This window comes from Shewanella frigidimarina NCIMB 400 (genome assembly GCF_000014705.1).
In the GTDB taxonomy this organism is placed as follows: domain Bacteria; phylum Pseudomonadota; class Gammaproteobacteria; order Enterobacterales; family Shewanellaceae; genus Shewanella; species Shewanella frigidimarina.
Window position 1 is genome coordinate 1 of sequence record NC_008345.1, and the last position, 115,343, is coordinate 115,343.

Here is a 115,343-nt window from a genome sequence, read left to right on the forward strand (position 1 = left end):
AAAGATATTTGGGGATAAATAAGTGGCGGTTTCACTTTGGCAACAATGTATCGGCAGACTGCAAGACGAGTTATCAGCACAGCAGTTCAGTATGTGGATCCGTCCGTTACAGGCTGAAATGGATGGTGATACTTTGGTTTTGTATGCGCCAAATCGTTTTGTGCTGGATTGGGTACGCGATAAATACATCAATATCATTAATCAATTTTTTACTGAACAAATGGGCAGTAATGCACCTAAGTTACGTTTTGATATTGGTAGCCGTCCTTCAGCTCGTCCGGTTGCGCCAGCTCCTGTAGCGGCTAAACCTGTTAATCGCCAAACTAAAGCCCAGGTAGGAACCACGTCCTTTAATACCCAGGCTGAACCGATTATTAACCCTAATCACCGCAGCAATATTAATCCTACTTACCAATTTGATAACTTCGTTGAAGGTAAATCGAACCAGTTAGGCAAAGCAGCGGCATTGCAAGTTTCTGAAAATCCTGGTGGTGCTTATAATCCGTTATTTTTATATGGCGGCACTGGTTTAGGTAAAACTCACCTTTTACACGCGGTTGGTAATGGCATTATTAAAAATAATCCCAATGCCAAAGTGGTGTATATGCATTCTGAGCGTTTTGTTCAGGACATGGTAAAAGCGCTGCAAAATAACGCGATCGAAGAATTTAAACGTTATTACCGTAGTGTCGATGCGCTATTTATTGATGACATTCAATTTTTTGCCAATAAAGATCGTTCACAAGAAGAGTTTTTCCATACCTTTAATGCATTGTTAGAAGGTAATCATCAAATTATTTTAACCTCAGATCGTTATCCAAAAGAGATCGACGGGGTAGAGGATCGCTTAAAATCACGCTTTGGTTGGGGCTTAACGGTTGCTATTGAGCCACCTGAATTAGAAACCCGCGTAGCTATTTTAATGCGCAAAGCACAAGAGAGCGGAATAAACCTACCTGATGAAGTGGCATTCTTTATTGCCAAGCGTTTACGTTCAAACGTACGTGAATTAGAAGGTGCACTAAACCGCGTGATTGCTAATGCTAACTTTACTGGCCGTCCAATCACTATCGACTTTGTGCGTGAAGCATTAAGAGATCTCTTGGCACTACAAGAAAAATTAGTCACTATAGATAATATTCAGAAGACTGTTGCTGAATACTACAAAATAAAAATGGCAGATATGCTGTCTAAACGCCGTTCTCGCAGTGTGGCAAGGCCTAGGCAAGTGGCAATGGCGCTATCTAAAGAACTTACTAACCAAAGTTTACCGGAAATTGGTGATGCTTTTGGTGGTCGTGACCATACGACAGTATTACATGCTTGTCGTAAAATCGCCCAACTGCGCGAAGAAAGTCATGATATTAAAGAAGATTATGCTAACTTGATTAGAACTTTGTCTTCTTAATTCAGGGAATGTAGACACGATGAAATTTTCAATTGATAGGGACGCCCTATTAAAGCCGTTGCAGCTAGTGTGCGGCGCGGTAGAACGCAGACACAACTTACCTATTTTAGCCAACTTATTAGTTGAAGTTAGTGAGTCATCACTTAAGCTAACGGGCACTGATTTAGAGGTTGAGTTGGTGGGCCAAGCGGCTATTCATGGTGACATTGATATCGGTCGTACGACGGTTCCTGCTAAAAAGCTACTGGATATTGTTAAGTCATTACCAGAGCAGAGCGAATTAAAGGTCGAACAACAAGATAATAAATGGTTATTGCGTTCAGGTCGCAGCCGTTTTTCATTGGCAACATTACCCGCCGAAGATTATCCCAACGTTGAAGAGTTTCAAGCGGATATCGAATTTAGCTTAAAGCAAGGCGTGTTGAAGTCGATTATTGATTCAACTCAGTTTTCAATGGCTAATCAAGATGTCCGTTATTATCTCAACGGTTTGTTATTTGAAACGGAAGGCAATGTATTACGTGCTATTGCTACCGACGGACATCGTTTAGCCTTAAGCCATCGTACGCTTGATGTTTCATTACCTGAAAAACAAGTTATTGTGCCTCGTAAAGGGGTGGTTGAAATGGCGCGCTTGCTCGACAGTGACGACCAGGACATTACCATTGCCATTGGTGATAATGCCATTAGAGCGATTACCAGTTCTGCAGTATTTACCAGTAAGCTTGTAGATGGCCGTTTCCCTGATTACCGCCGCGTGTTACCTAAGGGTGGCAACAAAGTGGTTATCGCCAGTCGCAATCAACTAAAACAAGCGTTAACTCGTGCTTCTATCCTATCGAATGAAAAATTCCGTGGAGTACGTATTCAGCTTGAAACTGGTTTATTGAAAATTACTGCCAATAATCCTGAGCAAGAAGAAGCAGAAGAGATTATTGATGTTGAATATGACTCCGACAATCTAGAAATTGGTTTTAATGTTAGTTACCTGCTTGATGTATTAAACAACTTAGCCAGTGATGAAGTGCGAATTACTTTAATTGATGGTAATTCCAGTGCCTTGATTGAGAACCACAAAGAAGAAGATTCTATGTATGTGGTGATGCCAATGCGCCTGTAATGCGTTATTGTGTTATTGCTATATCAAAGGTGCTGCAAAGCACCTTCTTTGTCTCTAGCGTTTTATTGGGTTATCACAATAGGTCTTCATGAGTTTATCACGCATTAACATTGGTTCATTTCGTAATATTACCTCTGCTTCATTACAGCCTTGTGATGGCTTAAATTTGATTTACGGTCAAAATGGCAGTGGCAAAACCAGTATTCTTGAAGCGATTTACTTCTTGGGAATGGGGCGTTCGTTTCGCAGCCATTTATCCCAACGAGTGATCAATAATGATGATGATAAACTGACCTTATTTGCGCATTTAATTGATGCAGATAGAGATTGTAAAATTGGCTTACGTCGTCATCGAAGTGGTGAGATCGAAGTAAAAATTGATGGCGAGAAAGTGAAGCGTTTATCAACCCTGGCCGAAACATTACCCATTCAAGTTATTACTCCCGAAAGTTTTTCTTTATTGTTCGAGGGACCTAAAGCCCGCCGTCAATTTATCGATTGGGGTGCATTTCATTCTGATCCACATTTTTATCAAGCTTGGGTGAATACTCGAAAGGTATTAAAGCAACGAAACCAATTACTTAGAAATCAATCTTCCTATAACCAAATACAGTTTTGGGATAAGGAGTTGGTGCGGTATGCTGAACAGGTTACCGATATACGAAATCAATATGTAGACTCGTTAAATGTGCTACTAAAGGGTATAATCGGAGTGTTTTTACCTCGGATTGATATTAAGGTTTCTTTTACTCGAGGATGGGATAGTAAAACGGATTTTGCCCAATTACTTGAAAACCAATACTCAAGAGATTTAGCCGCTGGAAATACGGGCAGCGGCCCCCATAAAGCAGACTTACGTTTGCGTGTGGGTAATTTGCCAGCGCAGGATGCGTTGTCCCGTGGACAATTAAAATTATTAGTCTGTGCACTGCGTATTGCACAGGGAAAGTTGCTCAAACAACAACTAGATAAAAATAGTATTTATCTAGTCGACGATTTACCGTCGGAGTTGGATGCACAGCATAGGCAGCTATTGCTACAGCTGTTAACCGAAACCGGTGCACAAATTTTTGTCACTGCGATCGATCCGCAAGCAATAGTCGATTCGTTATCTAGCCCTCCAAACAGGATGTTTCATGTGGAACAAGGGCTGGTAACGGTTATTGAATAACAACGAGAGATAAATATGTCAGAGAATAGTTACGATTCTTCGAGTATCAAGGTATTAAAAGGCCTTGATGCAGTCCGTAAGAGACCTGGTATGTACATTGGTGATACTGATGATGGCACAGGTCTTCATCACATGGTATTCGAAGTGGTCGATAACTCTATCGATGAAGCTTTAGCAGGCCATTGTAGTGATATCACCATTAGCATTCATTCAGATGGTTCAGTCTCAGTAAAAGACGATGGTCGTGGTATTCCTGTTTCGATACATGAAGAAGAGGGTATCTCTGCCGCTGAAGTTATTATGACCGTACTTCATGCTGGCGGTAAGTTTGATGATAACTCTTATAAAGTCTCTGGTGGTCTGCACGGTGTGGGTGTATCTGTAGTTAACGCGTTATCGCAAAAACTGCAGTTAACCATTCGTAGAGCAGGTAAAGTCTATGAGCAGTTTTATACTCATGGTGTACCCGATGCGCCTATCAAAGAAATTGGTGATGCGGTTAAAACCGGTACCGAACTCCGCTTCTGGCCAAGTAGTGACACGTTTACTGATGTTGAATTTCATTTTGAAATTTTAGCCAAACGCGTACGCGAACTATCATTTTTGAACTCTGGTGTAGGCATTCGTTTAGTTGACGAGCGCGACGGTAAAGATGAGTTCTTTAAGTATGAAGGCGGTATTAGTGCTTTTGTTGATTACTTAAACCGTAACAAAACGCCGATTAACAAAGATGTTTTCCATTTTTCTCATGAACGCGAAGACGGTATCACCGTTGAAGTTGCTATGCAGTGGAACGATGGTTATCAAGAGAATATTTTTTGTTTTACCAATAACATCCCACAACGCGACGGTGGTACTCACTTAGCCGGTTTCCGTGGTGCATTAACACGTAACTTGAATAACTACATGGAACGTGAAGGGTTTAACAAAAAAGGTAAGACTAGTGCCACAGGTGATGATGCGCGTGAAGGCTTGACCGCGGTTATTTCAGTAAAAGTACCTGATCCAAAGTTTAGCTCGCAAACTAAAGACAAACTTGTGTCTAGTGAAGTGAAAAGCGCGGTTGAACAAACAATGGGTGAGCAGTTAAATGATTACCTATTAGAAAACCCAGCCGATGCTAAATTAATTGTTGGTAAAATTGTTGATGCTGCACGTGCTCGTGAAGCGGCGCGTAAAGCGCGTGAAATGACACGTCGTAAAGGCGCGTTAGATTTAGGTGGTTTGCCAGGTAAATTAGCTGACTGCCAAGAGAAAGATCCTGGTCTTTCTGAAATATATATAGTGGAAGGAGACTCTGCTGGTGGATCAGCCAAGCAGGGACGTAACCGTAAAAACCAAGCGATTCTTCCGCTAAAAGGTAAGATCTTAAACGTAGAAAAAGCGCGTTTTGACAAGATGTTATCTTCACAAGAAGTGGCAACGCTGATTACTGCATTAGGTTGTGGCATTGGCCGCGATGAATATAATCCAGATAAGACTCGTTATCACAACATCATCATCATGACCGATGCTGACGTCGACGGCTCACACATTCGTACTTTGCTGTTGACCTTCTTCTTCCGTCAAATGCCTGAATTGATCCAGCGTGGCTATATTTATATTGCTCAACCACCACTTTTCAAAGTGAAAAAAGGTAAGCAAGAACAGTATTTGAAAGATGAGCCAGCATTGACTGAGTATTTAACCACTCAAGCTCTTGATGGTACCAATATTTATCCAAGCCCAGGTGCTTTTGGTATGTCTGGTGAGCCATTAGAGCGTTTAGTGGCACAGTATCGTGAAGTTGAGCGCATTATTAAGCGCCTAGAAAAACGTTACCCGACCAACCTACTTGACCGTATGTTGTATCACCCTGAAGTGACTGCCGCAGTGTTAAGTGATGAAGCGCAAATGACCGAATGGTGTAATGGCTTCATTGCAGATTTAGTTGAACGTGAAAGTAGCGGTATTATTTTTACTGCCAATGTAATGCTTGACCCTGAGCGCAAGGTTTACACCCCTAGCGTGACAATCCGTAAGCACGGTATCGATACTAACTATCTATTTGGTTATGACTTCTTCACTTCATCTGATTACCAGCGTATCGCTAAGTTAGGCGCGGCATTAGAGGGTATGATTGAAGAAGGTGGTTATGTACAACGTGGTGAACGTGTTAAAGAAGTTGAAAGCTTCTTAGAAGCATTAGATTGGACTATTAGTGAAGCGAAACGCGGCCTGTACATACAACGTTATAAAGGATTGGGCGAAATGAACCCTGAACAATTGTGGGAAACTACAATGGATCCGGAATCACGTCGTATGTTACGCGTTACTATTGAAGATGCGGTAGCTGCTGATCAGCTATTCACATGTTTGATGGGTGACCAAGTTGAGCCGCGTCGTGAGTTTATTGAAACTAACGCGCTTAATGTGGCCAACTTAGACGTATAACATAAGTTTTGTGTAAAAATGGGTGCCTTTGGCACCCATTTTTGTTTTTAGTGCTATGGTTATAATCGTATTTACTTAACACTTCATAAGGCTATTTATAGTGGTTATTGGTTTCTTTAAAAAATTGTTTAATGTTCGTGACCGCAATGAACAGGCTAAATTCACTGGCATTACCACCGCAGAAAAACGTCAACAAACCAAACCACAGACACCTGTACCTGCAATTGAGGTTACGGAGCATCAAGCTGTTGAATCACAATTAGATCTATCGGCTTTATTTTATAGTTTATTGTTTGCAACTCCATCCACTACGACCACAGGTATTGCCAATAATCTTGAACGTAGTGTAATGCAAAATATTGAACAGGCATTAAGCTCACCGCAGTCGATTGCAGAAAACGTATTAAAGCTTCCCAGTAAAATACTCGAGCTTGATAAAAAACTTGGCGACGACAATATTGAAACCCAAGAGTTAATACTACTTATTGAGCAAGACCCTTTGTTGTGTGTTGAAGTGCTCAAGTTATGTAACTCGCCCGCTTTTAAACGAGCGGATACCGATGTTAGCAGTATTCAACAAGCGTTAGTACAAGTGGGCAGGCAACAATTAAGGCAATTTATTACCGCGTGTTTAGCCCGTGAGTTAATCGATATAAAGCCAATTTACTTTAGACGCTTTGGGGCTGAAATCTGGCGTCATTCTATGCAAGTGGCTTTTTTGGCTAGCGAGTTAGCGAGCAACGAGCAACGAGACAGTGCTTTTCTATTAGGCTTACTGCATGATGTGGGTAAAATTGCGATTTTTAAAATGCTGGTGGACGCTTTTTATCAAGCTGAACCAGGAGAACAACCCAATTCAATACTTTTTAAGCAGGTGATGACCACAAAATCGTTAACCTTAAGTGCATTGTTAGCGCGCAGTTGGCAACTCTCACAACACTTTGAAACACCGTTAACGTTATTGGCCAATACTAATATTAAACCAACTGATGGCATGACACTGCTTATTTGGAAAGCCAATATTATTAGTGAATGTTCAATGCTGTTACAAGTCGACAAATTGCCTCAACCAGCACTAGCGGTATTGTTAGCTCAGGTAGAGTGTAGTGAAGAAGATTTTATAGAATTACATCAAAAGCTTATCCAGTTTTAAATTGTTTTCAATGCGGGTAAGGTCTGTCTCAATCCTTTATAGCCCCAAGTTGTGGCTGATACTCTTAAGCTATAAAAAAGTAAGTCATAAAAAAAGCGCCTTACGGCGCTTTTATCTCAACTGCAGCTAATTTACATTATTGCAGCAACGAAATGTCTGCAACGTGCAAGAACTGCTCACGAAGATTGGTTAATAACGCTAAGCGGTTATTTTTCAATGCTTCATCATCTGCCATTACCATCACATCTTCAAAGAACTGATCGACATTTTCGCGTAAGTCAGCCAATAGCGTTAATGCTTGTTGGTAATTGCCATCAGCAAACAGTGGAGCTAACTGTGGTTGTAACTGTACAAGCTTATCAGCTAACGCTTTCTCTGCTGGTTCTGTTAATAGAGCTGAATTGATGGTTGCGGGTAATTCGCCTTCAACTTTAGCCAATATATTAGAAACACGCTTATTTGCCGCTGCTAGCGCTGTAGAAGCTTCTAAGCCACGGAAATGTGATACAGCTTTAACACGACTGTCAAAATCAGCAGGTTTTGTTGGACGACGAGCCAGTACAGCTAAAATAACATCAACTTGAATGCCTTTATCTTGGTACCAAGCTCGGAAACGTGCGAGAAGGAATTCAAGCACATCATCACTGGTATTGGTGTTAGTAATATTAGTCGCATGCAAAGCTTGTGCTTTAGCAATTAACTCAACCAAGTCCAGTGGCAGTTTGTTTTCTACAATAACGCGCAAAATACCAATGGCTGCGCGGCGAAGTGCAAATGGGTCTGCCGCACCTTTTGGTGCTTGACCAATACCAAAAATACCCACTAGCGTATCTAATTTTTCAGCTAAAGCAACCGCACACGACACTGTAGCCGTTGGTACTGTATCACCAGAAAATTTAGGTTTGTACTGTTCTTCAAGTGCGATAGCAACAGCTTCTGTTTCGCCATCTAGGCGGGCGTAATGCATGCCCATAGTGCCTTGAGTATCAGTAAATTCCATGACCATGTTGGTCATTAGGTCTGTTTTAGACAATAAACCAGCACGGCTAGCATCTACACTGTTGGTCTCAACACCGTTGTTGTTCATTTGCGTCGCAATGAAACCTGCTAACTCAGAAATACGTTCAACACGCGCTTTCAACGTACCAAGTTGTTTTTGGAATACAACCGTTTCTAAACTGGCAATACGAGATTCAAGTGTGTTCTTTTTATCGGTATTAAAGAAGAACTCAGCATCCGCTAAACGTGGGCGAACTACTTTTTCGTTACCTGAAATAATCTGTTGTGGATCTTTAGATTCAATGTTGGTGACAAAGATAAAGTTAGGCAGTAATTTGCCGGCTTTATCAAATACTGGGAAGTATTTTTGGTCACCTTTCATGGTGTAAACCAACGCTTCAGAAGGTACGTTTAAAAACTTTTCTTCAAAGCTTGCTGTTAACACTATTGGCCATTCAACTAGAGAAGCGACTTCTTCAAGTAGTCCATCTTGAATATCGGCAATACCACCTAATTTTGCTGCAGCTGCTTCAGCATCAGCTTTGATTAGCGATTTACGTAATTCATAATCTGCTAGAACTTTACCTTGCTCTTTTAGCGCGGCTAAATAATTGTCAGCATGATCCAACTCAAAGCTGGCTTTACCCATAAAGCGGTGGCCACGAATAATGCGGTTAGATGTAATACCAAGTAATTCACCAGCAACTAATTCGCTACCTAATAACATTGTCACTGTGTGGACTGGGCGAATAAACTGAGTTTTGTTGTTACCCCAACGCATTGGCTTAGGGATTGGTAACTTATCGAGTGCGCGCTGTGCCATGTCAGCTATTAAGCTTTTGGTTTCAACGCCAACCACTTTAGCTTGATGGACTAACCATTCACCTTTATCGGTGACTAATCGCTCTGCTTGCTCAACCGTAATACCGTTACCACGAGCCCAGCCTTGTGCTGCTTTCGTTGGGTTACCGTCAGCATCAAATGCTGAGCTAACCGCGGGGCCGCGTTTTTCAACGACTTTATCGGCTTGTGCTAATGCTAGACCCAATACATTAATCGCTAAGCGGCGAGGGGCTGCATACCAAACTGCAGACTCAAAAGGTAAATCAGCTTTAGTTAATTCATCAGTAAAGCTCGTTAAAAATGATTCAGCTAACGTGCGCAGCGCTTTTGGTGGTAATTCTTCGGTACCAACTTCAATGAGTAAGTTTTCAAAATTCATTCGTTACCTCTACTTACACATTGGGAAGCCAAGAGCTTCACGTGCTTGATAATAAGATTCTGCAACACCTTTTGCCATAGTACGAACGCGAAGGATATAACGCTGACGTTCAGTGACTGATATAGCATGGCGAGCATCAAGTAAGTTAAAAGCGTGTGATGCTTTCATTACTTGCTCGTAAGCAGGTAGTGGTAATGGCTTTTCTAGTGATAGTAAGTGCATGCACATTTTTTCACATTGATCGAATAGGGTGAACATAAAATCGACATCGGCATGTTCGAAGTTATAGGTAGACTGTTCTACTTCGTTCTGATGGAAAATGTCACCATAAGTGACACGACCAAGTGGTCCGTCAGTCCAAACAAGATCATATACGCTATCAACTTCTTGAATGTACATGGCTAAACGCTCAAGCCCGTAAGTGATTTCACCTGTAACAGGACTACATTCAATTCCGCCAACTTGTTGGAAGTAGGTGAACTGAGTCACTTCCATACCATTAAGCCAAATTTCCCAGCCTAAACCCCAAGCACCTAATGTTGGCGACTCCCAGTTGTCTTCAACAAAGCGAATGTCATGTACTTTGGTGTCGATGCCAAGCGCTTCAAGTGAGCCTAAATAAAGCTCTTGAATGTTATCTGGAGATGGCTTTAGCACTACTTGAAATTGGTAGTAATGTTGCAGGCGGTTTGGGTTTTCACCATAACGTCCATCAGTAGGACGGCGAGACGGTTGCACGTATGCACTGCTCATTGGCTCAGGGCCTAATGAACGTAAGAACGTCTGCGGGTGGAAAGTACCAGCGCCAACTTCCATATCTAGAGGTTGAACAATTGCGCAACCTTGCTGCGCCCAATATTCCTGAAGGGTTAGGATGAAACCCTGAAATGTCTTTACGTCGTGTTTCGTCGTCATGTCTACTACTGTCAGGCTATTAATAGAAAATGTTAATGATTATACCTTGTAGAGCAAGGCAGATGTAGGTTATTTTTTAACGTACTAATAAAAACGTTAATGGAACCATACCATGCAAGTTAACCGATGTGGCTGGGTAAGTGAAGACCCTTTATATCAGCATTACCACGATACAGTATGGGGACGTCCAGAGTTCGATGCCAAACAGCTTTTTGCTAAGTTGTGTCTTGATGGTCAACAAGCTGGATTATCTTGGATTACGATTCTTAAAAAGCAACAAAACTACCAGCAACTGTTTGCTAATTTTGAGCCGAGTATTATTGCACAGTACGATCAAGCTAAAGTGGAAGCGTTAATGCTAGAACCGGGTATTGTACGCAATCGTCTTAAAATAAACTCGATCATCAGAAATGCTAAAGCTTATTTAGCCTTTGTTGAGCAGGGTGATGATTTCTCTAAGTTTTTATGGGGATTTGTTGGTGGTGAACCGAGAGCAAACAACTTCAGTTCATCAAGCCAAGTTCCTGCACAAACGGCAGAATCTGAAGCTATGTCTAAGGCATTAAAAAAGCTTGGTTTTAATTTTGTTGGCCCAACAATTTGTTATGCTTTTATGCAAGCGGTTGGAATGGTAAACGATCATACGACAGATTGTCATTGTCACGGTCAGTATTGATTTTATTAAAAGTATAAAAAGGGTGTTCCACGTGGAACACCCTTTTTATTGTCTTACTTAATTGTTAGATTTTTTCAAAGAAAAATGGCTTACGTTTATGTTTATCACCATTTAGCTGATTCATGGTTTCTGAATTAAATAACTTACCATTGACCATGGTGTAAGTGACTTTATCAGTCGTTCTTATATCAGCTAATGGATCGCCATCAATCACTATTAAGTCCGCTAATTTACCAACTTTAATAGAACCCAGTTGATGATCCATACCGAAGGTGACGGCAGGGTTAATAGTCGCTGTTTTTAATACTTCCATATTACTCATACCGCCTTGAGCAAACATCCACATCTCCCAATGTGCAGCCAATCCTTCTCGTTGACCGTGAGCACCAATATTGGGTTTAACGCCAATGTTGTTTAACTCATTTGCTACGCGGGCAACATTAAAATGGTTGTAATGTTCGTCTGGCGCGGTCGTGCGGCGCATTGAACGGGCATCAAGAATATCATGCGGAACATACATGCTTAGGCGAGGGTGAGCCCAAACATCAGTTTTGTCATACCAGTAATGCTCGCCAGAAATACCGCCATATGCGACAACTAAGGTCGGTGTGTAGTGAACTTCTGTTTGGCTCCAAAATTGTTTGATGTCATTATAAATAGAAGCCGCTGGCAACGAATGTTCTACCGTGGTGTGACCATCCGCTATCATAGATAAATTGTGCTGCAGCAAACTGCCACCTTCAGGGACTACCATCATTTCGAGTTCTCGTGCAGCAGCAATTATCTGTTGTCGTTGATCTCGACGTGGCTGGTTGTAACTCTTAACACTAAACGCACCGACTTTTTTAAGACGTTCTAAGTGAAACTTTGCATCATCAAGTGAATCTACATGCGAGGTATAACCTGGTAAGTTGGCGCCGTATAAAATAGTCCCTGTTGAGAAAATACGTGGTCCAACAATATTGCCTGCTTTTTGTTGTTCGGAAGCAGCAAAAATTTCGGTTGTGTCATTCGATGGATCATGAATAGATGTTACCCCAAGTGATAAGCCAGAATATAAGGCCCAGTTTTGCTGTGGAATAATTTCATCATCTGCTTGGCCGCCATGTGCATGGGCATCAAATATGCCAGGCATAATGGTTTTACCGCTAATATCGATGACTTGAGCATTTTTAGGAATAATCGTATTGGCATCACCAACGCTGACAATTTTATTGTCTTTAACGATAACAACGCCATTATCAATAACCTGATCATTCTCCATAGTGATAACTTTACCGCCAGTAAACACAACTGTTCCACGTGGAACATCGGCCTTATCTTTAAAGCCAATAGAGGTTATTTTGGGATCGACCTTGGTTTCAGATTTTGTATATTGAGTGTCGACATCGGCTTGGTATAAATCAGGGCCCAATGTCCAATACAGTTGGTTATTTTTACCGTTCCAGCTAATGCTTTCGCCGGCACGAGCACTTAATTGGGTAATGGGTAAGTTGCTTGCTTTAGGTCCAATAGCAATGGTTTCGCCGTGTTTCGCAAAAGGAGTGACGTACACTCTAAAGCGCTCTGCAAAAGCTAGGTGCTCGCCGTTTGGTGATAAACGAAACTCGGTAGCGTGGTCGCTGGTGTAATGGGTTCGTTTTTCAAAACCGTTCATACCGATTGATGCAAACTCTGGGGTCTCACCTGAATCCATAAAGTAAACACGATCTGAGTCGTTACCAAATTGTGGTTGATGGCCACTGGCAGTTAGTTTAGTGCTTTGCTTTCCTTTTATATCGACTTTATATAAACCCGGTTCTTGTGACCAAGTTCGTGGTGTCATGTATCCACCGCGAGCTTTTCGATAAACAATATATTCGCCATCAGGCGAAAAAGTTGGCTCTACATATTTGCCCGGCTCGTTGGTTAACACCTTGGCTTTACCACCTCTGGCGCTAACAACACTGACGGTGCCTTGCTGTTGATCATTCCATGTAGTGAACACGATGTCTTTACCATCACGTGACCACTGTGGGAATAGCTCATTGATGTCATCATCTAAACGGGTTAATCGTTTATGTTTTCCGTCTTTAATATCACGAACCCAAATTTTACCTAAGGCTTCAAATACCACTTTTTCGCCATCTGGTGATACTTGTGCCATACGCAGCATTTTTACATCAAATTCATCTTTATCTAAGTTTTGAGTAAAGCGGACCGATGGCTGAATATCTCTTTGAGTGCTAACACTGAATGGAATGTCTGTTACTTGTTTACTGTCGACATCAAGTTTATTGATTTTACCTTTAGCCCAAAATACGATGTGCTTATTGTCTTTAGTCCACGACATTGTTGGATAAACACCGTGAATAGCCCATGTTTCTTGCATGTCACGATCGAGTTTGTCATACAGCTTGGTTTCTTCACCAGACTTTAAGTCTAGGGTATATAAGGTCGACTGGAATCCATCGCGTTTGATGTAGGCAAGGGTTTTGCCATCAGGACTTGGTGTCGGTCTAATTGCACCACCGGTGCCCTCAATCAATACTTCAATATCGCCTGTTTGGGTGTCATAACGCTTAATCTTATAGATGCCTTTCACAGAATCTTTTGAGTAATGAAAGGTCTTGCCTGGGGTCGAATCTTGGCTAAAGTAGATATAGCGTCCATCTGGCGAGTAGGCTGGTTCACCCAAATCTTTTTGTTCATTAGGGCGTTCAGTTAGTTTAACTCCTTCGCCACCAGCAACGTGAAACATCCACACTTCACCGGCTCCTAAGCTGCGAGTACCAGTGAAGTGTTTTCTTGCCACTAAATACTGTGAGTCAGGACTCCAAGCCGGGCTGTTGAGTAAACGAAACGTTTCAGTCGTTATTGCATGTGGATTGGTACCATCGGCATTCATTATCCAAATATTATCGCCACCATCTTCATCAGAGGTGAAAGCTATATACTTACCGTCTGGGCTATATACTGGCTGCATTTGCCAAGCGATACCTTGTGCCAGTGGTTTAGCTTCTCCTCCTGCTATCGGTATTTGATAAATATCACCTAATAAATCAAATACAATGTGTTCACCATCAGGTGATACATTGACGTTCATCCATGTTCCTTCGGTAACATTGATATCTATTTTACTTAATGGCGCATTTTCAGGAGCATTTACATGCCATTTTACTTTGTCATTTTCGGCATAAGCAAAACCAGAAATACCAAGGGTCAGTGCTATTGCGGTGTAAAGTGGGGTGAGTTTTTGAGTCAACATAGAGTAGATTATCCGTTATCGTTTTTATTTTCAGTGGAATTAATCAAGCCTATACTCATTTAGTTCATATCATTTGGCATGATTAGATGACCTGAAGAGTATTTGGCTTTACTGCGTTTGTCGGTTTGAATGGATCCTTTATCGCATAAATTACCGATAAGGTGTACAACAAATCTGTATCAATTAATGACAGACATTAACACGTTTGTTTGTTATTTATTAACAAACAACGAGTGCTATAGTGATAGATTTTAATATGGAAGGCTTAAACGAAAATGATTTATCGGTTTTACTAATCTATATTTACCGAGTCATCTGGTTGTATTAACCCAGCTTGAATTACGCGGCAGGTAACACCACCACGCCAGTCTGGTGTTAATGCTTGTTCCAGTCCTGTGTGAGCCATTTCCATTTTTTTACACGGATCAGTTTCGCCGGTAATTTGTAATTTAAGTTCAGCGCCGATGGAGATTATTTTGCCAACATCTGCAGCGCTAAATTCATAGCCGCTGATCAATAAATTCGCTCTTCGAGTTAACCAGTCTAAATCGACATCAATTTGTTGGCAGGCTGTTTGCCACTGCTGTTTTGACATTACAGTAACTTGACGTTTTCCTGGTCTGCCAAAAATATCATTTTCGACACCTCGTTCTAAGGTCACATTGGCACAAAAGGCTGGCTTCATTATGCCGCGCTTCGCTGTTTTATATGCGATTGCTTCCAATGTGATGGTCATTAGTTAAAGTCCTTTTTTGAGTAAATAGTGGTATGGCGTTTTGCTGATATCACTGGCAATTAACGTGTGATCCATAAATTCACAAAAACTTGGAATATCACGAGTGGTGGCAGGATCATCTGCAATGACTAATAAGGTTTCACCTTCTGCCATTTTTCGTACTGTTTTTCGAATCATCATCACTGGCTCGGGGCATCGAAGACCGAGAGCATCGAGTTGGTGTTGTGCTTGGGTATAAATATCGTTCATGAAATGCTGTCTATGTTTATCTATCAAATTAGCGCTAATGTTACTCTTGTCATTAAAGCTTGCCAAGTTTGCTTGGTTTTAAAGTTATATTGAGTTTTATTATTATTTTTTAATTTTCATAAAACATGTTTCACGTGGAACATTAGCCAAAGTAGAAGAATTTTAAAATAAAAAAAACGAGCCAATTTGGCTCGTTTTTACAACTCACTTTATACAACTGAAAAGTATCAGCTTGGTATGAGAACGATTAAACGCGTTCGAATACAGTTGCGATACCTTGACCTAAACCGATACACATGGTGGCAAGACCAAGCGTTGCATCTTTTTCTTCCATCAAGTTGATCAGTGTTGTCGATATACGTGCGCCAGAACAACCTAGTGGGTGGCCCAATGCAATTGCGCCACCGTTCAGGTTAATCTTTTCATCGACAACATCTTGCAAGCCAAGATCTTTAACACAAGGTAATGACTGTGCAGCAAACGCTTCGTTTAATTCGATAAGGTCTAAATCGGCAACCGACAAGCCCGCGCGTGCTAATGCTTTTTTGGTGGCAGGTACTGGACCATAACCCATAATTGCAGCATCACAACCGGCAACAGCCATTGAACGAATACGTGCTCGGATAGTTAAGCCTAAAGCACGTGCTTTAGATTCTTCCATCACTAACATTGCAGAAGCACCGTCAGATAATGCAGATGATGTACCTGCAGTCACCGTGCCGTTAACTGGGTCGAATGCTGGGCGTAAACCCGCAAGTGACTCTAGTGTCGTTTCTGGACGAATGACTTCGTCGGTCATCACTTTAATTAGTGCGCCGTTGGCATCGTGGCCTTCAATGCCCCAAATTTCTTTAGCAAAGCGACCTTCGATAGTTGCAGCATGGGCACGTTGGTGAGAACGTACAGCAAACGCATCTTGTTGCTCACGAGTGATACCGTGCATTTTACCTAACATTTCAGCAGTTAAGCCCATCATGCCAGATGCTTTAGCTACACGGTTGGCAAGGCCTGGGTGAAAATCAACACCGTGGTTCATTGGTACATGACCCATGTGCTCAACACCACCAATAATGAAGGTATCACCTTGGCCAGTCATAATGGCGCGAGCCGCTTGATGAAGGGCGTCCATTGACGAACCACATAAACGGTTTACCGTTACTGCGCCAGCCGTTTTAGGAATACCAGCTAACAATGATGCATTACGGGCAATGTTAAAGCCTTGCTCTAGAGTTTGTTGCACACAACCCCAAATAACATCTTCAATGTCGTTTGGGTCTAATTGTGGGTTGCGCACCATTAGTGCTTTCATTAGTTCTGCAGACAATGTTTCTGCACGTACATTTCTAAATACCCCAGCCTTAGAACGGCCCATTGGGGTGCGAATGCAGTCTACGATAACAGCTTGTTTCATGATTTAATTCCTTTCCCACTAATTAGGCTTGGTAGTAACTACCATTGTTGGCTGCAAGTGCACGCATTGCATCGGTAACCTGATATAAGCCACCAAGATGTGCGTATTTGTCTGCTAGGGCAACAAAGTTTGCTACGCCCATGGTGTCTAAGTAACGGAATACACCGCCACGGAATGGAGGGAAACCAATACCGTAAACTAGACCCATATCGCCTTCAGCAGGTGATGCAATAATGCCTTCTTCTAAACAACGAACCGTTTCGATGATCATCGGGATCATACAGCGAGCGATGATGTCATCAGACTCGAATGCCTTTAATTCACCGAACTCAGCGCTTAATAATTCATAGCTTGTTGGATCAATGTCTTTCTTCGGCTTACCACGACGGTCAACAGAATAGGCATAGAAACCTTTAGTGTTTTTCTGACCTAGACGTTTGTTTTCAAACATAATGTCGATAGCGTCTTTGCCATTTTTACCCATGCGATCTGGGAAGCCTTCAGCCATAACTGCTTGGGCGTGGTGACCAGTATCTAAACCGACTACGTCAAGTAAGTAAGCTGGGCCCATTGGCCAACCGAACTGTTTTTCCATGACTTTATCAACGGCAGCAAAGTCAGCACCTTCAGCAAGTAGACCACTGAAGCCTGCAAAGTATGGGAACAATACGCGGTTAACAAAGAAGCCGGGGCAATCATTGACTACGATTGGAGTTTTACCCATTTTGCTGGCGTAAGCCACTACCGTTGCGATGGTTTCTTCAGAGCTGTGCTCACCACGGATAATTTCAACTAATGGCATTTTGTGCACAGGGTTAAAGAAGTGCATACCGCAGAAACGTTCAGGTTTCTTAAGGCTTTTAGCCAGTAAGTTGATTGAGATAGTCGAGGTATTTGATGCAATAATGGCATCTTCTGATACGTAACCTTCAACTTCTGCTAGTACAGTAGCCTTAACTTTTGGATGTTCAACAACCGCTTCTACAACGATATCGCTATTTTTGATAGCGGCATAATCTAGTGAAGGCGTGATGTTGTTTAATACTTTAGCCATTTTCTCTGGCGTAGAGCGACCGCGCGCAACTTGTGTTGTCAGAATTTTAGCCGCTTCGTTCAAGCCTAACTCTAATGCTGGCTGAGCAATGTCTTTCATTACAATTGGTGTGCCTTTGCTGGCGCTTTGGTAAGCAATGCCGCCGCCCATAATACCTGCACCCAATACTGCTGCTTGGTTAACATCTTTAGCGAGTTTACCGGCTTTCTTTGCTTTACCTTTAACGAACTGGTCATTTAAGAAAATACCAATTAGCGCTTGTGCGACATCTGTTTTAGCTAATTTAATGAACGCCAGCGCTTCTACTTTTAATGCTCCATCACGGTCCAAACCTGCAGCTTGTTCAACAACATTCACAGCGGCCATTGGCGCTGGATAATGCTTGCCTGCAACAGAAAACACCATTCCTTTTGCGGTAGCAAAAGACATCATGGCTTCAAGTTTTGGTAACTGTAATGGTGATTGCTTTTTGGTGCGACGAGCTTGCCAATCAAGGCTACCATTAAGGGCATCATGCAACATTTGAATCGCAGCAGCTTCTAGGTTTTCTGGTGCAACAACGGCATCAATAGCGCCTACTTTTAACGCATCTTCTGGGCGTTGGTCTTTAGCTGTGGTAATCCACTCAAGTGCATTATCTGCACCGATTACTCGAGGTAAACGCACAGTGCCACCAAAACCAGGAATAAGACCTAATTTGGTTTCTGGTAAACCGATGCGAGCATTGGTATCAGCAACGCGTAAGTCAGTCGCTAAAATGGTTTCGCAACCACCGCCTAACGCAAAACCGTTAATCGCTGATGCTGTCGGAAACGGTAAGTCTTCTAGCTTATTGAATACTGCGTTGGCTTGTTCAACCCAAGCTAGCAACGTGGCATCGTCTTGCTGAAATAGCGTTAAGAATTCGGTAATGTCTGCGCCAACAATAAAGGTGCTTTTTGCTGATGTCAGCAGCAAGGCTTTAATATTGGTATTTTGTTTGATGCTGTCTAGGGCGGCATCAAGAGAGGCTATTGTTTCTCTGTCGAATTTATTTACCGAACCTTGTGCGTTAAAACACAGTTTGGCAATATTATCTTCAAGTAACTCAACCTGAATGGTAGGGCTTTGGTAGATCATTGCTTGCTTCCTTATTGCTTAAAAGCGACTTCCACATCTTATTTACTGTGCAGTTATCAAGCTTGAATCACAGCAGTTTCGGCCATCTATTGACCAGCTAATTCTCAGTGTGCGACTAAATGAGATAAATTACAACACCCAATTTAAACGGCCGTTTAATTTTTTATCATCTAGCGAGGTCTTTTTCTGTTTGTGATAGACTTATTGGGTTAAAACTCATGCAAAGGGATAGTCAATGGATCAGTTAGCACATCTGTATCATGCGCACATGGCGGAATTAAATCGCCGAGTAGGCGAAATTTGTCAGCGTGAAAATCTTTCGGGTTTAGTGATTCACTCGGGACAACCTCATCGACAGTTTTTAGATGACCTTAACTATCCCTTTAAAGTGAACCCGCAATTTAAAGCGTGGTTACCTATTTTAGATACGCCAAATTGTTGGGTTATCGCTAATGGTCAAGATAAGCCTACTTTAGTGTTTTATCGCCCAGTTGATTTTTGGCATAAGGTGAATGATGTACCGCAAGCCTTCTGGACTGAGCATTTCGATATTCAATTACTGACCAAGCCAGATCGAATTGCTGATTTTTTACCTAAAGACTTAGCCTCGTGGGCGTATATTGGTGAACACTTAGATGTGGCTGATGTATTGGGCTTTGCGGCTCGTAACCCTGATGCAGTAATGAACTATCTACATTATCATCGTGCAGACAAAACTCAGTATGAACTTGAGTGCATGCGCCGAGCGAACCAAATTGCGGTAAAAGGACATTTGGCTGCCAAAAATGCGTTTTATGATGGTGCCAGTGAGTTTGAAATTCAGCAACGTTATTTGCTCGAAATTGGCCAAGGCGAAAATGAAGTGCCTTACGGCAATATCGTGGCATTAAATCAAAATGCCGCTATTTTACATTACACCGCTTTAGAACATGTTAAGCCTGCGCAGCGTTTATCTTTTTTGATTGATGCTGGGGCCAGTTATCATGGCTATGCCGCAGATATTACCCGTACTTACTCATTCGAGAAAAATCGTTTTTACGAATTAATCGTCGCCTTGGATAAAGTGCAATTAGCCATTATTGAGCAGATGAAGCCAGGGGTTAAATACGTCGATCTGCACATCGCGACACACCATTATATAGGTCAGTTACTGATTGATTTTGGCTTGGCTAATGGCACTGCTGAACAGTTAGTTGCCCAAGGCGTAACGAGTGCCTTTTTCCCGCATGGGTTAGGGCATATGTTGGGGTTACAAGTTCATGATATGGGCGGTTATTCCCACGATGAGCGCGGAACCCATATTGCTGCACCTGAGGCGCATCCTTTTTTACGCTGTACAAGAGTATTAGCCGCTAATCAGGTACTGACTATTGAGCCAGGCCTTTATATTATCGATACCTTACTTAATCAGTTATCTGCTACCGCTAAGCAAGCTATTAATTGGACTACGGTTGATGAGATGCGTCCATTTGGAGGCATTCGCATTGAAGATAACGTCATTGTGCATCAAGACCGAGTAGAAAATATGACGAGAGAGTTTGGTCTAGTTGATTGAGTCATATTTAATACCACAAGCTAACGTACTGATAGAAGAAGAGATAAAGCATAGCCGCTTTATCTCTTTGTTATTTCATTGCCCACATCCTAATAATATGAAGTTAGCGCTTACTGACGTAAAGCAACAATATCCAGGAGCCAACCATTATTGCTATGCATTTGTAGCCGGCAGCCCAGAAAATACCATTGATATGGGCGCTAGCGATGATGGCGAACCGTCAGGTAGTGCTGGCAAACCCATGCTCGCATGCTTACAAGGCGCAAAAATTGGTGAGCTAGGGGTTATTGTTGTGCGTTATTTTGGTGGTACTAAGTTGGGTGTGGGCGGTTTAGTACGTGCTTATACCTCAGGTATAAAGCAAGGATTAACGCAAATACAGACTCAGGTTAAGCATCTAAGGTATCCTGCACGCTTGGTATGCCATTATGCTCAACTCACCGATGTTGAGTATTTTGTTGCTCAATATGATGGCGTGGTAATGGATAAAGAGTTTACCGACAAAGTAGAAATACATTTTGAACTGGCTAAATCGCACCATCAGGCTTTTAATCAAGCATTAGCTACCCAGACGCAGGGCCAGCTTCAAGTAAAGTTTACAGTTTGAGCTATGACGAACTTATGCCAAAATGTCACTCAATTGTTAAATTCGATGCAGCACAACTTAAACAGAACCCTTAATGCAATATAAAACAATTATTAGAATCACCGGTTTGCTGATGGGATTATTTTCAATCACCATGCTGCCGTCAGCATTAGTGGCTATCTTATATAAAGATGGTGGTGGTACTGCATTTATTCAGGCCTTTTTTGTCAGTATTTTTCTGGGCTTTTTATTATGGTATCCCAACCGCCATCAAAAAGGCGATTTACGCACCCGAGAAGGATTCTTGATTGTAGTGTTGTTCTGGACTGTGCTTGGATCGATAGGGGCACTGCCATTTATTTTTTCTAATAACCCCGATTTAAGCTGGACCGACAGTTTTTTTGAATCGTTTTCGGCCTTAACGACCACGGGAGCGACCGTGATTGTTGGGCTAGATGACTTGCCTAAGTCAATATTGTTCTATCGCCATTTACTGCAGTGGATGGGCGGCATGGGTATCATCGTACTTGCTGTGGCCATTTTACCTCTGTTGGGTATTGGTGGTATGCAGCTGTATAAAGCTGAAGTGCCTGGTCCGGTTAAAGACACTAAGGTTACTCCCCGTATAGCCGAAACAGCCAAAGCCTTATGGTATATTTACTTCTTGCTTACTACCGCTTGTGCATTGGCATTTTACTTTGCCGGTATGGATGCATTTGATGCTATTTGCCATTCATTTTCGACTATTGCTATTGGTGGTTTTTCGACTCACGATGCCAGTATTGGTTACTTTCAAAGCCCGTTGATTAACGTGATTTGTGCGTTTTTCTTGTTGATTGCGGCAGTCAATTTTAGCTTACACTTTGCTGCATTTACTCGCCGTGGCATTAACGTCAAAGTATATTTAAAAGATGCAGAATTTAAGGTGCTTATTGCGGTGCAGCTGGTATTGACCGCAATTTGTTTTGCTACCTTGTATCAATCTGGAATTTACGACTCCCCAGAGAAAACACTCGATTACGCCTTCTTTCAAGTAGTCTCGATTTCAACAACGGCGGGTTTTGGCACTGAAAGCTTCCATTCCTGGCCGTTGTTTTTACCTATTCTATTAATATTCTCAAGCTTTATTGGTGGTTGTGCTGGCTCGACTGGCGGCGGCATGAAGGTGATTCGTTTAATTCTATTGGTGCTACAAGGGTCGCGTGAGCTGAAACGACTTGTTCATCCTAAAGCTATGTATTCCATTAGAATTGGCTCGACGGCCTTACCCGACAGAATTATTGATGCGGTATGGGGATTCTTCTCTGCTTATGCTTTAGTGTTTGTGGTGTGTATGGTGATTTTAATGGCAATGGATATGGACGCCATTACTGCATTTAGTGCAACGGCAGCCAGTTTAAATAACTTAGGCCCTGGTTTGGGTGATGTAGCATCAAATTATTCCAGTATTTCAGACGGTGCTAAGTGGGTACTGGTGATGGCAATGCTATTTGGCCGATTAGAAGTGTTCACCTTATTGGTGCTATTTACCCCCACATTTTGGAAGAATTAATGTTAAATACTGTAATTTTATATTCAACGGTCGATGGGCAAACACTGGCAATTTGTCAGAAAATTAAGCAAATATTAGTTGAGCAGGGTGAGCAAGTTAGCGTGGTTAACCTAGCTGAGGTTGAGGCTGATGATTTAGCTAGTGTTGATAAAGTGGTGATTGGTGCCAGTATTCGATATGGCAAACATCGACCTGAATTATTCAAGTTTGTTGAGCAACACAAAGTCCTACTAGACACTAAGCACAATAGTTTTTTTAGCGTAAACGTTGTGGCAAGAAAGCCTGAAAAAAACACCCCTGAAACTAATCCATATATGCAGAAGTTTTCAAATTTATCAGCCTGGAAACCTCAGTTATTAGGTGTTTTTGCCGGTAAAATTGACTACCCTCGTTACCGATTTTTCGATAAGTTTATGATCCGATTTATCATGTGGATGACCAAGGGGCCGACAGATACTCAGGGTACGTTTGAGTTTACTGACTGGGGCAAAGTAGATGACTACGCTAAACAAATAGCAGCGCAAAAATAATTCATACACAATAGCGTGCCCAATATGCCTTATTGAAAACGCCGTTTACTCTATGTGACTTAAGTATCTAAGTTGTTTAAATCTTAATGTTGTTTAGTCACAGTAGTTGTTCAGTCAAACAGTTGTTAGGCACAATAGCGTCGATGTAGTATCGAGATCACTTCGGTGACTTGCTCATTTTTAAGCGTGTAGTAAACCACTTGTGAGCTCTTACGAGTGTTGACCAAATCTTGGGTACGCAGTACCGCTAAATGCTGTGACAAAGCTGATTGGCTCAGTGGCACGGTCTCATTTAATTCAGTGACACTTAATTCTTGTTCTAACAATAAACATAAAATCATTAAGCGGTAAGGATTCGCAATGGCTTTTAGCCATTGTGCTGCCGTTTCTGCATTATTAAGCATGGTTGCAACATCGATATCTTGCTTCATGAGTGTCCTTATATAACCTTAAATTACGATCTGGTTTGGGTTTTCTGTATTTTGTTCATTATCATACTTCTGCATCATGGAGATCTCAATTTTAACTATTAAATATATGAGCTATTTCTAATTTGTGATCATTGCAGAGGTTTAAAAAGGCTTTTTTTGCCAAACTGAGGCAAATAATCCAATAATGAGAATCGAAAAATGGCCAATATTTTAGTGTTATATTATTCCCGAGGTGGCCATACGGCACATATTAGCCGTGCAATATCAGAACAAATTCAATCTAAAGGCGATCATTGTGATGTCGTTAATCTTCAAGATAAAGCGCCAATTGAATGGGCCAAATACCAAGCAGTTGCGTTAGGGGCTTGTGTATTATATGGCTCGTATCATAAATCGGTGTTTGAGTTCGTGCGTGAAAATCAACAGCATTTATCGCAACTGCCAAATAGTTTTTTTTGCGTCAATGTTGTGGCTCGTAATCCTGAAAAGCGCATTCCTGAAAACAATAAATATTTACAGAAGTTTTTAACCTTGTCAGCGTGGCAACCGCAAGATGTGAAAATTATTGCCGGTAAAGTCGATTATCCTTCTTGGCCTTGGTATGACAGCTTGATGATCCGCCTTATCATGAAAATGACCGATGGCCCCACCGACCCAACAGCAATTATTGATTATACCGATTGGAATGATGTGAAGGTTTATGCTGATCATATTGCCAAGTTAGCGACAGTCGTACCTGCGTAGTGATTATACCCAACAGATGGTTAACTAAGGCTCATCAGTGACAGGTTAACCATCCACCCAGCCGCATCTTAAGACGATAATTCAGCCTATATTAAAAACGCCAAAATTTAGGATGAAACAACACTGCGACAGTCAGTATTTCTAAACGCCCTAATAACATTCCTATTGCTAAAGCCCACTTAGCGACGTCGGGAAGTGGGGCAAAGTTTCCTGCAGGACCAATAATCGGACCAAGGCCTGGTCCTACGTTTGCCACTGCGGTTATTGCTCCGGTAAAGCTAGTCATCGGATCTAATCCGGTCAGTACGAGTGTGATTGACAGTAATAATATCACTACGATCATCAGCATAAAAAACGCCATTATTGAACGGACAATATCATCTTGAATCCGGTGGCCATTGTATTTGTCTTTAAAGACTCCATTTGGGTGGAATTGCTGTTTAATCTGCTGACGCATAATTGAGAATGCTATTTGAAAACGAAATATTTTTATGCCACCAGATGTTGAGCCTGAACAACTGCCTATAAACATTAAAAACAGAAATGCGACACTGGCAACAGATCCCCACGATTGATAATCGGTTAGTCCGTAACCGGTTGTCGTGATGACCGAAATAACATTGAAGCTTGCGAGTCTTAAAGCATCCATAAAGTCTATTTGCTGGTGTTGCCACAGCCAAAAGGCTAATGAGAATGACACCAGTAACACAAAGCGTAAAAAGCCTTTTACTTGTTGATCATTCCATAAGCGTAAGCTGCGTTGTTGTATGGTTTGAACAAACATTAGTAACGGTAATCCACCCGCTAACATAAACACAATACCAACCCAATGTGCCTCGTGTGAAAAGGCCGCCATTGAGCTGTCTGAAGTGGAATATCCACCTGTTGATAATGTGGTCATGGCATGGTTGATAGCTTCAAACCAATGCATGCCAGCAAGGTGATAGGACAATGTGCACAGTAGTGTTAAGGCGACATAGATCAGAAATAAATGTTTGGCCATGTGCTGGGTGCGAGGAATCGTTTTGTCGCTCCAGTCTGATGATTCAGTTCTAAATAAGCGCATTCCCCCCACGTTCAAAAACGGCAGGATTGCCACGGCCATTACAATGAAACCAATGCCGCCAAGCCATTGCAATAATGAACGCCAGACTAAGATACTATGGTCCATACTGTCTAAACCGGATAATACTGTTGAACCGGTAGTGGTTATGCCTGACATCGTTTCAAAAAAAGCGTCAGTATAATTAATACCGTGATAAAGCGTGAAGGGCAGTGCGGCGAATAAGCTCACGACAAACCAAGTGATACTGGTCAACATAAACATATCGCGAATGTTAAGACTAAAATGATGGTTGCGACCATTTTGAATGCACAAAATAGCAATAAAGCCGGTAAATAAACCGGACAGCATAAAGTCACCGATGGTTTCTTCGCCATAAAATAGTGCGAAAGCCATTGGAACTAACATAAATCCTGTCAGTATTGAGAGAAAAATACCGAGGATGAAAATGATTTGTTTGACGTTAAACATAAGAACTTAAAAGAAAAAAGCACTTGGTTGAAACAGTTTCTCTACGTCACCGATGAACTTCTTATTCACTAAGAATAAAATAACATGGTCACCCTGTTCGATTACCGTTTTGTCATGGCCCATTAACACTTCATCATTACGTACAATGGCACCAATAGTTGTGCCTGGCGGTAGTTTGATGTTGCCAATCTGTTTGCCGACAACTTTTGACGTGCTTGAGTCTCCATGGGCAATCGCTTCAATGGCTTCTGCTGCACCACGGCGTAATGAGTAAACATTACATATATCACCTTGGCGAATATGAGTCAGTAACGCTGAAATGGTGGCTTGCTGAGGAGATATGGCTATATCAATGTTAGCTTCTTGCACAATATCAACATAGGCTTCACGTTGAATAAGTACCATGACCTTTTTCGCCCCCATGCGTTTAGCAAGTAGGGCAGACATAATATTGGCTTCGTCATCATTGGTGACAGCGATAAACACATCGGTTTGATCGATATTTTCTTCCAACAGCAATTCTTGGTCTGAAGCATCGCCACAAAACACGGTGGTTTTTTCCAGTTTTTCTGAAAGTAACTCCGCGCGTTCTTGACGGTGTTCAATTAACTTAACCGAATGAGTACGTTGCAACTTTTGCGCAAGACCAAAACCAATATTACCGCCACCCGCAATCATGATATTGCGGTACGAATTATCCAGTTTTTGCATCTCACTCATTACTGCACGAATATGACGACTATCGGCGACGAAAAATACCTCATCATCGGCTTCAATAATGGTCGTGCCGCGCGGCATGATAGGCCGGCCTTGCCTAAAAATAGCGGCTACGCGGGTATCAATATTGGGCATGTGCTCACGTAATGTGGCTAATGCGTTACCCACTAATGGGCCGCCATAATAAGCTTTAACCGCAACAAGACTTAGCTTACCTTTAGCAAATTCAAGTACTTGAAGTGCACCTGGGTATTCTACTAATCTTTGTATGTAAGCGGTCACTAACTGCTCAGGTGCAATCAGCTCATCAATAATAAAACCGCCACGTGGCTTAGCGTCACCGCTTTTAATTTCACTATTGATAAACAGTTTATCTTGAAGTTCTAAATAAGCTTCTGAGCGAATACGAGCAATTTTAGTTGGTGTACCAAATAAGCTGTAAGCAATTTGACAAGCTGCCATGTTACATTCATCGCTATTGGTTACCGCAATGAGCATGTCAGCATCTTCTGCACCAGCTTCTTTTAATACACTCGGATGAGCGCCATGACCGACAACAACACGTAGGTCAAACTTGTCTTGTAATAGCCTTAGCCGAGCGCGATCACTGTCGACGAGTGTGATGTCGTTATTTTCACCGACTAAGTTTTCAGCTAACGTGCCGCCTACTTGCCCAGCCCCTAAAATAATAATTTTCATGGCTTGAGGTACATCCTTAAATTGCTTTAACTAGGCGCGCGTAATAAAAGCCGTCCATATTGTCTTGTCCTGGCAAAATTTGCCAACCGATATCACTGATATGAGCTTGTTGCTCTATCGGTACTAAACTCGCATCGGCTGTCCGTGCTAGAAACTGTTCAACTTGTTGGCTGTTTTCCTGCGGTAAAATAGAGCAGGTTGCATATAATAAAGTGCCACCCGGTTTAAGCCATTGCCAACAATGATCCAATATCTGTTTTTGTAGGTTGGCTAACTCTTCAATATCGCTATTTTTACGTAACCATTTTATGTCTGGATGACGGCGAATTACCCCAGTTGCAGAACAAGGTGCATCAAGCAAGATTCGATCAAATTGTTGTCCTTGCCACCATGATGGAATATCTGCCGCATCGCCGTGAATAAGTTGCGCTTTTAAATGCAACCTGTCCAGATTTTGTTGTACCCGAGCAAGGCGTTTTTGATCAAAGTCGACAGCGACTAAATTGATAGTGGGAGCAAGCTCTAGTAAATGGCAACTTTTGCCACCAGGCGCGGCGCAGGCGTCTAAAACAAGTTCATCTGCTGTTGGTGCGAGTAAGGTTGCAGCCCATTGTGCCGCACCATCTTGGACCGATGCTGCGCCTTCCATAAAGTCGGGTAATGCAGCGACATCTTTTGCGCTTTCGAGCAATATAGCATTTGGGCTTGAACCGGCTTGGGCTGAAATATCATGTTGGGCTAGTGCCGCTAAATAAGCATCACATGTCTGTGATTGCTGATTATTACGTAGCCACATTGGCGGACGCTGGTGGCTCTGCTCAATAATGTCTTGCCAGTTATCTGGATACGCTTGTTGTAAATGCTTAATAAACCAAGCTGGAGTATTAAAGCGTAGCGTGTCTGAGTCAGTATTTAATTCGCTATCTTGACGCTGAATATTACGCAATACGCCATTGACCACTTTCACCAAGCCATCAAAACGTAATTGTCTGCAAGCTTCTGCCGTTTCTGAAATCGCCGCATGCGCTGGGATACGGGTAAAGTAAAGTTGGTAACAACCTACTATCAGCAGTTGATGCAATATACGCTGTTTACCTTTAAACGGTTTCGCTAAGCAGTCACTTACACACTTGTCTAGTTGCGGTAATTGACGCATAACGCCGTAACATAATTCAGCTAATAAGGCTTTGTCTTTGCCATTTTGTAAGTGTTGCTGTTGATCGGGTAGAGCCACCGATAACGAAATTCCTTTTTCAAGGACTTCATAAATCGCTTTAGCTGCTAGTGCGCGAACATTCATGCTAGTTAGCCTCTTGGTTTAAACACACACCTGCGGTAAACCAATCACCACGAGCATTAAGAATGTCGGCCACATCAAGCGGCTTTTTGTTGGGCAGTTGCATGGTTTTAATCATTAACTTGCCTTCTGCGGTAGCAATTTCAATACCTTGCTTGGTCGCTGCAATAATGGTTCCTGGCGCTTGCGAGCAGAGTTCTGCGCTGTAATCTGCTTGCCACACTTTAATCACGCTTTGTTGGTGTTCAAAATAACTTACTGGCCATGGATTGAAGGCGCGAATGTCTTGCCACAACTGTTTTGCGCTTTTATTCCAATCAAGACGAGCTTCTTCTTTGGACAATTTTTCAGCGTAGTTAGCCAGAGTTTCATCTTGCTTTTGTGCTTTGAGGCTACCATCACTTAAACCAATCAGTGCTTGTACTAAGGCTTTTGGCCCTTGTTCTGCTAGCTTTTCATAAAGGCTAGCCGAGGTATCCGTAGCCTCTATCGGTAAGTGCGTTTTGAGCAGCATGTCGCCAGTATCTAGGCCAATATCCATCTGCATAATGGTGACACCTGTTTCTGTATCACCTGCCCATAAAGCCCGCTGTATTGGAGCGGCTCCACGCCAGCGAGGTAAAATTGAGCCGTGCACATTGATACAACCTAAACGCGGGGTATCAAGCACTACCTTTGGCAGAATCAACCCGTAAGCCACAACAATCATAATATCTGCATTAAGAGCAGCTAATTCCGCTTGTGCCTCTTCATTACGTAATGATGCAGGCTGAAATACCGGAATAGCATGCTCTAAAGCCAAAGCTTTTACTGGGCTTGCGGTGAGTTTCTTACCTCGACCAGCAGGCCTATCTGGTTGAGTATAAGTCGCAATCACATCGTGTTCAGAGTCGATGAGTGCTTGTAAGTGTCGAGCTGCGAAATCCGGAGTACCGGCAAAGATAATTTTTAACGGTTTCAAATTTTTTCCTATGCTTCTCTAGCATCTAAACGAGCTTCTTTTTCAAGCTTAGTTTTAATGCGTTGACGTTTTAGAGGCGATAAATAATCGACAAATAGTTTACCTTTAAGGTGATCCATCTCGTGTTGAATACAAATAGCAAACAACTCATCTGCTTCAACGATAAATTCTTTACCGTGACGATCTAGCGCTTTTAAGGTGACAAATTCTGCACGGTCAACTTTGGCATAAATACCGGGTACCGATAGGCAACCTTCTTCATTAGCCAAGTCACCACTGCTAGCCACTATTTGAGGATTAATAAAAATAGTTGGCCGTTCAACCTCATCTTGTAGATCCATCACAATCAATTGTTGATGAAAATCCACTTGAGTAGCAGCTAAACCGATACCTTTCTCTAGGTACATGGTTTCGAGCATGTTATCTATTTGTGTCTGTAATTGTGGACCGAAATCCGTTACAGGTTGAGCGATAGTGCGTAAACGTTCGTCTGGAAAGCGTAAAACATTAAGTAATGGCATATATAAACTCTTAGCAAGTCTGTCAAATTTCAGCCAGTTAGCTATACTGGCCATTGCGATTAGGGTAATTTTAATCCTTACAGCCTATCAATAACAGCAAAAAGCTCTAATAAAGAGCTAAACAACATGGACTGCACCATGAAACGCCTACTTTTACTTGCTTTTTTATGTCTAAATTCTTATTGGGTCAATGCTGATACATTAACCTTGAAAGCTGGACACCCAGATACGTATATCGTCAAAAAGGGCGATACTCTGTGGGATATTTCTGGTTATTTTTTAAATGACCCATGGCGTTGGCCTAAATTGTGGGGGAGCAATCCACAAATTGCTAACCCACATTTAATTTATCCTGGTGATCGACTGACATTAGTCTTTATTGATGGTCAGCCCCGTTTGGTTGTTAAGCAGCACATTAAAAAGAGTCCAGAAGGACGTGTGATATCCAAAGATGGTCCAATTCCTCCTGTTGACCTTGCGTTAATTAAGCCCTATTTAGTGCAGAATAGAGTGGTCGATCCTACTTGGTTAGCAGGATTGCCGATTGTCATGAGTGGTGAAAGTCCATCAATTCATCATGTGGTCAATGACGTTGTATATGTGAATGCGAAGCTTGAGCAAGGTCTTAAAGTGGCAATTTATCAAACTGGACGTGAGTTTTTTGCTCCAGATAGCGGTGAATTATTAGGCCAAGAACTTATTTTAACTTCGAGTGGACGTGTTATTGAGTCTGGCGATATATCAAAAGTTGAATTACTGAGCAGTTTACGTGAAACCAAAGGTGGCTTTCATGTTGCACCTGTAGAAGATGAAGCGTTAATGTCTGCTTATTTTATTCCTAAAGCGGCAGAGTTAAGTGTTGCTACTTCTATTATCGGTACTATTGGTCATATTCGCGAAGCGGGTAAGTTAGACGTTGTCTATATTGATCGTGGTGCCAATGACGGCGTTGAGACTGGACATGTTTTTTCAATGTTCCGTGATGGCGAAAGCATTATTATTGATAATGATGGTAATCCTGTTCGCCCTCTTGACCGTTCATCTTACGATAAAGTACTGGCTAATTTTTCAGAAGATACCGCATATAAAATGCCCGATGTTTTTCATGGTAATTTAATGGTTTTTAAAGTGTTTGATAAAACCAGTTTAGGGCTGATTATGTTTAATGACCATCCAGTTAGAGTGGGTGATAAATTAACAAAACCAAATCCATTGACAATTAAAGGTGAATAATTTCAGATAAACTGGTCGACTGGCTAGTTGTTTGTGCAGTATCTGGGCTAGGACCTGCTCGGATTCAACAATTGTTAACTCAAATGGACGTTGAAGAGATTCGTCAACGTCTAGAGTTTGAACCACAGGCCTTGCCTTTATCGGCAAGCCTGTTGGCTAAATGCCATATCGACTTTAATAAAGTAGAGCAAGCCCTAACTTGGCTCGATTCGCAACCTAATCACTACATTGTGACCCTCTCTGATCCTCTTTACCCTCCATTACTTGCGCAAATATCAGATCCACCTCAGGTATTATTTATTAAAGGCTCGATAGAATCCCTTTTATTACCGAGTATTGCGATTGTTGGTAGCCGTAATGCCTCTCGAGGCGGCTTAGATATGGCAGCAGATCTCGCTGGTCATTTAGCTAATCAAGGTTTTTCGATCACTAGTGGCATGGCGACGGGTATTGATGGTGCAGCCCATAAAGCGACTTTGGCGGTTGATGGAACGACCATGGCGGTGTTGGGTTGTGGGGTAGAGTGTATTTATCCTAAGCGTCATCAACACTTGTATCATGACATTATTAATACCGGTTGCGTAATCAGTGAATACTGGCCAAGTATAGGGCCTTTTGCTGGTAACTTTCCTCGGCGTAACCGGATTGTCAGTGGCTTAAGTCTGGGTACCGTGGTAGTAGAAGCAAGCCGTAAAAGTGGTTCATTAATCAGTGCTAGGCTGGCAATGGAGCAAAATCGTGAAGTGTTTGCTGTACCAGGCTCCGTGTTAGGAGGATATAGCCAAGGTTGTCATGATTTAATTAAAAATGGTGCAAAACTTGTCGAGTCTGCTGCCGATATAATAGAAGAATTAGGCTGTTTATCAGATTATCACCTTGAACAATTGCATCTACGGCACCATATACAGGATAATGATGTTAGTGATTTGCCATTTCCTCCGCTGTTAGCTAGTGTAGGATATGAAACTACCGCGATAGATTCGGTAGTTGAGGATAGTGGGAAACCGATAGATCTGGTGTTAATACAAATGCTTGAACTTGAATTACAAGGGTGGGTTGCAGCTGTGCCCGGTGGTTACGTCAGACTAAAGAGGAGTTAGCCATGTTCGATATCCTCATGTATTTATTTGAAAATTATGTTCATAGTGAGATTGAATTATTAGTTGATGAAGATGAACTCACTAAAGAGTTAACCCGTGCGGGTTTTCATCAAGTTGATATTATCAAAGCACTTTCTTGGTTAGAGCACTTAGCTGATCTACAAGAGAGTGATAAACCGTACTTGTGTAATCATGCACAACATTCATTCCGTATTTATACTAAAGCGGAAATGGCCAAATTAGATGTTGAGTGTCGTGGTTTTTTACTTTTTTTAGAACAGATTCAAGTACTCAGTGTCGAAACTCGTGAAATGGTTATTGACCGTGTTATGGAGTTAGATGAGCCAACATTAGAGTTAGAAGATCTCAAATGGGTGGTATTAATGGTACTATTTAATGTGCCAGGAAATGAGTCAGCCTATGAGCAAATGGAAGATTTAATCTTCGAGCAGCCAGAGGGGCGCTTACACTCATAACAGAAAGGAGGCTTAGCCTCCTTTTTTAGGTCTATAGAATATTACTCACAGAGAAACCCATGTCGAAAATTGATCAGCAACTTTTTACTGTCCACGAACATGCATTGGAGAAAGAGTTTGAACTTTGTCCTGTTTGTGGTGCTGAGTTGTCGGTTAAACACAGTAAACATGGCAGTTTTGTGGGCTGTAATAACTATCCAACCTGCGATTATGCCCGTCCGCTAGTGCAGCATGAGTCGATTGAAACCCAAATTATTAGCGGTTCTGAATGCCCTAAATGTGGTAATGAGTTGGCTGTTAAGTCTGGTCGATTTGGTATTTTTATCGGCTGTACGCATTATCCTGAATGTACCCACATTGAAAAACATGACCACGCCAACGAAGCTGAGCAGATAACTTGCCCACTGTGTAAAAAAGGCCATCTAGAGTCTCGTACTAGCCGGTATGGCAAAACTTTTTTTGCATGTAGTGCCTACCCAAAATGCAAGTTTATCGTAAACTACCCTCCACATAATGAAGCATGCCCAGAGTGTGGCTTCGGCATTTTAGTCGAGCGTAAAGGTGCGGCTGGTAGCCGAGTCGAGTGTCCGCAAAAATCCTGTAAATATAAGCGTGCTTTATAACTTTTTATATCACTAATTTGATGGAAGGAAATTCAATGTTGCAACTGCAGCCATCGGCTGTCGCCACCACAATACAACAAGGTGGCGTGATAGCTTACCCAACAGAAGCTGTATTTGGTTTAGGATGTGATCCTGATAATGATAGTGCTATCGAGAAACTGTTGGTAGTAAAACAACGTCCTTGGCAAAAAGGCTTAATTTTGGTGGCCAGTTCATTTGAGCAACTATTACCTTATCTTGATATCACTCAATTAACTGAGCAACAACTACAGTTTGCTCAATCAAAGTGGCCTGGGCCATTTACGTTTGTTATGCCTATTCAGTCACACGTATCAAAATTATTGTGCGGCGAGTTTGATTCAATTGCCGTAAGGGTATCTGCTCACCCAGTAGTTCGAGAGCTATGCGACACCCTCAATAAACCCCTAGTATCGACAAGTGCCAATTTGGCCGGTGAGCAACCGGTGGTCGATGCACAACATATCATCACTGATTTTAGCGATAAAATTGATGCATTGATTTTAGGTAAGCTGGGCGAACAACGTCAGCCTTCAACCATTATCGATGCTCGCAGTGGTCAAATTCTTCGTAATGGAAGCTAATACTATGTCAAACACCTCTTCCCATGTGCCAGACGCACAACAAGTAAAATCGTTTTTGTTGGGATTACAGCAAAATATTTGTCAGCGTTTAGAGCTGCTCGACGGTAAAGCGACGTTTAAAGCGGATTCGTGGGAACGTGAAGAAGGTGGCGGTGGTACTAGTCGAGTATTAACTCAGGGCCAAGTGTTTGAGCAAGCCGGTGTTAACTTCTCACATGTAATGGGCGCTGCTATGCCCGCATCGGCCACGGCACATCGTCCTGAATTAGCTGGCCGTAGTTTTGAAGCTATGGGGGTGTCATTGGTTATTCACCCTAATAATCCGTTTATTCCGACCACGCATGCTAACGTGCGTTTTTTTATTGCCCGTAAAGAAGGTGCTGATCCGGTATGGTGGTTTGGTGGTGGATTTGATTTAACGCCTTATTATCCTTTCAAAGAAGATGTCGTTAGCTGGCACCAAACGGCTAAAGATATTTGCGATCCATTTGGTGAAGACGTTTATCCCAAGTATAAAAAATGGTGTGATGAGTACTTCTTCTTACCGCACCGCAATGAAACCCGTGGTGTTGGTGGATTGTTTTTTGATGATCTTAACGAGCCTGGCTTTGAGCGAAGCTTTGAGTTTATGCAAGCGGTAGGTAACGGCTTTATTGAAGCTTATGCGCCGATAGTTGAACGCAACAAAGAGTTAGAATATGGCGATGATGAACGTCAGTTCCAACTTTATCGCCGTGGTCGCTATGTTGAGTTTAATTTGGTTTATGATCGTGGCACTTTATTTGGCCTGCAAACAGGTGGCCGAACTGAATCTATTTTAATGTCGATGCCACCATTGGTTCGCTGGGAATATGCATTCACCCCAGAAGAAGGGACAGCAGAAGCTGAACTGTATGACATCTACTTAAAACCACAAGATTGGTTGGCTGCGGTCTAACAATTACGCATAGTGTCAGCTAGTGTAGAAATAGCCTGAATAATCACTTGTTGATGTTCAGGCTTTTTTATGTTGTTTTGAATGGCTGCACGCATACAGATTAACCATTGATCTCGCATCGATTCATCAATAGCAAAAGGCATGTGCCTGGCGCGTAAAGCCGGATGACCATGTTTTTGTTGGTACAATTGTGGTCCTCCTAACCAGCCACTTAAGTACTCATACAGTTTTTGTTCAGACTCTTGCATTGGCGAGCGATGTATCGCTAATAACGCTTGGGTTTCGGGGCGCGTTTGCATCTGTTGATAAAAGTCATGGGCAATAGCGCGGATCACCTTATCGCCACCAATGAGGTCGTAGGCATTTGATTGCGCTGTGTCTCTGTCATCAACAGCTTGCGGCTTAGTGAATAATTTACGTAACCAGTTCATATTGTCAGTGTTTAAGTCAGTGTTTAAGAGTGTCGGCGTTATTATAACGAAATCGATGTCATGGCAGGATCATTTTATTGTTAACGTTTTGATACCAATTATTTAACGATTAGGCTGTATTTCGGCAGTTAACTTGGTTAGATTGGTCGCAAAATAAGACAGGAGATCCCAATGGCAAAGTTAATGCCTTCTTTGGTAGCTGTGGCGCTATCAACTGCAATAGCAGGTTGTAGCCCAGCAGAACAACAAGAGCCAAAAATCACAATCAATGCCAATCCGTATCCAAGTACTTATCAAATACTGCCTAATTCAACCACGCTGCTTAAAAATGCCATTGTATTAACCGGTACTGGTGAGCGTATTGATGATGCTGATGTATTGATAAAAGACGGCAAAATTAGTGCTGTAGGTCAACAGCTTTCCGCTGAAGGTGCTGTAGTTGTTGACGCTAAAGGCAAATGGATTACCCCAGGTATCATTGATGTGCATTCACACTTAGGGGTTTATCCAAGCCCTAATGCCGAGTCACACAATGACGGCAATGAAATGACTAGCCCGGTAACCGCTGAAGTATGGGCTGAGCATAGTGTATGGCCGCAAGATCCTGGATTTAACCGTGCCCGAGAAGGTGGTATCACCACGCTACAGATTTTACCAGGCTCAGCTAACCTTATTGGTGGTCGTGGGGTCACGCTCAAAAATGTCCCCGCGACAACCATGCAAGCGATGAAATTTCCTGCCGCGCCGTATGGATTAAAAATGGCCTGTGGTGAAAACCCTAAATCTTTATATGGTAGCCGTAACGAATTACCCATGACACGTATGGGTAATATGGCGGGCTACCGCACGGCATTTATTCAAGCCACAGAATACAAACGTGCTTGGGATAAATATGATGCTGAATACGCCGCTGGTAAGAACCCTGTAGCACCTAAGCGCGACTTAATGAAAGACACGCTTAAAGGTGTGCTTGAAGGTGATATTTTAATTCATAACCATTGTTACAAAGCTGAAGAAATGGCGATGATGATCGATCTAGGTAAAGAGTTCGGTTATCACGCTGGCACATTCCATCATGCTGTTGAAGCATACAAAATTGCCGATTTATTGGCTGAAAATGGTAACTGTGCAGCTATGTGGCCAGATTGGTGGGGCTTTAAATTAGAAGCTTATGACATGGTGCTTGAAAATGTTGCCATGGTCGATGCGGTTAAAAACTCTTGTGCTGTCGTACATTCAGACTCTGGCGTAACCATTCAGCGCCTTAATCAAGAAACGGCAAAAATCATGAATAACGCGAATGATAACGGCTTTGACTTAAAAGCTGAGCACGTAATTGGTTGGATTACTGCTAATGCGGCAAAATCATTGGGTATTAGCGATAAGACCGGTTCACTCGAAAAGGGTAAAAATGCAGATGTGGTTGTATGGAATACCAACCCGTTTAGCGTATACGCCCAAGCTGAACAGGTATTTATTGATGGTGCAAAAGTGTATGACCGCCAAGATCCTGCCTACCAGGCACAAAGTGACTTTATGTTAGGTCAACAATAAGGAGCAAGACAATGACACTATTTAAAAAATCTGCACTTGCTTTAAGTTTATCGGTCGGCCTAGCATTGAGTTGTGTGGTTCAAGCTGAAAGCATAGCAATTATCCATGCCACAGTGTATACCGCCACAGAACAAGGCGTACTAACAGATGCCACAGTTGTGATTGAAGACGGCACTATTGTAGCCATTAATCCGGCATCACCGACAGCCGATACCGTGATAGATGCTAAAGGGGCAATATTAACTCCAGGCTTTATCGCGAGTATGAATGATTTAGGGTTAGTAGAAATCGGTGCGGTAGCCTCTTCACGTGATGCTTACGAAAAAGAAGCTGATGTCATTTTTGATCCTAGTTTAGCTTACAACCCCAAGGCATCCACGGTGCCATTTACTCGCAAAGGCGGAATAACTCGTAATGTAGTGTCATCTGGCGGTGGCGAAGGCATTTTTGCCGGACAAACATTTACTGTAGATTTAAGTGGTGATTGGGACAGTATACTGGCCGCTAACACCGGATTAGTGGTTGCATTAGGTGCGATAGAAGAAGGCTCGCGTGCTGCAGGAATGCAGCAATTGATCCATAAACTTGAGGATGCTAAAAAAGCGCAAGCCAAAAAGAGTAAAGCGAAAAAAACAGCTGACGATGATAGTGATGTACCAAGTCGTGAAGATGATATTATTAACGCGGTACTCGCGGGTGAAAAACCATTAATTATCGCAGTAGACCGTGCCAGTGATATTTTGCATTTAATTAAGCTTAAACAAGACTTGAGCATAGACCTTGTTTTGGTCAATGCAGCTGATGCCGTATTAGTGGCGGATAAGCTCGCGCAAGCAAATATCCCTGTGGTTATTGATAGCATGCGTAACTTACCAGAAAGTTTTGATTCGTTGCATAATTCACTCGAAAATGCAGGTAAACTAGCAAAAGCGGGTGTCAAAGTAGCCATTGCTTTACCGGGTGATAGCCATGGTATTTACGCACTCCGTTTTAGTGCCGGTAATGCGGTTGCTAACGGGATGAACTATGAAGATGCTCTGGCTTCTGTGACGGCAAATGTGGCTGATATTTTCCATTTAGACTCCGGGCGTATTGCGGTCGGTAAGCCAGCAGATTTAGTGTTATGGAGCGGTGATCCTTTCGAGTTCAGTAGTAAAGTACAAAAGATGTGGATTGCAGGAGAGGAGCAAAGCACTGACAGTCGTCAAGACAAGCTCCGTGATCGCTATTTACAAAAAACAGCAATGCCTGAAGCATATAGCCGATAACATCTCACTCTTTACGTGGGATGTTTTCCTAAATCGTTAATGAAGAGACAAAGCGAATGACAGATAAATATGCTGTATTTGGGAATCCGATAGCGCAAAGTAAGTCACCATTTATACATACTGAGTTTGCCAAGCAAACTCAGCAAGACTTAAGCTATGAAGCTATTCTCGCGCCTGTCGATCAATTTGACTCTTCGTTAGTGGCATTTTTTGCCGATGGTGGTAAAGGCGCCAATGTTACAGCACCTTTTAAAGAACAAGCATTTTCCATGTGTGACGAACTCAGTGAAATGGCTAAACTCGCTGGTTCAGTAAATACCCTGTTTAATTTACCCTACGGTAAAATTGGCGGTGACAATACCGATGGTGTTGGCTTGGTGAATGACCTTGAAATGCTGTTTGGTTCGCTAAAAGGTAAGCGAGTGTTATTGGTGGGTGCTGGTGGCGCGGCAAGAGGCTGTATTTTACCTATATTACAGCACAATGTGGCTCAGTTGATTATCTGTAATCGGACTCACGAAAAAGCAGAGCAACTTCAAACCTTATTCAATGAGTACGGTAACTTTTTTGCTAAACCCATTGAAGAGCTAATATCGCCATTTGATTTAGTTATTAACTCAACTTCAGCAGGTCTATCTGGACAATTAATTGCCCTGCCTAGCGTTATAGTCGATGAAACAACAGATTGTTACGACATGACTTATAGCCAACAAACCACTGTTTTTAATCAATGGGCTCAAGCGCAAAATGCGCGTAAAACTGCTGATGGCTTAGGTATGTTGGTTGGTCAAGCGGCTAAAAGCTTTAGTTTATGGCGTGGGATTACTCCTGATACGGGTTCGGTTATGCGAAAACTGCGTGAATCATTAGCGCAAGAGGCAATAGATTAATGAATCAAAGCGTAATATTTACCGATCAAGTCTATCCCGAAACCAATCAAGTGAAGTTTATTGCTCAGCAACAAGGCGTAAATATCAACTGTTATGCCAGTTTCTCGGTCATCAGTGAGCTTTGCGACAAGCAAGTTGTCAGTGGAAGTAATGTCGTGTGTTTATTTGAGCAATGTCGTTTTGATCTTGAAGACCAAGCAGAAGCATTGATCGAACAAGAAGCTTTTAATTGCAGTGGTGACATTATACTAGCTTAAGGCTGATCCAGTTGTTTCTTCAGTCGCTTTTGGCTATACATATTATTATCTGCCTGTTTAAACGCGTTAGCCCAATCTTGATCATACTGAGCAAATCCGTAGCTAAAATGAATTGCGGGGCTTAACAGCGCTAGATCATGCTGCAATTGTATTACTTGCTGCTCTAAGACATCGATGGGGCCACGGCATAATGCAATAAATTCATCACCGCCATATCTAGCGACTAAAAAATGAGGATGCCACATTGATTTTAGTGATTGCGCAAAAGCCTTTAATGCATCGTCCCCGGCCTGATGTCCGTGCTGATCATTTAGCGGCTTTAAGTTATCCATATCCAAAATAATGATATAGCTTGCTAACTCTGGGTGATGTTGCCATTGCAGAATCGTTGCATCAAATTTTTTGCGATTATACAGCTCGGTTAAGCCGTCATAATCAGCCAAAATCTCAATTTTTTTAGACTTTTGGTACAGTGAAATCGCGTTTGCGGCTTCTGATGTAAGAATATTAACCAGATTTATATCATAGTCACCAAAGGCTTCCATCTTGCTACTGTCTAAATTCATCATTCCGTAAAGCTCTCCGTCAATACGGATAGGGCTAGACAAGGTGGAACAAATGGGTTTTATTGACGCATGTAAAAGTGCATGTTGGTCATCGTTAGTGAGGGTACTTTTAGCATTGATGTTTTTCATATTGTTAATAACAACAGCTTTATCACAACGGCCATGAGTCTTTCTGAATTGAAAAGTCTCCTCAAGAGTAAAATTTATTTTTCGAAGTGCCTTTATATCCAAGCCCACTACCGACTCAAATTGTAGTCTTTTAGTTTTTTTATCAACCAGAATAATACTGCCCATTTCAGCATCATCTATAGCACTTACCGCTTTTTGTAATAGGGCGTCTAAAAAAGCATTTTCAGAATCATATTGACTAGATAAATTCACCAACTCAAAAGTGGTATCGTTAATGTGGATCACATGCTCTAAATGTTGCCAAAGCCGCAAAATATTTTGTTTGTGTATGTAATACGTAATGCCATAACTCAAAGCATAAACACTGCAAATAAGTATTAGATATAAATAGGGAATTGAATTCTCGGGTATGGCGAATGTGAAAATGAGGACGAACAATAATAAAGGCACAGCAAGTAGCAGTAGGTGACTCTTAACGTTGACATAGGCAATGTGTTTATTGTTAATGCTACCTTTAGTTTGCACGGTTATCATCCTTGGTAAAAAATCGGTAGTACTGTTTAGCATTAAACATTGTAATAGTCGTGCCTCAGGTCAAACAATAAAAAATGCAGCCTAACTCAGATTGTCTGCACATATTTCAATAATGACAAAATAATACAACATACCTAAATCACTATACATTATATAAAACCTTATGAGTTTATCAGTGAATACTCTAGATGAATGTGTAAGATTATTTATTATGGAGTGGCGTTAAATGAAATAGGCCAACATTATATTGGCCTATTTCATTTATGTTAAGCAATTCTACTGTTGCAAGTCGACCAAGTATTCATTTTTTAAACAGACATAATTATCCGCTGACTGTGGTAAAAATGCACGTTCGGCTTCAGTTAATGGCCTTACTTGTTTACATGGACTGCCAACATATAAATAACCACTCTGCAAAACTTTATTGGGAGGAACTAATGAACCGGCTCCCACAATCACATCATCTTCTACTATTGCACCATCAAGTAAGATAGCACCCATACCGATAAGTACGCGATGACCAATCTTGCAGCCATGGAGCATTGCTTTGTGACCAATAGTGACATCATCACCAATAATCAATGGATGCCCATCAGGATTTGCCGAAGACTTACGGCTTACATGTAATATGCTGCCGTCCTGCACGTTACTGCGTTTACCTATACGTATCTTATTTACGTCACCGCGCGCAGCAACTAATGGCCAAACACTCGCGTCATGATCTAATTTAATGTCACCAACCAGCACTGCAGACTCGTCAACATAGACGTTATCAGCTAAATTAGGGTGTATTCCTTGGTAAGTTCTTATATTAGTCGACATAACAATCCTTATAGATTCATGGTTTGTGACAGTATAATGCTTAAAAACTAGCTGGTCAGGCTAAATTATCCGCAAACAAGCCAGAAATAACAAATAACCTTAAAAAAGGCCTTGCGCAAAAACGTGTGGTGCCTATAATGCGCATCCACTGACACGGCAGACAGCGCAAGCGGTTACTGAGTCAGGTTGAATTAAGTGCTTCAAAACACTGAGTTCAAGGCGAAAAGAAAGTTTGAAAAAACACTTGACGCCAACACGGGAAAGCGTAAAATACGCACCCCAAGCCAACGACCTAGCGTCTTATGGTGATGTCTGAAAAATTGATATCAACGTTCTTTAACAATCTAAACAAGAAATCTGTGTGGACATTCACAGGTATTGAGTTATTCGAAATTGTCTTCTGTTCTTCGGAATGTTGGCAATCAAAAAATTTAAACTCAATGCAACGATGAGTGTTCATAGTAATATGTACAAACATTATTTAGATTCTTCCGAGTCTAATTAATGAAATCAGAATTCATTGAGCCGAAACCTTTGGGTTTCAAAAAAACTTTAATTGAAGAGTTTGATCATGGCTCAGATTGAACGCTGGCGGCAGGCCTAACACATGCAAGTCGAGCGGTAACACAAGGGAGCTTGCTCCTGAGGTGACGAGCGGCGGACGGGTGAGTAATGCCTAGGGATCTGCCCAGTCGAGGGGGATAACAGTTGGAAACGACTGCTAATACCGCATACGCCCTACGGGGGAAAGGAGGGGACCTTCGGGCCTTCCGCGATTGGATGAACCTAGGTGGGATTAGCTAGTTGGTGAGGTAATGGCTCACCAAGGCGACGATCCCTAGCTGTTCTGAGAGGATGATCAGCCACACTGGGACTGAGACACGGCCCAGACTCCTACGGGAGGCAGCAGTGGGGAATATTGCACAATGGGGGAAACCCTGATGCAGCCATGCCGCGTGTGTGAAGAAGGCCTTCGGGTTGTAAAGCACTTTCAGTAGGGAGGAAAGGTAATAGTTTAATAAACTATTACTGTGACGTTACCTACAGAAGAAGGACCGGCTAACTCCGTGCCAGCAGCCGCGGTAATACGGAGGGTCCGAGCGTTAATCGGAATTACTGGGCGTAAAGCGTGCGCAGGCGGTTTGTTAAGCCAGATGTGAAATCCCCGGGCTCAACCTGGGAATTGCATTTGGAACTGGCGAACTAGAGTCTTGTAGAGGGGGGTAGAATTCCAGGTGTAGCGGTGAAATGCGTAGATATCTGGAGGAATACCGGTGGCGAAGGCGGCCCCCTGGACAAAGACTGACGCTCATGCACGAAAGCGTGGGGAGCAAACAGGATTAGATACCCTGGTAGTCCACGCCGTAAACGATGTCTACTCGGAGTTTGGTGACTTAGTCACTGGGCTCCCAAGCTAACGCATTAAGTAGACCGCCTGGGGAGTACGGCCGCAAGGTTAAAACTCAAATGAATTGACGGGGGCCCGCACAAGCGGTGGAGCATGTGGTTTAATTCGATGCAACGCGAAGAACCTTACCTACTCTTGACATCCACAGAAGAGACCAGAGATGGACTTGTGCCTTCGGGAACTGTGAGACAGGTGCTGCATGGCTGTCGTCAGCTCGTGTTGTGAAATGTTGGGTTAAGTCCCGCAACGAGCGCAACCCCTATCCTTATTTGCCAGCACGTAATGGTGGGAACTCTAGGGAGACTGCCGGTGATAAACCGGAGGAAGGTGGGGACGACGTCAAGTCATCATGGCCCTTACGAGTAGGGCTACACACGTGCTACAATGGCGTATACAGAGGGTTGCAAAGCCGCGAGGTGGAGCTAATCTCACAAAGTACGTCGTAGTCCGGATCGGAGTCTGCAACTCGACTCCGTGAAGTCGGAATCGCTAGTAATCGTGGATCAGAATGCCACGGTGAATACGTTCCCGGGCCTTGTACACACCGCCCGTCACACCATGGGAGTGGGCTGCAAAAGAAGTGGGTAGTTTAACCTTCGGGAGAACGCTCACCACTTTGTGGTTCATGACTGGGGTGAAGTCGTAACAAGGTAGCCCTAGGGGAACCTGGGGCTGGATCACCTCCTTACCTATACGACTAACTCAATACCTAAAGTGCAGAAATGCATGTGAGTGTTCACACAGATTACTTGTTAACTTCTTCGGAAGTAGAGTGAAACACACCGCTTGCCGGTTAAGTGTTGTTCTTTAACAATTTGGAAAGCTGATAGTACTAACTAAAGGCGCATAAATGATGATTCGTTGTCGTTTGTGTGATCACGTTAGTGCGAAAAACGTTAATGCGAAAGCATTAACACTTGAGTTCTCAAAACACTGTTTAAGTGTCTTGAATATTCTAAAAAACTAAGGCGAGTCCACTTCCTACCCTGGAGGTGAGACAAGTAAAAACCAGCTGGTCATGATATGACCCAGAGCTCTTCTCTTGTTAATTCAAGGGTGTGAAACTCATTTGGGTTGTATGGTTAAGTGACCAAGCGTATACGGTGGATGCCTTGGCAGTCAGAGGCGATGAAGGACGTAATAACTTGCGAAAAGCGTTGGCGAGCTAGTAATAAGCATTTGAGCTAACGATATCCGAATGGGGAAACCCACATGCATAAGCATGTATCACAACATGAATACATAGTGTTGTGAGGCAAACCCGGGGAACTGAAACATCTAAGTACCCGGAGGAAAAGAAATCAACCGAGATTCCCCTAGTAGCGGCGAGCGAACGGGGATTAGCCCTTAAGTCTATGGGGTGTTAGTGGAATGTGTTGGAAAGCACAGCGGCACAGGGTGATAGCCCCGTACATGAAAACTAACCATAGATGAAAACGAGTAAGGCGGGACACGTGACATCCTGTTTGAATATGGGGGGACCATCCTCCAAGGCTAAATACTCCTGACTGACCGATAGTGAACCAGTACCGTGAGGGAAAGGCGAAAAGAACCCCTGTGAGGGGAGTGAAATAGAACCTGAAACCGTATACGTACAAGCAGTGGGAGCGGTTCTTGAGACCGTGACTGCGTACCTTTTGTATAATGGGTCAGCGACTTACATTTTGTAGCGAGGTTAAGCGAATAGCGGAGCCGTAGGGAAACCGAGTGTTAACTGCGCGTTTAGTTGCAAGGTGTAGACCCGAAACCGAGTGATCTAGCCATGGGCAGGTTGAAGGTTGAGTAACATCAACTGGAGGACCGAACCGACTTATGTTGAAAAATGAGCGGATGACTTGTGGCTGGGGGTGAAAGGCCAATCAAACTCGGAGATATCTGGTTCTCCTCGAAAGCTATTTAGGTAGCGCCTCGAGCGAATACCATTGGGGGTAGAGCACTGTTAAGGCTAGGGGGTCATCCCGACTTACCAACCCTTTGCAAACTCCGAATACCAATGAGTACTACTCGGGAGACAGACAGCGGGTGCTAACGTCCGTTGTCAAAAGGGAAACAACCCAGACCGTCAGCTAAGGTCCCAAAGTGTATGTTAAGTGGGAAACGATGTGGGAAGGCTTAGACAGCTAGGATGTTGGCTTAGAAGCAGCCATCATTTAAAGAAAGCGTAATAGCTCACTAGTCGAGTCGGCCTGCGCGGAAGATTTAACGGGGCTAAACATACCACCGAAGCTACGGGTGCATTTCATTAGAAGTGCGCGGTAGAGGAGCGTTCTGTAAGCGGTTGAAGGTGAAGGGGTAACCCACACTGGACGTATCAGAAGTGCGAATGCTGACATGAGTAACGATAAAGGGAGTGAAAAACTCCCTCGCCGGAAGACCAAGGGTTCCTGTCCAACGTTAATCGGGGCAGGGTGAGTCGACCCCTAAGGTGAGGCCGAAAGGCGTAATCGATGGGAAACAGATTAATATTTCTGTACTTCCGCTAACTGCGATGGAGAGACGGAGAAGGCTAGGCTAGCGCGGCGTTGGTAGTCCGCGTTTAAGGTGGTAGGTTGATTTCTTAGGCAAATCCGGGAAATCGTACTTTAATGTACAGGCTGAGAGCTGATGACGAGTCACTACGGTGATGAAGTAGTTGATGCCATGCTTCCAGGAAAATCTTCTAAGCTTCAGGTTAGTGGGAATCGTACCCCAAACCGACACAGGTGGTCGGGTAGAGAATACCAAGGCGCTTGAGAGAACTCGGCTGAAGGAACTAGGCAAAATGGTACCGTAACTTCGGGAGAAGGTACGCTGCTGTTGGTGATGGGACTTGCTCCCTAAGCTGACGGCAGTCGCAGATACCAGGTGGCTGCAACTGTTTATCAAAAACACAGCACTGTGCAAAATCGCAAGATGACGTATACGGTGTGACGCCTGCCCGGTGCCGGAAGGTTAATTGATTGGGTTATCTTCGGAGAAGCTCATGATCGAAGCCCCGGTAAACGGCGGCCGTAACTATAACGGTCCTAAGGTAGCGAAATTCCTTGTCGGGTAAGTTCCGACCTGCACGAATGGCGTAATGATGGCCACGCTGTCTCCAGCCGAGACTCAGTGAAGTTGAAATTGCGGTGAAGATGCCGTATACCCGCGGCTAGACGGAAAGACCCCGTGAACCTTTACTATAGCTTGGCACTGAACATTGAACCTACATGTGTAGGATAGGTGGGAGACTTTGAAGCTTGGACGCTAGTCTGAGTGGAGTCAATCTTGAAATACCACCCTTGTAGTTTTGATGTTCTAACTCTGGCCCCTTATCGGGGTTGAGGACAGTGCCTGGTGGGTAGTTTGACTGGGGCGGTCTCCTCCCAAAGAGTAACGGAGGAGCACGAAGGTTGGCTAAGTACGGTCGGACATCGTACGGTTAGTGCAATGGCATAAGCCAGCTTAACTGCGAGACATACACGTCGAGCAGGTACGAAAGTAGGTCATAGTGATCCGGTGGTTCTGAATGGAAGGGCCATCGCTCAACGGATAAAAGGTACTCCGGGGATAACAGGCTGATACCGCCCAAGAGTTCATATCGACGGCGGTGTTTGGCACCTCGATGTCGGCTCATCACATCCTGGGGCTGAAGTCGGTCCCAAGGGTATGGCTGTTCGCCATTTAAAGTGGTACGCGAGCTGGGTTCAGAACGTCGTGAGACAGTTCGGTCCCTATCTGCCGTGGGCGTTGGATGATTGAAGGGAGCTGCTCCTAGTACGAGAGGACCGGAGTGGACGAACCGCTGGTGTTCGGGTTGTCATGCCAATGGCATTGCCCGGTAGCTACGTTCGGAATCGATAACCGCTGAAAGCATCTAAGCGGGAAGCGAGCCCTAAGATGAGTCATCCCTAGAGCTTTAAGCTCTCTAAAGGGCCGTAGGAGACTACTACGTTGATAGGCAAGGTGTGTAAGCGTTGTGAGGCGTTGAGCTAACTTGTACTAATGACCCGTGAGGCTTAACCATACAACCCAGATGGGTTTTACTGACCTTAGTGTTAGAATGAGGCGCTTAAACAGTGCGAACTCAAGACTCTTGATAAGAGTAAAAGCAATCAGCTTTCCGAATTATTATTTAATGCCTAATGAAGAATTAGTGCGTTAGATAAACAAATTTGTCTGGAAACCATAGAGCTGTGGCACCACCTGATCCCATTCCGAACTCAGAAGTGAAACACAGTATCGCCGATGGTAGTGTGGGGTCTCCCCATGCGAGAGTAGGTCATTTCCAGGCGCCTAATTGACTTGAAAGAGTCGTGAAACAGCCCGCTATCATGTAGCGGGCTTTTTTACGTCTGTCATTTGTTGAAATTACGGTTTGGTTAATATGAGCATAATGCTTGTGTGGACGATATGCCCATGCGTACACTCCTCTCGGGGAGATTATAAAGAATAGGTCATTTCCAGAAGCTTAATGAAATTGAAAGGGGCGCAACACGGCCTTGATGATTAGTGTTTTTTTACTTCTGATGATATACAGGCCTTAAGTAACATTTATAAAAGTGAACAAGATGCTAACCTTTTTCATCAGAGCATTACTGCTATTACATGGAGATAATGTAATACCTGGTGCAAGATGTCATCCATTTTACATTCTGAGTTATCAATATATGATTCTACATTATGCTTTTGATAACAAATAGGCATTCTGGATACCCAATTCCTGTTTATGAAATTGATGTAGTCCAATGTTAACGTAAGATACTTTCTGTGCTGTATATTCCGACGATTTTAATCTTATCGGTAATATGCAAATGATTTTGTTTCGTGTGCCATACTGCATCTGTGTAAATAAAATAACACTTGCCCGTTAAACAAGTTAGAGTGTGTAGATCTATTTAAAGTGTTTAATAAATAAAAGTTTTTATGTCGGATATGCTATTAGGATTCATAACTAGTACTTTACTTATTGATAAGATTACCGCTAGCATATCTTCATATATTTAATTGGATGGGTTTATTTTGCCTCGGTTGCCGAAACTTTCTCTGTCTTTGCTTGTTCCTGCATGTATTTTTATCCTTTACCTTGGCTTGGTATGTGGGGAGTATTTCTATGAGCATGCAGAGCTAAATGAACAACTTGCATTAAGACAGTCAGAACAAATACAGAAAGATTTATTTAGAATGCGTCATGTTGTGGAATCATCTCTGTTGACGCAAGATTTAGAACGAATAGAGCAAGAGGTTGCTTTAGTCTCAACAGACCAAAACATGATGGTGTATGTAATACTTGATTCGGGTAGTGAAATTCAATTTGCCAATCATATTATTTGGCGAGAAAGTAATGCTACTAATGTGTTAGAGGGCTATTCGGCTGATTTACATAGAACGGTTATCACCAATAATAAACCTTTTTTAAAGGTGAATTTCGATCGTTTATCAATTCAGGCTTACTATCCCCTTAATGCAAATTCTCGTTACAGCTACTCGAATTCTGTAGAGCTAATTTATTTAGAATATGACATTGCCAATGTCTTATCAGAAGCGGTTGATAGTCTGTTAAAGCGCTTTATCGAGATATGGGGAATTGGCGCTTTATTGTTGTCGTTATTCTGTGTCATGTTGCATTATTTACTGATAAGACCGTTAACTCAATTAAGCCAAGCCGCTAAAAATCTCGATTCTCCAGATTTCAATACTGATATTGTGTGCACATCGACCGAACTGGTTAACTTACGCGACTATTTGAATCAGGTTAATGGTCGGTTATCCCGCAGTAAAAAACGTCTAAATGATGCAGAGCAACGTTGGCTTTTTGCAGTTGAGGGCGCTCGTAATGGTATTTGGGATTGGTGTATTGCTACTGGCGATGTGTTTGTTTCTGATCGATGGAAAGATATCTTAGGCTACCAACCTTATGAGCTAGATAATGACTATTCTGTCTGGGAGTCTCGTTTACATCGAGATGATAAGGCGCAGGTATTAAATACCTTACAGAATTACATTAATAACCAGCATGAATATTATGAAAGCGTGCATCGTTTACGTCATAAAGACGGTCGTTATATTTGGATTTTGGATCGTGGAAAAATAGTTGAGTGGGATGAACTTGGGCGTCCATTACGAATTATTGGCACCATAACAGATGTTTCTGGTGATGTTAAAAGCCAACAAATTACTCCTGATAAGCAGGGACATAGTGGCCTCACGGATTTAATAAATCGTGATGTATTAGCCGATCAGCTTTATGATTTACAGGTTCTTAGTCGCAAGACTGGTCAGTTTTCTGCGCTTCTTATGATCAATTTAGATAATTTTAAATTAATTAATGATGCTTTGGGTCACCAACTTGGCGATAGATTATTAATGCAGATAGCAGCCCGCTTATCTGGTACATTCTCTAGTGCTGGTTTGGTTGCTCGCCTTGGAGCAGATGAGTTCGTTATTCTAGCCAAAAATTTTGGCAATGAAATTGATCAACCAAGTAAACGTGCATTAGCACTGGCTAGTGAAGTGAGGCAGTTAATTGGCCGCGGTTACACCATTTCAGAGCAAAATTTATCAATTTCAGCTCGGATTGGGTTAGTTGTTTTTGATGGTATTGAGTCATTAGAACCTCAAGTACTGTTGGCTCGTGCAGATAGCGCTATGGAGCAAGCAAAAGATAGTCGCTCTAATGGTTGTGCCATTTACCAACCTGAATTAGATCAAAATCAAGTTCAACCATTCAAATTACAAAACGAGCTGAAACTGGCTATCCAGAACAAGCAGATGTCATTGGTTTATCAACCCGTTGTTGATCAGGCTGGGCAGCTCAATAGCATTGAAGTACTAATGCGTTGGTATCACCCGCAGTACGGATATATTAATCCACGTAAGTTTATTGCGTCAGCTGAACTGTCTGACTGTATTTTTGAATTAGAGCTGTGGGCATTAGATCAAGTCTGTGAACTTATTCAAACACTTCAACAGGCAAACGCGACAGTGCCTTTAATGTCATTAAATGTATCTTCTCGTCACTTTCATCAAGATCACTTCGTAAACGTAGTAATGAATCGAATCAATGCAGCACATGTCTCAGCTACATTGTTTCAGTTCGAGTTATCTGAAGATGTATTCGTGGTCAATGCTAATGTTGCCAGAAACAAAATTGCTGAGTTCCAACGATTCGGTGTGAACATTGCGATGGATAATTTTGGTGGGGGATCTTGCGCAGTCCATTTATTACAAGGTATTCGTTTTTCACAAGTGAAGCTAGCTGCTGTCTATATTGAAGATATAGAATATAACCCTGAAACCTTTAACATTGTGAATGCCATTGTTGAGTTTGCTACTAAGTTAAACTTTCCTGTAGTGGCTAAACAAGTTGAGAATAAGCAGCAACTTAATTTACTGACCCATGCAAAATGTACTTGGTTTCAAGGCTATATTATCAGTCGACCACTAGCTCATGACGACATTATTCAATTAATTAAGACACAGCTATCTTTGAGTGTTGTGCCATAAAGTCAATGGTATGAGACAGGGCGATATTACGCATAGTATCTTTCTCGATGAATACTTCGTGATATGCGCCTTCAATGATCACTTTATGACAATGAGTGCTTAGTGCTTGGTTTTGCGCCTCATTACAGACAATCGTGTCTTTTTCAGCTTGCAAAATTAGTATCGGAGTTTGGCTGTGTTTAGCGTAGTCGATGCATTTCTCCGCTGCATCCATTGCCTCTAGTAACCAATGGTTAGTCGGTGAGCCTAACTGTGCTTTAGTGGTTTCTTCGAAGATGTTGCGATAGTGCTTATAACGTTTTTGGCTATGAGTCAGTCGGTTGCGTTTAAAGCTGTCGGGTTTGTAATGGGTTCCCCCTATTACAAATGTGCTGTGTACTTTATTTGCTTCCAGACGATTATTATCGAGCTTTTGTGCTAGCCAACGAATGATAGGTTTTGTAAACGGTAATCGAATACCAAACATGGGCGCTGAGAATACGGCTGCAGTAAATGTATTTGGGTGTTGATTAATATAATCGCTGGCAATGGTGCATCCCATTGAGTGAGCGATGATAAATAGCTCATCATGCTGTTGTTGGCTAACTATCTGATTAATAAATTGAGTTAAGTCTTCGGTATAATCAGTAAAGCTAGCAACATAACCTTGATGCGGATTATGTGTGAGCCGGTCTGATAATCCTTGTCCTCGATGATCTAAAGCGTAAACGCTAAATCCTTGTTGATATAAATCAAACATCAATTCTTGATATTTTATATAAGATTCTACTCTGCCATTGCTGATCACTATTGCTCGTTGACTATTAGGATGTTGGATCATCGCATAGGCAATATTTATACCGTCATCAGTACAAAAACTCGATTGGTGTACTTGTTGCCAAAAGTGTCTTTGCTCACTAGTATCGAGCTTTAATTCAGATGAAAATTTCATGTAATGCATAGTTATTAAGCCAGCTTGTTTATATCTAAAGTATGGTGAATTTGACGTATTTATCTATCTGATTATCCGGTACTTGCTTGTTTTATTGTCGCCTTTTGGCGAGCTATAAACTCATCGACCATTTGTTCTAGCACCGACATTGGAATAGAACCATTTTCTAAAATGGCATCATGAAACTTCCGAATATCAAAGTCTTTCCCTAATGATTTTTCAGCCTTAGCGCGTAACCGTTTTATGGTTAATTCACCAATTTTGTACGATAACGCTTGGCCTGGCCAAGAAATATAGCGATCTATTTCAGTAGTAACGTTGTGCATTGAAAGTGCTGTGTTACTTGCCATAAAATCTATCGCTTGTTGGCGGCTCCAACCTTTTGCATGCATGCCCGTATCGACGACTAAACGAGCCGCACGCCACATTTCGTAGGTTAAGCGGCCAAAGTTACTGTATGGATCTTGATAAAAGCCGGCTTCTAAGCCTAAATATTCTGAGTATAAGCCCCAGCCTTCACCAAATGCAGAGATATAACTGTAGCGTCTAAAATTGGGTAAGTCAGTGAGTTCTTTATTGAGTGATATCTGTAAATGGTGCCCTGGCACTGCTTCATGTAGGGTTAAGGCTTCAAGCTCGTATAGCGGTCGCTTATCTAAGGCGTAGGTGTTAACCCAATAATAGCCAGGCTCGTCGTCACGGTTTGAACCCGAGTAGCGCCCTGTAGTGTATTTAGGCGCAATTTCAGCAGGTACCGGTGCAATACCATAAGGTGTGCGCGGTAATTTGCCGAAATACTTAGGCAACATGGCATCTGCTTTTTTGGCAATAAATGCTGCTTCTTTAAGTAACTCATCAGCGGTTTTAGGGTAAAACTTTGGATCCGTGCGTAAAAACATTAAAAAATCAGCAAAACTGCCTTTAAAGCCAACATCTTTAATCACCTGTTCCATTTCTGATCTTATACGAGCAACTTCTTGCAATCCAAGTTGATGGACTTGTTCAGCTGTCATTGGCAGCGTGGTGTAATACTCAACTCTGTTTTGATAAAACGCCGCGCCATCTGGTAAAGCCGAAGCCGCGATGTCTATTCTTGCGTTGGGAATATATTCCTCAGTCATGAAATTATAAAACTGTTGGTACAGAGGAAGCACGATTTGTTCTACGGTTGTTCTGCCTTGTTGGGTCAGCGTATTTTTTTCTGTTGCGCTAAAATGATCAGGATAATGGGTAAACGGAGTAAAGTAGCCGCTGCTCTCAACTGGAACAATAAATGCGCTAATACTGTCTTCGAATCCATTAAGGGTGATTTTTGCCGGAGTAATACCGCTGGCTAAACCTTGTTTGAGCCAATATGTTTGTTGCGCGAAATAACGTGGTAATTGCTTAAGTTTAGCTAAATAGTGCTGATAATCTTCAATACTATTGAAGCGAGCTTTAGCAATAGACGCAATATAAGCATGAAAACCACTTTCAGCTGTTATGGGTAAATAGTGGTCATGAAATCGATACATGTCGACTTCGTTTTGTAGCTGGTCTTGTAAAATCTTAGCATTGATGACATCTGATTTGGATAAGTTTTTCCGGTCAAGCTGCTTAAGTGTATGGAGAATTTGGAGCGTCTGTTGGTTCTTTTCTGCTAATGTTTCTGCAGATAAATCATCAAGCTTTGCGGCTACTGATGCATCTCCTAAACTGGCGGCTAACTCCGGTGAGAAAGCTAAATTAACCGCCCAACTCTGGTCTATAATCGCTTGTAGATCGTTATCTATCTGCGTTTGTTGGTGAGTGACTTGAGGCGCAATCTGTGTCGTGGTTGAATGACTATTACAACCCAATAAACTTAACATTATCAGTGCCGGTAGGATCCGCAAGCGCATCAATAGTCCTTTATGGTTTAATCTGTTTGTTAGCTTTAGAGTATGCCCGATTTAAGTATAAAAAACACATTCCAAATTAGTGTTTGCTTTTTAGTGTGGTAGATTCCAGAAAAAAACATTGGCCATCAGAATTTGTATGAATACATGTTAAACTGAACATCATTCTCTGACCGACAAAACCAAACTAATGGCAGGGTAAGTTTATAGGGGTTAATTATGATAGATAAAACCATTCCGCTGGTTGATTTGCATCGACATTTAGACGGTAATGTTAATGTAAAAACCATTTGGGAATTAGGCCACCAACACGGTATTCAGTTACCCGCTAATTCGCTAGAAGAACTTGCGCCATTTGTGCAAATCCAAGGGAAAGAGAACAACCTAGTCGATTTTTTGAAGAAACTAGATTGGATGGTCGCTGTATTAGCTGATCTAGATGCTGTAAAGCGTGTTGCTTATGAAAATGTTATCGATGCAGCATCGCAAGGGTTAGATTACGCTGAATTGCGTTTCAGCCCTTATTACATGGCGATGAATCATAATTTGCCCATTGAAGGTGTCGTTGAAGCTGTTATTGATGGTGTTCGTGCTGGTGTAAAAGAGCATGATATTAGCGTTAACCTTATTGGTATTATGTCGCGTTCTTTTGGACAAGAGAAATGCCGCTTAGAACTTGAAGGCATACTTGCTCATCGTGATAGCATTGTGGCGATGGATTTAGCCGGAGACGAACTCGGTTTTCCTGGCGACTTATTTACAGAGCACTTTAAGCGTGTTCGAGATGCAGGGTTACAAGTTACCGCTCATGCTGGTGAAGCTGCGGGTGCTGAAAGTATGTGGCAAGCAATCAACATACTAGGTGCTACCCGTATTGGGCATGGTGTGAATGCGATTCATGATCCGAAGTTGATGGAGTATTTGGCCAAGCACCGTATTGGAATTGAATCATGTCCAACCAGCAACTTACATACGTCAACCGTTAAAGATTATGATGTTCATCCACTGCGTAAATTTATGGATGCCGGTGTATTGATTGGCCTTAATACCGATGACCCAGGTGTGAGTGCAATTGATATCGCTCATGAATATCGTGTGGTTAAATCTGAAATGGGTTTCAGTGATAGTCAACTGGCGACATTGCAACGTAATGGCGTGGAAATGGCCTTTATGTCTGACAGTGACCGCAAAGCGTTATACGCTAAAAAAGCGAAGTAAATAGCGAATGTAAGTAAAAAAATAGCCAGCAAATGCTGGCTATTTTTGTATTCTACTTTACATAAATAGTGAGTTAAATAACTCTTGAAAACTGCTGCTGACGGGCTTTCTGACGATAATATACATCAAAACACATGCAGATATTACGAATAAGTAGACGACCGGTCTGGCTTACTGTTAACTTTCGATCAGTGATATCAACCAATTTATCATTTATGAATGTTTGCAATAGTTTAAGATCTTCAGCAAAATATTCATCAAAGTTAATGGCAAACTTTTGTTCAATTTTGTCCATGTCTAAATCAAAATGACAGATAATCTGTTTAATGACCGCGCGACGAATTTCATCATCGTGATTTAAGCTACAGCCTTTCCATAATGCATGACCATTAGCATCAATAGATTCGTAGTATGGACGAATATCTTTTTGATTTTGGGCATAGCAGTCGCCAATTTGGCTGATAGATGATACCCCTAACCCAAGCAAGTCACATTCTTCTTGGGTGGTGTACCCTTGGAAGTTACGATGTAATTTGCCGGCATTTTGTAACTTTGCCAACTCATCATTGGGTTTGGCAAAATGGTCCATACCAATAAATTGATAACCCGCATCTGTTAACGATTCTATCGTTTGGCGAAGCATATCTAATTTCTGTTGTGGAGCAGGCATATCATGTTCTTTAATTTTACGTTGTGCAGCAAAACGCGATGGTAAATGTGCATAGTTAAAGACAGATAGACGATCAGGCGATAGCTCAATAATGCGCGCAATAGTTTTCGCAAACGTTTCTGGCGTTTGCAGCGGTAAACCGTAAATTAAATCAACGTTCGTTGATACAAAACCGAGTTCTTTAGCTCTGGCAATTAAGTCGAAAATAAATTGTTCGTCTTGCTCACGGTTAACGGCAATTTGTACTTCTTTATTAAAGTCTTGAACACCAATAGATACCCGGTTAAACCCAGCTTCTTTTAAGGTGTCTAACATGCTGAGCTCTATCTCACGCGGGTCAACTTCAATTGAGTATTCACCCACATCAGCAAAATTAAAGTGTTGTTTAATTAATGCGGTCAGTTTAAGAATTTGTTCAGGGCTTAAAAATGTCGGTGTACCGCCACCCCAATGCATTTGGGTTACGGTATAATTTTTGAATAATGGGGCGCGTTTAATAATCTCAGTGGCCAGATATTCAATGTATTGATCTGCTTTGTGAGAGTGGCGAGTAATAATTTTATTACAACCACAGTAGTAGCAAAGCTTGGCGCAAAAAGGAATATGCACATATAGCGACAGTTTATCTGACTTACTGTTTTTAATAGATGTCAGTAAGTTTTGCTCAGTAAAGGCATCGTCAAACTCTAGTGCGGTCGGGTAAGAAGTATAACGGGGACCGCTGTAATTGTACTTTTCGATCATCGACTGATCCCAACTAATCTGAGTGGGCTGCTTCAAGGCGTGTCCTCCGGGAGTAAATTAGCAACAGGCGAAGTATGCAATGTTCGTGATCAAATAACCTTGATCTAGGTTGTAAAAATGAATGTTGCCTATGGTGATTAGTGAGGTTTAGCGATAGCTGATATGAAATAATGACTAGACTGTGCAGCAGGTCACAGTTTGTGTTTGGCGATTATTTAGATAAGGCTGGCTTCTAGCCAAGGTTAAAACGTTGAGAGCCTAAATTGCGTGCCTTACCATCGTATCTCACTTCAGTAAGTTGTACTTTACCGCTGCGGTGTTTCAACACAACACTCGTTGAACGAGTGCCGTATTCTTCATGTTCGATAAAAATAGATGATAGACGTCGCTCCCACTCAAGACTGATGCCTGTTTGGGGTAAATCTTGATCTTTGGGTTGAGAAGTATCGCGCATGATATTGAGTAATTGGTCTATGCAAGGTGATTGCATTTGTTTGATATAGCTTTGTAGCTGTTGCTGACCTTTAGCCATTTTAGGCCATATATCATCCAGCGCACCGTTACTCACAGCATGAAAACCAGGCTTAAGCAAAGTAGTCGTTAAGGTTTTACTGTTAAAGCAATGGAGTTGATTGTGCTGTTCGAAGACTAAATTAAACGGATTGTAGTTAATCGAGTGTTCAGTTAGCCATTGGCTATTGATGTGTTGTTTGGTTAGCGCGTCAACGACTAACTCTCCACGACTGCGTACGCCATCTTGCTGTTCGATTGCTCGAATATTAGTTAGCCCAGCAAATTGACCCTGTTCATTAATTCCTAACCAAGTACCACCGGCTTGTTTATCTTGCCCAGCGATAATGATTGGTGTTGTTGCCCAACGGTAGGCAGGTTCGGTTGCTCTGTGATGAAATTCATCGCGATTAGCACAGACAATTAAGGGGTAATCCGGATGCGCCTCAACGGCAATAAATAAAATACACATGGCAGCCCCTTAAAAATATCGACACCGCCATCATAACCTAATAAATCGATTATGATTAATGATGATGCTTATGTGGCGCAGCTGACTCGTGATGATGTGCAGCTTTGGTGTCTGAATGATGGCCGTGGTCATGGCTATGTGGTGCTGATTTTAAGTTGATCATCAAACGGCTTAAAAACTTTCGAGGTCCAAGTCGCAATAAGCTGGCGCCAAACAATAAAACGATTGCTACTAGACCAAGTATATTGACCGATTCAGGTAACTGTAATGTTAATGATGAGCTCAGAGTGAGTTGATCTGCCACCATTAATCCTACCAGTAAAATCCCGCCTAACATGAGTCCTTGTTTCCAATTCATTAACTTCAACTGGCCGATGCTGAGTACCGGCGCTGCGAGTAAAGTAAATGCCACAGCAATTTGGCTCCAACCACTGTAAGCCAAGGCAAGTGCCAAAATTACCGTGCCTAAATTACAAAAACGCATCGGCAAAAAGACTAATAGTAAAATAAATACCTGTAATGCGGGGTTCTCAAGCGGAACAGATGGATGACCTATCAAGTTTGCTAATACTAAGCTAAGGATAATCCAGGGGGCACTTCGGTCGACTAATTGGCTAAAGCCAAAGCGCCAAGGTGACTCTGATAGTGTTGGGTGCGGATCTGTTATATCAACTTTTGTCAGTGTCATTAGTGCCCCAATAGCTAATAGCCCCAATATTTGGTAAAGCGCAAACCAAGGGCCCAATAGTAATAAGGTAATTAACAATGCTTCAGGTCCGGCTAAACGCTGTAACCAACGTAATCCTAGGGAAGGATGAGATGGTCGTAATCCTGATGCAAACCTCGCTGTGGCGATAAAGTAACTGCCTAATAGGATCGGAGAAATAGTCAGTAACCAACTAACGAATTGCTCTGAACCATGGTCTTTATGAGCGTGTTCATGGCCGCCAGTATCCATCAGCAGTAGCAGGGCTAATAACCCTAAACCTAATAGGCTGCCAATGCCTGCTTGGTATTGATATTGACCTTGCTTGTCTTCTTGTTGGTGGCCATGTGGTTGATGTAATACAACGTGCAAAATGGAACCGGTAACAAAGGCTTGCAAGTAAACCGTGTTTTCAAGACTTAATTGAGTTAACAAATGTTCGCCAGCAAAGTAGCCGACGCTGGTTAATACCATCATTGCAGCTAAAACGGCGCTAGCCCATCGAGTGCCGACTTGAGGTTTGAGTAACCACCAAATGGCGACACCAACAGGTAGGCGGTGCATGATCACGCCTAAGGCTAGAAGTGTCGAATTGCCTTCTTGTTGTGCCAATACCATCGCTCCACCGTCCGTAATGGTGTGCAGTAATAGTCCGCCAATGCCGAGAGTGAGGGTGATGTTGTGGGTGATTTCTGAATATCGATGAAACAGTTTTTCACTGGCTGTCGGGCCCCAAACGCCAAGCATGACAAACAATAGCGTGATAAACCCACCATGCTCCAACAGTTCTGGCAAAATATGAATGAGCACCAATCCGCCAAGGGAGACGAATATAAATCCATCTAGGCCTTTTTGTAATCCGCTACCTGATGAAAAGAAGCGATAAAAAAGTGGCCCAAACAGCAGTGCAATACAGCTAGCGATTAGATAGAGCATGTTATCCAGAAATAAATCGAAAAAAACAACGCAGTATACCATTTTAAACCAGTATTGTAGCGTGTGAATATCTCAAGCTGAAAAATTTACTTATAACTTATAGAGAATGCAGATCTAGTCATTGACGTTAAAGCCAAAAAACTTTCTCAGGTCATCACTTTGGCAAGCGTATGTGGCTATTTGTGATGAGGCATTGTTCACTATTATTAACAACTAACGCCTTGTAATAATCAATAAACTGGCTGTTTTCATCGCTTATGTTACTGCGTTGGGTATACAATGTAGCCCATATTTTGTTAATTAAAAGATTGTTGTCCATGGATATTTTTTCTGCAGCCGTCATGTTGTTCTTGATTATGGATCCGCTGGGTAATTTACCTATATTCGCTTCCATATTGCGGCATATTGATCCCAAAAAGCGCCGTAAAGTCTTAATCCGCGAACTGCTATTTGCGTTGGTTATCATGTTGTCGTTTTTGTATGCTGGTGAAGCTATTCTTAATTTTCTGAACTTACGTTCTGAATCCGTTAGCATTGCGGGCGGCATTATCTTATTCTTAATCGCGATTAAAATGATCTTCCCTTCGCCGGGTGGCGTGGCTGGATTAGCTGCTGGTGAAGAGCCTTTTATTGTTCCGATGGCTATTCCGCTAATGGCTGGTCCATCTATTTTAGCGGCCTTGATACTGTTGGCGCACACAGATAGCAGCCGCATGACAGATTGGACTATTGCGTTGGTCTCAGCATGGGGCATGAGTGCCGTTATTTTAATGTTCTATAAGTTGTTTACTCGTATCCTTGGTGAGAAAGGCTTAATAGCGGTAGAGCGACTAATGGGGATGGTATTGGTGATGATATCAGTACAAATGTTACTGGATGGAATATCAAATTATATCAACTCCACGGTAAATTAAGCTAAATTGTTATAGATAAACATTGTGCCAAGTAACTGCAGCAAGCCGACTCAACAGAGTCGGCTTGCTGCTTTTGGGCGCTGGGTTAATAGCCATTTGTATTAATTTTTAATCGAATAGATTTATTTACATTAAAGAATGTCTAATTTAATTGTAACCCTGTGGTTGCAACTGTTAATGTCATGTAATTATTGTTTGGGGTGAATTATGAAATATATTATCGTCATGTTGGGGCTTGTTTTTATGACCTTGCAAGGGTGTCAAAATCAGTCAGCAGCATCAAAGGTAGACGAACAAGCAGCCACTGTAGTGGTAACCAAACCATTAATTAAAGATTGTGGTCCAAGTGCGATGCCACCTTTACGTGATCGCACCAAATTAACTGAAAATTTGCGCAAGAAAGGGCTCATCACCGCTGACATGGATCAAGTACAAATAGATAAAATTGTTGCTGATTATATAACTAAACGCCAAAAAGCATTTGAAAAATGCCATAAACCAACACCAAATACAGGTAAGTCGTAATGAGTAAGTTGACTAAATATCAAGGGTTAGCCGTTTTATCCTTATTGCTTGCATGTAGCGGTATGGCTGCTGTTGCTGCTCCACAAACAGGCACTCCTGCTGATGCGGGGCTAATTAATGAACAACAAGTGTTGTATTGGTTAATTAAACGTGGCGAAGTGAGTGTTGATGCCAGCGAAGCTGAAAAACAAGCTGCAGTAGATGCTTTTGTAAGCCGTGGCCGAAATACCACTTTTAAACCTGCTGCCATAGAAGTGAAAGCGGAACAATTACGCATTAAACGCTCAGCGCAAAAAAATACTAAAAATGTTCAATATGCCGCAGCAAATAACAAAGTCTTAGCCGATCAAGATATTACTAAAACGGTAAAGGTGTTAGCTGTATTGGTAGACTTTCCTGATTTACCTCATGATGCTAACCAGCTTAACGTAGGTGATACGGACATGTATTACAGCAGCTACCCAACATCACATTATCAGCAACTGCTATTTTCAGAGACTGGTTTTACAGGCCCAAGTAATCAAACGCTACAATCGGCACATCAGTATTTTCAGGCGGTGTCCGGCAATAGTTTTTATTTTACCGGTCAAGTACAAGACTGGGTCACCGCAGACAATAATGCCGCTTATTATGGTGGCAACGACTCCGATGACAACGATAAAGCCGTCCCAGAGCTAGTAAAAGAAGCTGTCACCAAAGCAGTAAGCGGAATGAGTGATACTGAACTTGAAAGCTATGATATTGAAGACCCTTTCGATATCGATGGCGACGGTAATTATGATGAAGCTGACGGTATTATCGATCACGTGATGCTGTTTCATTCAAGCATCGGTGAAGAAGCTGGTGGTGGAGTATTGGGTGAGGATGCAATTTGGTCGCATCGTTTTTATGTCGATTCAAATACCAATGGTTATGTTATTCCTGGCCGGGCCCTTAAGATATTCGGTTACACCGTGCAGCCAATCGATGCTGCGGCAGGAGTATGCACCCACGAGTTTGGTCATGATTTAGGCTTACCCGATGAGTACGACACTACTAATAGTGGTGATGGTTCACCTGTAGGTTCTTGGTCATTGATGTCTGGCGGTAGCTGGACCGGTAGTATTGCTGGTGCTCAACCAAGTGGGTTTAGCCCATATGCAAAATCTTTCTTACAGCAAAAATACAAAGGTAAGTGGGTTAATGAGCAGCATATATCTCTTGCCGATTTAACCAGTAGCGGTACCGCTGTGCAACTTAACCATGCCGTCAATACAGATGCCGTAAACCAGCTATCTATAGCGCTACCAGCTGAGGCTGTTGCTTTTAAAGCACCATTAACGGGTCAATATCAGTATTATTCAGGTCAGGGTAATATGATCAATAATGCCATGTCTTTTGATGTGACCTTACCATTAGATACGCCATTAGCATTATCATTTCAAGCCCATTGGGATATAGAAGACGATTATGATTATGTGCAGGTGTTGGTTGATAGCGTTGCAATAGAAGGTAGCTACACAAATAGTACAAATTCAATTTACCCTACGGTAAAACACTCTATTAGCGGTAAATCGAGCGACATTAGTACCGCGTATGGAAGCGATTCTTGGGTGGATTTTAATTTTGATTTGAGTGCATATGCCGGTCGTGATGTGCAAATCAGTGTGGTCTATAAAACCGATGAAGCAGTTGGTGATTATGGTATGGCGATTGATGATATTCAATTAACTAACCAAGGCACGGTATTTTATATCGATGGAGCTGAATCAAGCGGCGTTGCAACGCTATCTGGTTTTAGCCGTATTGAAGATAGTCTTGCTGGTAAAGCGAGACGTTACATTGTGCAATTACGCAGCCACCAAGGTGTAGATGCTGGGCTGGTTTATGACAAATACGAATCCGGTGTGCTGTTATGGTTAGAAAACTTTAATCAAACCGATAACAATGTCTCTGATCATCCAGGGGAAGGGTTAATTGGCGTGGTTGATGCAGACCAAAATTTGATTGGCAGTCAATCTACTGATGTGCAAATTCGCGATGCAGCATTTAGCTTATTTGCCCAAAGTACATACAGTGGTGATAACCACTTAGCTGCCGAGCCACTATTTGATGACAACCGTGATTACAGCGCGCCGCTAAAACCACAGGCCGGGCTGATATTGCCTGAGTTAGGCCTAACCATGCAAGTCACAGAGCAAGCAACAGACAGCAGTACTGCAACTGTTGAATTTGCTTTGTCTGACAGCAGCGTGCTACCACCGGTTACACTTGTCGCCGACATTAATGCACAAGCAACCGGTGCAGATGTTAGTTTTAATGTGGTCGTGAGTGGCGGCGCTGATTACACTTATACATGGTCGTTTGGCGTGAATAATGCCACCAGTACCGATACTGCCCCTAGCTATACTTATTCCACATCGGGTGATTATAACGTCAGTGTTATTGTTACCGATGGCGCGGGTAATACCGTGACAGCAACCGAAGTAGTCCGAGTGGTTATTCTGCCAATAGCAGCTTTTACTTTATTACCGACTAACTTAACTGTGGCTCTGACAAACACCTCCAGCCAAGGTTTTGGTAATTTGACTTATCAATGGGACTTTGGCGATAGCAGTACTAGTACGGCGCAAAGTCCAAGTCATACCTATACAGCCGCTGGCACTTATACCATTACCTTAAAGACCACCGATTCTCAGGGTAATGAGTCGACAGCAAATCAAGCAATCACTGTATCGACGCCAATAGTGGCTGTGACTACACCAACCACAACAGACAGTGGTAGTAGCGGCGGTAGTTTGGGATGGTTAAGTGTATTGATGCTAGGCCTATTAGGTTATCACCGCAAACGGGTTTAGTGTTACGTACCTAAATAACAGAAACGCCCGTAAGGGCGTTTTTTGTTTTGATTACGGAGTCAAATTTTCGAGACCGGATTTGCATTAATATTAAATGCTTTGGTTGATGTACTCGACCGCAGCAGGCAGAAATATTTCGCTGACAATTAGCTGTGAACCGTGCAAGTTAAAGTAACGTCTACGTCCCCATAAACTACTATTAACCTGTTGATTTAAGCTGGTGGCTAGGGCAGCTAAACGGCCACAGGTTTCAAACTGAGCGACTTCAATATTGCCGGGAGTAATGTCTGGGCTACTAAACAGTAATTCACCTAAAGGCCGAGTGCCAAGGCGAGTAAAATCATTCTGTTGCTCACGAATCTGTTTATCATCAGCATTTTGATAGTTAGGGGTTTGAGAGCCTAAAATCGTTTGTGGGATCAGTGTGCGGGCAAATACCCACGGGGTACCGTCAAGACACAATAATACTTCGCGGATCCAAACGGGGTTAGTTTGAGCAGGAAATTCATCCGCCAGAGGCTCAAGTAAATGCTCGCCTAACACTTTTACTTCAAAGTGTTTGCAGTGTGTCTTGAGGCGTTGGGTCAAACTTCCGGTTGCTAATAGCCACTCTTTAAGTTGGCTATGAGGCAATGAATCGATCTTTTGTGGCGAAAACCAATGAATTGATTCACCATAAGGAAAGCTAATACTGGTCACGTTCATCTAAAACTCGTTACAATATATCTCAACGGCAGTAGTCTATCATGTCAAAGATGAGCAAACACTCTTAGGGAGTGGGCACGATGGCTTATTTAATTAACGTTCCACATTAAAAGGGTGTCTCTCACTATGAAGAAATTGGTTTCAACGTTAGTTATGCTGTGTTGTTTCGCATTTAATGTCCATGCTGCAGATGAACCAGCGGTCGAAGATTATGCTTATTACGGTTTTGAGCCTGATATTGTAACTAACTATATTTCTAACCGTAAAAAGTTAGGCTTTGTTAAAATCAGTGTCGAATTGATGGTAAAAGATCCGAACGATTTAATGAGCTTAGAACATCACGATCCTTTGTTACGCTCGGCCATTGTTGAAATTTTGGGTAATCAGTCAGAAGAAAAGGTTAAATCCTTATCAGGGCGTGAAGAGATCCGCCGCGAATGCTATGAGACGGTCAACCGCCTTATGGAGCAAGAAGTCGGTCGCTCTATTGTGGTGAACTTATTATTTACTAAATATTTATACGATTAATGACTCGCTCAACAACGCCTCCGATGCGAGCCAAGCATAGTAGTGCTAAGCGCTCACCAAGCCGATCAGCGGCCAAGGTTAATCCTGTTTCAGTAAAGCCCAATAAGCCTCTGTTATCGAAAGCATTACATCCGCGTAATGCCCATCTACAGGGTTATGACTTTGCTACATTGATTATTGCTATGCCAGCGCTAGCCGCTTTTGTGCGTCCAAATCCTTATGGTAATCCTTCTATTGATTTTGCTGACCCTAAAGCAGTAAAAAGCCTTAATGCAGCATTATTGCTGAGCGAATATCACATTAATGGTTGGGATATTCCTGAAGGATATTTATGCCCGCCAGTACCAGGACGAGTAGATTATTTGCATTACATTGCTGATTTATTAGCGGTTAAAGGCAAAGTAGTCAAAGGGGCAAGTATTCGAGGGTTAGATATCGGCACTGGTGCCAATGGCATTTATCCATTGCTGGGTATTCAAACCTACGGTTGGCAATTTGTGGCGTCGGATATTGATCCTGTTTCTATCGACAATGTTGCTAAAATTGCTCAGCAAAACGAGAAGATTACGGCTCATTTACAGTTAAGATTACAGCCGCAACCGGAGCATATATTTAAGAATATCATCGCTGCAGATGAACGGTTTGATGTCACCTTGTGTAATCCACCGTTTCATAGTTCACTCGCTGAAGCTTCCGAAGGTTCATTACGAAAAGTTAAAAATCTAGCCAAAAACCAGCAACAAAAACATGGTCAGCAATCGCGTAAGTTAGCGGTTAGTCAGGCTAAACCTACGCTTAATTTTGGCGGTCAAAAAGCCGAGTTATGGTGCCAGGGAGGCGAGCAACAATTTTTAGCCAACATGATCAAGCAAAGCCGCGACTATGCCAACCAAGTGCTATGGTTTACGTCACTCGTGTCAAAGTCAGACAATCTCAAACCTTGTTATCAATTACTTAAACAGCTTAATGCAGTGGAAGTAAAAACTATCGAGATGACACAAGGTAATAAAGCGACCCGTATTTTAGCGTGGAGTTTTTTAACCCCAGCAATACACCAACAATGGGCCACATTACGTCCTTAATCTTTAGTGGCATCAAACTCAATTGTTTCACTGCCGTGATATACCAAAAAATGTCGCCCTTTTGCACGAGCTATTAAGGTAATACCCATCTGCATGGCCAAATCTAGGCCCATTTGGGTAACGCCACTGCGTGACAACAATACAGGTATGCCCATTTTAGCGACTTTGATAACCATTTCTGACGTTAATCTACCTGTGGTGTAGAAAATCTTATCGTGTCCCGATTGCTGATCTAACCACATATCTCCCGCCAACGTATCAACGGCATTGTGGCGGCCAACATCTTCAACAAATGCTAAAATTTGTTCGTCTTGGCATATTCCGCAACCATGCACAGCGCCGGCATTTTTATAGGTTTCATTGTAAGCATTGATATTGCCGAGTAAGGCATAAATAGTCGATTGTTTGAGTGATGGAGTAGGTAAATCAATCTCATCTAAGCCTTGTAAAAATCCACCGTAAACAGTGCCTTGGCCACAACCTGACGTCACCGTTTTTTCAGACAATTTCTGCTCAATATCTTCAGAAACCTCTTGGGTAATCACCGCCGCAGAACTGACTTCCCAATCAACGATAACCGACTCTAATAGACTTAACTCGCTAATAAACCCCTGGTTTTTTAAGTAGCCAATAGTGAGTGACTCTGGTTTAGCCCCCAATGTCATTAAGGTTACGATAGGGCGCCAATTTAAATACACGGTTAATGGTCGTTCGCAGGCGACAAATTTATCGACGACCTGGCCTTGTTCGTTGATGGCTTTAACTGCAATGGTGAGCGGAACCTGAGTGTTGGTTTTAACAAATTTTATTGCATTGCGCTGCAAAGATGTGGCTGAAACAGATTGAGTCATAAGCGAGATAGCCTCTTAGTGGGTCATTCATAGATTGAAAGAATAGGCAGAGTTTGCCTGCTTCAACACTTGATGATCATAGCAATTATTATTCCCTAAACTGAAAACAACTTGTCTAAGCGTGATCTGGCGCAAATCTTCACAAATTCAATGTATTTGGCGCGTATTAATGTCCCACCTAAAATTGCACTGTGGACATATTGTCCTATTCTTAGGAGGGATTTCGGGATCTAGTTCAAAGTTAATTTTACTTTTTAGTTGGCACCATTTTTGCTCCTATTTAGATATAAACAAATCAATCAAGTGTATTTCAATACACATATTCATGTCAGAGGTAAGCATTACCATGCAACACACCGACACGATTTGGCCAATGTACGTTTCATTGAAAAAGGTTCAAACCCAAGTTGGGCGCTGGACATCTGTTCGCTGGGAGCTGGATCAAATGGTTCCAGCAACAGAGCCGCAACCAGACAATTCTGTTTTGGTGCCACTGGAATTGTACAAAGATCAACGTGGTAGTTATCGCATCAATCTCGATATGGATAATGCAACACTCTTCATTGTGTGCGACGAATTGATTGATGGCACATGGGTGCCTGCGATGATCTCTGCCGACCAACACGTGAGTGCCGGTTGCTTAGAGTCAGATACACCAGTGCTCAATATTCCAATGCCTAGCGCCGTTGCCTGTTGGATAGAGGCATTCATCACTCGTCACGGCGAAGTGGAAATCAGCGCTCATAGACGCAAGCATGTTAACCGCCGTAAAAATGAAGGGCCGAGCGCGAATCGCTCAGGAAATATGCAATGAGCGATAAAGCAGAAGGTCTTCTTAACCGTTGGGAAATTAGGCGTCAGCGGGTTGCTGAAGAGGCTCAGCAAGAAGAGTTATTGCAGCAGGCACAAGAAAAGCCCGATGACTACAACATACTTACGGCTGAATCACCTCAAGCCGTTAGCGAAATTGATGCGGATGAGGTGGCAGAGCCAGAAGCATTACCAGACCCAAACACGATTGAAGTTGGCGGCAGTTTTGCCCGCTTTATGGCCAAAAGTGTCGATCCAACCACTAAAGCTGCTGCGCTACGAGCATTATGGAAACAGCCGCAATATGGTCATATCGATGGGTTACTTGAATATGCGCTGGATTATACCAATCAACCGCTATTGTCAGCGGATGTATCCGCCGAGTTGGCCAGTAAAGTGTTTAGATATGTCATTGAAAAAGAAAAGCCTGAGCCAGAATTAGACGCGGACTTAGCGCCAACTGACATAGCCGATCAAGCTGAATTAGCATCAAACGAATTAGCCGAACAAACCGACTCGATAGCCGAAGAGGACTCAATCGATTTAGCCGATAATGATGCAACAACAACTGCGGCGTTATCGCAACCAGAACAACCGCTTTACCAGAATGATGATCTGCTAAAGCAAGCTGTCGCCAGTGATGAGGCGAAAGCGTAATAACGGTACCGTCACCAGATGAATGTGACACAAATAAAAGTCGTTAGTTACAGATTTAGAACAAGTGAATGTCAATTAATGACGTGCAATAAGCGTGAACAGTGAAATGAGCTATCACTGTTAATGAGGTATAAAAACCGATAATTGGGAACGCAATGAGTATAAGAAAAAACCAGCCACAGCTGAAACAAGCACGACAACAGGTGATGGCGAATACGCAGATTTTGCAAAATTTAATTCCGCCCACTGTTAGCTATACCACCCAGGGGCATGTGCTTATTATTGGGCCTGAAGATCTCGCGCGTTTAGCTGCGGACAAATTGTCCACAATGGCAAGCCGAGTCATTTTAGCCAATGAGGCTATCACTAACCAAGATGAAACTCACCTTGAAGCGGTGATGAATGCAGCCACTGATGTCGAAAGTTATTACAATAAATTGGCCAGCGTAAAAGGTTTTTTAGGCCAGTTTCAGGTCAAAGTTGAAGGTGAAAGCGGTATTAGCGAACTAAGCGTTGTCGCCATTCGTCAAGCGCACTTTGATATTGTGCTCGATTTAAGCCACAGCCCATGCATTAACCTTGAAATGCTTCCTCCTGGTTACTTTTATGTCGGCCAAGACAGCGATTTACTTGCCGATGCGATTGCCAGTATTCCAGAGTTAATTGGTGAGTTTGATAAACCGCGTTATGTCCGAGTTAACAGCGATATTTGTGCCCATGATAAGCACGGCTTAAATGGTTGTAATCGTTGTTTAAACTTTTGCCCTGCTGATGCTATTAGTAGCGTTGCACATAAAATTGAAATTGACCCTTATCTTTGTCATGGCGCAGGCAGCTGTACTAATGCATGCCCAACTGGGGCGCTAAGCTATGATTTACCAACCCCAGCCTCACTGCATACTTACCTCGAAAAGTTAATTAGTCGTTATCGCCAAGAAGCGCAAACTGCCCCAGTAATATTATTTCATGACAATGAAGCTGGTGCAGAATGGATTAACGAGCAGTTAAGCGGTGACGTGTTACCTGTTGCAATGGAAGAAATCACTGTAGCAAGTATCGATCATTGGTTGGCTGCATTAGCCAATGGTGCACGCGAAATTTTAATTTTACACACACCGGCCACAGCACCAACATTACTGCAAATGCTTAAAGGTGAGTCTACATTAGCAAATCGCATACTCGACCAAATGGGGCAGCCACAACGGATTCGTTTAATTACCCCGTCAGAGTTAACCCAGTTAGATGACGCGCTAGCCGTTAGCTTAGCTTGGCCAGTGATAATGCCGATAACCTTGAGCGCTATCGAACCTAATACCAATGTAAAACGCAGTATTATGTTCCAAGCGATTGACCACCTTAACAGTCAAGCTGCAGGTGTCGATGACGTGTTAACCATGGCGAATATTCCTTACGGTATGGTTAGCATCAACAGTGAAAAGTGCACATTATGCTTGTCGTGTGTGGCAACGTGTCCAACCCAAGCGTTAAAGGATGGCGGCGACGCTCCTGCTCTTAAGTTTGTTGAGCAAGATTGCGTCCAATGCGGTTTATGTGAAGCGGCCTGTCCCGAAAACGTCATTAGTTTACTACCTCAAATCAACTTCAATCAGTCTGCAAGACAACAAGTTCAAGTATTAAAACATGAGCCTCCGTTTGAATGTATTCGATGTGGTAGTGAATTTGCCACCCAATCTATGGTGAAAAAAATAATTGAGATGGTAGGTGAGCATAGTGCGTTTAGCGCCAATATTGAACGTTTGAAAATGTGTGGCGATTGCCGTGTAAAAGACATGTTTGAAGACATCCTTGACGATCCAGAAAAGCAATTGCAATAAGAGATCTCCTATGACAGAAACAGGAAGACAAGTAAGTGAGAATGATCAGTTAAGAGCCGATATATATCAGTTGCTGGCTGCGTTATTTCGTCGCCAACCCAATACTGAGTTATTACAGTTTTTAGCTGGTTTAGAGGTAGAGGCCGAGGATGGCAATACCATGAGTCAAGCATGGAATGCGTTAAAACTTGCGGCAGAAAATAGTGATACCAACACCCTAGAAGATGAATACTTTGCCATTTTCTTAGGCGTAGGCAGTGGTGAGATTATGCCTTATGGCAGCTGGTTTATGACTGGCTCTTTAATGGATAAACCCTTAGCTGCATTGCGGAGTGACTTGATGTTACTAGGCTTTGAACGTGAAGAGAATGTTAAAGAACCAGAAGACCATGTTGCTGCATTATGCGAAGTCATGGGCTGTTTAATTTTAGAAGCGCCAGGTTACCGTCAGTTAGCGTTTTATCAACGTCATATTGGCAGTTGGATTATACGTTTTTGCGATAATTTGGCTAAAACACCTAGTGCTAATTTTTACCTAAACGTCGCGCAATTAGCTAAAGCGTTTTTTACCGCTGAAGCCAATGAATTTGAACAACTGAGTTTGGATATTCCGGTGAATTGTCCAGGTAGTGCTGACTTAGATCCGCTTGAAGAAGAGGTTGTACAAATTAACTAAACTGGATGACGGCTTATTTAGCCCCATCTTTATTTTAACAAGGAGACCATATGAAAAAGCAAGCTTCCGACATGGGTCGTCGTCAAATGCTCAAAGCATTAGCGCTCGGCAGTGCGGCAGGTGCTGTGGCCAGTGTCAGTGCACCCGCACTTGCTCAAGTCACTAAACCGTCTACAGAAGAGCCTACGGGCAATAACTATCGCGAAACTGAGCATATTCGCAATTACTATGCTTCGTTAAGCAAATAACAAAGGAGAGTGTGTGATGCGATTAACCCGCAAAACAGACACGGCCACCAAAGCTGAAAAGTCAGGCCTAGGTCTTAACCGACGTCAATTCCTCAAGTCTGCCAGTTTGGCGACGGGTGGTATTGCAGCGGCTTCAATGCTTGGCGCAGGTATGATGCGTAAAGCTGAAGCTAAAGATGTACCGCACAACGCACCTACAGAAATAAAACGGACGATTTGTTCACATTGTTCAGTAGGTTGTGGTGTTTATGCTGAAGTTCAAAATGGTGTGTGGACAGGGCAAGAGCCTGCGTTCGATCATCCATTTAACCAAGGTGGACATTGTGCTAAAGGCGCAGCATTACGTGAGCATGGTCATGGTGAAAAACGCTTAAAATACCCAATGAAGCTAGAAGGTGGTAAATGGAAGCGTCTATCATGGGATCAAGCCATCAATGAAGTAGGCGACAAAATGGAGTCGATTCGTCAAGAGTCTGGTCCTGATTCAGTTTACTTTATGGGTAGTGCTAAATTTTCGAACGAACAAGCTTATATGTATCGCAAATTAGCAGCAATGTGGGGCACTAACAACGTCGATCACTCTGCTCGTATTTGTCACTCTACCACGGTAGCCGGTGTTGCAAACACTTGGGGCTACGGTGCGCAAACTAACTCGTTTAACGACATCCGCAATTCAAAATGCATGATGTTTATTGGGTCTAACCCATGTGAAGCTCACCCAGTGGCGATGCAACACATTTTGATTGGTAAAGAACGCGGTGCCAAAATCATCGTAGTCGATCCACGTTTTACCCGTACAGCGGCTAAGTCTGATGAATATGTCCATATTCGTCCAGGTACTGACATTCCATTTATTTATGGTCTGTTATGGCACATTTTCGAAAACGGCTGGCAAGATGATTCATTCATTTCTCAACGAGTATACGGCATGGAACGTATCCGAGAAGAAGTGAAAAAATACACTCCAGAAGAAGTCGAGCATATTGCCGGTGTGCCAAAAGCACAAATGTACCGTGTTGCGAAAATGATGGCAGAAACTAAGCCTGGCACTATCGTTTGGTGTATGGGTGGTACTCAGCATCACATTGGTAATGCTAACACTCGTGCTTACTGTATTTTACAGCTTGCCCTTGGCAACATGGGTATAGAAGGCGGCGGAACTAACATTTTCCGTGGTCACGATAACGTACAGGGTGCGACTGACTTTGGTTTGTTATTTGATAACTTACCTGGTTATTACGGCTTAACCTCAGGCGCATGGGACCATTGGGCCAATGTGTGGGACCTTGAACCAAAGTGGATCACCGAACGTTTTGATCAAGGTGAATACTTAGGTCAATCACCACAAACATCTGCAGGTATTCCTTGTTCGCGTTGGCACGATGGTGTGTTAGAAGACAAAACCAAAATTGCCCAAAAAGACAATATTCGTCTGGGATTCTTTTGGGGTCAGTCTGTTAACACCGAAACTCGTGGTCGCGAAGTACGTGAAGCACTGAATAAAATGGATACCATTGTGGTCGTTGATCCATTCCCAACCATGGCGGGTGTTATGCACGAACGCCAAGATGGAGTGTATTTATTACCCGCGGCAACTCAGTTTGAAACTTATGGTTCAGTGTCTGCTTCAAACCGTTCACTGCAGTGGCGTACGCAAGTTATCGAACCATTATTTGAGTCATTACCTGATCACACTATCATGTATAAACTGGCCAAAAAATGGGGCGTTGCGGACCAATTCTGTAAGCACATCAAGGTTAATGGCGATGAGCCATTAGTGGAAGACATTACACGTGAATTTAACACCGGTATGTGGACTATTGGTTATACAGGCCAAAGCCCTGAACGTTTGAAAATGCACCAAGAAAACTGGGGCACATTCGACGTTAACTCACTTGAAGCACCCGGCGGCCCAGCTAAAGGCGAAACCTATGGTTTACCTTGGCCATGTTGGGGTACACCAGAGCAGAAACACCCTGGTTCTCAAATCTTGTACCGCACCGGACGTGAAGTTAAAGACGGTGGTGGTAACTTCCGTGCACGTTATGGTGTTGAACATAACGGCAATAACATTCTTGCTGAAGGTTCTTTCTCAAAAGGCTCTGAAATTCAAGATGGTTACCCAGAGTTTACAGCCGACATGCTAAAACAGCTTGGTTGGTGGGATGACCTAACAGCAGAAGAAAAAGTCAAAGCTGAAGGTAAAAACTGGAAAACTGATATCTCTGGCGGTATTCAGCGTGTGGCAATTAAGCATGGTTGTATGCCTTACGGTAACGCAAAAGCGCGTTGTATCGTGTGGAACTTCCCTGACGATATTCCATTACATCGTGAACCGTTATACACCCCTCGTCGTGACCTAGTGGCTAAATACCCTACTTATGAAGACCGTATGGTGGCTCGTCTACCAACGCTTTATAAAACCATTCAAGACAAGGATTTTGCTACCGACTACCCACTTGCAGTAACAACCGGACGTTTGGTTGAATACGAAGGTGGTGGTGAAGAAACCCGTTCAAACCCATGGCTTGCAGAACTACAGCAAGAAATGTTTATCGAGATCAACCCAGCAGATGCTGCAGATCGCGGTTTACGTGATGGCGATGACGTATTTGTTCACAGTCCAGAAGGTGCAAAAATTACCGTTAAGGCAATGGTGACACCACGTGTTATTGCAGGTGAATGTTTTATGCCATACCACTTTGCAGGCGTATTTGAAGGCAAGAGTTTAGCCAAAAACTACCCTGAAGGAACCGTTCCTTATGTGATTGGCGAATCTGCCAATACCGTAATGACCTATGGTTATGATGTCGTAACGCAAATGCAAGAGACCAAGTCTAGCTTGTGTCAAATAAGCAAAGCCTAAACACTTGATGAGGAGATAAGCCATTATGGCAGTCATGAAATTTCTGTGTGACACCAAACGCTGCATCGAGTGTAACGGTTGCGTCACAGCATGTAAAAACGAAAACGACTCTGCTTTAGAGTGGGGTATTCAGCGTCGCCGCGTGGTAACGCTTAATGATGGTGAACCAGGAGAAGCGTCAATCTCAGTAGCATGTATGCATTGTACCGATGCACCATGTATGGCTGTATGTCCGGCCGACTGTTTCTACCGTACCGAAGACGGCATTGTGCTACATAACAAAGATACCTGTATCGGTTGTGGCTATTGCTTCTATGCTTGCCCATTTGGTGCACCGCAGTTCCCTAAAAAGACTGCATTTGGTAGCCGTGGCAAAATGGATAAGTGTACTTTCTGTGCTGGTGGCCCAGAAGAAGATCATTCAGAAGCCGAGCGTCTAAAATACGGTTCAAACCGTATTGCAGAAGGCAAATTACCAATGTGTGCTGAACTTTGTTCAACCAAAGCATTGTTGGCTGGTGATGCAGGCATAGTGTCTGACATTTACCGTCAACGTATGGCTGCACGCGGTAATCCAAATGTGATTTGGGGCTACAATCCTAAAACAGGCGAAATGATTTAACCCAGAGCAATGGCTGCGATAATTTTCGCAGTCATATAAGGAGTGACAATGTTAACTTTAACGTTAAACAAATCACTGCGCAGGATGTTTGCTCTGTTGGTTCTGTGTATGGGATTGGGGTTGGTTACATCGCCGGTGTATGCCGCCGATGAACAATCAAGTCAGCAGCAAGCAAAGTCTAAAACCAGTGATGCAGATCTCTGGCGCGCAGTAAAAGCCGGCGAACCTGGATACAGTACAGACAAAGGCCTCGATGCTGATGTTCTAATAAATGTAGCTGGTAATGAAGGCAAGGTGTTGCGAAATACCTACTTAAAACCCGCACTAGGCTTAGCCGTTGTCGGTGTTTTTGCGGCCTTTTTAGTTTTTTACTTAGTTAATGGTCCATCAAAACTGAGTAAAGGCTTTTCGGGTAAAATGGTACTTCGTTGGAGTAAAAGTGATCTCTGGTTACATTGGATTATGGCAATTTCATGCCTAACCATGATGTTAACCGGTATAGTCATTATGCTCGGACGCCATTTCTTAGCCCCTTATGTCGGTGACGGTATTTGGGCTGGGATCATCGCCTTTAGCAAGTTTGCCCATGACTGGTCTAGCCCTATTTTTATGGTGTCTTGGCTGTTGTGTGTTATCAAATGGATGCCACTACAAACCTTCAAAATGTATGACTTGAAATGGTTTTTAGTGGTAGGTGGCTACATTAATTTTGGTCCGTTTAAAGGCAAGCATCCAGACAGTGGATTTGCTAACGCGGGTGAAAAAATGTGGTTTTGGACCTTAGCTATTTTTGGTCTAAGCATCAGCATAACAGGCATAATGTTAGTGTTTCCAACACTGGATTTACCGCGCGAACTGTCAATGCTCGCCTTACTTGTACATGGCTTAAGTGCGACGATTCTAATCGCATTTACCATCGTACATATTTGGATGGCGACCGTACTCAGTGAAGGCGGTATGGAGTGTATGGTATCTGGCTATTGTGACGAAAACTGGGCTTCGCAGCACCATAATGTGTGGTACGACGAAATCAAAGCCGATGGCAGCTTAAAATACAAAGAGTAACCCTGCTTTCTGGTGTTAATGCACCAGGTTGATGGCAGAGATAAAACACCTTGTTGGGTAACTAACAAGGTGTTTTTTATTGCTGCAGAAACATTAATAAGTTTTAGGATGCAGGTAATGAGTTGAATTGATTGCAGTAGATGATGGCGGTTTAATTTGAATCACTGTTCAAACTCAGTTAGTGTGCAGGATATTATTAAATCACTAGAAAACGAGTCGCTCTATAGGCTTGTTATGTGACAAAACAAAAAGACAAACAATGGTAGCCATTTCTCGAAATATTCAACTTTTACTCTTTGCCTTTATATTGGCAGGTTGTTCAACGATCCAATCTGGTGCTGGTGGAGATAGGATCGGTTTCACTGAGTCAGGCCAAGCCTCGTACTATAGTGATAGACATCAAAACAACAAGACTGCAAGCGGTGATATCTATCAGCATAATCAAAAAACTGCTGCTCATAAAACGCTACCATTTGGCTCTAATGTAAAAGTGACCAATACCAACAATGGTAAGAGTGTTATCGTTAAAATTAATGATCGTGGTCCGTTTGTTAAAGGACGCATCATTGATCTTTCAAAGTCTGCCTTTAGCAGTATTGGCAATATATCTACAGGGGTAATTAACGTTAATATCGAAGTCGTCCGCTAGCACTTTGTTATGGTGTTATATGGCTTGTTGACCTGGCATATAACAGAATTTTAGCGTGATAACCAAGTGGCTATATCTGTGGATTTTACAGACTAACGTTTAGCATACAGTTTGGTTTTGCTTTCTTTAGTTGAGCTTTTATAAGAGGCCGGTTTCTAGCAAGCCATTGTTTAAAATTAATTTTGTGAGTCGTGAAATTAACCCAATTAAACAACTATTCGGAAGTGTTGCTAAAGATATGATCGAGATTGAATATTCTATAGGTGAATTAGAAACGTCGATGCTTGTTGTCGAGGAACACCGTTTTTACCTTATTACAAAGGAATGGATAAAGGCTGTAGAGCTGAATGTGGGTGACCAAATATTAGCTTGCAGTGATGCTATCGCTAAAATAGAAAGCATAAATAAAGTTGAAGGTTCAGCCCATTGCCGCGACTTAAAAATAAGCCATAATCATAATTATTTTGTCACCACAGCACGCCCAGCATTTCATGACACACTCTGTGAGAGAGCCCCTATAGAAAAGCTTGAGCGTATTGCATACGAGTTGGCAAATAGGCCCTCAAATTTCCCTGATGGTAAACCAACAGGTCACCATGGTGGTCCTTGGGTCGCGGCTAGATATCTACACTGCGATTTAAGCAAAGAAGTCATCGGCTGGGGTCGTGCCAACGACAACATGTGTGCTGAAGATGCCGCGGTAAGTGATTTGAGACAAAAAGTGGCCGATGCTATTGGTGTGATTGAATTACATCGAGGTAATGTAGATATTTCACATGCCTATTTGAGGAAATATACTAAAAAAGGCCGTTTTGTGAATAAAATGAGTCCTTGTGTTTACTGCCGTGATAATTATGGCAGCGCACTAAATGACACCACTGAAGGTGTGAGTAATTTGCCTAAAGATGGTCGCGATTATCTACCCCCAGTAGATAAATAGCTCTCAACTACATTTCCCCATCATTCAGCAGCCCACAACGTCATTTTTGCTGAGTTAACTTGAGATCCGCTTAAGTCATAAAGCCGTATTCGCTATTTTGAATCGAATGTCGTTGAGGGAGTATTGTTCAATAAGTGCTTTAAGTTGATTTGCATCCAATGGCCTTTTACTTCAAATTGGTTCTCAATATTTTTTAAAGTGCAGTACATAACTGCAGGATTATTTTACTTAACAACTAAGGGGGTTATTTGAATATTTCAGAATCACATACAAAAGAGCTTTTAGTTGCCAAATCGCTATTAGAAAATCCTGGTCTGGCGGTAAAAATAACCAATTTAATCGGTACTCCTATTGAAAAAGGGTTAGCGTTACTACCTGATAACTGGAATAAAAATATCGCTAAAGTGACAGAGAAGTCGTTAATTAAAGCATCTGAAGCGGCAATATTTACCATGAAAGATATTCCCGGAGAAGAATCGTCCAATCTTTGGCATAAATTAGGCGTTGCTGCGAGTGGTGGTGTGGGTGGTTTCTTTGGATTAGCTGCGATAGCTGTTGAGCTTCCTATTTCAACATCAATCATGCTGCGATCTATCGCTGATATTGCTCGTAGTGAAGGTGAATTGATTACCACTCTGGAAACAAAAATGGCTTGTTTGGAGGTGTTCGCGCTGGGGGGCGAAAGTGATTTAGATGATGGTAGTGAATCCGGATATTTTGCAGTAAGAGCCGCCCTAGCAAAATCGGTATCAGAAGCTGCTGAGTTTATGGTTAAAAAAGGTATTACCGATGAAGCAGCGCCTATGTTAGTCAAACTTATTACTAAAATAGCTGAAAAGTTTGGGGTTCAAGTTACTCAAAAAGCAGCAGCCCAAGCGGTACCTGCTATCGGTGCCGCAGGTGGTGCCATAATCAATACATTGTTTATTGATCACTTTCAAGATATGGCGAGAGGTCATTTTATTGTGCGAAAATTAGAGCGTATATATGGGTATGAGACAATAAAAAGCGCATATCATTCATTACCTAGAAAGGGCAGTAAATAACCATTGTTCGGGATATTAGTGTTTGTTGAATTGGTGATATAAAGCATATATTCTTTATGCACTTAAATAGAACATCAAGCTAGATTTAAGCCAGAAAAGGATATCAATATGACACAGCCAGGATCTGATCAGGCCGAAAATACCAAGTCGACAATAAGCAGTGATATAAAGTCTGGCGACAAGGTTAGCAAGCGTGAAGTGCGCGAGAGTGAGCCGACACAACCAGAAATATCGCTGACAGGCTCTGAACGTGAAGCTGTGGTTGAACATGGCAGTCTTTCATCGCTTACGGTTTATTCTATTATTTTGCGTGAAGGTCAAGAAGAACTAGAGCGGCCCTTGATGTCGTTGTGGTGGTCCGGAATCGCGGCTGGTATCGGTATTTCCTCGTCTGTTTTAGCTGAAGGTATTATCCGTAGCAACATAGGTTCCGATCACCCTTATTTATCTATTATCGAAAGTCTTGGTTACACTTTCGGTTTTGTATTGGTCATTCTAGCAAGACTGCAACTTTTTACCGAGAACACCATAACCGTGGTGCTGCCGCTACTCGCCAACACCACACAACGCCGTCTTTTTTGCACCGCTCGTTTATGGGGGATTGTGTTAGTAGCAAATTTTGTTGGTACGTTTTTGACGGCGGCAATTGTCGTGCACGGCAACATACTGACAGAAGACATCCTCACCGCTATCCTCCAGATATCTCGCCATGTTGCAGAGTTGACGCCTTCAGAGACATTAATGCGTGGCATTCCAGCGGGCTTTTTTATTGCCGCATTGGTGTGGATGCTGCCTTCGGCGAAAGGATCTGAAGTGTTGGTCATAATTATGTTTACATGGCTTATTGCTGCTGGTGAGTTTACCCATGTTATTGCAGGATCTAATGAGATATTTAGCCTAGTGCTAAATGGGGAAATGAATTTTTTCACTGCGTTGTCACATCATATTGGCCCCATGCTGATGGGTAACATCATTGGCGGGACAGGACTGTTTGCGATGTTGGCTTATGGCCAAGTTCGACAAGAAATGTAGGTATCCTGTTGAAAAAATAGATGTTGTTTTAAATCAAAATGGCTGTCATGGTGCAGTTTGTTGTTGATGTATAATTTATTTGAACGAGAGTGATATGAAGAAATTTTGTTTGGTACTAGTAACTCTATTCGCGGTGGTATCACAGGCATTTGCTGCAAATCCGGTTAAGTATAATAAAGAGTTAGATGGGTTTGATTACCCCTTTGACGTTAAGACATTTAATGTTAACTCGCAAAATAAAGATTTAAAAATGCGTTATATGGATATTGGCGATAAAAACGCAGACAAAGTCATCGTGTTGTTGCACGGTAAAAATTTCTCCGGCTATTATTGGGAAAGGGTTGCTAAGGATTTACTTAAGAACAATTACCGAGTCATCATTCCGGACCAAATTGGCTTTGGTAAGTCTTCAAAACCCGATTTTTACCAATACAGCTTTGGGCAGCTGGCGCTCAATACCAAGTTGTTATTGGATAGCTTACACATCAAAAAATTTGATCTGGTTGGTCATTCAATGGGCGGGATGTTAGCGACCACATTAGCGGCTAATTATTCTAATGCGGTTAATAAATTGATTCTAATTAATCCTATTGGTTTGGAGGATTACAGCAAATATGTTGAATTTAAAGACGTTAACTTTTTCTATAAAAATGAACTTGCTAAAACACTCGATAAAGCAAGGGATTATCAAAAAGCAAACTACTATGACGGCAAATGGTCCAGCGAATACGAGCAACTGTTAGTGCCTGTTAAAGGGATGCTTGCTGGGGATGACTGGCAAGTTATAGCTTGGAATAACGCGTTAACTTATGGTCCTATTTTCTCAGAGAACATAGTGGATAGATTTTCGCAGATCACCAATAAAACCGTACTTATTATTGGTACTCGAGATAAAACTGGCCCTGGTAAAGGTTGGTTAAAAGAAGGCGTGACCAGAACCTTAGGTGATTATAAAAATTTGGGTGTTGATACTCAGAAATTGATTAAAGGTTCAGTACTGATTGAGTTGGATGGATTGGGTCATATGCCCCAGTTTGAAAACTATGATGTTTTTATAAAAGCATTTCACCAGGCTATTGAGCAGTAATAAACCTAGCCAAAGTTAATACGATGTTCATTAGGTTCGACATCACCAGAAATAGTTTCATTATTTCATGCTGATGTCCTGTTATGGCTGGTTACAACAGCGTTATACCCTTTAAAGGATTAAATCATGTCTTTGCTGCTAACCGTTATAGCATCAACATTGCTTGCTGGTTTGGCTATGCCTTTAGGAGCCATGATTGCCCGTTTTGAAAAAGTGGGTAATGAGTGGATTGAACAGGAATTCAGACACAGTGTCATGGCATTTGGGGGTGGGGCATTATTGTCTGCTGTTGCTTTGGTGTTAGTGCCAGAAGGGATCGCACATCTTAATCCATTAGCTGCATGTATTTGGTTTATGGTCGGTGGGCTTAGCTTCATGGCCCTTGATATTTACCTTAATAAAATAGATACCCCTGCCACTCAACTTGCTGCAATGCTGTCAGATTTTATTCCTGAGTCAATCGCGCTAGGTGCGGCTTTCGCGACCGGAAGTAACAATGCATTTTTACTGGCGGCATTAATCGCGTTACAAAATGTGCCGGAAGGTTTTAATGCCTACCGAGAATTAAATGCCTCTTCTGCGTATAAGCCCCAAAAAATTATTATCATGTTTTGTTTGATGGCAGTGTTAGGCCCTATCGCTGCAATGTGTGGTTATTTGTGGTTATCAGAGTCCCCAGAAATTATTGCTGCAGTGATGCTTTTCGCATCGGGCGGTATTCTTTACTCCATATTTCAAGATTTGGCTCCTCAGGTAAAATTAGAAAAACGTTGGGCACCGCCAATGGGGGCTGTGTTTGGATTTTGCCTTGGTATGTTGGGATTAATGTTAACCACATCATGATCACCGCGCGGCATAGCATTAATTCAGCAAAAATTAGTGTTGCTAACAGAGAGTAAAAAATGGATTACAGTCACTTATCTTATCTGCATTTAGTCACAGTCGTCCCAGCATTTTTCATTGGCAGTTATTTGCTTGTTGTTCGAAAAGGTACAGCTAAACACAAAGCACTAGGCAAAATTTATATGGTGCTGATGTTGTTTACTGCCATTGTGTCATTGTTTATGCCTGCTCAACTTGGGGCAAGTTTTTTGAATCACTTTGGCTATATTCATTTGTTAAGTCTTCTAACGCTGTACGCGGTTCCTGCTGGCTATTTTTATATTAAAAAAGGCAATGTGCGAGGACACAAACGAAGCATGATTATTTTGTATTGTGGTGGCCTCATTGTCGCGGGTACCTTTGCTTTTATGCCGGGTAGATTATTGCATGATTGGATTTTTAGCTAATTGGTTGATTGACTGTAAGACGCTTTTAAACTTTATTATCCATGGTAAGTTTAGTTCTTAAGTGGATGACGTGGTTTGACCTAAACGTTAAAAACAATGCACACATGGTGGACTTATGAAATACCAATTTGGTTCAGGAACGGTATCAGATGTTTTGGATGTTTTAGCATTAACACCAGAGTTTGAAAATGTCATATGTGCAGACTCTATTGGCAACAGATTGGCTGGGAGAAACTATTTAATTCTCGTTGCTCGATATGAGGCCAAGCCTGTCGGCTTTAAAGTAGGTTATGAGCTACCTGATGGTCAGTTTTACAGTTGGTTAGGTGGTGTAATTCCTGAACATCGCCAAATGAAAGTGGCCTCTCAATTACGCCTACTTCAAGAGTCATGGGCTATTGAGAATGGTTTTAATTCTATTAAGGTTAAATCCATGAACCAGTTTCCGGCCATGTTGCAGATGCTTATCGCGAGCGGCTATCAAATCTGTGGTTATGAGAATAACGGATCAATTGCCGAGAGTAAGATCGAATTTATTAAATTTTTGCAGCCACAATGAAACAAATAAACAAGCAGCTGTGGGCTAAATTTATTAAGTCGGCGTAAGCCTGCCTTACATGCCATGTTACTAATGTTCGTACTAAATGTGTGTTATTAGGTCAATTAACCTATCAAAAACCATTATGAAAATGCCTAGGTAAAGTAGAGGCTGGCGCAATTTACTCAATGGTATGACTTCTGCGCATGATGGTAATAAGTGCTGCCGTGTTTGACTTGCCTCAGGTAGAATGCCGACTCTGAGGTTTTTCTTTTTTTGGATATATTCTAGATGCAAATCAATCGTGTACTTCTGACCGCTGTCGGCAGTGTTTTGCTGGCAATGGTGACCATTCAATCAGGTGCTTCTTTAGCAAAGCAACTTTTTCCCTTGGTTGGGCCGGAAGGCACTACAGCATTACGTTTAGGTTTTGCCGCGGCCGTACTTTGGATGGTGTTTCGTCCATGGAGAGCCTTACCCCAAGGCCGAGATTGGCAGAGTATTATTATTTATGGTTTGTGTTTAGGTGGGATGAATATTCTGTTTTATTTAGCCATTGAACGTATCCCATTAGGGATTGCGGTTGCGCTAGAGTTCACTGGTCCTTTAGCGGTGGCATTGTTTGGGTCTAAACGGAAAAGTGATTTGTTTTGGGTTGCTTGTGCGATAGCGGGTATTTTGCTTCTTATGCCAAGCTTGTCTAGTACACAAGGCCTCGATTTAGTCGGGGCATTAATGGCGTTGGGGGCGGGAGCATGTTGGGCTGGATACATTTTATTTGGCACCCGTACTGGTAAGCAGGCATCAGGCGGTATTACGGTTGCTCTCGGGATGACTGTTGCTGCAGTGGTGTTAGTGCCTGTAGGCGCCGTTAGCCAAGGTTTGGCGTTACTTAGCTGGGAAGTCTTGCCGCTTGGCTTATTGGTTGGGGTGTTATCGAGTGCATTACCATACTCGTTGGAAATGATAGCCCTTAGAAACATGCCAACACAGGCCTTTAGCGTGCTAATGAGTCTAGAACCTGCCATCGCCGCATTGGCTGGTTTTGTTATTTTAAGTGAGCAATTAACCATGCTGCAGTGGTCTGCCATTGGTTTAGTGATTATTGCCTCAATTGGCAGTAGTTTTACGCCTAAGAAAGCCATTGAAATGGGCGTGTAATACTTAACACTCGTTTCGTTTTAGCTTTTATTTATCCTTGTTATATTATTAAAAAGTCAGAGAGGTTACTCACTGACTTTTTGGTTAATGGCTATTTTATCGCTGCTTCAATGGTTTCATTTCAGCTCTTTGCATTTCTCGTGGAATTGGCTTACCAGGTTTATTTGGTTTAATTGGGCCTAAGTGCTTCTTACTCGACGGTACACAGAACAGCTCTCGTTGATCATTCATTAGTTCATCGGGTGCGAACTGATTATTGATCTCAAGATTACGGCTTTTGACTTTATTTTGCTTTACAAAGTCATAACACACCAAATGGCGCTCTTCATCACGAATTTTATAAAGCTTTTCATTATGAATTTTACTTGAAGGGTTACACAGCAATACCGGCTTGCCTAGCACTGCACGGGTTTTACCAAATTGATCTTCTATCATAATGGTTTCTTCACGAAGTTTATCTGCTTTTCGCACCCCATAACATTGGAAGTGTTCTCCAGGCATATGGACAGCAACCGGTGCCGCTTCAACGATATCCCCACAGGCAGCGGTAAATACAGAATAGGTTTTTTGGGCTAAATTACTTGTCGACCATGCCCAGCGAAAATTATTCACATTGACATTACTGGCTAGAGGGAAGTTCATCGTCCCCCAGGGTGAAGTGCCTCCTGCGACAGAGCCAGGCAACAGGTAAGGTGATTGGCCATTAGCTAACGAGTCCGCAATTAATGTATTAATTTGACTTGCATTAGGTCCGCCTGTTTGTGCCCAACCAGACGATGGCGTCGAAGATTGGTGTGCTTTAAAATGTCCTGAGCCGGTATAAATCGTGCTATCGCCTTTAAAAATAGCCGCCATACCCTGTGACACTTTACCATCCCCCCATGCAATAACACTGACTGAACAGGTTTCTAGTGATTGTGCTGAGTTGTCGATATCGAACTTGAGTGATTCAATTTTTTTCCAATTACTGCCATTCGCACCACGATATACCACAGTAGGTGAACTACCATTACCTGGTGAATGTACCACAATGAAATCATTGTCTGCGGTAACGTTAGCGGTTATTGGGGTTGCTGCGACCATACCAGATGCGCTCATTAGGCACATACTGATTAATGTTTTTTTGAGTATACTCATCCTGACTTTCCTTATTCTGGTTTAGTAAATGTTTGAATCATGCTTAATGACTTAAGCTGAGTTAAAACTAACAGTTAAGATAAAAAAGTCAGTAAAGTTAGAGGGTTAAAAAGGGGGCGTTTTGTGTTTTACCCAAATTTACCCTAGTATTTAGTGGACTATAAAAATGGAAATGCATAGCGTCTAAGATGATGCATTCATTCTAAAAAGGATATTTTATGAAATACATATTACCCCTAGTCACTTTGCTTAGTTGTGTTGGTAGCGCATCAGCGCACCAACTTTCATTTAATGAGCTCACACCAGTCAGCACGGCGATTAAAACCGAAATCACTTTTGAATTGAGCGAGATGGATATGATTAAACAGTATCATTACCGTGCTCAGTACTTTGATATTGAAAAGTGGATGACGAATAAACAACTGACATTACACAATGATCATGCAGCTGCAACAAATGGTGCACCGCAGTCGATGAATACTCGTCAGATGCAGCAACCGGAAGTTGAAATAGATGATTTAGGTGGTTTTCATGGTGTGATAGACCCATTCATGAAGCTACAAGACAATAATGTTAATTCACCCGATCTTAATAGCGTGACAAATCGAATCAATATCGCAGGACTTGTGGCTGTATCGATGTGTAATGCTTACGCTTCGATTAATATCAAAGATCAAAACAATAATCTAATGCCAAAGTTTATTGCACCCAATAGCTTTTTAGTGGGAATAGACCCTGCGACAGCACAACAAAGTGATTATTCGTTATCCGAAGGAATAAAATTTAGTTGTGTGTATAAAAATGTACTCAAGCCAGTAGTCAGAGACAGTGTACGCGACATGAAACTACAACAACCATTACTCAAAAAAGGCGGGTAAGCCCGAAAGTAACAGATTACGATGTGCCTAATGACTCGCTCTTGATCACTTGCATTATTTGGTCAAGGTGCGAGGTCAGTAATGTCCTATCATCATTTGACAGGTGGCATTCAGATAAAATGAAGTGACATGTTTTAACCACATTACGCCAGCGTGGATTAGCGGGTAATTTTTTTACCTGTAGGTATTTATCTAAAGAACGTGTTCTTAGACGGCCAGAATCGATAGATATCGTCCAAATTTGGCTTCTGTCGGCTAATTCTACTTTATTAGTTTTAGTGCTTTTCTCCCAAATACTGATGCAATCAATCATAGTATTCACTAATAACTCCGCAAAAGAAGCTGTTAATTCTGAAGGCGATAATGGCGTAGATTCCTGTTGCTGGGCGTCGTCTTGCTCTGCTGTATCGTCATTCGATAATAAAAATAATTGCTGCTTATGTGACTCTATTATGGTCATTAAATGCTGCTGGGCTTTACGTTTTCTATAAATATAAAAGCTCACAATAAAGCCGACTAACAAGCCAACACTGGTGATTCCAAGGATTAAATTAAGTAATTTATCAATTTTTTGGCTCTTCTGTTGACCGACAATTTGCTCTTCTGCTAACGCTCGTTGCACTCGTTCATTCTCTATATCGCTTTGAATGACTTTAATGTTCTCACTGTATTTTTTCTCCAATAAGATCTCATGCAACTGTTGATATTTCTTTAGATAAACCAGGGACTCATAAGGGCGACCATTGTCATAATATAACTCGCTTGCGTAGTGATAAATGTTCATTTTTTGCAATGAATCTTGTTTAGTGTCGCTATAGTCCATTGCGCTTTCAATAAATTTTATTGCCTGAGTCGCATCTTTTTGATGTGTGGCTATTTGGGCTTTTAAATAGAAAATTACGTCATGAAACGAATGGTCATCGCGGGTTAAATATTCCGATAATGTGTTGGCGACATCTAGAGCGGGCGTAAATTCATTAGCATTGATATGGATGGTGGCTACATTAATTAGCGCAGAAAGCCTATCGTCACCGACAAGGTTATCGTTGTAGGCTTCGATGACCTTATTACTGTAGAAGTTTTTCTTATTAAACTGGTTGTTTATATTATATATCTCAGCAAGGTTTCCGTAGAGATGCGACATATAACCGATAACATGAATATCTATATTATGACTTGTGTAGCGTAAGTAATGCTCCAGTGATAGTTCAAAATAGCGCTGGGATTCTTTAAATTTTTCGAGTTTTTTATAAATCAGACCAAGGTTGTTGAGGGTTATCGCAGTATAAAAGTCATTACCTAGAGCCTCTTTAATCGCTAAACTCTTCTGGTAGTAACTCAATGCTTTGTCATATTGATTCAAATACTGTTCAGTGAGTGCTAAATCGTTATAACTTTTCGCTAACCAAATTTCTGACTCTTGGGTTTTAGCAATGCTAAAAGCTTGTTCAAATAAGGTTTTAGCTTCTTGATAGGACTTTCTATAAAGTTTTTCCGCGGCTTTCTTACGTAACCAAAGATATTGAACATCGACATTTTGAGTAAATGCAGCGCTGCTTTTAACCTCATCAAGCATTTGTTCCGCAGCGACTTTTTCACCTAACTCTTGGTAAATATCATATAAGGTTAGTTGTAACTTGGCGGCAACGATGGGGTATTTATCAATGTCTAATATTTTGAATTGTTGGCTGCAAAAGCTCAAGCTGGCTTGGGGGGACACCTGTTTTATACGGGCTTTACACTGCTCTAATGCTGAACTGGTTTGTTGTTTCGTTTCTTCTTGGGCTGTTAACTTAGCCGTCGTTGCAGGTATATGCATCGAGCATAACGATAACAATACACATAGAAAAACTGCAGTAAATCCCTTCACTCAATCACCAAGTCCAATCATTAATATCGTTTAAGTCTTATTACACCGTCAAATAGGTGTAATGTCAGTTAACATATTAACAACATAAACCGATAGTCAACGTAAATACAAGAGATAGTAGCGATTGACCATGTGCATAGCTAAGTAACAGATCTAAAATCGAAGGCTGTATTTATATTGTTTAATCTTTATACTTCGCGGCTGTTTTGTCTCTATAGAATGTAAAAATGAAAAGTTGGATATTTTTAAGTGTGGCAATTTTAACTGAGGTTGTAGCCACTTCAGCGCTTAAAGCCAGTGATGGATTTTCAAAATTAACGCCTTCAATTGTAGTTATTGTGGGCTACGTGTTGTCGTTTTATTTTTTATCCTTAGCGCTAAAAGGTATTCCTGTTGGTATTGCTTATGCAACTTGGGCTGGATTGGGCATTGTGTTAATTACAGCTATCGCTTGGGTGATGTATGGGCAAAAACTCGATTTAGGTGCGCTGGTGGGTATGACGTTTATTTTAGTCGGTGTCGTTGTGATGAATTTATTCTCAAACGTTACGCCGCATTAATCGTTAACCGAGCTGCGTGGTTTCGTTTCTCTCTTTAATACGGCATTCATTTTTTGTATAGGGGCTAGTGCGCCGCTCATTTTTGGGTAACAAAAAAGGGCTTAACAATGATAACCATTGTTAAGCCCTTTTTTAGTATCAGATAGTCACTCAAGCCCAATCGATGAATAAGTGCATCGTTTGGGTTATAAGAGCTATTACCACGCCATGTCTAAAATCTTACGGCTGGTGGCTAAATCGACTTTGCCGCTTTCAGATAATGCCGTCATACCATGTGCTTCTAAAGCATCTACTACTAGGCCAAGTTGTTCTTGCGTTACACCGTGATCGCGTAAACGTACCGGTAAACCCACTTGCTTGAAGAAAGCCTCTGTTTTATCAATGGCTTGATCTACACGGCTCGCTTCATCACCTTCAGTGATATCCCAAACACGTGCTGCGTATTGCACTAATTTAGCGTGTTTTTGCTCTTTCAACACGCGCCATAATGATGGCAATACAACGGCTAGCGTTTGTGCGTGGTCGATATGGAATAGTGCGGTTAGTTCATGACCAATCATGTGAGTAGACCAATCTAACGGCACGCCTGTGCCTATCATGCCATTTAAGGCAGATGTAGCACTCCACATTAAGTTGGCACGGGCATCATAGTTTGTTGGCTCTTCAACAGTGATTGGGCCAATTTCAATGAGGGTACGCATAATACCTTCTGCCATGCGGTCTTGTACGCGGGCATCAACTGGGTAAGTCGCATATTGCTCAAGTACATGTACAAACGCATCGACAACACCGTTTGCGACTTGGATTTTTGGTAAGCTGAAGGTCAATTCAGGGTCAAGCATGGCAAATGTTGGGTAAGCACATGGGTGGTTTACTGGGAACTTACCACCTTGATAGCTTACGACTGCAAAGGCGTTCATTTCTGAACCCGTAGCCGGCAGGGTCGCAATAACGCCAAGTGGAATAACCTTGTCATTAGCAACTGGAACAGGTGTAAAGCCGTGATGTAATAAGCTTGCCGTGTCGCCGTCAAACTGAGTGGCTAGAGCAATAAACTTGGTGCCGTCCATCACTGAACCACCGCCAACAGCGAGTAAGAAGTCGATATTTTCTTTACGAGCAACTTCAACTGCTTTAATCAGTGTGTCGTACTTAGGGTTAGCTTCAATACCGCCAAATTCAAATACTGTGCGGTTACCTAATGCTGCTTTAACTTTATCTAGTGTGCCGAAACGTTGTACGCTGCCGCCACCGTAAGTGATTAATACTCTTGCATTTTCTGGGACAAGTTGGTCTAACTCTGCAATACGGTCTTTACCGAAAACAACATGAGTAGGGTTACGATAATCAAAATTAAGCATAATTGTTGCCTTTTGGTTTAGCATTGAAACAAATAAGTGGCTGATTGTGTATATAGATTATTTGTACACAACAGCAACGATAAATCATGTAGCTATGATAGCCCTTTGAGTCAAAATAAACATACACAGAACTGTCGTGTTCATGCCTATTCCTATCTTTTTTGTGTTTATATGACTAATTATTGATAATTTTAATACCTTTTACTGCTTTTTTGGTAGTATCGGTGTCATGGTTTTTCTGAGGGGAAGAGTATGAATGAGATAGCAACATTAATGGCACAGCTTGCCCCAAAAGAAGGGGTCAATGATACTCACTTATCTGGCGTGCATGTGTTTCGTAGCTCACAATATGGTGCGCGCGGGCCAATGTGCTATTCACAAGGCGTGCTTATTGTTGGCCAAGGTAAAAAGCGGGTCTATTTAGATAATCAAACCTTTGAATACGACCGTCAGCACTCATTAGTGATGACCGTGCCATTGCCAGTAGAATGTGAAACCTTTGCCAGCATTGAAGAACCTGTGCTGGTGTTGATGGTTGATATTGATTTAGTACAACTCAATTACATTATCCGTTTAATGGATGAGCATCATCAAATCCCTAAAGATTTAAACGAATCGCGCCAGAGTGGTTTTTTTGTTGCTGATAACACTGAAGATATGGATTGCTGTGTTATTCGGTTATTACAGGCGTTGCAGTCGCCGTTAGAAGCAAAAGTAATGGGTGAAGCGTTAGTGCTTGAATTATTATATCGCCTATTGGATTCACCTGATGCTGCACCACTCTATGCGTTGTCGTTAAGTCATACCCGTTTATCGAGGGTAGAAAAAGCGCTTAACTACATTCATAAGCATTATGGTGAGTCGGTTGAAGTTGACACATTAGCAAGCTTGGTGAATATGAGTCCATCGGCATTCCATCGTAGCTTTAAAGAAGTTACTGCTTCATCACCAATACAATATTTAAAAAAGATTCGCCTCAATAAAGCCAAAGCGTTATTACAACTGCAAAATCTAAAAGTAAAAGAGGTATCAACTCAGGTGGGTTATGAAAGTACGGCTCAATTTAGCCGTGAGTTTAAACGCTACTTTGATCAAAGCCCTGGCGAGTGCGCTAGATTATAATGCGAATTTGAGCTTAACTAATGTGCTCTTGATGGGCACTTTATAGTGTTAATGAAGGTTGCCACTGATGACTGCCCCTACGAAAATTACCTTTTTTGAGTTTTTAACGCCGCTAGTTGCATCGGGGCTGAAGACGATAACCATTCGTGATGCCAGCGAAAATCATTATCGGCCGGGCAGCCAGGTTGAAGTGTTTACGCTCGAAAACCATATTAAGGTGTGCGATATCATTATTTTGGCTGTTGAGCCATTAGCATTTGATGATATTAACGAGTTTCATGCTACTCAAGAAAGCTTGCCATTGGTCGAGTTAAAACAGCTTATTCAAACTGTGTACCCTAATCAGCAAGCTCTGTTTATGATTTCATTTAAATTGGTTGATGCGTCATACTCGTGACTCTTTAATAAACGCTAGTTAATATTTCCAATGCTGTTTATTGTGTTCGTATCTGACTTTAGTTGTACGTGTCGCTTGCTGTGTGTTATCTATTTGTCTTTATTATTGTTTTATTCTCGTGATAATCCTTCCATCATTGCTCAACAGCAATGTCTAAAACATGATCTGCTTAACAAATGAGCGATGATAACCGTGCTAGTTTGCATATCTATTAGCTATCTCACATTTTAGCTATCTCTAAAGTGATATTTTGTTTTTCTGCTTATGGTATGCGTCTTTTATTAGCGCTTGTTATTCAATGGTTTTGCTCTCAGGGCTTCATTCAGTTAGGATTTTTTATGTCTTCAATTATTCAATCAGCCAGCCAAGAGTTGATTAAACCTTATCAATCTAATATTACCGTCCCCAATTGGATGATCAGCTCTATGGAGCGGGTGATGCAGTATTATGTTGATAAAAATTTACGTCTAGACACCATTTCTACAGACCGTATGCCTAAACCTGTTGAAGGCAAAAAGTACATGTTGTATGCCCACATTCCGTTTTGTCATACCTTGTGCTCGTTTTGTACTTTTCACCGTTTTTTATTCCGTGAAGACAAAGCACGCGAATACTTTGTCGCGCTGCGCAAAGAGATGCAAATGGCCAAAGATTTGGGCTATGAGTTTGAGTCTATGTACATTGGCGGCGGCACGACTACTGTGCTTGAAGACGAGTTAGCTCGTACCATCGAGCATGCAAAAAATCTGTTTCCTGGCATTAAAGAAGTGTCTTGTGAGTCTGATCCACAACATTTAGCCAGCCCTGAATTTAAGCAATTAAAAGGCCTAGTAGACAGAATGTCGATTGGGGTACAAAGCTTTGACGATGGCATTTTAAAAATGACCGATCGCTTAGACAAGTTTGGCTCTGGCCAACAAACCTTTGACCGCATTATGGCGGCAAAAGAATTGTTTCCGATCATCAATGTCGACCTCATTTTCGGTTTCCGTGGTCAAACGGATGAGATTATTCAGTCGGATCTTGAAATGGCTTCTAAGCTCGACCCTCGCCAAATTACCACGTATCCATTGATGATTACCCACCAGACCCGTAAAAGCGTCAAAGGTCAGTTAGCTGCACCTCATGGTGACATGGTGAATCAGTATCGACAGATTTTAAATCACTTAACGGGGCAATATACACAATTGTCGGCTTGGGCGTTTGGTAAAACCAATGATGAAGGTTTTGATGAGTATGTTATTGATTATGATGAATATCTCGGTGTCGGTTCTGGCTCGTTTAGTTTTTTAAATGACACCCTATACGTGAATACATTTTCACTGAAAAAATACCAACAACGTATTGCTGAAGGTCGTATGGCAGTTGAGCAACAGAAAAAATATCAATTAAAAGAAGTGATGCAATATCGCTTTTTATTAGGAATGTTTTCGGGGCGTTTATCGCGTAAATATTTCCGTGACACTTTTAACGTTAATTTAGACACTGCGTTGTTTAAAGAAATGACCTCAATGAAAGCCATGGGAGCCCTTAAAAATGACCCGGTTAATCCAGACGAATTGATCGTAACCGATAATGGCAAAATGTTGGGGTTGTTGATGATGAAGGAGTTTTACTCTGGTATGGACAATGTGCGCGCCCAATTACGACAACCACTTGGCGCAACTGATATGTAATCTTGTTTAGATTAGCAAAGGCCGTGATTATCACGGCCTTTTTGTTATACTCAAGGCTCTTTTTATCTACGTTTTTTAGGTGAGTTGCATGGCCAATATTCTTTTGCTTGCCAATATCAATTGTGATCGCATTTTAATGCTTGATAAGCCCTTACAAACGGGTGGTCGATTTCATTATCAGGATGGTGGATTGCGTTTAGGTGGCGGCGGCGCAAACACGGGATTAGGTTTAGTGTGGGCTCAACATAATGTTTCACTGGTAAGTGAAGTCGGTAGCGATGACATCGGCGACTGGATTTTAGCTAAAGCCAGTACCTTAGGGCTTGATTGTCGTTTAGTACATCGTTTTGTTGGTAATACTTGTGAGATGTTACTGGTGATGACGCCTGATGGTGAACGAACCATTATTCGACCTCAGCGACCTATTTTTGAACTTCCTGCACCACCAGACTGGCAACATTGGGATGCTTTTTATATTAACTCTTCAGCCAAAGGCGCTGGTGCTTGGGCAGCTGATGCGATGGTGAGCAACCCTAACTGCAAAGTGATATCGCAATTAGCCAAGGATGAGCGTAATCGTCCTTGTCATGTGTTGATTGCGTCAATTACTGATATGCAAGGTCGTTGCAACCAGGATCCATGGCGATTTGCACAGGCTATTGCTGGCAATGCATTAGAATACTTTATTGTGACCGACGGCGACAAAGGGGCGATGGTGTACAGCGCTGCTGGAGAACAACATGTGCCAGCTGTCATTGCCGATGTGGTCGATACTACGGGAGCAGGGGATGCTTATGCAGCAGGCGTTATTCATGGCCTATGCGAGCAGATGCCTATTACAGATGCGATGCATGAAGGTGCGTTGTGGGCATCATTTGCGGTAGCAACAAAAAGCTCGATTCCTGGTGAGGCACTTAAACAGTATCTAGCCTAAACCCAAGTTGGCTTAAGCGATGGTTTGCTGATGAACATTGTGTATTTGTTAAGTGTATGCGGATAAATCAAATAGTATTACTTTGTCATTTTAGTGTCATTGTTGGCCTTTATGATGAGCCCGTCTAAACAACTTTTATAGTGTCTAATGGTTCAGGCTATTCTCAGCTATTATTTTTGCTATATTATCTCCCATTTTATTTATAGCCTTACTCTTCCCCAGTAAGGCTTTTTTTTGTCTGAAAATTGGGTATATTGGCACTCTATAATCATGCTTAAGCAAGGGTATGCTGGATGAGTAAGCGATTGGTAAAGAGTATTTCTGGGCTGTATTTAGGCGACCAAGTGCAAATGCATAACGGTGTTGCCAGTTGTATTAACCAAAAACATGCCGCTAAGCAGTTGACCGTGCAATTTGACCACGTAATCGGCAATCGTGAGGCCGACCCTAAACATCACGGCGGCCTCGATAGGGTGTTGCATCATTTTCCGCGTGAGCATTATGGTCAATATCGCCGCTGGGATTTAATGTCTACGTTTTGTGATGCCCCTTCAATGGGTGAAAATATCAGTACCGTTGGCCTTAATGAAGCACAGGTTAATATCGGTGACATCGTTCAAATTGGTGATGTGACATTACAAGTGACTCAACCTCGTTCTCCTTGTTTTAAGCTCAATTTACAGTTTGGCCATCCTAAATTTGCCTTAGCCATGCAAGAAAGTCGTATGTGCGGTTGGTTTTATCGGGTGCTGTCTGAAGGTGACATTCGTCCGAGTGACAGTATTTTTCTGCTAGAGAGAAAATCGGATATCAGTGTGGCTAAAGCGATGCAGATTTATTTTTTAGCTGAATTTGATGCAGAACAATATCAGACATTGCTTGGGTGCGAAGGCTTAGCGCAAAGTTGGGTTAACTCATTACAACGCCGACTAGATCTGCAAAGTATAGAAGATTGGGCAATGCGCTTATATGGCAACGCCAGTTAATGCCTCCCAGTATGATAAGAACGATATGATAAAAATAACATGATAAGGAATATCAAATGACTGAACCGATAGACGACGTTAGCAAGCAAGCCAAAGATACGGGGTTATTGATCCATGCCGCCAGTTTTACCGGTTACGTATTTCCGCTAGGAAGTGTTTTAGGCCCTTTAATTGTCTGGTTAATGAAGCGTGATGAATTTGAGTTTGCCAATCAATGCGGAAAGAACTGTCTTAATTTTAAATTGAGCTTAATGATATATGCCATGGTATCTGCAATATTAATTTTGATTGGTGTGGGAGTAATACTATTAGCCGCTCTAGCATTGCTTGATATTATTTGTACTATTATCGCTATTGTTAAAGCTAACGATGGCATAGCTTACCAATACCCGCTTACTATCCGGTTTATTAAGTAACCCGCACTATAAACATGTCGTGATGGCCGAATAGAATGGCCATAAAAAACGCCACTCAAATGAGTGGCGTTTTTGTTAAAGCGAGTTAACTACGGACTACACTTTAAAGCGAGCCACTAAGATATCAAGTCTACTGGCTAACTGATTCAATGATTTACTCGCATTTGCAGCTGCGTGAGCAGTATCTGCTGTTCGCTGAGTAATATCGTTGATTTCGGTCACATTACGATTAATGTCTTCAACCACAGTAGATTGCTCTTCTGTCGCAGCAGCCACTTGAATGTTCATATCGCTAATCAGTGCAATACGTTCGCTAATACCACTTAGCGACTGGCTTGCTTCATCGACAGCTGTAACACCTTCGTGTGAGCGGCTACGAGATTGCTCCATAGCGTTAACAGCACGACTGGTTTCTGATTGAAGTTTATCAATCATAGTTTGCACTTCGTTGGTCGACGCCGCAGTTCGAGAGGCTAAGTTACGCACTTCATCTGCAACTACAGCAAAGCCACGTCCCGCTTCTCCAGCACGAGCAGCTTCAATCGCGGCGTTAAGTGCCAGTAAGTTTGTTTGCTCTGAAATGGCACGGATAACATCTAAAATACTGCCAATCGATTTAGTGTGCGTCGCTAGTGACTCAATCACTTCACCGACTTGCTCGACGTCTTTAGACAACTGATTGATAGTCGAACGTGCACGGGTTACGACTTTTTGACCATCCACTGATTCAGTATCGGCATCACGAGCGGTGACAGCTGCTTGAGCTGCATTGCTAGCAATTTCGTTAACCGTGGCGCCCATTTCGTTAATAGCAGTAACAACCATGATGGTACGGTCTTTTTGTAACTGGCTATCAGCTAATGTTTGATTGGATTGGTTTGATACATCAAGTGCCGATAAACCAAGCTGCTCACTGGTTTTAGCAACTTCGGCTACTGTATCTTGGATTTTGCTGATGAAGCTATTAAAGCCACGAGCGAGCTGGGCAATTTCGTCATCACCATTAACCGGTAGTCTTTGGCGCAAATCACCTTCACCTTCACCAATGTTACGAAATAATTCGGCAATATGTGCAATAGGACGACTAACCGAACCAGCAACAGTAATCGAAATGGCAATAAATACCGCCGCGATGAGTATTGTCCATAGTAAGATCTGATAAGCCGATTTTTGTAGCAGGGCAAATACTTCTGCTTCAGGTACTTGAGCAACCAAGTACCAATCCATCGACTCAATGTAGCTACTGGCAATCAACATGTGTTGGCCATTAACATCGGCTTTGACTAAATTAAAGTTACTTTTATTTAACAATTGGTTAGTGTTGGCATTAGGGTACAAGTTGCTGAGTTTGCTTTTACCTATTTTGTTCGTATCTTGATGCAGTTTGACTTCACCTTTAGTATCAACTAAATATACAAACCCGCTGTCTTCAATTTTAAATGAAGCCAATAAATTAACCATATCATCTAACGATTTGGCTAGACTAACCATGCCACGACCATTGGGCTGTTGGTAACTAATAAAAAGTTTTACTTCACCATTGGCTTCGGTATAAACCGTCAACAAACGCTCTTTTTTACTATCGCGGTAGTCAAAAAACCAGCCATCTTGCTCTGGATTTAATATTCGCAAAAAACCATCCTGAGTATAGTAGGCCGCAGTTTCTTTGTCGGCGTAAGACGCTTGAACTAAATCGTATTGATTTTTCATGTCATTAAGTTCTGCGATAACGAGGTTTTCTTGGTCAGCAGGGCGACCATTTTGAAGCCATTCTAGCAACATTCGGCTATTCGCTAACTGTTCCGAAGCATTGATTAAACTACGGATTTCGAGGTCGACTTCATTGCGAATTTGCATGAGTAAGCTCGGCATTTCCGAGTTTAGCATCCGCTGCTCAACAACTTGCTTTGCACTTCGTTGACTTAATAATCCGACTAAGATCGTCGATAGCAATACAGCAACCGTCACGGTCAGTAATATTTTTTGTTTAATGGTAAGTGTATTCATCTACAACAGCCTCTTGGGAGTATCTCTATGGTATATCGGACACAATGGCAATAAATTGATAGTTATTTTGCTGTTAAGTTGATTCAATCAGCAAAATAGTCTTTTGGTGTAGGTTGTTTTGATTTTATGTGGGTAATGATAGTCGATAAAACAAAAAAAACGCACCTATATTTAAGTGCGTTTTATTGACTGTGCCAATATTTTAACGATTGGTTCGCTTACATATTTGGATAGTTTGGCCCGCCGCCGCCTTCTGGTGTGACCCAGGTAATGTTTTGGCTTGGGTCTTTAATGTCACAGGTCTTACAATGAATGCAATTTTGACCATTAATCACAAATTTTTTGTCACCGGCTTCTTCAACCACTTCATAAACACCGGCAGGACAGTAACGTTGCGCGGGTTCATCAAATTTAACTAAGTTTACCGATATTGGGATGCTTTGGTCTTTTAGATGTAAATGACACAGCTGATCTTCTTCATGAAAAGTATTCGACAGATATACCGACGATAACTTATCAAAACTCAACTTGCCGTCAGGTTTAGGATAGTCAATTTTATTGTAATCGCTCGCTAGCCCCATCGTGGCATAATCTGGAGTGGTGTCTCTAAAGGTCACCGGAAACTTACCACCAAACCAATTTTGGTCGATATAGTTAAAGGCGCCACCGAGTAGCGTACCAAACTTATGCATGGCCGGGCCAAAGTTGCGTGAGCTATAAAGCTCTTCATGAAGCCAGCTTTTTTCGAAACGGTCTTGGAAACAGTCAAGATCTTTGCCACCTTCTAGTCCGGCAATTAAGCCTTCACCTAAGGTTTTTGCCGCAATAATACCGCTCTTAATAGCTGTATGCGTGCCTTTGATTTTAGCAAAGTTAAGTGTGCCCGCATTACAACCAATAATTAAACCGCCAGGGAAGCTCATTTTCGGTAGTGAGTTTAAACCACCTTTGGCAATGGCTCGTGCACCATAAGATAATCGCTCTCCGCCCGTTAAAGTTGCGGCAATTACAGGGTGAGTTTTATAGCGCTGAAATTCATCAAATGGGCTGAGGTGAGGGTTTTTATAATTTAAGTCGATAATTAACCCTACAGCAACTTGGTTGTCTTCCATATGATATAGGAAGCCACCACCAGATGAGCCATTCACGAGTGGCCAACCACCAGTGTGAACCACTTTACCTTGCTGATGTTGTTCAGCAGGGATTTTCCAAATTTCTTTAAAGCCTAAGCCATAATGTTGTGGTGTTTTACCATTGTCTAAATGGTATTTTTGGATCAGTTGTTTACCTAGATGGCCACGACAGCCTTCTGAAAATACGGTGTATTTGGCATGTAATTCCATACCCGGCATATAGCTGTCTTTATGTTGACCATTTTCACCAACACCCATATCACCGATTAAAATACCTTTAACACTGTTGTCTTCATTAAACAGTAATTCACTGGCTGCAAAACCAGGGAAAATCTCTACGCCCATGGCTTCGGCTCTGTTGGCTAACCAGCGGGCTAAGTTACCCACACTAATGATGTAGTTACCATCATTGTGCATGGTTTTAGGCACTAAGCTGTTGGGCATTAAGCGAGATTGTGTTTCTGAGTTAAGCAGGTAGATTTCGTCATGAGTGACTTTAGTGGTTAGCGGGATGTCTGAATCTCGCCAATCATTAAATAATTCGTCCAGTACATCAGGTTCGAATACAGCACCCGACAAAATATGAGCACCCACTTCAGAGCCTTTTTCTACCACACAAACGGTGATTTCTTTATCAGCATCTTTAGATATTTGCATTAAACGACAAGCGGTCGCTAAACCTGCAGGGCCAGCACCGACAATTACTACGTCGAACTCCATTGACTCGCGTTCCATCTTCTCACCTTTCAAAGTTTCCCGTTCATTGCGGGTTTATTGTTTTTTATAACGATTAAAATAAGTAAACGATCGTTTATCCTTTACTCACCTTACCGCAAAATGAACGTTTGTCACAGTGGCAAACACAATCTTGTTAGCGTGAGTCGAGTCACAAATAGTCAACGATATAGTCTTTCGATCCAAGATATTCACCTAAAGGGGTATTTGTATAGCGGTAATTAGGCCTATAATTGGATCTGACGGTTCTCCGAGCTTTTTGCCCTACGTCAATGATATGGGCAGTTAGCCGTGGTAATTTTGCCACCGGGGTGAGTAAAGAAATGCACTCACCTCCCACACTTGGAAAGGTTAACATGTCCCAACTACAAGACAGCTTTGGTCGAAGATTTCACTATTTGCGGATGTCAGTTACTGATGTTTGCAATTTTAAATGTACTTATTGTTTACCCGACGGATATCGTCCAGATGGTAAACCTACCTTCTTAACGCTCAACGAGATTGAAAATCTGGTTGCCGGTTTCGGTGAAGTAGGCACACAAAAAGTTCGTATCACTGGTGGCGAGCCCACCTTACGCAAGGATTTCACAGATATTGTGCGGATCGTTGCCGACAATCCTAATATTAATACCGTAGCGATGACCACCAATGGGTATCGTTTACAGCAGCATGCCAAAGAATGGTATGACGCAGGTTTACGGCGTATTAATGTGTCAGTTGATAGCTTAGATCCTAAAATGTTTTACCAAATCACTGGCGAAAATAAATTCGACCAAGTGATGCGTGGCATTGAAGCGGCTCTTGAAGCGGGTTTTGAGCGAGTTAAAGTCAATGCCGTGTTATTGAAAGGCTTAAACGACAAAGATTTACCGCGTTTTTTACAGTGGATTAAAAACACACCTATTGATTTACGTTTTATTGAATTAATGGAAACTGGCTTAGGTCACGACTACTTCAATGCACATCATTTAGCGGGTGTAGACATTAAAAAACAACTTGAGCGAGAAGGCTGGTTATATGACTTGCCAAGTGTTGATGATGGTCCTGCGCAAAACTTCAGCCATGCAGATTATCAAGGTCGTATTGGATTAATTATGCCTTACGCAAAGAATTTCTGTGCCAGCTGTAACCGCTTACGAGTCTCTGCAAAGGGTAAATTGCATTTATGTTTGTTTACTGAAAATGGCGTCGATTTACGCGATTTAATACAAAACCCTTCGCAGCGAGATGAATTAATTAGCCGCTTACACGGTCAATTAGCGCAGAAAAAAGAAACCCACTTTTTACATCAAGGTATTACAGGTGTGACTCAACACCTCGCCTCTATTGGTGGTTAAGCCGTCATTGAGTTAAACCGACTGACGCGGCAATACTTGTGACGCTCAGTCGATGGACATTGAATTTGATTAAGGCAGTAAAAAGCATGAGCAATTGTTTTACCCATATTAACGCCGATGGCAATGCCCATATGGTCGATGTGACTGAAAAAGCCGTCACCGAGCGCGAAGCCCGCGCTGAAGCCTTTATTGATATGGCGCCAGATACCTTAGCCATGATCATGAATGGCAGCCATCACAAAGGCGATGTATTTGCTACCGCACGTATTGCCGGTATTCAAGCGGCAAAGAAAACATCTGATTTGATCCCATTATGTCATCCTTTGATGTTGACTAAGGTGGAAGTGGAGCTTGAAGCTCAGCCTGAGCATAACCGTGTGCGCATTACCAGTTTGTGTAAGTTGTCGGGTAAAACCGGTGTTGAAATGGAAGCGCTAACCGCAGCTTCTGTGGCAGCCTTAACCATTTACGACATGTGTAAAGCCGTACAAAAAGACATGATTATTTCTCAAGTTCGTTTGCTTGAAAAACGTGGCGGGAAATCTGGCCATTTTAAAGCCTAATCCGCCCATTATGAGCTAACGTGCACCCAGTATATTTTATAAATAAATGCATTGAGAGACCACTATGATCCAAGTGTTATTTTTTGCGCAAATCCGTGAGTTATTAGGCACCGCTAAAGTCGAACATAGTGGCGATAATATTGATACTGCTGAAGCATTACGTGCAGCGCTTGCCGCTACTGATGATAAGTGGGCCAAAGTGTTGGCATCAGACAAATTGCTGGTGGCGATTAATCAAACCATGAGCCAGTGGGATTCACCGGTAAATGACGGCGATGAAGTGGCCTTTTTCCCTCCAGTCACAGGGGGATAACATGGAGCATCATAGTAACCAAATTGTTGTACGAGTCCATACGGAAGACTTTAGTGTCGCCGATGAATATGCCCTACTTGCCTGTGATAAGCAGGACGGTGCCGTGGTTAATTTTGTTGGCAAAGTACGAGACTTTAACGATGGTAGTGCTGTAACTGACTTAACCCTAGAACATTATCCTGGTATGACTGAATCGGTATTACTGCAGATTAGTCAACAGGCTTGTGAACGTTGGCCTTTAAATAAAGTGACGATTATTCATCGAGTTGGTAGGTTGTCGCTTGGTGAACAAATTGTGTTTATTGGTGTGACTAGCGCTCATCGCAAAGCAGCTTTCGCGGCATGTGAGTTTTTAATCGATTTTTTAAAAACGAAAGCGCCTTTTTGGAAGCTTGAAGCTGGTGATACTGGCGCTAAGTGGGTTGAAGCGCGTGATAGCGATCAGCAAGCAGCCAAAATGTGGCAAAAGTAATCGTCTCGTACATAGCAAGGATAAACCCTCAATGTCTTTCATTAACGCCAACATTACTCAGCTTGCAGATTCCTTTAGGCCTCGATTCCGTGCTGGTGCTATCGCATTATTCTTTGCCATTGTTAGTTCCGTAGGGTTTAGTTCTGCTAGTGTCGCGAGTGATGCTCCGGCCATTGCTGCGGCTGCTAACATTAAATTTGCGGTAGATGAGATAGCGATACGTTTTCAGCAGCAAACGGGTTTGGCTCTGCGGATCAGTTATGGTTCTTCGGGTAATTTTGTGACCCAAATTCAGCATGGTGCACCGTTTGAGATGATGCTCAGTGCCGATGAAGATTATATTGAGCGGTTACATCAAGCGGGCTTTACCCAAAATGATGGCGTTGTTTATGCCATCGGTCGGCTTGCTCTTGCTGCACCTAAGAAGTCACCGTTAATTTTAGATCCTGAGTTAGTTGGATTAGCGCAATTAATCGCCGATGGAAAGGTGTCTCGTTTTGCAATCGCAAATCCTGATCATGCTCCCTATGGCGAACGTGCGCGTGAAGTCCTTAAAACGAAAGGTTTGTGGGACGCACTGCAGCCTAAACTGATTTTAGGCGAAAATGCTTCACAAGCTGCCCAATTTACCATTAGTGGATCGACTCAAGGTGGTATTGTGCCGTTATCATTGGTGCTCACTCCTGAGTTTACCAAGCGTGGTAACTATGTGGTTATTCCTGATTCGCTATATCAACCGCTTAATCAACGCATGGCATTAATGCCTAATGCATCTGAAACTGCTGAGCGATTTTATCAATACATGCAATCAACAGATGCACAGGAAGTATTAACTCAATTTGGGTTTAATTTACCCAAACCTGCTGTAAAGAAGGCTGATTAATGGATTGGCAAGCTCTGTGGCTGTCGGTCAAACTGAGTTGTTTTACCGTAGTATTGTTAATTCCGTTGGCCATTATTGTCGGGCGGGCGTTGGCATATCGCCAATTTAAAGGTAAATCATGGCTTGAAGCTTTGATCATGGTGCCGTTAGTGTTACCGCCAACAGTCATTGGTTATTACCTGCTAGTCGGGTTAGGCAATCAGAGCATGATTGGTCAATGGGTTGAGCAATTAACCGGACAACAATTGGTGTTTCATTTCTCAGGATTAGTAATAGCTTCTATCATCGTTAATATTCCCTTTGCAGTTCAACCCATTCAACGTGCTTTTGAAACGATTCCGATCGACATTCGTGATGCCGCTGCTTGTTGTGGCATGAGTCGATTACGGATATTTTTTCGAATAGAATTGCCTATGATATGGCCTGGCGTTTTAACGGCCGTTGTACTGTGTTTTTCCCATGTGCTGGGCGAATTTGGTGTGGTGTTGATGCTGGGCGGTAATATTGCCGGCGAAACCAAAACTATCTCAATAGCGATTTATGATAGTGTGCAGGCATTCGATTTTGAGTCAGCAGGAATGATGTCTTTGGTATTATTGTTGTTTGCGGTAAGTGCGTTAGCACTCACTACCAGTATGTCGAAGCGTTTAGGAGGGCATCGTGGTGCCACACAACGCTGACCTTATATGTGATATTTCACAAACATTGCCTATTCCATTGGAAGCTCATTTCAGTTGTCGGGCTGGTGAAGTGCTAGCCGTGGTTGGCCCTTCTGGTGGCGGTAAAACGACTTTGCTGAGAATGATTGCCGGTTTGAGTTTACCTCAACGGGGCCACATTCATTGTGGTGATAGATTATGGTTTGATGCAAAGCAGTCTATTTCGTTAACTCCCCAGCAGCGGCATATCGGTTATATGCCACAACATTTCGGTCTGTTCCCACATTTATCTGCACTCGACAATGTTATTTCTGGGCTTGATCATGTGCCAAAAGAATTACGAAAGCAGCGAGCATTAGATTGGTTAGAACGTGTCAATTTACATGGGTTGCCTGATCGTTTACCCGCGCAATTGTCTGGCGGACAACGTCAACGAGTTGCGCTAGCCCGTGCTCTGGCACGTGAGCCAGCTATCTTACTGTTAGATGAACCCTTTTCTGCAGTAGACCGCGAAACCCGTGAACGCTTGTATATTGAGTTAGCTCGCTTAAAACAGCAATTGTCTATCCCGGTGGTCATGGTAACGCATGACATCCATGAGGCATTGCTATTGGCTGATAAGATGATACTTATTAGTCAGGGCCAAATGCTGCAACAAGGCAAACCATTTGAGGTGTTATCTCATCCCAATAACGAAGCGGTTGCACGGCAAATGGGCTTGAGGAATATTTTTGACGGTCAAGTTGTATCGCAAGATATTGAACGTAATATGACCCAGTTTACGCTGGGTGATGAATTGATTGTCAGCGACAGTGCACCAGCATTAACTGTCGGCCAATCTATCCGTTGGGTTATTCCAAACCAAGGTATTCGTTTTAACGCCATTAGCAGCGGTCGTCTGTGTAAAAGCTTAAATAAATTAGAAGTATTAATTGAGTCTGTGTTGGTGATGGGTGAATCGTCACGAGTGATAGCGTCAGTTGTAGGCATTGGATCTATTATCAATGCAGATGTGCCGACACATTTAGTCCATAAGTTAGCCTTAGCGCCAGGAGTGCAAACGACTATTGCGCTTAAGTCAGATCAAATTCATATTTTAAGTGCACAGTCTGAACTCGGATAACCAAGTTTGAAATACAATAGGCGAATATTGTATTTTTGCCCTTAAATATCCCGCTTCTTAACCCGTGTTGAGGTTAAATAATTCTTTTTATCGCTCAGAATGTCATTTTTGGATAATAAACCGGGGATTGATGTTTGAATAAGGCCATTTAACGATCTAAAAAGCGCATTTGATATAAAACCATCCCATTTGGGCTGATTTGTATAGGTTTACCAGAACCTATATTTCTAAAAAACATTGTACAACGACAACCCATCTCACTGAAAAATGGTATTTATGATCAATTATTAATCTTAGATTTCTTGGGACTTTGGCTGCTCTTAGGTAGAGTAGTCGTGTGATAGAATTTTCAATTATATAGAGGCTTGTGATGGTTCGGTTGCTGCTAGCAATATGCTTTCTTCCTTGTGCCGTGATGGCCACTCCATCTATGCACTCTTTATTGATCAATGGCGACTTTTTAAAGCCAATAACGGTCATGGAACAATTAGAGCAACAAGACAAAGGCACCATTTGTGACTTTGATGTTGATGTTGAAGAAGGTTTGCTGGTGTATAAGATTTCTATGATAAATGTAGAGACACACCGAATCAATAAATACGAATACCGAGCCTTAGACGGTACATTATTAACCGAAAAATCATCTGCTTATGCCTCTGATGATATTGGCCAAGTTAATGCGGCAAAAAAGCTGCAAGCTAAGCACATGAAGTTTTCAGAACTAGTGACCCTCGCGATTAAAAACCAACAAGGATATTTAACACAGGCGGAATTGGACCACGATTTATCGATTAGTTATCTCGAACTAAAATTACTCAATCAAGATAGTAGAAATACTATTGCTTTCGATATTGAGACTCTACGTCCACTACCTCTGCTCAAATGGGATTAAAGACTCTATGACTATGCGTATTTTATTGGTTGAAGATGATGCTACTACGTTAAAGTATGTAGCCGACGGATTTACGGCTCAGAAATATCAAGTTGATAGCGCGACAGATGGCCAAGAAGGCCTCACGTTAGCTAAACATAACCAATATGATTTACTGATCCTCGATCGCATGTTACCAAAGCTAGACGGCTTAACATTATTGTCTGCTCTGCGTACCAGTGGTAATAAAACACCAGTACTTATTTTATCGGCATTAAGCCATGTTGATGAGCGTGTAAAAGGTTTACGTGCGGGTGGTGATGATTACATGACCAAGCCATTTGCCTTTGCTGAATTGTTAGTACGTGCTGAAAAACTTGCGCAACGTAACGTGGTTGAACCCGCTGCCACTGAAATTGAAGTGGGCAGTTTAAAAATGGAATTATTAACTCGTAAAGTCACCCTTGACGATAGCGAGTTAATGCTTCAACCAAAAGAATTTCAATTGCTTAAATACTTAATGGAACATCCTAATCAAGTGATTAGCCGTACATTATTATTTGAAGCAGTGTGGGACTACCATTTTGATCCTCGCACCAACGTGATTGATGTACATATTGCCAAGTTACGTCGCAAATTTGAAGAACTTGGTCACGGTGAGTTAATTGAAACCGTTAGAGGGGCTGGATATCGCCTTTGTAAAAGGCATTAAGCCTTACCAAAGTAGTGCGTGGCGGATCACGCTGATCTTCTCGACACTAGTAACCATACTCATTGTTATGTTGGTGCTTAGTCTCTATAGACAGTTAGTGATTGAGCAACAAAATCAAGTAGATAAACATCTAGCTGCAGAAATGCAGCGCTATCAACAGTTAGCATTAACGGTTAACCGTCGCAGCTTTGCGGCTCAAATTCGTGCAGCCGATCCTAAAACAGCACTGATTGCCTGGCGCAACAGTGTAGATATGGTGGGCGCATTGACTTTCTTACCCGAAAATATGCCACAACTGCCTGAAACGAAAGATTTCCCTATCTTTACTGGTGGTCCAGATAAACTGCATATTCTTACTGGTGGCTTAGTTATCACCCGTTATGGGCCAGTATTAATTGCTACGCGTACAGATCAACTCGCGGCCTTAATAGAGAAATTTATTAACGCTGCATTTTGGGCCGTGGCATTCACGCTTGGACTCACGTTAGCGTTAGGCTATATTTTCTCAAAAGCGATCCTTAGACGACTGGTCGAATATAACCGTTTGAGTGAACAAATTGAAGCCGGACACTATGAAACCCGTCTACCAGTCAGTGAAAGCCAAGATGAATTTGATATGTTGGCACGGCAGTTTAATTTAGTGCTCGACACCTTAGAGCAAAACTTACGTGCTGTTCGCGGTGTGACCGATAACATTGCCCATGATTTACGCACGCCACTATCGCATTTACGCATTGGTATTGAGCAGCTGTCGCAAAAACCTACAGCTGAACTTGCCGATGCCACTGCTGAGTTACTTGAAGAGTTAGACCACTGTTTAGGAACATTTGATGCGATGTTATCGTTAACGCGCATCGAAGAAGGTCAGCAAATGCTTGATTTGCAGCCGGTGAGTTTACAGCAAATCTGCCAAGATTTATTCGAAATGGCAGAGGTGATTGCCGAGAGTCACGACCAAGTATTGAGTATTAGTCTAGAAGATGATGTTCACGTGAATGGTGATAAGTATTTGTTGTTCCAAGCTTTGTTTAATCTAGTGGATAACGCGATAAAGTATTCACCTAATGGTGCCACGATTAATATTATTCAACACGGTAAACACATTCAAATTAGTGATAATGGACCGGGTATTATTGACGAAGATAAAGAGCGGGTATTCGATCGCTTAGTGCGCTTAGACCCTAGCCGCCATTACAAAGGTACTGGTTTAGGATTATCGATGGTAAAGGCTATTCTATCGCGTCACAAAGCGACTATTTCACTCCATGATAATAACCCTGGTTTGCTCGTGAGTATTCACTTTAAATAACCCCCCACAAGCCTCCCATTTAATCGTTGTTGGATAATCTATGTATCAAGTGCTCAGTGATCAACCAGACTTTATTGTCATCAGCAAGTCCGTGAATGTTCATTTTCACAGTCAAGATGGAAGTGCTGGGGTGATTGCACAGGCTGAGGCTGATTTAGGTTGCAAGCTTTACCCTGTTCATCGACTCGATACACCGACTTCAGGGTTGCTGATTGTGGCGAAATCTCCTCAAGCTGCAAATGTGTTTACCAAAATGTTTACTGAGCATAAAGTACAAAAATATTATTTGGCGATTGCTTGTGGTAAACCTAAAAAGAAACAAGGCTGGATTATCGGCGACATGGCTAAGTCACGTCGCAGTATGTATAAGTTACTGCGGACCACTGAAAACCCTGCAGTGACACAGTTTTTTAGTCAGAGTATTGCCTCTGGTATGCGGATGTATTTACTGAAACCGTTGAGCGGTAAAACCCATCAATTAAGAGTGGCTTTAGCCAGTATTGGCGTGCCTATTTTAGGTGATAAACTATATGGTGATGAGCTGAGCGATAGATGTTATTTACATGCTTATAGTGTGCATTTTACCTACTTAGAACAGGATTATTCTTTTAAGCAACTGCCTCAATTCGGTAAGCAGTTTTTGTTACCTGAATGCCAACAACTTATGATGAATCAATGGCAATCACCGAATGACTTGCCGTGGCCGAATAAAGACTAATTGTCTCCCGCTTACCCTAATAGGGTATTGGTTAATTGACTAAAATCATAATGTGAAAGAGCTGACTGGATAGCCGTTACGATTGCTCTGTTATTATCGCAGCATTTGATTCTTCCATTGAATCCATTGAATCTTCCATTGCATCCATTGAGCAAATTGTATTGCGGCCTTTACTTTTAGCAAGGTACATAGCGTCGTCAGCTAGTTGTAATAATTGTTCAATACTAAGGTGAGTTTTACAGGTAGCATAACCAATGCTGAGAGTGGTATTGATATGGGTCTTCTGCCATAAAACAGTATTTTCATTGATTTTTTGTTGTACTTTTTCGGCCACTATTTGAGCCTCTTTTTTATTGGTTAATGGCAGTATGATTAAAAACTCCTCACCACCATAACGACAAACGAAATCAATTTTCCTCAATGATTTTTGTAATATGTCAGCAGTATTTTTGAGCACCATATCACCCGCTAAATGCCCGTAAGTATCATTAATGCGTTTGAAGTGGTCTAAGTCGAGTACCATTAAACTATACGCCAACCCATTTCGAAGCCATAGGGCATCAACTTCTTCGAGCTTGTTTAATAAAGAGTGCCTATTCCATAAGCCAGTTAGTTGATCTTTGTTGGCTAATCGAGCGACCTTGTAGACTAAGCGAGTTAGCGCATTACCAAACAATACTAGATTAGTGAGTAGCAGTAATATGATGTAGCTCCACATCACTAACGATGAGTTAAGCTTGTCTGCAGCTGAAATGTTGGCAAGTTCGTCGGGGAAAAGTAATAAAACAACTGCGCGTATGATAAACAGTAAGCCTATGGTGAAAAAAGGTACGTTAATCAACGCGGCATAATGCAGCGGTAAGTGTTTTTTTACCGCCCGAAAATTATCAATACCACTAAGGGTGATGAACGTTGCTGCGGTAATACTCATTACAATAACTAAGTAGACAGCGTAGGTCAGGGATGGTGGAACCAACAGCATTAATAATGCCGTGGTTGCCAGCAAAATAAGATCGAATCGGTAAGATAAAGGCTGCTTAAATAAATGTTGGCTGCCCCAACGCACCAGAGTAAACCCCACAAGTATTGTCATGTCTGCCACAAACCAGTATAAATAGTTAATTGCTTCAGTACGTTGGGTATAAAGCATAATGCCGATAAGTGTACAAATATTGGTGGCGGCGAAACACCAACTAGCTTTAGGTGCAATACGTAATAGGCAGGCAAGTAATGTCCAAGCTATGGCGCAACTTACTGCTATTAAGCTAAAAAATTGAACGAAAATAATACTTTGGTTATGTTCCATATGACTCATTAGTATTGTGAAAAAGACTATTCCATAATGTGATATCAACATCGCAACTACAATAATAGGCTAATTGTCCTAGTTAACAAATTGTATCGTATACTGTTTTTATAATAACTATAGCGAAATTAATCAACTTAAATAAGGTAACTCAAATGGATTCTAATAAATTATTACTGGTGATTATTGCGATTTTACTGCCGCCAGTGGCGGTTTTACTCAAAAAAGGCATGGGCAAAGACTTATTAATAAATATCTTATTATGTATTTTCTTTTTTGTACCAGGGCTTGTTCATGCTTTGTGGGTAGTGTTACAAGAATAATGTTTAACACCCTATGCTATCGATATTGTTTGGTCACTGATAAGTTGGAATTTATAGGGTTTTAATCAGTTTGAGATTATAATTGCCTCGTGTAAATGCTATCAAGTGACCAATATGAATCGTAAAAAGAAAATTAATCAAACTCTTAAAGCTAAAGCAAAAAAAGCCAATGCTAAGCTTCATGCTGCCAATAAATCGCCATATATTGCCAAAGCAGACCGTGAGCAGCTTGCCCAAGCGCAATTGGTTATAGCGCCATCAGCCAGTGTAGCTGACAGCGTATTAAGCGACTCTGATGCTGCACATTCGCCAGCACTGTAACACTATAGCGATGACCCTAGAGATGATTTTATCTACGGATTAACACCGCATACTTTACAATGTGGTTGTTTAGGTAAACGCATTTGCCTAAACTCCATGGTCATCGCATCAATCATCAACAATTTTCCGGTTAATGGCTCGCCGATAGCCGTGATGACTTTTATTGCTTCTGTTGCTTGAATGCAGCCAATCATGCCGACCACAGGCGCAAGAATGCCCGCTTCAACACAAGTTAGCTGTTGTTCACCAAATAAAGCACTAAAGCATTGATAGCAAGGGCTGTCTTGTTGGTAGTCAAATACTGTAACAGTGCCTTCCATTCTAATAGCCGCGGCTGAAACTAAAGGCACTTGGTGCTCAAAACAGCTTTTATTAAGCTGTTCACGCACTAACATATTGTCTGTGCAATCCAGAATTAAGCTATGTTGACTCACCAACACGTTAATCTCATCATCATCTAATAACGCATTAATGGTATTGATGTTAATTAATGGATTTAGCAGCATCAGCGATTGCTTAGCCGATTCAACTTTTGCTTGGCCAATATTGGCGTCATAGTGCAATACTTGGCGCTGCAAATTAGACAGCTCTACGGTATCAAAATCAACTAAGGTGATTTCACCAACCCCAGCCACGGCAAGGTATTGACTTGCTGCACAGCCAAGTCCGCCTGCACCAATAATTAGTACTTTGGCAAGCTTGAGCTTTTCTTGGCCATCGATATCGATAGCCTTAATAGAGATCTGCCGGCTATAGCGCAGCATTTCATTATCAGTGAGTATCTCTTGATCAAGTGAATCCATACTATTCCTAACACAACACGTTATTAAAAGGCTCTACGGTGACTTGGGTGCCTGTTGGTGTGTCGCCTTGGAATTGATCTAATATCACAAAGCAATTAGCTAAACTCATTGATGTGAGCATACCTGAACCTTGGCCGCCAGTAATCGCAACTTCAAGTTCGCCCGCTTCATTTCGACTGAGTATGCCGCGTTGATATTCGACTCTACCAGGGTGTTTTCGTATATCTGTCAGCAACTTTGCTTGGCAAAATAACGGCTTAATAGGCTTAAGTCCCTGCATTTTATTTAAAATGGGTAACACGAGTTTATAAAACGTTACCATTGAAGAAACGGGATTACCGGGTAAACCGCAAAAAATCGCATTATCTATTTTACCAAATGCGAATGGTTTACCTGGCTTAATAGCGAGTTTCCAAAAGGTAATTTGGCCTTCTTCAGACAAAATTTGTTTAGTAAAGTCAGCTTCACCAACAGAAACGCCGCCGGATGTTAATACCATATCAGCCTTGCTGGCTGCTTCTTTAAATGCACCTCGAATGGCTTCTTTATTGTCGGCTATTACGCCTAAATCAATCCATTCAACATGGCTTTTACTGAGTAAGCCTTGGATTGAATAGCGGTTAGAATCATAAATCTGTCCAGGAGCCAGTTCACTTCCCACTGGGCGTAACTCATCACCAGTAGAAAAGAAGGCGACTTTTAATTTGCGTGTCACTCTAACCTGGTTAATACCAATAGTGGCGAGTACACCCATTTCTGCAGCGCGGATAGTGATGCCTTTATGCAATACTTTTGTGCCAGCAAGCAGTTCTTCACCACATAGGCGTACATTAGCGCCTAATCGATGTGGATGCTCGATAGTAATTTTATTTTCGTTTGCTTGGACTTTTTCTTGCATTTGCACGGTATCAAAACCCACTGGTACAGGGGCGCCAGTCATTATACGAATACAGCTATTGGGTAATACATGACCCTTGAAAGGGTGGCCAGCAAAAGAACTACCCACGAGGGTAAGGGTTGTTTTATCCTGTGATGCAGCTAAATCGGTAAAACGAAATGCATAACCGTCCATTGCCGAGTTATCAAATGGGGGTAAATCAATACTCGATGCCAGATCTTCCGCGAGCACTCTGTCGATAGCTTGGGTTAATGTGACTAGCTCGGTATCTTGGGTTGCTTCAACTTGAGCTAAAAGTTGCTCAATTGCTTGATCGGGATGAAGCAATGCTGGTTGAGCGCAAGGATCTTGATTACTGGACATCAGAACTTCCTTAATGAATCGCTAAAATACTATCAACTGTATCTTGGTTGAAATAGGTCTTTGCTTTTTAATGGTGCTTAGTATGCCATGATGGCACAAGAGTTTTATGATCACACTTAAGGTTTTATATTTTATGTCGAAAAATAATGCCAAGACGGGTTGGTACTTGTACATTATTCGCTGTGCAAACTCACATTTATACACGGGTATCACCACCGATATTGCTCGTCGTTTTGCCGAGCATCAAGCCAGTGGTCCTAAAGCGGCTAAATATTTAAAAGGTAAAGGCCCGTTAACCTTAGTTTATCAAGAATCATTAGCTGATCGAAGTGAAGCGTCAAAACGCGAGATTACTGTTAAAAAATATACTAGGCAGCAAAAATTATTGTTGATTGAACAGCATGCGTTAATCCACCCAACGGAACGATAAGTTGCCTATATTAATGATTTTTCTATATTGAAAAAGTTGGTCTGCAATTGTTTTACGACTAAACTGAATGATGGCATCACAATGGTGAATGGTGGCAGTACAATGGTTAAGTTGTTAATGAGTGTTGCGCTGATCATTTGTTGTTTTGCATTTCCTTTAGGCGCTCAACAAGTACGCATTCAATCTGTTCAATCTTCAGAAAATATCACCTACCAATATTATTACGATTTGTTACAGCTAATATTAACCCAAACCGCTGACGATTATGGCTCGGCTGATATTGTTGTTATCAACACCCCATTGTCACAGTCTCGTGGTTTTAGTATGTTAAAAGCCGATTTGCTAGATGTCTTTTGGGCTGGCACCACTGTTGAGCGTGAGCGTAAGTTCCATGCAATTAAAATTCCTCTGGTTGGTGGCTTATTGGGTGCTAGAGTACCGGTAATTGTTCGTGATAGATTCGCGGAATTTGAAGCGATAAACACGCCAAGGCAACTGCAACAATTAGTCGCGTGCCAAGGGGCACAGTGGCCAGATTCGGATATTTTAGAATATAACGGTTATCGAGTTGAACGGGTGATTACCTTCCAGTTAATTTACAGCATGTTGAAACAGCAGCGCTGTGATTATTTTCCTCGTGGTTTAAATGAGGCTTATGCTGAGGTGAACACGAAAGGTAACGAAAGCTTGATGGTGTACGATAAACTCATATTACATTATCCATTACCGATGTATTTTTTTGTTAGTAATGACCATCCGCGCTTAGCGCAACGCATTACTCAAGGTTTAGAGGCACTCATTACGACAGGTCAGCTACATGTGTTTATTGAGCAGCATGAAACAACTCGAGATATGTTCCCGCTCAGTAAATATAACAACAGTCGTATTTTTGACTTAGCTAATCCACTGTTACCGCCACAAACACCTTTTCAAAACCAAGATTTATGGATTGATTTACCGCATCCCACAAAAAACGCCGCAGCACTAGTGGAGTGATACGGCGTTATTTAATTTCATCGTTTATATAGCGTTGAAGCTTATTTAGATGCTCGCAACACAGGGTACTTCATGTATTCGTTGTCGTAGTATGGGCTACGTTGGTAAAACCAGCGTAATCTTGCTTGGCTATCTTTCGCAAAATCAGGGTCTTTAAGCGCTTGATCAAACTCAGCTTGTAGAGCTGGATTGTCGAGTAACATTTTTGCCGCTAAAGGTTCCACTGCATAGTCTTCAATGTATTCTGTACGGGTGAAAATGGTATTAAACATGCCCCAATAAAACAATGAATCCTCAGCTTGAGGTTCAAGTAATAGCATTGCTAAGTCACCCAAAGGCTGGTCGGTTGGAATACGCATGCTACCTGCAGGAAGGTAGGCGTTTATTTTATGAATAGCCGTTGTTGCCGTTACCGTTTGATGACCTTCATAATCAGCACTTGAGAATAATGGATCGCTAAATTGATATTGCTGCGCGGTTATCGAGGCTGGCTTATTCAGTCGTGTCATTCGAATACCATGTAAAGATAAACGTTCAATAACGTTTGTCCATTGTGGTGGAATATAATAAGCCACAGGACGAGTTACCGTGATATCAGCTTTTGTATTAGCCACAATTGGTAAGTTTTCATATAACTTAGGCTCTCCAGTCCAGCGTACAACTTTGTCACCACTGATTGGGCTTTGCTCAACACGGTAATCAATCCCTTTAAAGTCTTTTCCTTCAGCTAAGGTTTCATTTTGCCAACTAATGGTTAACTCGCTTGGGTTACGATATTTGTCTTCATTAATCGCAGACTTTAGCTTGGTGCTATTTTTTGCCACCGTTTTAAGGGTTTGCTCGAGTGTAATGTAAGTACCTAGAACGCGTTGCTTATAAGGTTTAAGGCTATGGTTTTCAATTAGGATCGTCGGTAAATGGCGAGCATCACCGTAACCATTGGAAAAGCGTGGGCTAGGGTTCCACAATGACAGGCCTTTAGTCATGTCAGTATTATCGTTAGCAAATACCAACTGGCCCGGAATGTGGCCTTGTTCGGTTAATGCATGTTCAACCGCGGGGCGGTAAATAGACTCTAACCATGTAAAAATACTTGGGCTATAGCCTTGTGCAACGTTGTAGCCAAAGGTGACATCGTATTGGTAGTCAATACCATCGGTCACATGGATATCAATATATAAGTCTGGCTGCCATATATTTATCGCTTGAATGAGGTGCTGCATTTCCAATGCATCAGCTTTAGCATAATCACGGTTTAAATTTAGATTGTTGGCCGTGGTGCGCCAGCCCATATTGACCGGTCCACGTTGATTGACCCGATTGAATTTGCTGCTACGTTCATGGGCATCGACACTGAAGATAGGAATAAACAGTAAATTAACGTTTTCAAGTAAATCGCGTTTGTTACGATGGCTGATATCACGTAGTAGCATCATGCCTGCATCTTTACCGTCAATTTCACCTGAATGAATACCTGCTTGCACTAATACCGTTGCTTTACCGTTATCACTTAATGCTTGCGCCGTTGACACCCCATCTTGTGACGCAACAATCATCCATATATCTCGTCCTTGGGGGCTTTTACCAATGCTGACTTTTTGTAACACGTCGCTACTGTCGACGAGTTTGTCTAACCATTCCATGGTGTCGTGATAGTTTGGGCTGGAAACATAACCTTGTTGCTCAAAAGGGGTTGCCCATGGCTGATCTGCACTTAACAGTAACGTTTCACTGGCGCCTGACCAAGGGTGAATGGGTGGCAGTATGCTGTCGTTTTCGAGATGCGTTATTTGCTCTGTTGGTACCTGAGTGGCAGTAGGCACAGCATTGTTAGCATAGGTGAAAGTGGAACAGATAAGTAACGGACTAACCATTAAACTAGCAAGCAAAAAGCGGCGCATGAATATCCCTGTGAATGGTGATTGTGTCGAAATACGATAATGGCATCATAACACTGCCTATCAACAGTTTCAGTTGCTTTTACCCTTATAAATAAACTGGTTTTGTGCAGATAAAAAATCCCAACCGAAGTTGGGATTTTTAAATTACATCGCATTAAATAAAGCGTTGCGAATAATGAGGAGCTTGTTTATACGTTAGGGCCAGCATTTTTAATGGCTTCAGACACTTTATATTTTGCAAAGTTATCACTGAACTCTTGTGCTAGCTGCTGTGCATATTTGTCATACTCAGCTTTATCTGCCCAAGTGTTGACTGGGTTTAACAAAGCGGTATCAACACCCGATACACTAACAGGTACGTTTAAGTTCAGTTTATCGATATAAACGGTTTCAACATCTTTTAGCTCACCACTGACAATAGCATCCACAATGGCGCGAGTTGTCGGGATATCAAAACGTTTACCTACACCATGTGGACCACCGGTCCAGCCAGTGTTAACAAGGTAAACTTGGCTGCCAAACGACTCAATGCGTTTCATCAACAGCTCTGCATACACTCCAGCTGGACGTGGGAAGAATGGTGCACCAAAACACGTCGAGAAGGTTGACTGAATTGCAGACGTAGAACCCATTTCTGTAGAGCCTACCTTCGCGGTGTAACCTGATAAGAAGTGATATGCAGCTTGTTCTTTGCTTAATACCGATACTGGCGGTAATACACCTGATACATCACAAGTTAAGAAAACCACAGCATGAGGTTCTGCACCACGGTTATCTTCTTTACGTTGAGCAATGTGCTCTAAAGGATAAGCTGCACGGCTATTTTCGGTCAGGCTAGTATCTTTATAATCAGGCACTCGCTGTTCATCAAGCACCACGTTTTCGAGTACGGTACCGAAACGAATTGCATCCCAAATCACAGGTTCATTTTTTTGGCTCAGGTCGATACATTTTGCATAGCAACCGCCTTCGATATTAAATACGCCACCGGGTGCCCAGCCGTGCTCATCATCACCGATCAAGAAACGTTTTGGATCAGCTGAAAGCGTGGTTTTACCGGTACCCGATAGGCCGAAGAATAATGTGGTATCACCATCGTGGCCGACGTTAGCCGAACAATGCATGGGTAGCACACCTTTAGCGGGTAATAAGAAGTTCTGTACCGAGAACATCGACTTCTTCATTTCACCTGCATATTTCAACCCAGCAAGCAGTACTTTTCGCTCGGCAAAGTTGAGAATAACAGCGGCTTCAGAGTTTGTACCATCACGTTGAGGTTCACATACGAACCCTGGCGCATTGATGATTTGCCAGGTGTCTTTGTTACCACGATTAAAGGTTTCTGGAGCGATAAATAAATTACGTGCAAACAATTGATGCCATGCGAACTCAGTGGTTACACGTACAGGAATATAATGTTCATCATCAGCACCAACTTCGAGTTCAGATGTAAACAACTCTTTGTCTGC

General features: G+C 42.2%; 100 protein-coding genes, 3 rRNA genes, 1 pseudogene and 1 riboswitch (1 of these 105 running past the window's edge). Of the genes and pseudogenes, 71 read left to right on the plus strand and 33 right to left on the minus strand.

The genetic code is table 11. The annotated features are described in order from the left end of the window. The first annotated feature begins 22 nt into the window (after positions 1–22). From dnaA to SFRI_RS00025, 5 genes are all read left to right on the plus strand, one after another. Positions 23–1,408: a chromosomal replication initiator protein DnaA gene (gene dnaA / locus SFRI_RS00005; RefSeq protein ID WP_011635493.1), complete on the plus strand. Its 1,386-nt coding sequence runs from the start codon at positions 23–25 to the stop codon at positions 1,406–1,408. Between the two features lie 19 nt (positions 1,409–1,427). Then, positions 1,428–2,528, plus strand: a complete 1,101-nt coding sequence (gene dnaN / locus SFRI_RS00010; protein ID WP_011635494.1) for a DNA polymerase III subunit beta — start codon at positions 1,428–1,430, stop codon at positions 2,526–2,528. An 88-nt stretch (positions 2,529–2,616) separates the two neighbouring features. Continuing rightward, a complete protein-coding gene (recF, locus tag SFRI_RS00015; RefSeq protein ID WP_011635495.1) occupies positions 2,617–3,699 on the plus strand; it encodes a DNA replication/repair protein RecF in 1,083 nt (360 codons plus the stop codon). Positions 3,700–3,714: 15 nt separating this feature from the next. Further along, the gene (gyrB, locus tag SFRI_RS00020; RefSeq protein WP_011635496.1) at positions 3,715–6,132 is read left to right on the plus strand and encodes a DNA topoisomerase (ATP-hydrolyzing) subunit B; all 2,418 of its coding nucleotides are present in this window, start codon (positions 3,715–3,717) and stop codon (positions 6,130–6,132) included. Positions 6,133–6,232: 100 nt separating this feature from the next. Further along, on the plus strand, positions 6,233–7,285 hold the full coding sequence (locus SFRI_RS00025) for an HDOD domain-containing protein (RefSeq protein WP_011635497.1): 1,053 nt from the start codon (positions 6,233–6,235) through the stop codon (positions 7,283–7,285). 136 nt (positions 7,286–7,421) lie between these two features. Here the strand turns inward: SFRI_RS00025 and glyS are convergent, their stop codons facing one another. After that, positions 7,422–9,506, minus strand: a complete 2,085-nt coding sequence (gene glyS, locus SFRI_RS00030; protein WP_011635498.1) for a glycine--tRNA ligase subunit beta — start codon at positions 9,504–9,506, stop codon at positions 7,422–7,424. A 9-nt stretch (positions 9,507–9,515) separates the two neighbouring features. Then, the gene (gene glyQ, locus SFRI_RS00035) at positions 9,516–10,421 is read right to left on the minus strand and encodes a glycine--tRNA ligase subunit alpha (protein ID WP_011635499.1); all 906 of its coding nucleotides are present in this window, start codon (positions 10,419–10,421) and stop codon (positions 9,516–9,518) included. Positions 10,422–10,533: 112 nt separating this feature from the next. Between glyQ and SFRI_RS00040 the strand changes: the two genes are divergently transcribed. Beyond that, positions 10,534–11,097, plus strand: coding sequence for a DNA-3-methyladenine glycosylase I (locus tag SFRI_RS00040; protein ID WP_011635500.1), 564 nt, complete (start codon positions 10,534–10,536; stop codon positions 11,095–11,097). Positions 11,098–11,161: 64 nt separating this feature from the next. Here the strand turns inward: SFRI_RS00040 and SFRI_RS00045 are convergent, their stop codons facing one another. From SFRI_RS00045 to fadB, 5 genes are all read right to left on the minus strand, one after another. Beyond that, entirely contained in the window at positions 11,162–14,344 is a 3,183-nt protein-coding gene (locus SFRI_RS00045; RefSeq protein ID WP_011635501.1) for an amidohydrolase family protein, read from the minus strand. Between the two features lie 292 nt (positions 14,345–14,636). After that, positions 14,637–15,080 (minus strand): MOSC domain-containing protein, encoded by a 444-nt coding sequence (locus SFRI_RS00050; protein ID WP_011635502.1) that lies wholly within the window; start codon positions 15,078–15,080, stop codon positions 14,637–14,639. A gap of 3 nt (positions 15,081–15,083) precedes the next feature. Next, positions 15,084–15,329 (minus strand): sulfurtransferase TusA, encoded by a 246-nt coding sequence (tusA, locus tag SFRI_RS00055; protein ID WP_011635503.1) that lies wholly within the window; start codon positions 15,327–15,329, stop codon positions 15,084–15,086. 247 nt (positions 15,330–15,576) lie between these two features. Further along, on the minus strand, positions 15,577–16,740 hold the full coding sequence (gene fadA, locus SFRI_RS00060; RefSeq protein WP_011635504.1) for an acetyl-CoA C-acyltransferase FadA: 1,164 nt from the start codon (positions 16,738–16,740) through the stop codon (positions 15,577–15,579). A 22-nt stretch (positions 16,741–16,762) separates the two neighbouring features. Beyond that, positions 16,763–18,913, minus strand: coding sequence for a fatty acid oxidation complex subunit alpha FadB (gene fadB, locus SFRI_RS00065; RefSeq protein ID WP_011635505.1), 2,151 nt, complete (start codon positions 18,911–18,913; stop codon positions 16,763–16,765). Between the two features lie 235 nt (positions 18,914–19,148). On the opposite strand from fadB, the gene pepQ reads away from it, so the two are divergent. The 4 genes from pepQ (at position 19,149) to hemG (SFRI_RS00085) (ending at position 23,136) form a co-directional block, all read left to right on the plus strand. Further along, positions 19,149–20,468: a Xaa-Pro dipeptidase gene (gene pepQ / locus SFRI_RS00070; RefSeq protein ID WP_011635506.1), complete on the plus strand. Its 1,320-nt coding sequence runs from the start codon at positions 19,149–19,151 to the stop codon at positions 20,466–20,468. Continuing rightward, positions 20,461–21,075, plus strand: coding sequence for a YigZ family protein (locus tag SFRI_RS00075; RefSeq protein ID WP_011635507.1), 615 nt, complete (start codon positions 20,461–20,463; stop codon positions 21,073–21,075). Before pepQ ends, SFRI_RS00075 begins: the two co-directional genes overlap by 8 nt. Positions 21,076–21,148: 73 nt before the next feature. Then, positions 21,149–22,606 (plus strand): TrkH family potassium uptake protein, encoded by a 1,458-nt coding sequence (locus SFRI_RS00080; RefSeq protein WP_011635508.1) that lies wholly within the window; start codon positions 21,149–21,151, stop codon positions 22,604–22,606. Next, positions 22,606–23,136, plus strand: a complete 531-nt coding sequence (gene hemG / locus SFRI_RS00085; protein ID WP_011635509.1) for a menaquinone-dependent protoporphyrinogen IX dehydrogenase — start codon at positions 22,606–22,608, stop codon at positions 23,134–23,136. The genes SFRI_RS00080 and hemG (SFRI_RS00085) overlap by 1 nt, the downstream gene beginning before the upstream one ends. A gap of 125 nt (positions 23,137–23,261) precedes the next feature. Here hemG (SFRI_RS00085) and SFRI_RS00090 read toward each other — a convergent pair whose 3' ends face one another. Further along, entirely contained in the window at positions 23,262–23,567 is a 306-nt protein-coding gene (locus SFRI_RS00090) for an ArsR/SmtB family transcription factor (protein ID WP_011635510.1), read from the minus strand. 198 nt (positions 23,568–23,765) lie between these two features. Between SFRI_RS00090 and hemG (SFRI_RS00095) the strand changes: the two genes are divergently transcribed. Further along, the gene (hemG, locus tag SFRI_RS00095) at positions 23,766–24,311 is read left to right on the plus strand and encodes a menaquinone-dependent protoporphyrinogen IX dehydrogenase (RefSeq protein WP_011635511.1); all 546 of its coding nucleotides are present in this window, start codon (positions 23,766–23,768) and stop codon (positions 24,309–24,311) included. 91 nt (positions 24,312–24,402) lie between these two features. Here hemG (SFRI_RS00095) and SFRI_RS00100 read toward each other — a convergent pair whose 3' ends face one another. Genes SFRI_RS00100 through def form a run of 5 tightly spaced genes read right to left on the minus strand, consistent with a single transcriptional unit; the run spans position 24,403 to position 30,040 of the window. Next, positions 24,403–25,845 (minus strand): TrkH family potassium uptake protein, encoded by a 1,443-nt coding sequence (locus SFRI_RS00100; RefSeq protein WP_011635512.1) that lies wholly within the window; start codon positions 25,843–25,845, stop codon positions 24,403–24,405. Between the two features lie 6 nt (positions 25,846–25,851). Then, positions 25,852–27,261, minus strand: coding sequence for a Trk system potassium transporter TrkA (gene trkA / locus SFRI_RS00105; protein ID WP_011635513.1), 1,410 nt, complete (start codon positions 27,259–27,261; stop codon positions 25,852–25,854). A 16-nt stretch (positions 27,262–27,277) separates the two neighbouring features. Continuing rightward, positions 27,278–28,561, minus strand: a complete 1,284-nt coding sequence (gene rsmB / locus SFRI_RS00110; protein WP_011635514.1) for a 16S rRNA (cytosine(967)-C(5))-methyltransferase RsmB — start codon at positions 28,559–28,561, stop codon at positions 27,278–27,280. A gap of 1 nt (position 28,562) precedes the next feature. Continuing rightward, entirely contained in the window at positions 28,563–29,519 is a 957-nt protein-coding gene (fmt, locus tag SFRI_RS00115) for a methionyl-tRNA formyltransferase (protein WP_011635515.1), read from the minus strand. An 8-nt stretch (positions 29,520–29,527) separates the two neighbouring features. Beyond that, positions 29,528–30,040 (minus strand): peptide deformylase, encoded by a 513-nt coding sequence (gene def, locus SFRI_RS00120; RefSeq protein ID WP_041413263.1) that lies wholly within the window; start codon positions 30,038–30,040, stop codon positions 29,528–29,530. 126 nt (positions 30,041–30,166) lie between these two features. Here def and SFRI_RS00125 point away from each other — a divergent pair, with 126 nt between their 5' ends. From SFRI_RS00125 to hemF, 6 genes are all read left to right on the plus strand, one after another. Continuing rightward, positions 30,167–31,273 carry a LysM peptidoglycan-binding domain-containing protein gene (locus SFRI_RS00125; RefSeq protein ID WP_011635517.1) on the plus strand — a complete coding sequence of 369 codons (1,107 nt, stop codon included), beginning with the start codon at positions 30,167–30,169 and terminating at the stop codon, positions 31,271–31,273. Between the two features lie 71 nt (positions 31,274–31,344). After that, positions 31,345–32,373, plus strand: coding sequence for a DNA-processing protein DprA (dprA, locus tag SFRI_RS00130; protein WP_459117402.1), 1,029 nt, complete (start codon positions 31,345–31,347; stop codon positions 32,371–32,373). Positions 32,374–32,375: 2 nt separating this feature from the next. Next, complete coding sequence (locus SFRI_RS00135; protein WP_011635519.1) at positions 32,376–32,849, plus strand: DUF494 family protein; 474 nt, start codon at positions 32,376–32,378, stop codon at positions 32,847–32,849. 59 nt (positions 32,850–32,908) lie between these two features. Beyond that, positions 32,909–33,472: a DNA topoisomerase family protein gene (locus SFRI_RS00140; protein ID WP_011635520.1), complete on the plus strand. Its 564-nt coding sequence runs from the start codon at positions 32,909–32,911 to the stop codon at positions 33,470–33,472. 35 nt (positions 33,473–33,507) lie between these two features. Next, a complete protein-coding gene (gene tsaC, locus SFRI_RS00145) occupies positions 33,508–34,074 on the plus strand; it encodes an L-threonylcarbamoyladenylate synthase type 1 TsaC (protein WP_011635521.1) in 567 nt (188 codons plus the stop codon). Between the two features lie 4 nt (positions 34,075–34,078). After that, complete coding sequence (gene hemF / locus SFRI_RS00150; protein ID WP_011635522.1) at positions 34,079–35,011, plus strand: oxygen-dependent coproporphyrinogen oxidase; 933 nt, start codon at positions 34,079–34,081, stop codon at positions 35,009–35,011. Here the strand turns inward: hemF and SFRI_RS00155 are convergent. Then, on the minus strand, positions 35,008–35,442 hold the full coding sequence (locus SFRI_RS00155; RefSeq protein WP_011635523.1) for a group II truncated hemoglobin: 435 nt from the start codon (positions 35,440–35,442) through the stop codon (positions 35,008–35,010). The genes hemF and SFRI_RS00155 overlap by 4 nt on opposite strands. A 171-nt stretch (positions 35,443–35,613) precedes the next feature. Between SFRI_RS00155 and SFRI_RS00160 the strand changes: the two genes are divergently transcribed. Genes SFRI_RS00160 through SFRI_RS00175 form a run of 4 tightly spaced genes read left to right on the plus strand, consistent with a single transcriptional unit; the run spans position 35,614 to position 39,411 of the window. Then, positions 35,614–36,996, plus strand: coding sequence for an amidohydrolase (locus SFRI_RS00160; RefSeq protein WP_011635524.1), 1,383 nt, complete (start codon positions 35,614–35,616; stop codon positions 36,994–36,996). Between the two features lie 11 nt (positions 36,997–37,007). Then, positions 37,008–38,264 carry an amidohydrolase family protein gene (locus SFRI_RS00165; protein ID WP_011635525.1) on the plus strand — a complete coding sequence of 419 codons (1,257 nt, stop codon included), beginning with the start codon at positions 37,008–37,010 and terminating at the stop codon, positions 38,262–38,264. 56 nt (positions 38,265–38,320) lie between these two features. After that, positions 38,321–39,154 carry a shikimate dehydrogenase gene (aroE, locus tag SFRI_RS00170; protein WP_011635526.1) on the plus strand — a complete coding sequence of 278 codons (834 nt, stop codon included), beginning with the start codon at positions 38,321–38,323 and terminating at the stop codon, positions 39,152–39,154. Next, on the plus strand, positions 39,154–39,411 hold the full coding sequence (locus SFRI_RS00175) for a DUF1488 family protein (protein ID WP_011635527.1): 258 nt from the start codon (positions 39,154–39,156) through the stop codon (positions 39,409–39,411). Before aroE ends, SFRI_RS00175 begins: the two co-directional genes overlap by 1 nt. On the opposite strand, the gene SFRI_RS00180 is transcribed toward SFRI_RS00175, so the two are convergent. Both SFRI_RS00180 and SFRI_RS00185 read right to left on the minus strand, forming a co-directional pair. After that, positions 39,408–40,631 carry a sensor domain-containing diguanylate cyclase gene (locus SFRI_RS00180; RefSeq protein WP_011635528.1) on the minus strand — a complete coding sequence of 408 codons (1,224 nt, stop codon included), beginning with the start codon at positions 40,629–40,631 and terminating at the stop codon, positions 39,408–39,410. The two genes, SFRI_RS00175 and SFRI_RS00180, sit on opposite strands and share 4 nt — an antisense overlap. 285 nt (positions 40,632–40,916) lie before the next feature. Then, on the minus strand, positions 40,917–41,462 hold the full coding sequence (locus tag SFRI_RS00185) for a gamma carbonic anhydrase family protein (RefSeq protein ID WP_011635529.1): 546 nt from the start codon (positions 41,460–41,462) through the stop codon (positions 40,917–40,919). A 553-nt stretch (positions 41,463–42,015) separates the two neighbouring features. Here SFRI_RS00185 and SFRI_RS00190 point away from each other — a divergent pair. From SFRI_RS00190 to SFRI_RS00205, 4 genes are all read left to right on the plus strand, one after another. After that, positions 42,016–43,558: ribosomal RNA gene (locus tag SFRI_RS00190) — 16S ribosomal RNA — on the plus strand. A 392-nt stretch (positions 43,559–43,950) separates the two neighbouring features. Next, positions 43,951–46,855, plus strand: a 23S ribosomal RNA gene (locus SFRI_RS00195). A gap of 151 nt (positions 46,856–47,006) precedes the next feature. Then, positions 47,007–47,122 (plus strand): 5S ribosomal RNA (gene rrf / locus SFRI_RS00200). The 16S, 23S and 5S rRNA genes sit together here, the layout of an rRNA operon. A gap of 728 nt (positions 47,123–47,850) precedes the next feature. Next, the gene (locus SFRI_RS00205) at positions 47,851–50,334 is read left to right on the plus strand and encodes a putative bifunctional diguanylate cyclase/phosphodiesterase (RefSeq protein WP_011635530.1); all 2,484 of its coding nucleotides are present in this window, start codon (positions 47,851–47,853) and stop codon (positions 50,332–50,334) included. On the opposite strand, the gene SFRI_RS00210 is transcribed toward SFRI_RS00205, so the two are convergent. Both SFRI_RS00210 and SFRI_RS00215 read right to left on the minus strand, forming a co-directional pair. Further along, on the minus strand, positions 50,300–51,274 hold the full coding sequence (locus SFRI_RS00210; RefSeq protein WP_011635531.1) for an alpha/beta fold hydrolase: 975 nt from the start codon (positions 51,272–51,274) through the stop codon (positions 50,300–50,302). The two genes, SFRI_RS00205 and SFRI_RS00210, sit on opposite strands and share 35 nt — an antisense overlap. Positions 51,275–51,336: 62 nt before the next feature. After that, positions 51,337–53,145 carry a DUF885 domain-containing protein gene (locus tag SFRI_RS00215; RefSeq protein ID WP_011635532.1) on the minus strand — a complete coding sequence of 603 codons (1,809 nt, stop codon included), beginning with the start codon at positions 53,143–53,145 and terminating at the stop codon, positions 51,337–51,339. Between the two features lie 216 nt (positions 53,146–53,361). On the opposite strand from SFRI_RS00215, the gene add reads away from it, so the two are divergent. After that, on the plus strand, positions 53,362–54,360 hold the full coding sequence (add, locus tag SFRI_RS00220; RefSeq protein WP_011635533.1) for an adenosine deaminase: 999 nt from the start codon (positions 53,362–53,364) through the stop codon (positions 54,358–54,360). Positions 54,361–54,433: 73 nt separating this feature from the next. On the opposite strand, the gene hemN is transcribed toward add, so the two are convergent. The 3 genes from hemN to SFRI_RS00235 form a co-directional block, all read right to left on the minus strand. Beyond that, complete coding sequence (hemN, locus tag SFRI_RS00225) at positions 54,434–55,810, minus strand: oxygen-independent coproporphyrinogen III oxidase (protein WP_081430110.1); 1,377 nt, start codon at positions 55,808–55,810, stop codon at positions 54,434–54,436. A gap of 196 nt (positions 55,811–56,006) precedes the next feature. Further along, on the minus strand, positions 56,007–56,756 hold the full coding sequence (locus SFRI_RS00230) for an NRDE family protein (RefSeq protein WP_011635535.1): 750 nt from the start codon (positions 56,754–56,756) through the stop codon (positions 56,007–56,009). Positions 56,757–56,811: 55 nt separating this feature from the next. Further along, entirely contained in the window at positions 56,812–58,398 is a 1,587-nt protein-coding gene (locus SFRI_RS00235) for a ZIP family metal transporter (protein ID WP_049763499.1), read from the minus strand. 317 nt (positions 58,399–58,715) lie between these two features. Here SFRI_RS00235 and SFRI_RS00240 point away from each other — a divergent pair, with 317 nt between their 5' ends. From SFRI_RS00240 to SFRI_RS00250, 3 genes are all read left to right on the plus strand, one after another. Continuing rightward, complete coding sequence (locus tag SFRI_RS00240; RefSeq protein ID WP_041412685.1) at positions 58,716–59,312, plus strand: YhgN family NAAT transporter; 597 nt, start codon at positions 58,716–58,718, stop codon at positions 59,310–59,312. 207 nt (positions 59,313–59,519) lie between these two features. After that, positions 59,520–59,837, plus strand: coding sequence for a hypothetical protein (locus SFRI_RS00245; RefSeq protein ID WP_011635538.1), 318 nt, complete (start codon positions 59,520–59,522; stop codon positions 59,835–59,837). Continuing rightward, positions 59,837–62,674 carry an immune inhibitor A domain-containing protein gene (locus SFRI_RS00250; protein WP_011635539.1) on the plus strand — a complete coding sequence of 946 codons (2,838 nt, stop codon included), beginning with the start codon at positions 59,837–59,839 and terminating at the stop codon, positions 62,672–62,674. The genes SFRI_RS00245 and SFRI_RS00250 overlap by 1 nt, the downstream gene beginning before the upstream one ends. 90 nt (positions 62,675–62,764) lie before the next feature. Here SFRI_RS00250 and SFRI_RS00255 read toward each other — a convergent pair whose 3' ends face one another. Continuing rightward, on the minus strand, positions 62,765–63,379 hold the full coding sequence (locus tag SFRI_RS00255; protein ID WP_011635540.1) for a chorismate--pyruvate lyase family protein: 615 nt from the start codon (positions 63,377–63,379) through the stop codon (positions 62,765–62,767). 126 nt (positions 63,380–63,505) lie between these two features. Here SFRI_RS00255 and SFRI_RS00260 point away from each other — a divergent pair, with 126 nt between their 5' ends. Together SFRI_RS00260 and rlmF are read left to right on the plus strand one after the other, a co-directional pair. Next, positions 63,506–63,907, plus strand: a complete 402-nt coding sequence (locus SFRI_RS00260; protein WP_011635541.1) for a flagellar basal body-associated protein FliL — start codon at positions 63,506–63,508, stop codon at positions 63,905–63,907. Further along, a complete protein-coding gene (gene rlmF, locus SFRI_RS00265; RefSeq protein WP_011635542.1) occupies positions 63,907–64,989 on the plus strand; it encodes a 23S rRNA (adenine(1618)-N(6))-methyltransferase RlmF in 1,083 nt (360 codons plus the stop codon). Before SFRI_RS00260 ends, rlmF begins: the two co-directional genes overlap by 1 nt. On the opposite strand, the gene SFRI_RS00270 is transcribed toward rlmF, so the two are convergent. Then, positions 64,986–65,840, minus strand: a complete 855-nt coding sequence (locus SFRI_RS00270) for a formate dehydrogenase accessory sulfurtransferase FdhD (RefSeq protein WP_011635543.1) — start codon at positions 65,838–65,840, stop codon at positions 64,986–64,988. The genes rlmF and SFRI_RS00270 overlap by 4 nt on opposite strands. Positions 65,841–66,186: 346 nt before the next feature. Here SFRI_RS00270 and SFRI_RS00275 point away from each other — a divergent pair, with 346 nt between their 5' ends. The 17 genes from SFRI_RS00275 to SFRI_RS00355 all read left to right on the plus strand — a co-directional run bounded on the left by SFRI_RS00275 (position 66,187) and on the right by SFRI_RS00355 (position 82,361). Then, a complete protein-coding gene (locus SFRI_RS00275) occupies positions 66,187–66,654 on the plus strand; it encodes a DUF3305 domain-containing protein (RefSeq protein WP_011635544.1) in 468 nt (155 codons plus the stop codon). Next, on the plus strand, positions 66,651–67,307 hold the full coding sequence (locus SFRI_RS00280) for a DUF3306 domain-containing protein (protein WP_011635545.1): 657 nt from the start codon (positions 66,651–66,653) through the stop codon (positions 67,305–67,307). The genes SFRI_RS00275 and SFRI_RS00280 overlap by 4 nt, the downstream gene beginning before the upstream one ends. Positions 67,308–67,462: 155 nt before the next feature. Further along, positions 67,463–69,142: a 4Fe-4S binding protein gene (locus tag SFRI_RS00285; RefSeq protein ID WP_011635546.1), complete on the plus strand. Its 1,680-nt coding sequence runs from the start codon at positions 67,463–67,465 to the stop codon at positions 69,140–69,142. Between the two features lie 10 nt (positions 69,143–69,152). Continuing rightward, positions 69,153–69,818, plus strand: a complete 666-nt coding sequence (locus tag SFRI_RS00290) for a TorD/DmsD family molecular chaperone (RefSeq protein WP_011635547.1) — start codon at positions 69,153–69,155, stop codon at positions 69,816–69,818. A 50-nt stretch (positions 69,819–69,868) separates the two neighbouring features. Then, entirely contained in the window at positions 69,869–70,066 is a 198-nt protein-coding gene (locus tag SFRI_RS00295) for a twin-arginine translocation pathway signal (RefSeq protein WP_011635548.1), read from the plus strand. A gap of 16 nt (positions 70,067–70,082) precedes the next feature. Beyond that, complete coding sequence (locus tag SFRI_RS00300) at positions 70,083–72,932, plus strand: formate dehydrogenase subunit alpha (RefSeq protein WP_011635549.1); 2,850 nt, start codon at positions 70,083–70,085, stop codon at positions 72,930–72,932. A gap of 25 nt (positions 72,933–72,957) precedes the next feature. Then, positions 72,958–73,554: a formate dehydrogenase FDH3 subunit beta gene (fdh3B, locus tag SFRI_RS00305; RefSeq protein WP_011635550.1), complete on the plus strand. Its 597-nt coding sequence runs from the start codon at positions 72,958–72,960 to the stop codon at positions 73,552–73,554. 48 nt (positions 73,555–73,602) lie between these two features. Then, positions 73,603–74,619, plus strand: a complete 1,017-nt coding sequence (locus tag SFRI_RS00310; RefSeq protein ID WP_011635551.1) for a formate dehydrogenase subunit gamma — start codon at positions 73,603–73,605, stop codon at positions 74,617–74,619. A gap of 259 nt (positions 74,620–74,878) precedes the next feature. After that, a complete protein-coding gene (locus SFRI_RS00315) occupies positions 74,879–75,268 on the plus strand; it encodes a septal ring lytic transglycosylase RlpA family protein (RefSeq protein ID WP_011635552.1) in 390 nt (129 codons plus the stop codon). 166 nt (positions 75,269–75,434) lie between these two features. Then, the gene (locus SFRI_RS00320; RefSeq protein ID WP_041412687.1) at positions 75,435–76,208 is read left to right on the plus strand and encodes a polymorphic toxin-type HINT domain-containing protein; all 774 of its coding nucleotides are present in this window, start codon (positions 75,435–75,437) and stop codon (positions 76,206–76,208) included. A gap of 248 nt (positions 76,209–76,456) precedes the next feature. Further along, on the plus strand, positions 76,457–77,254 hold the full coding sequence (locus tag SFRI_RS00325; protein ID WP_011635554.1) for an EcsC family protein: 798 nt from the start codon (positions 76,457–76,459) through the stop codon (positions 77,252–77,254). A gap of 108 nt (positions 77,255–77,362) precedes the next feature. After that, positions 77,363–78,286 (plus strand): formate/nitrite transporter family protein, encoded by a 924-nt coding sequence (locus tag SFRI_RS00330; protein ID WP_011635555.1) that lies wholly within the window; start codon positions 77,363–77,365, stop codon positions 78,284–78,286. Between the two features lie 94 nt (positions 78,287–78,380). Next, the gene (locus SFRI_RS00335) at positions 78,381–79,373 is read left to right on the plus strand and encodes an alpha/beta fold hydrolase (RefSeq protein WP_011635556.1); all 993 of its coding nucleotides are present in this window, start codon (positions 78,381–78,383) and stop codon (positions 79,371–79,373) included. A gap of 126 nt (positions 79,374–79,499) precedes the next feature. Then, entirely contained in the window at positions 79,500–80,216 is a 717-nt protein-coding gene (locus SFRI_RS00340; RefSeq protein WP_011635557.1) for a ZIP family metal transporter, read from the plus strand. 59 nt (positions 80,217–80,275) lie between these two features. After that, the gene (locus tag SFRI_RS00345; RefSeq protein ID WP_011635558.1) at positions 80,276–80,662 is read left to right on the plus strand and encodes a DUF2306 domain-containing protein; all 387 of its coding nucleotides are present in this window, start codon (positions 80,276–80,278) and stop codon (positions 80,660–80,662) included. A 115-nt stretch (positions 80,663–80,777) separates the two neighbouring features. Continuing rightward, positions 80,778–81,221 carry a GNAT family protein gene (locus SFRI_RS00350; protein WP_011635559.1) on the plus strand — a complete coding sequence of 148 codons (444 nt, stop codon included), beginning with the start codon at positions 80,778–80,780 and terminating at the stop codon, positions 81,219–81,221. A gap of 270 nt (positions 81,222–81,491) precedes the next feature. Next, on the plus strand, positions 81,492–82,361 hold the full coding sequence (locus tag SFRI_RS00355) for an EamA family transporter (protein WP_011635560.1): 870 nt from the start codon (positions 81,492–81,494) through the stop codon (positions 82,359–82,361). Positions 82,362–82,457: 96 nt separating this feature from the next. Here the strand turns inward: SFRI_RS00355 and SFRI_RS00360 are convergent, their stop codons facing one another. Further along, positions 82,458–83,498 carry a DUF7450 family protein gene (locus tag SFRI_RS00360; RefSeq protein ID WP_011635561.1) on the minus strand — a complete coding sequence of 347 codons (1,041 nt, stop codon included), beginning with the start codon at positions 83,496–83,498 and terminating at the stop codon, positions 82,458–82,460. A 218-nt stretch (positions 83,499–83,716) separates the two neighbouring features. Here SFRI_RS00360 and SFRI_RS00365 point away from each other — a divergent pair, with 218 nt between their 5' ends. Next, on the plus strand, positions 83,717–84,376 hold the full coding sequence (locus SFRI_RS00365; protein WP_011635562.1) for a hypothetical protein: 660 nt from the start codon (positions 83,717–83,719) through the stop codon (positions 84,374–84,376). A gap of 16 nt (positions 84,377–84,392) precedes the next feature. Here SFRI_RS00365 and SFRI_RS00370 read toward each other — a convergent pair whose 3' ends face one another. Then, positions 84,393–86,195, minus strand: a complete 1,803-nt coding sequence (locus SFRI_RS00370; RefSeq protein ID WP_150099359.1) for a tetratricopeptide repeat protein — start codon at positions 86,193–86,195, stop codon at positions 84,393–84,395. Between the two features lie 278 nt (positions 86,196–86,473). On the opposite strand from SFRI_RS00370, the gene SFRI_RS00375 reads away from it, so the two are divergent. Next, the gene (locus SFRI_RS00375) at positions 86,474–86,806 is read left to right on the plus strand and encodes a DMT family transporter (protein ID WP_011635564.1); all 333 of its coding nucleotides are present in this window, start codon (positions 86,474–86,476) and stop codon (positions 86,804–86,806) included. Positions 86,807–87,003: 197 nt separating this feature from the next. On the opposite strand, the gene SFRI_RS00380 is transcribed toward SFRI_RS00375, so the two are convergent. After that, the gene (locus SFRI_RS00380; protein WP_041412689.1) at positions 87,004–88,167 is read right to left on the minus strand and encodes an iron-containing alcohol dehydrogenase; all 1,164 of its coding nucleotides are present in this window, start codon (positions 88,165–88,167) and stop codon (positions 87,004–87,006) included. Positions 88,168–88,419: 252 nt separating this feature from the next. Between SFRI_RS00380 and SFRI_RS00385 the strand changes: the two genes are divergently transcribed. The 6 genes from SFRI_RS00385 (at position 88,420) to SFRI_RS00410 (ending at position 93,698) form a co-directional block, all read left to right on the plus strand. Next, positions 88,420–89,289 carry an AraC family transcriptional regulator gene (locus tag SFRI_RS00385; RefSeq protein WP_011635566.1) on the plus strand — a complete coding sequence of 290 codons (870 nt, stop codon included), beginning with the start codon at positions 88,420–88,422 and terminating at the stop codon, positions 89,287–89,289. A 67-nt stretch (positions 89,290–89,356) separates the two neighbouring features. After that, positions 89,357–89,686, plus strand: a complete 330-nt coding sequence (gene yqfB / locus SFRI_RS00390) for a N(4)-acetylcytidine aminohydrolase (protein ID WP_011635567.1) — start codon at positions 89,357–89,359, stop codon at positions 89,684–89,686. A gap of 338 nt (positions 89,687–90,024) precedes the next feature. Then, positions 90,025–91,362: a coproporphyrinogen III oxidase family protein gene (locus SFRI_RS00395; protein ID WP_011635568.1), complete on the plus strand. Its 1,338-nt coding sequence runs from the start codon at positions 90,025–90,027 to the stop codon at positions 91,360–91,362. A gap of 88 nt (positions 91,363–91,450) precedes the next feature. Further along, on the plus strand, positions 91,451–92,296 hold the full coding sequence (locus SFRI_RS00400; protein ID WP_011635569.1) for a PfkB family carbohydrate kinase: 846 nt from the start codon (positions 91,451–91,453) through the stop codon (positions 92,294–92,296). A 293-nt stretch (positions 92,297–92,589) separates the two neighbouring features. After that, the gene (locus SFRI_RS00405) at positions 92,590–93,282 is read left to right on the plus strand and encodes an MOSC domain-containing protein (RefSeq protein WP_011635570.1); all 693 of its coding nucleotides are present in this window, start codon (positions 92,590–92,592) and stop codon (positions 93,280–93,282) included. 56 nt (positions 93,283–93,338) lie between these two features. Continuing rightward, positions 93,339–93,698, plus strand: coding sequence for a DUF4870 domain-containing protein (locus SFRI_RS00410; protein WP_011635571.1), 360 nt, complete (start codon positions 93,339–93,341; stop codon positions 93,696–93,698). A 96-nt stretch (positions 93,699–93,794) separates the two neighbouring features. Here SFRI_RS00410 and SFRI_RS00415 read toward each other — a convergent pair whose 3' ends face one another. Together SFRI_RS00415 and SFRI_RS00420 are read right to left on the minus strand one after the other, a co-directional pair. Further along, positions 93,795–95,705 carry a methyl-accepting chemotaxis protein gene (locus tag SFRI_RS00415; protein ID WP_011635572.1) on the minus strand — a complete coding sequence of 637 codons (1,911 nt, stop codon included), beginning with the start codon at positions 95,703–95,705 and terminating at the stop codon, positions 93,795–93,797. 218 nt (positions 95,706–95,923) lie between these two features. After that, positions 95,924–97,573: an electron transfer flavoprotein-ubiquinone oxidoreductase gene (locus SFRI_RS00420; protein WP_011635573.1), complete on the minus strand. Its 1,650-nt coding sequence runs from the start codon at positions 97,571–97,573 to the stop codon at positions 95,924–95,926. 236 nt (positions 97,574–97,809) lie between these two features. Further along, positions 97,810–97,942, plus strand: a riboswitch (molybdenum cofactor riboswitch). Between SFRI_RS00420 and moaA the strand changes: the two genes are divergently transcribed. The 11 genes from moaA (at position 97,930) to SFRI_RS00475 (ending at position 106,533) form a co-directional block, all read left to right on the plus strand. Further along, positions 97,930–98,910: a GTP 3',8-cyclase MoaA gene (gene moaA / locus SFRI_RS00425; RefSeq protein ID WP_041413268.1), complete on the plus strand. Its 981-nt coding sequence runs from the start codon at positions 97,930–97,932 to the stop codon at positions 98,908–98,910. It overlaps the preceding riboswitch by 13 nt. Before the next feature lie 86 nt (positions 98,911–98,996). Further along, positions 98,997–99,473 carry a cyclic pyranopterin monophosphate synthase MoaC gene (moaC, locus tag SFRI_RS00430; protein ID WP_011635575.1) on the plus strand — a complete coding sequence of 159 codons (477 nt, stop codon included), beginning with the start codon at positions 98,997–98,999 and terminating at the stop codon, positions 99,471–99,473. Between the two features lie 64 nt (positions 99,474–99,537). Continuing rightward, positions 99,538–99,786, plus strand: a complete 249-nt coding sequence (gene moaD, locus SFRI_RS00435; RefSeq protein ID WP_011635576.1) for a molybdopterin synthase sulfur carrier subunit — start codon at positions 99,538–99,540, stop codon at positions 99,784–99,786. Between the two features lies 1 nt (position 99,787). Continuing rightward, a complete protein-coding gene (gene moaE, locus SFRI_RS00440; RefSeq protein ID WP_011635577.1) occupies positions 99,788–100,258 on the plus strand; it encodes a molybdopterin synthase catalytic subunit MoaE in 471 nt (156 codons plus the stop codon). Between the two features lie 31 nt (positions 100,259–100,289). Continuing rightward, positions 100,290–101,141, plus strand: coding sequence for a molybdate ABC transporter substrate-binding protein (gene modA, locus SFRI_RS00445; protein WP_011635578.1), 852 nt, complete (start codon positions 100,290–100,292; stop codon positions 101,139–101,141). Further along, positions 101,141–101,821 carry a molybdate ABC transporter permease subunit gene (gene modB / locus SFRI_RS00450; protein WP_011635579.1) on the plus strand — a complete coding sequence of 227 codons (681 nt, stop codon included), beginning with the start codon at positions 101,141–101,143 and terminating at the stop codon, positions 101,819–101,821. Before modA ends, modB begins: the two co-directional genes overlap by 1 nt. Next, positions 101,802–102,923: an ABC transporter ATP-binding protein gene (locus tag SFRI_RS00455; protein WP_011635580.1), complete on the plus strand. Its 1,122-nt coding sequence runs from the start codon at positions 101,802–101,804 to the stop codon at positions 102,921–102,923. Before modB ends, SFRI_RS00455 begins: the two co-directional genes overlap by 20 nt. 415 nt (positions 102,924–103,338) lie before the next feature. Beyond that, positions 103,339–103,815: a hypothetical protein gene (locus SFRI_RS00460; RefSeq protein ID WP_102036526.1), complete on the plus strand. Its 477-nt coding sequence runs from the start codon at positions 103,339–103,341 to the stop codon at positions 103,813–103,815. Between the two features lie 13 nt (positions 103,816–103,828). Next, positions 103,829–104,506, plus strand: coding sequence for a response regulator transcription factor (locus tag SFRI_RS00465; RefSeq protein ID WP_041413271.1), 678 nt, complete (start codon positions 103,829–103,831; stop codon positions 104,504–104,506). Between the two features lie 67 nt (positions 104,507–104,573). After that, positions 104,574–105,815 carry a sensor histidine kinase gene (locus tag SFRI_RS00470; RefSeq protein WP_011635583.1) on the plus strand — a complete coding sequence of 414 codons (1,242 nt, stop codon included), beginning with the start codon at positions 104,574–104,576 and terminating at the stop codon, positions 105,813–105,815. Positions 105,816–105,855: 40 nt separating this feature from the next. After that, positions 105,856–106,533, plus strand: coding sequence for a TIGR01621 family pseudouridine synthase (locus SFRI_RS00475; protein WP_011635584.1), 678 nt, complete (start codon positions 105,856–105,858; stop codon positions 106,531–106,533). Positions 106,534–106,609: 76 nt separating this feature from the next. Here the strand turns inward: SFRI_RS00475 and SFRI_RS00480 are convergent, their stop codons facing one another. Further along, the gene (locus SFRI_RS00480; protein WP_049763500.1) at positions 106,610–107,839 is read right to left on the minus strand and encodes a GGDEF domain-containing protein; all 1,230 of its coding nucleotides are present in this window, start codon (positions 107,837–107,839) and stop codon (positions 106,610–106,612) included. Between the two features lie 155 nt (positions 107,840–107,994). On the opposite strand from SFRI_RS00480, the gene SFRI_RS21140 reads away from it, so the two are divergent. After that, positions 107,995–108,162 (plus strand): YqaE/Pmp3 family membrane protein, encoded by a 168-nt coding sequence (locus tag SFRI_RS21140; RefSeq protein ID WP_011635586.1) that lies wholly within the window; start codon positions 107,995–107,997, stop codon positions 108,160–108,162. 114 nt (positions 108,163–108,276) lie between these two features. Beyond that, complete coding sequence (locus SFRI_RS00490; protein WP_011635587.1) at positions 108,277–108,483, plus strand: DUF2986 domain-containing protein; 207 nt, start codon at positions 108,277–108,279, stop codon at positions 108,481–108,483. Between the two features lie 32 nt (positions 108,484–108,515). Here the strand turns inward: SFRI_RS00490 and moeB are convergent, their stop codons facing one another. Both moeB and moeA read right to left on the minus strand, forming a co-directional pair. After that, positions 108,516–109,286, minus strand: a complete 771-nt coding sequence (moeB, locus tag SFRI_RS00495) for a molybdopterin-synthase adenylyltransferase MoeB (protein WP_011635588.1) — start codon at positions 109,284–109,286, stop codon at positions 108,516–108,518. Between the two features lie 7 nt (positions 109,287–109,293). Next, on the minus strand, positions 109,294–110,547 hold the full coding sequence (gene moeA / locus SFRI_RS00500) for a molybdopterin molybdotransferase MoeA (protein ID WP_011635589.1): 1,254 nt from the start codon (positions 110,545–110,547) through the stop codon (positions 109,294–109,296). Positions 110,548–110,707: 160 nt separating this feature from the next. On the opposite strand from moeA, the pseudogene SFRI_RS00505 reads away from it, so the two are divergent. Together SFRI_RS00505 and SFRI_RS00510 are read left to right on the plus strand one after the other, a co-directional pair. Continuing rightward, a pseudogene (locus SFRI_RS00505) lies at positions 110,708–110,977 on the plus strand (GIY-YIG nuclease family protein); the annotation flags it as partial. Positions 110,978–111,079: 102 nt separating this feature from the next. Further along, positions 111,080–111,973 carry a transporter substrate-binding domain-containing protein gene (locus tag SFRI_RS00510; RefSeq protein WP_011635591.1) on the plus strand — a complete coding sequence of 298 codons (894 nt, stop codon included), beginning with the start codon at positions 111,080–111,082 and terminating at the stop codon, positions 111,971–111,973. Between the two features lie 41 nt (positions 111,974–112,014). Here the strand turns inward: SFRI_RS00510 and SFRI_RS00515 are convergent, their stop codons facing one another. Together SFRI_RS00515 and SFRI_RS00520 are read right to left on the minus strand one after the other, a co-directional pair. After that, a complete protein-coding gene (locus tag SFRI_RS00515; RefSeq protein WP_011635592.1) occupies positions 112,015–113,874 on the minus strand; it encodes a M14 family metallopeptidase in 1,860 nt (619 codons plus the stop codon). Positions 113,875–114,062: 188 nt separating this feature from the next. Next, positions 114,063–115,343, minus strand: the 3' portion of a protein-coding gene (locus tag SFRI_RS00520; RefSeq protein WP_081430111.1) for a phosphoenolpyruvate carboxykinase. Its footprint extends 276 nt past the window's final position; 1,281 of the gene's 1,557 nt are visible here — the last part of the coding sequence; the start codon falls outside the window, past its right edge; its stop codon occupies positions 114,063–114,065.

What these genes read in the sequence shown, in the direction of transcription:
- dnaN (WP_011635494.1), top strand. Translation starts at nt 1,428, where the DNA reads ATGAAATTTTCAATTGATAGGGACGCCCTATTAAAGCCGTTGCAGCTA.
- recF (WP_011635495.1), top strand. Translation starts at nt 2,617, where the DNA reads ATGAGTTTATCACGCATTAACATTGGTTCATTTCGTAATATTACCTCT.
- gyrB (WP_011635496.1), top strand. Translation starts at nt 3,715, where the DNA reads ATGTCAGAGAATAGTTACGATTCTTCGAGTATCAAGGTATTAAAAGGC.
- glyS (WP_011635498.1), bottom strand. Translation starts at nt 9,506, where the DNA reads ATGAATTTTGAAAACTTACTCATTGAAGTTGGTACCGAAGAATTACCA.
- glyQ (WP_011635499.1), bottom strand. Translation starts at nt 10,421, where the DNA reads ATGACGACGAAACACGACGTAAAGACATTTCAGGGTTTCATCCTAACC.
- SFRI_RS00040 (WP_011635500.1), top strand. Translation starts at nt 10,534, where the DNA reads ATGCAAGTTAACCGATGTGGCTGGGTAAGTGAAGACCCTTTATATCAG.
- SFRI_RS00045 (WP_011635501.1), bottom strand. Translation starts at nt 14,344, where the DNA reads ATGTTGACTCAAAAACTCACCCCACTTTACACCGCAATAGCACTGACC.
- SFRI_RS00050 (WP_011635502.1), bottom strand. Translation starts at nt 15,080, where the DNA reads ATGACCATCACATTGGAAGCAATCGCATATAAAACAGCGAAGCGCGGC.
- tusA (WP_011635503.1), bottom strand. Translation starts at nt 15,329, where the DNA reads ATGAACGATATTTATACCCAAGCACAACACCAACTCGATGCTCTCGGT.
- fadA (WP_011635504.1), bottom strand. Translation starts at nt 16,740, where the DNA reads ATGAAACAAGCTGTTATCGTAGACTGCATTCGCACCCCAATGGGCCGT.
- fadB (WP_011635505.1), bottom strand. Translation starts at nt 18,913, where the DNA reads ATGATCTACCAAAGCCCTACCATTCAGGTTGAGTTACTTGAAGATAAT.
- pepQ (WP_011635506.1), top strand. Translation starts at nt 19,149, where the DNA reads ATGGATCAGTTAGCACATCTGTATCATGCGCACATGGCGGAATTAAAT.
- SFRI_RS00080 (WP_011635508.1), top strand. Translation starts at nt 21,149, where the DNA reads ATGCAATATAAAACAATTATTAGAATCACCGGTTTGCTGATGGGATTA.
- hemG (WP_011635509.1), top strand. Translation starts at nt 22,606, where the DNA reads ATGTTAAATACTGTAATTTTATATTCAACGGTCGATGGGCAAACACTG.
- SFRI_RS00090 (WP_011635510.1), bottom strand. Translation starts at nt 23,567, where the DNA reads ATGAAGCAAGATATCGATGTTGCAACCATGCTTAATAATGCAGAAACG.
- hemG (WP_011635511.1), top strand. Translation starts at nt 23,766, where the DNA reads ATGGCCAATATTTTAGTGTTATATTATTCCCGAGGTGGCCATACGGCA.
- SFRI_RS00100 (WP_011635512.1), bottom strand. Translation starts at nt 25,845, where the DNA reads ATGTTTAACGTCAAACAAATCATTTTCATCCTCGGTATTTTTCTCTCA.
- trkA (WP_011635513.1), bottom strand. Translation starts at nt 27,261, where the DNA reads ATGAAAATTATTATTTTAGGGGCTGGGCAAGTAGGCGGCACGTTAGCT.
- rsmB (WP_011635514.1), bottom strand. Translation starts at nt 28,561, where the DNA reads ATGAATGTTCGCGCACTAGCAGCTAAAGCGATTTATGAAGTCCTTGAA.
- def (WP_041413263.1), bottom strand. Translation starts at nt 30,040, where the DNA reads ATGCCATTACTTAATGTTTTACGCTTTCCAGACGAACGTTTACGCACT.
- SFRI_RS00125 (WP_011635517.1), top strand. Translation starts at nt 30,167, where the DNA reads ATGGACTGCACCATGAAACGCCTACTTTTACTTGCTTTTTTATGTCTA.
- SFRI_RS00135 (WP_011635519.1), top strand. Translation starts at nt 32,376, where the DNA reads ATGTTCGATATCCTCATGTATTTATTTGAAAATTATGTTCATAGTGAG.
- SFRI_RS00140 (WP_011635520.1), top strand. Translation starts at nt 32,909, where the DNA reads ATGTCGAAAATTGATCAGCAACTTTTTACTGTCCACGAACATGCATTG.
- tsaC (WP_011635521.1), top strand. Translation starts at nt 33,508, where the DNA reads ATGTTGCAACTGCAGCCATCGGCTGTCGCCACCACAATACAACAAGGT.
- hemF (WP_011635522.1), top strand. Translation starts at nt 34,079, where the DNA reads ATGTCAAACACCTCTTCCCATGTGCCAGACGCACAACAAGTAAAATCG.
- SFRI_RS00155 (WP_011635523.1), bottom strand. Translation starts at nt 35,442, where the DNA reads ATGAACTGGTTACGTAAATTATTCACTAAGCCGCAAGCTGTTGATGAC.
- SFRI_RS00160 (WP_011635524.1), top strand. Translation starts at nt 35,614, where the DNA reads ATGGCAAAGTTAATGCCTTCTTTGGTAGCTGTGGCGCTATCAACTGCA.
- SFRI_RS00165 (WP_011635525.1), top strand. Translation starts at nt 37,008, where the DNA reads ATGACACTATTTAAAAAATCTGCACTTGCTTTAAGTTTATCGGTCGGC.
- aroE (WP_011635526.1), top strand. Translation starts at nt 38,321, where the DNA reads ATGACAGATAAATATGCTGTATTTGGGAATCCGATAGCGCAAAGTAAG.
- SFRI_RS00175 (WP_011635527.1), top strand. Translation starts at nt 39,154, where the DNA reads ATGAATCAAAGCGTAATATTTACCGATCAAGTCTATCCCGAAACCAAT.
- SFRI_RS00185 (WP_011635529.1), bottom strand. Translation starts at nt 41,462, where the DNA reads ATGTCGACTAATATAAGAACTTACCAAGGAATACACCCTAATTTAGCT.
- SFRI_RS00210 (WP_011635531.1), bottom strand. Translation starts at nt 51,274, where the DNA reads ATGCATTACATGAAATTTTCATCTGAATTAAAGCTCGATACTAGTGAG.
- SFRI_RS00215 (WP_011635532.1), bottom strand. Translation starts at nt 53,145, where the DNA reads ATGCGCTTGCGGATCCTACCGGCACTGATAATGTTAAGTTTATTGGGT.
- add (WP_011635533.1), top strand. Translation starts at nt 53,362, where the DNA reads ATGATAGATAAAACCATTCCGCTGGTTGATTTGCATCGACATTTAGAC.
- SFRI_RS00230 (WP_011635535.1), bottom strand. Translation starts at nt 56,756, where the DNA reads ATGTGTATTTTATTTATTGCCGTTGAGGCGCATCCGGATTACCCCTTA.
- SFRI_RS00235 (WP_049763499.1), bottom strand. Translation starts at nt 58,398, where the DNA reads ATGCTCTATCTAATCGCTAGCTGTATTGCACTGCTGTTTGGGCCACTT.
- SFRI_RS00240 (WP_041412685.1), top strand. Translation starts at nt 58,716, where the DNA reads ATGGATATTTTTTCTGCAGCCGTCATGTTGTTCTTGATTATGGATCCG.
- SFRI_RS00245 (WP_011635538.1), top strand. Translation starts at nt 59,520, where the DNA reads ATGAAATATATTATCGTCATGTTGGGGCTTGTTTTTATGACCTTGCAA.
- SFRI_RS00250 (WP_011635539.1), top strand. Translation starts at nt 59,837, where the DNA reads ATGAGTAAGTTGACTAAATATCAAGGGTTAGCCGTTTTATCCTTATTG.
- SFRI_RS00255 (WP_011635540.1), bottom strand. Translation starts at nt 63,379, where the DNA reads ATGAACGTGACCAGTATTAGCTTTCCTTATGGTGAATCAATTCATTGG.
- SFRI_RS00260 (WP_011635541.1), top strand. Translation starts at nt 63,506, where the DNA reads ATGAAGAAATTGGTTTCAACGTTAGTTATGCTGTGTTGTTTCGCATTT.
- rlmF (WP_011635542.1), top strand. Translation starts at nt 63,907, where the DNA reads ATGACTCGCTCAACAACGCCTCCGATGCGAGCCAAGCATAGTAGTGCT.
- SFRI_RS00270 (WP_011635543.1), bottom strand. Translation starts at nt 65,840, where the DNA reads ATGACTCAATCTGTTTCAGCCACATCTTTGCAGCGCAATGCAATAAAA.
- SFRI_RS00275 (WP_011635544.1), top strand. Translation starts at nt 66,187, where the DNA reads ATGCAACACACCGACACGATTTGGCCAATGTACGTTTCATTGAAAAAG.
- SFRI_RS00280 (WP_011635545.1), top strand. Translation starts at nt 66,651, where the DNA reads ATGAGCGATAAAGCAGAAGGTCTTCTTAACCGTTGGGAAATTAGGCGT.
- SFRI_RS00285 (WP_011635546.1), top strand. Translation starts at nt 67,463, where the DNA reads ATGAGTATAAGAAAAAACCAGCCACAGCTGAAACAAGCACGACAACAG.
- SFRI_RS00290 (WP_011635547.1), top strand. Translation starts at nt 69,153, where the DNA reads ATGACAGAAACAGGAAGACAAGTAAGTGAGAATGATCAGTTAAGAGCC.
- SFRI_RS00295 (WP_011635548.1), top strand. Translation starts at nt 69,869, where the DNA reads ATGAAAAAGCAAGCTTCCGACATGGGTCGTCGTCAAATGCTCAAAGCA.
- SFRI_RS00300 (WP_011635549.1), top strand. Translation starts at nt 70,083, where the DNA reads ATGCGATTAACCCGCAAAACAGACACGGCCACCAAAGCTGAAAAGTCA.
- fdh3B (WP_011635550.1), top strand. Translation starts at nt 72,958, where the DNA reads ATGGCAGTCATGAAATTTCTGTGTGACACCAAACGCTGCATCGAGTGT.
- SFRI_RS00310 (WP_011635551.1), top strand. Translation starts at nt 73,603, where the DNA reads ATGTTAACTTTAACGTTAAACAAATCACTGCGCAGGATGTTTGCTCTG.
- SFRI_RS00315 (WP_011635552.1), top strand. Translation starts at nt 74,879, where the DNA reads ATGGTAGCCATTTCTCGAAATATTCAACTTTTACTCTTTGCCTTTATA.
- SFRI_RS00330 (WP_011635555.1), top strand. Translation starts at nt 77,363, where the DNA reads ATGACACAGCCAGGATCTGATCAGGCCGAAAATACCAAGTCGACAATA.
- SFRI_RS00335 (WP_011635556.1), top strand. Translation starts at nt 78,381, where the DNA reads ATGAAGAAATTTTGTTTGGTACTAGTAACTCTATTCGCGGTGGTATCA.
- SFRI_RS00340 (WP_011635557.1), top strand. Translation starts at nt 79,500, where the DNA reads ATGTCTTTGCTGCTAACCGTTATAGCATCAACATTGCTTGCTGGTTTG.
- SFRI_RS00345 (WP_011635558.1), top strand. Translation starts at nt 80,276, where the DNA reads ATGGATTACAGTCACTTATCTTATCTGCATTTAGTCACAGTCGTCCCA.
- SFRI_RS00350 (WP_011635559.1), top strand. Translation starts at nt 80,778, where the DNA reads ATGAAATACCAATTTGGTTCAGGAACGGTATCAGATGTTTTGGATGTT.
- SFRI_RS00355 (WP_011635560.1), top strand. Translation starts at nt 81,492, where the DNA reads ATGCAAATCAATCGTGTACTTCTGACCGCTGTCGGCAGTGTTTTGCTG.
- SFRI_RS00360 (WP_011635561.1), bottom strand. Translation starts at nt 83,498, where the DNA reads ATGAGTATACTCAAAAAAACATTAATCAGTATGTGCCTAATGAGCGCA.
- SFRI_RS00365 (WP_011635562.1), top strand. Translation starts at nt 83,717, where the DNA reads ATGAAATACATATTACCCCTAGTCACTTTGCTTAGTTGTGTTGGTAGC.
- SFRI_RS00370 (WP_150099359.1), bottom strand. Translation starts at nt 86,195, where the DNA reads ATGCATATACCTGCAACGACGGCTAAGTTAACAGCCCAAGAAGAAACG.
- SFRI_RS00375 (WP_011635564.1), top strand. Translation starts at nt 86,474, where the DNA reads ATGAAAAGTTGGATATTTTTAAGTGTGGCAATTTTAACTGAGGTTGTA.
- SFRI_RS00380 (WP_041412689.1), bottom strand. Translation starts at nt 88,167, where the DNA reads ATGCTTAATTTTGATTATCGTAACCCTACTCATGTTGTTTTCGGTAAA.
- SFRI_RS00385 (WP_011635566.1), top strand. Translation starts at nt 88,420, where the DNA reads ATGAATGAGATAGCAACATTAATGGCACAGCTTGCCCCAAAAGAAGGG.
- yqfB (WP_011635567.1), top strand. Translation starts at nt 89,357, where the DNA reads ATGACTGCCCCTACGAAAATTACCTTTTTTGAGTTTTTAACGCCGCTA.
- SFRI_RS00395 (WP_011635568.1), top strand. Translation starts at nt 90,025, where the DNA reads ATGTCTTCAATTATTCAATCAGCCAGCCAAGAGTTGATTAAACCTTAT.
- SFRI_RS00400 (WP_011635569.1), top strand. Translation starts at nt 91,451, where the DNA reads ATGGCCAATATTCTTTTGCTTGCCAATATCAATTGTGATCGCATTTTA.
- SFRI_RS00405 (WP_011635570.1), top strand. Translation starts at nt 92,590, where the DNA reads ATGAGTAAGCGATTGGTAAAGAGTATTTCTGGGCTGTATTTAGGCGAC.
- SFRI_RS00410 (WP_011635571.1), top strand. Translation starts at nt 93,339, where the DNA reads ATGACTGAACCGATAGACGACGTTAGCAAGCAAGCCAAAGATACGGGG.
- SFRI_RS00415 (WP_011635572.1), bottom strand. Translation starts at nt 95,705, where the DNA reads ATGAATACACTTACCATTAAACAAAAAATATTACTGACCGTGACGGTT.
- SFRI_RS00420 (WP_011635573.1), bottom strand. Translation starts at nt 97,573, where the DNA reads ATGGAACGCGAGTCAATGGAGTTCGACGTAGTAATTGTCGGTGCTGGC.
- moaA (WP_041413268.1), top strand. Translation starts at nt 97,930, where the DNA reads ATGTCCCAACTACAAGACAGCTTTGGTCGAAGATTTCACTATTTGCGG.
- moaC (WP_011635575.1), top strand. Translation starts at nt 98,997, where the DNA reads ATGAGCAATTGTTTTACCCATATTAACGCCGATGGCAATGCCCATATG.
- moaD (WP_011635576.1), top strand. Translation starts at nt 99,538, where the DNA reads ATGATCCAAGTGTTATTTTTTGCGCAAATCCGTGAGTTATTAGGCACC.
- moaE (WP_011635577.1), top strand. Translation starts at nt 99,788, where the DNA reads ATGGAGCATCATAGTAACCAAATTGTTGTACGAGTCCATACGGAAGAC.
- modA (WP_011635578.1), top strand. Translation starts at nt 100,290, where the DNA reads ATGTCTTTCATTAACGCCAACATTACTCAGCTTGCAGATTCCTTTAGG.
- modB (WP_011635579.1), top strand. Translation starts at nt 101,141, where the DNA reads ATGGATTGGCAAGCTCTGTGGCTGTCGGTCAAACTGAGTTGTTTTACC.
- SFRI_RS00460 (WP_102036526.1), top strand. Translation starts at nt 103,339, where the DNA reads ATGGCCACTCCATCTATGCACTCTTTATTGATCAATGGCGACTTTTTA.
- SFRI_RS00465 (WP_041413271.1), top strand. Translation starts at nt 103,829, where the DNA reads ATGCGTATTTTATTGGTTGAAGATGATGCTACTACGTTAAAGTATGTA.
- SFRI_RS00470 (WP_011635583.1), top strand. Translation starts at nt 104,574, where the DNA reads ATGTTGGTGCTTAGTCTCTATAGACAGTTAGTGATTGAGCAACAAAAT.
- SFRI_RS00475 (WP_011635584.1), top strand. Translation starts at nt 105,856, where the DNA reads ATGTATCAAGTGCTCAGTGATCAACCAGACTTTATTGTCATCAGCAAG.
- SFRI_RS00480 (WP_049763500.1), bottom strand. Translation starts at nt 107,839, where the DNA reads ATGGAACATAACCAAAGTATTATTTTCGTTCAATTTTTTAGCTTAATA.
- SFRI_RS21140 (WP_011635586.1), top strand. Translation starts at nt 107,995, where the DNA reads ATGGATTCTAATAAATTATTACTGGTGATTATTGCGATTTTACTGCCG.
- SFRI_RS00490 (WP_011635587.1), top strand. Translation starts at nt 108,277, where the DNA reads ATGAATCGTAAAAAGAAAATTAATCAAACTCTTAAAGCTAAAGCAAAA.
- moeB (WP_011635588.1), bottom strand. Translation starts at nt 109,286, where the DNA reads ATGGATTCACTTGATCAAGAGATACTCACTGATAATGAAATGCTGCGC.
- moeA (WP_011635589.1), bottom strand. Translation starts at nt 110,547, where the DNA reads ATGTCCAGTAATCAAGATCCTTGCGCTCAACCAGCATTGCTTCATCCC.
- SFRI_RS00510 (WP_011635591.1), top strand. Translation starts at nt 111,080, where the DNA reads ATGGTTAAGTTGTTAATGAGTGTTGCGCTGATCATTTGTTGTTTTGCA.
- SFRI_RS00515 (WP_011635592.1), bottom strand. Translation starts at nt 113,874, where the DNA reads ATGCGCCGCTTTTTGCTTGCTAGTTTAATGGTTAGTCCGTTACTTATC.